This is a genomic window from Streptacidiphilus sp. MAP12-20, assembly GCF_041262525.1.
Lineage (GTDB): Bacteria > Actinomycetota > Actinomycetes > Streptomycetales > Streptomycetaceae > Streptacidiphilus.
In genome coordinates, this window is record NZ_JBGCCK010000015.1 from 1 (window position 1) to 112734 (window position 112734).

Sequence of the window (112734 nt, forward strand, 5' to 3'; positions counted from 1 at the left end):
GCGCTTCCCTATTGGGGGCGCGGGGAACTGCGCGAGCAACCACCCTGTGCGGATGGCCCTGCTCGCTGAGCGACCCACCACCTGGGGTGGCTTGTCGCGCAGTTCCCCGCGCCCCTGGGTAGTGCAACTACCTCATGTGCCTACACAGTTCGGAATGCCAGGACCACGTTGTGGCCGCCGAAGCCGAAGGAGTTGTTCAGCGCCGCGATCCGGCCCGCAGGAAGCGCGCGCGCCTCGCCGGTGACGATGTCGGCGTCGATCTCCGGGTCCAGGTCGTCGACGTTGATCGTCGGCGGCGCCAGCCGGTGGTGCAGGGCGAGGACCGTAGCGACAGTCTCGATGCCGCCCGCGCCGCCCAGCAAGTGGCCGGTCATGGACTTCGTCGCCGAGATCGCGATGTGGTCCAGGTGGTCGCCCAGGACCCGGCGCAGCGCCTTGACCTCGGCCGTGTCGCCCTGCGGGGTCGACGTCGCGTGCGCGTTGACGTGCACGACCTCGGCCGGGTCCAGTCCGGTGGAGTCCATCAGGTGCTGGATCGCGCGGGCCACGCCCGCGCCCGTCGGCTCCGGCTGGGCGATGTGGTGGGCGTCCGAGGAGAGGCCCTGGCCGATCGCCTCGCAGTAGACCCGCGCGCCGCGCGCAGCCGCGTGCTCCGCCGACTCCAGGACCACGACGCCCGCGCCCTCGCCGAGGACGAAGCCGTCACGGGCCTTGTCGTAGGGGCGCGAAGCCTGCTGCGGGTGCTCGTTGTTCTTGGACATCGCCATCATGTTCGCGAAGGCGACGATCGGCAGCGGGTGGATCGCCGCCTCCGTGCCGCCGGCGACGACGACGTCGGCGCGGCCGGTGCGGATCATCTCGATCGCGTAGCCGATGGCCTCCGCGCCGGACGCGCACGCGCTGACGGGGGTGTGCACACCCGCTCGCGCGCCGACCTCCAGGCCGACGTTGGCGGCGGGGCTGTTCGGCATCAGCATGGGGACGGTGTGCGGGGAGACGCGGCGGACGCCCTTCTCCTTCAGCACGTCGTACTGGTCCAGCAGGGTGGTCACGCCGCCGATGCCGGAGGCGACGACCGCGCCCAGGCGCTCGGGGGCGATCGGGGAGCCATCCTCCGTCGCGGAGGTGGTGAAGCCCGCGTCGGCCCACGCCTCGCGCGCCGCGATCAGCGCGAACTGCGCCGAGCGGTCGAGCTTGCGGGCGAGCGGGCGGGGGAGGACGTCGCCCGGGTCGACGGCCGTGCGGGCGGCGATGCGGACCGGAAGGTCCGCCGCCCACTCGTCCTCGAGGAGCGAGACGCCGGAGCGGCCCGCAACCAGGCCCTCCCAGGTGGACGTGGCGTCGGCGCCGAGCGGCGTGAAGGCGCCGATCCCGGTGACGACCACGGTGCGGTTGTCGCTGGTCACTGCTCTGTCTCCTGGAAGGGGAAGTCCGGTGGTTCTTGAGGTGCCGGGGGGTGCCGCCGCCAGCGGCAGCACCCCCCGAAGTGAGCCGTCAGGCTCAGGCGTTGGCGAGGATGTAGTCCACCGCGTCGCCGACCGTCTTGAGGTTCTTGACCTCGTCGTCGGGGATCTTCACGTCGAAGCGCTCCTCAGCGGCGACGACGACCTCGACCATGGACAGGGAGTCGACGTCCAGGTCATCGGTGAACGACTTGTCGAGCTCGACGTCCTCGGCCGGGATCCCGGCGATCTCGTTGACGATCTCTGCGAGACCGGAGAGGACCTCGTCCTTGGTGGCCATGATGGCTCCTTCTAGTGATGAACGGTTGTACCTACGGGAGAGTAACGACTGCTGCGGCGTAGACGAGACCCGCCCCGAATCCGATGATCAGGGCGAGATCGCCGCTCTTTGCCTCGCCGGACTGCAGCATGCGCTCCATGGCCAGCGGGATCGAGGCCGCCGAGGTGTTCCCGGTCTCCGCGATGTCGCGGGCCACCGGGACCGAATCGGGCAGCTTGAGTGCCTTGATCATCGCATCGATGATCCGCATGTTGGCCTGGTGCGGGATGAACGCGCCGAGCTGGTCGGCGGTGATCCCGGCGGCATCCAGCGCCTGCTGGGCGGCCTTCGCCATGTCCCAGACGGCCCACCGGAAGACCGTCTGGCCCTCCATCCGGAGCGCCGGCCACTTGACCGCCTCACCCACGCCGTTGACGGCGTCGGGCTTGGCCATGGCGGTGTCCCAGGCCTGGGTCTGGCTGATGACGTCCTTCTGCGAGCCGTCCGAGCCCCAGATCACCTTGCCGATGCCGGGGGAGTCGGAGGGGCCCACCACGGCCGCACCCGCGCCGTCGCCGAAGATGAAGGCGGTGGAGCGGTCGTGGATGTCGGTGAGATCGGAGAGGCGCTCGACGCCGATCACGATCACGTACTCGGCGCTGCCGCCGCGGATCATGCCGTCGGCCAGCGACAGACCGTAGCCGAAGCCGGCGCAGGCGGCCGAGATGTCGAAGGCGGGCGCGGTGCCGCAGCCCAGCCGGTCGGCGATCTCGGTGGCGATGGCGGGCGTCTGCTTCAGGTGCGAGACGGTCGCCACGATGACGCCGCCGATCTGGTCGGCGGAGATTCCGGCCATGGCGAGCGCCTTGCTGGCGGCCTGGACCGACATCTCGGCGACGGTCTCCTCCGGACCCGCCCAGCGGCGCTCGGTGATGCCGCTGCGCGTCCGGATCCACTCGTCCGAGGACTCGATCCAGTTCAGGACCTCGGAGTTGGGGATGACCCGGGTCGGGCGGTAGCCGCCGACGCCGTGGATCCGCGCGTACTGGGCGCCGGTGGCGGGCCTGATCTGCGGGCGCGCCCCGGAGGTCTCAGTGTGCTCTGCTGTCATGGCTCAGGCCCCCTGGGGTGTGTGCTCGGCGATCAGTTCGCGTGCCTTGTCCAGATCGGCCGGCGTCTTCAGAGCGAGGTGCGCCACGCCCTTGAGGTTGCGCTTCACCAGATTGGTCAGCGTGCCGGCGGGCGGGACCTCGATGACGCAGGTGGCGCCCAGGCGCTCCAGCGCCTCCATGCACAGGTCCCAGCGGACCGGGTTGGAGACCTGGCTGACCAGGCGGGCCACGATCTCGGCGCCGCCGTCGACCGTCTTGCCGTCCGCGTTGGAGACGTAGGCGGTGCGCGGGTCGGCCACCGGGACGCCGGGGGCGATCTTCTGGAGCCGGGTCACGCCGGGGGTCATGTGGTGGGTGTGGAACGCGCCGGCCACGGCCAGCGAGATGACCTTGGCCTTCGCGGGCGGGTCGGCCTTGAATGCCTCCAGCTGCTCCAGCGTGCCCGCGGCGACGATCTGGCCGCCGCCGTTGTTGTTGGCCGCGGTGAGGCCGTGCTTCTCCAGGGCGGCCGCGACCTCGTCCGGGTCGCCGCCGAGGACGGCGGCCATGCCGGTCGCGGTCTGCGTGGCGGCCTCGGCCATGGCCAGGCCGCGCTGGCGCACGAAGGCCAGGGCGGACTCGGCGGAGAGCGTGCCCGCGATCGCGGCGGCGGTGATCTCGCCGACGCTGTGACCGGCCACGGCGCCGAGCTGCTCGGGCGCGAGGCCGAGCGCGCCGAAGGCGGCCAGACCGGAGGCGACCAGCAGCGGCTGGGCGACGGCGGTGTCCTTGATGGCGTCCGCGTCGGCCTCGGTTCCGTAGTGCACCAGATCCAGTCCGGCCACCGCGGACCACCAGTTCAGGTGGTCGGCGACGCCGGGCACCTCCAACCAGGGGGCGAGGAATCCGGGCGACTGGGCGCCTTGTCCGGGAGCAACGAGTACGAGCACGTCATCAACCTTCTCTTGTCCGGCCGGTGCAGCGCGGGTGAGGACCGCGACGAAGAACCACCGGTCGAGTTGTGGACTCCCTACAGCCGTGCATCATCCCAGGTCATCACGGCTGGAGTCGTCCCAGCGCCAGGGCGATACGCAGGGTGAACGCGGAGCGCACGTCCGAGGGCGCGTATCCCGTGACGTCGGTCACACGACGCAGCCGGTAGCGGACCGTATTGGGGTGCACGAACAGCATGCGCGCTGCCCCCTCCAGAGAGGAAGCCTGCTCCAGATAGACCGAGAGGGTGTCCAGGAGCGCCGAACCGGCTTCGTCCAGCGGGGCGTAGATCTCCTCGACCAGCTGGGCCCTGGCCTGCGGGTCCCCGGCGAGCGCGCGCTCGGGCAACAGGTCGTCCGCGAGGACGGGACGCGGCGCGTCAGGCCAGGCGGAGCAGGCCTTCAAGCCGGCGGCGGCGGCCTGCGCGGAGCGGGTGGCCGAGAGCAGGTCGGAGACGGTCGGGCCGATGACGACGGGACCCGAAGCGAACTGGCCGAGCAGCGCGCGAGCGGCGACGACCGGGTCCCAGAGCCGCTCGCCGTTGCGTGGCTTCTTCTCGCCGACCACGACGACCAGCCGCGCGCCGAGCACGCCGGTGAGCACGTGCAGCTTCGCGTGCCGGGCGGCTCGGCGGATCGCCTCGACGACCAGCTCGCTGTCCCCGGCAGGCGCGCTGCCCATCACGACCATGACCCGGTCGGGCGAACCCCAGCCGAGCGCGGCGGCCCGGGAGAGCACACCCTCGTCCGCGTCGCCGGAGAGCAGCGAGTTGACGACCAGCGCCTCCAGCCGGGCGTCCCAGGCGCCGCGGGCCTCGGCGGCCTGGGCGTAGACCTGGGCGGTGGCGAAGGCGATCTCGCGGGCGTAGACCAGCACGGCCTCGCGCAGCGCCTCCTCCGCCCCGGGCGCGGCGACCTCCTCGATGGCCTCCTCGACGACCTCGGTGGTGGTCCGGATCATCTCGACGGTCTGCCGCAGGGTGACCGCCCGGGTCAGCTCGCGCGGGGCGGTGCCGAAGACGTCGGCGCTGATCGCCTGCGGGGCGTCGGGGTGGCGGAACCACTCGGTGAAGGCGGCGATACCGGCCTGGGCGACCAGGCCGATCCAGGAGCGGTGCTCCGGCGGCATGTTCCGGTACCAGGACAGGTTCTCGTCCATGCGGGCGATGGCGGCGGTGGCCATCTTCCCTGCGGCGCGCTCCAGGTTCTTCAGCGTCGCCGCGTGCATGTCGCTGGTCGCGGTGACGGTCCGCCGCTCGAACGCGGTCCCGCGCTTCGACCCGCGCCGGGCGGAGCCGGGCTCGGGCGCGTCGACTGGGTCCGCCGTCGCTTTGGCGGCGGGCTTCTTCGCGGTCTTCTTGGCGACTGGGGCTGGCACAGGACTAAGCGTGCACCATCGCCGTCCGGTTCTGCGCAGCGGAGGTACCCGGGTGCGCGTGGTCCCGGTCACAGCGGTGGTGGGCGCCCTCCTAGAGTGGGTCCCATGCCGCTCAGCATCCGCCGCGCCGGACACCGCTACCGCTCCGAGCCCGAGCCCGGGATCGTCACCGCGCACGCGTTCTCCTTCGCGGCGCACTACGACCCGGCCAACACACACTTCGGCGCGTTGCTGGCCTGCAACGAGGAGACCCTCGCGCCCGGCGCGGGCTTCGCCTCGCACAAGCACAGGGACACCGAGATCCTCACCTGGGTGCTGGAGGGCGCGCTCGCGCACCACGACGACCAGGGGCACGAGGCTGTCGTCCGCCCCGGGCAGCTGCAGTACCTGAGCGCGGGCGCCGGGGTGACCCACAGCGAGGCCAACGCGGAAGGCGCCGGGGAGCCGGTGCGCTTCCTGCAGTTCTGGCTCCAGCCCGGCAGCTTCGGCACCGAACCGGCCTATGAACTGAAGGATGTCGACCCGGCCGCGACACACGTCCTGCTGACGCCGCCGGGCCTGCTGCGCCGCGAGGACGCCGCGCTGCACCTGCTGCGCGCGCAGCCCTACGCGCCGCTGCCGGAACTGCCGGCCGCGGAGTTCGTCCACGCGCAGGTGGCACGCGGAGCCGTCGGCTTCCGTGAGCGCGGTGGCCCGCGCGGGCGCGGGCGGGAGCTGGCCGCCGGGGACGCGGTGCGGATCACCGGCGGCGACACGCTCGTCGACCCGACCGCCGGCCCCGACGGCGCGGAGCTGCTGATCTGGGCGATGCGGACGCCGGTCAGCTACGGCTGAGTTCCTGCAGTACGGCGTCGGTGAAGGGGGTCCACAGCTCGGCCGCCCACGGGCCGAAGTCGCGGTCCGTCAGCGTGACGCAGGCCGCGCCCGCCTCCGGGTCGACCCAGAGGAAGGTGCCGGACTGCCCGAAGTGCCCGAAGGTCGCGGGGGAGCTGGTCAGGCCGGTCCAGTGCGGCGACTTGTGGTCGCGGATGTCGAAGCCGAGGCCCCAGTCGTTGGGCTTCTGGTGCCCGTAGCCGGGCAGCACGCCGTTCAGCCCGGGGAAGGCGACGCGGGTCGCTTCGGCGAGCGTCTCGGCGTGGAGGATGCGCGGTGCCTGCAGCTCGGTGGCGAAGCGGGCCAGGTCGGCGGCGGTGGAGACGCCGCCCGAGCCGGCCGGGCTGCGGCCCTCGGCGTCGAGCCAGGTCTCCGTCATGCCGAGGGGCGCGAACACCGCCTCGGCCGCGTAGTGCGGGAAGGGGATGCCGGTCGCCTTCGCGACGGTGTCGGCCAGTACGTCGAAGCCCGCGTTCGAGTAGAGCCGACGGGTCCCCGGCGCGGCCATGGTGCGGTGCTCGTCGAAGGCCAGGCCCGAGGTGTGCGCGAGCAGGTGCCGTACGGTCGAACCCTCGGGACCCGCCGGGTCGTCCAGCTCCAGCGCGCCCTCCTCGACGGCGACCAGGACGGCGTAGGCGCTGAGCGGCTTGCTCACCGAGGCCAGCTTGAACGGGTGCCGCTGCGGCCCGTGGCTGCCGACGACGGAACCGTCCCCGCGGACGACGACCGCGGCGGCGGTGGTGACGGGCCACTGTTCGATGAGGCGCAGGCTGTCCATGGGAGCTGAGTCTAGGTGTGTCCTGCTTGCTTGGAGTGCACTCTAAGTCAGTAGCGTCGTGGTCGAAGAGATCGGAGGGGCACGGGGATGTCCGAAGCCGTAGCACTGAGCGAGGAGTTGCAGCCTCGCTACACGATCGGTGAGGTCGCCGCCCGGACCGGGCTCAGCGCGCACACGCTGCGCTGGTACGAGCGCATCGGCCTGCTGGACCGCCCGGCCCGCTCGCACCACGGCCAGCGCCGCTTCTGCGACGCGGACCTGGGCTGGCTGGCCTTCCTAGGCAACCTGCGCGCGACCGGCATGCCGGTCGCCGGGATGCTCCGCTACGCCGAACTGCTGCGGGCCGGCGAGGACACCCGCGCCGCGCGCCGCGAGCTGCTGATCGAGCATCGCGCGGACGTGCTGGAGCGGATCCGCGACCTGCAGGCGAACCTTCTGGTCCTGGATTACAAGATCGACATGTACGGGAAGAGGCAGGACTGAGATGACCACCATCCCGACCACCACCCTCGGCAGCAACGGACCCGCCGTCGGCGTCCAGGGCCTCGGCTGCATGGGCATGAGCGACTTCTACACCGACCGCGACGGCGGAGCGTCGGGCGAGCAGGAGTCCCGCGCGACGCTGGAGCGCGCGCTGGAGCTGGGCGTCACCCTCTTCGACACCGCCGACATGTACGGCTACGGCCGCAACGAGGAACTGGTCGGCCCGTTCGTGCAGGCGCACCGCGACGAGGTGCTGATCGCGACGAAGTTCGCGATCGAGCGCCGCGAGGAGGACCCGACGTTCCGCTCACTGCGGAACGACCCCGCGTACATCCGCCAGGCGGTCGACGCGAGCCTGCGCCGACTGGGCGTGGACCACATCGACCTGTACTACATGCACCGCCGTGACCCAAAGGTGCCGCTCGCGGAGTCGGTCGGGGCGATGGCGGAGCTCATCGCCGCGGGCAAGGTGCGCTACCTGGGCCTCTCCGAGGTCAACGGCGCGGAGCTGCGGGAGGCGCACGCGGTGCACCCGATCACGGCGCTGCAGTCGGAGTGGTCGCTGTTCTCGCGTGACGTCGAGGTCTCGGCGGTGCCCGCGGCGGCGGAGCTGGGAGTGGCCTTCGTGCCGTACTCGCCGCTGGGCCGCGGCTTCCTGACCGGCTCCTTCACCAACGCCTCGGAGCTGGCGGCGGGCGACTTCCGCCACCACCAGCCGCGCTTCACCGGCGACAACGCCGAGGCGAACGCGGCGCTGCTGGCCCCGGTCCACAAGATCGCCGCGGAGCGCGGCGTCACGGTGGGGCAGGTGGCCCTCGCCTGGGTCCAGCAGCGTGCGACCGTGCACGGCCTCCCGGTCATCCCGATCCCCGGCACCAAGCGGCGCAGCCGCCTGGAGGAGAACGTCTCCGCCACGGCACTGACGCTCACCGCGCCGGAGCTGGCCACGCTGGAACCGATCGCCGCGCGGGTGTCCGGCGACCGCTACGCCGACATGAGTCACATTTCGCGCTGAGGGTTCGTTGCTACCACCCAGGGGCGCGGGGAACTGCGCGAACAACCACCGACATGCGGATGGCCCTGCACGTTCGGTGCTCTACCTCGTAGGGTGGCTTGTCGCGCAGTTCCTCGCGCCCCTGAGGAGTTGCAACTGGCCCCTCGTCGGATCAGCTGGTGACGTCGCCGTAGGCACCCAGCGCGATGTCCGCGAAGTTGCGGAGGCTGGTCGTGCCGGGGACGAAGTACCCGTTGTGGCCCTGGGCGCCCGCCGAGGAGATCAGGTGGGAGCCGAAGGTCGGGGCCGTCGGGTCAGGGCCGTGGCCGAGGCCGCCGATCTCCAGGTAGGGCACGTTGCCGATCCAGTCCGACCCGTTGCGCACCGTCGCCCACAGGCGGACGCCCGTGCCCAGCGCGGACGCGCTGTCCACGTCCATGCCGGGGCTGCCCAGGACCACCATGTCTGTCACGCCCTGCGCGAGCGACGGAGCCGCCTTGCCGCAGACGACCGAGCCGTAGGAGTGGCAGAAGAGGCTCGGGGGTGAGCTCGGCTTCGTCGTGAGGGCCAGGCCGGCGAGGAGGCTGGTCAGTCGGGGAGCCGCCGCATCCGCCAGGCGCGCGGTCGCCGCGTCCGCGCCGAGGCCGACGGGGGTGACGTAGTCGGCCCAGGCTATCGCCGCCGTCGTGGTGCCGGGGGAGACCGACGACTCCTCGGCGCGCAGCGCCTGCGCCGCGGTCTGGGCCTTGCCGAAGTGGGCGAGGTCCATGTCGGAGCCGGGGACGATCACGGCGACCTTCTCCGCCGTCGCGAGGTCGCCGAAGACCTCCGCGACCAGACCGCGGCTGCGCGGGTCGAAGGCGAGAACCTGGTGGCCGGGCTCCAGCAGCTGGCTGAGCATCGAGATCTGGCCGACGGCCTTCGGGTCGTCCTGCCGGAGCCGGTCCAGCTCCTGCTGCATCGCGACGCGGTTGGCCTGGTAGCGCAGCGCCAGCGGGGCGCCGTCGAGGTTGCCGACGACGAGCGGGTACTCGGCGACGAGGCGCTGCTGCTCCGCCGGGGTCAGGCCCGCGAAGAACGTGGCGACCGAGCTCGCGGTCGCGTTCGCGGGGTTGGGGAACGCGACGCCCAGAGAGGTGTCCTTGGCCCAGGCTTTGCTGCCCGCAGGCGGGGTGGTGACGGCGATCTGCTCGGCCGAGACGGCCGCGCCGGCGGCCGCCGCTCCGGTGCCTGCCAGGCAGGTGAAGGAGACCAGTGCTGCCACCAGGGTGCGCTTGAACCGCATGCAGGTGTCTCCTCGGGGCTGCCGGCGACCGTCGCACGGGCGCTGCCCGGAGGTCTTGCGGATGCTCGGAACGCTCGCACGACGGGTACTCGCCATCGAGCCGTTCTGCGCAAGCGTAAGGGCATAGTCCGGCTGCGTACGCTGTACGACGGTTGCACAAACTGCGACAACCATCACAATGGCCGTCAATCGACGGTGATTCGCCGAGGATTCTTACGAGCCGTTCACACGGCAACGGTGGGTGACGCACAGCGCGTCACCCACCGTCATCACGACGTGATCAGCTGTGCTTCCAGGACACCGAGAAGGCCGTACCGCCCGAGAGCGAGGACGTCGTCGCCTTGGTGGTCGAGCCCGAGACCATGTTGATCTGGTCGGGGCTGTAGTTGCCGATCGCCTGGCCGTTGGCGAGCGAGCTGGTGAAGTTCACCGTGCCGAAGTCGCTCAGCGGGAGCACGCCGCTGGAGCTGGACGGCGCCTCGGCTATCACCTCGGCGGAGTAGCGCTGGGCCGGGGAGTAGCTCTTGCTGACCGAGTGGCTCCAGCCCCTCGTCACGTCGCTGAGCTTCATCGTGAAGTGGCCGGACCCGGTGTAGGTGACCGATGCGGTGAAGTGGTCGCCGGGCTGGACCGTGTCGCTGAAGTTGACCGGGTACTTCGGGTACATCTCGTACCAGGAGGAGTAGACGGCCCGGCCGCCCGAGCAGTCGGCCTCGGTGCCGGTCTGCTCGACGCTGTTGCTGCCGTCGCCGTCCAGGCCGACCCAGAAGCTCGAGTACGTCGTGGCGCTGCCGCAGCTCACGGCCGGCTGGACCCAGCTGGCGGAGATCGTGGTGAAGCCGCCGCCGGTGGCGGCGTAGCCGGCCCAGTTGGAGCTCGAGCTGTTGCGCAGGTGCAACTGGAGGTTGTGCACGGTTCCGTTCACCACAGCGGGGGCGGCTGTGGCCACGGCAGGGGCGGCGGTCCCGAGGATCGCCAGCAGGGCTGCGGACAGAGCGGTGGTGCGACGGGTCGTCGGCATGGGGCTCCTTTGAGGGCCCGGCTGCAGGCGGGGCCTCCTCGCGCGGACGCCGATCCGGTTGTCGGCGTTCCGCCAAAGGTAGTCACCTGCCACCACGCGGGGGAGTGGTTTCTCTGAACCCACAGAAATAACTCAGAAATGACTCGAACATTGAAACAGCGGGGTCCGATGACGATGCGTCATCGGACCCCGCTCAGCGGGCTATCGGGCTGTGGCAGCTCAGGCGTCGCCGCCGGCGTTGCCCGGGTTGGCGGCCTTCACGTCGAGCAGCTGGTAGCGGTCGATGGCCGCCTTCAGCGCGGTGCGGTCGACCTTGCCCTGCTTGGCCAGCTCGGTCAGCACGCCCAGCACGATCGACTGCGCGTCGATGTGGAAGTAGCGACGGGCCGCGCCGCGGGTGTCCGCGAAGCCGAAGCCGTCCGCGCCCAGCGACTGGTACTGGCCCGGCACCCAGCGCGCGATCTGGTCCGGCACCGCGCGCATCCAGTCGGAGACCGCGACGAACGGGCCCTCGGCGCCGGAGAGCTTGCGCTGCACGTACGGGTAGCGCTGCTCCTCGTCCGGGTTGAGCAGGTTGAACTCCTCGACCTCGATCGCGTCGCGACGCAGCTCGTTCCAGGAGGTCACCGACCAGACGTCGGCCTTGACGTTCCACTCGGCGGCGAGGATCCGCTGGGCCTCCAGCGCCCACGGCACCGAGACGCCGGAGGCGAGGATCTGCGCCGGGATCTGGCCGCCCTGCCCGACCGAGATCCGGTGCACGCCCTTGAGGATGCCCTCGACGTCCACGTCGTCCGGCTCGGCCGGCATCTGGATCGGCTCGTTGTAGACGGTGAGGTAGTAGAAGACGTCCTCGCCGTGCGGGAACTCGGCGCTGCTGCCGTACATGCGGCGCAGACCGTCCTGCACGATGTGGGCGATCTCGTAGCCGTAGGCCGGGTCGTAGCTGACGGCGGCCGGGTTGGTCGAGGCCAGCAGCTGGCTGTGGCCGTCAGCGTGCTGCAGGCCCTCGCCGGTCAGCGTGGTGCGGCCGGCCGTCGCGCCGAGCACGAAGCCGCGCGCCAGCTGGTCGGCCATCTGCCAGAACTGGTCACCCGTGCGCTGGAACCCGAACATCGAGTAGAAGACGTAGACGGGGATCAGCGGCTCGCCGTGGGTGGCGTAGGACGAACCCGCGGCGATCAGCGAGGCGGTGGAGCCGGCCTCGGTGATGCCGTCCTGGATCATCTGGCCCTGCGGCGAGGTCTTGTACGCCAGCAGCAGCTCGCGGTCGACCGACTCGTAGGTCTGGCCCATCGGGTCGTAGATCTTCGCCGAGGGGAAGAGCGAGTCCATGCCGAAGGTGCGGTACTCGTCCGGCGCGATCGTGACGAAGCGCTTGCCGATGTTCTTGTCCCGCATCAGGTCCTTGAGCAGTCGGACGAACGCCATCGTGGTGGCGATCGACTGCTGTCCTGAACCCTTCTTCAGCACCTTGTAGGCGTCGTCGCCGGGGAGCTCCAGCTGGCGCGGCCGCACCTTGCGGACCGGCACGTAACCGCCGAGCTCGCTCCGGCGGTCGTGCATGTACTGGATCTCCTCCGAGTCCTTGCCCGGGTGGTAGTAGGGCGGGTAACCCTCGTCCAGCTGCTTGTCGGTGATCGGCAGGTGCAGCCGGTCACGGAAGCGCTTGAGGTCGTCGACCGTCAGCTTCTTCATCTGGTGGGTCGCGTTGCGGCCCTCGAAGTTCGGGCCCAGTGTCCAGCCCTTGACGGTCTGGGCCAGGATGACGGTCGGCTGACCCTTGTGCTCGGTCGCAGCCTTGTACGCGGCGAAGACCTTCTTGTGGTCGTGGCCGCCGCGGCCCAGGTGCTGGATCTGCTCGTCCGTCATGTTCTCGACCATGGCGCGCAGGCGCAGGTCGCCGCCGAAGAAGTGGTCGCGGATGTACGCGCCGGACTCGGTGGCGTAGGTCTGGAACTGGCCGTCCGGGGTCACGTTCATCTTGTTGACCAGGGCGCCGTCGCGGTCCTGCGCGAGCAGCGGGTCCCAGGTCCGGTCCCAGATGAGCTTGATGACGTTCCAGCCGTTGCCGCGGAAGATCGACTCCAGCTCCTGGATGATCTTGCCGTTGCCGCGGACCGGGCCGTCCAGACGCTGCAGGTTGCAGTTGACCACGAAGGTCAGGTTGTCGAGGCCCTCGCGAGCGGCGATGGACAGCTGTCCGAGCGACTCGACCTCGTCCATCTCGCCGTCGCCCAGGAAGGCCCAGACGCGGGAGTCTGAGGTGTCCTTGATGCCGTGGTTCTCCAGGTAGCGGTTCATCCGCGCCTGGTAGATCGCACCGAGCGGGCCGAGGCCCATGGAGACGGTCGGGAACTCCCAGAAGTCCGGCATGTTGCGCGGGTGCGGGTAGCTGGAGAGACCGTAGGGCGCGCCCGAGTGCTCCTGACGGAAGCTGTCGAGCTGCTGCTCGCTGAGGCGGTCCAGCAGGTAGGCGCGGGCGTAGATGCCGGGGGAGGCGTGGCCCTGGAAGTAGATCTGGTCGCCGGAGGCGCCGTCCGCGTCCTTGCCCTTGAAGAAGTAGTTGAAGCCGACGTCGTAGAGCGACGCGGAGGAGGCGAAGGTGGCGATGTGACCGCCGACGCCGATACCCGGGCGCTGCGCGCGGGAGACCATCACCGCGGCGTTCCAGCGGGTGGCGTTGAGGACCTTGCGCTCGATCTCCTCGTTGCCGGGGAAGAACGGCTCGTCCTTGGTGGCGATGGTGTTGACGTAGTCCGTGCTGCGCATCTCCGGCACGGCCACACGCTTCTCGCGGGCGCGCTCGATCAGCCGCAGCATGAGGTAGCGGGCGCGCTCACGGCCCCGCTCGTCGATGGCGGCGTCGAGGGAGTCCAGCCACTCGCTGGTCTCCTCGGGATCGAAGTCCGGGACCTGGCTGGGCAGGCCGCCAATGATGATCGGGTTGCGATCGGATCCGGAAGCCACGCTGTTCCTTCACTGTCGGTCGTCTGGAGGTGGTGTCGCGCCGCCTCCATCGTGGACCGCAGGGGGAGAAACGTCATCTCTACCCATGAGTAACCGATTCGTGCCCTTTTGGGAGTAGTCCCTTAGGGGCAATGCGTACCGGTTCTCGCCTTGTGCGCGGTTGGCTACGACGAGGTGACCCGACCTTTCCCCACAACATTGTGGAGTGGGCAGGCTGGGGAGGGCCAAGGAGAGACTCTACGCCCGGTCAAGGAGTGTTCGGTCACACGGTCGAAGGATGAGACATCTTCGCCTACCAGGAGTGAGCGACGCCTACAGCGGGTAAGTGGAACGGCAATCCGCTGCGCGGAACGTTGTTTGCCGGTGATACTGGGGCAAATGGGAGTGATCCGTGTCACTCCCGACGGCGTGTCGCGCTGCGACGCACCGCAGCCAGGGTGGGATCGGCGATCGGGTACTTGCGCTCCGCGCCCCGCCCGTGTGGACTACGCCCACAACCCTGGTACCAGGAACAGGGTCGGATATAGGAGGCAATTCCCGTGAGCGCGACCGCGGACCCCGCGGAGGACAGGACCAACCCGGCACGACGGTTGGGGCTTGAGACCGGACAGGTGGTCCAGGAGCTCGGTTACGACGACGACGTCGACCAGGATCTGCGTGAGGCCATCGAGGAGGTCACTGGCACCGAGCTCGTCGACGAGGACTACGACGACGTCGCTGACGTCGTGCTGATGTGGTTCCGCGAGGACAGCGAAGACGGAGATCTCACTGACTCCCTCGTCGATGCCCAGGAGTACCTGGTGGAGGGCGGCCTGGTCTGGCTGCTGACTCCGAAGACCGGGCGCGACGGCCACGTCGAGGCCCATGACATCGCAGACGCCGCGCAGACCGCCGGCCTCTCGCAGACCAGCACGGCCGCGGTGAGCAAGGAGTGGTCGGCGGTGCGACTGGCCACACCGAAGACGGCCAAGGCGGGCAAGCGCTGAGCGGCTGCGCCTGAGGCTTGAGGTTCGGCATGCGAGCACTGGAAGGGCCCGGACGGATCATCCGTCCGGGCCCTTCTGCCGTTTTTCGCTTCGGGCGAAATAGCCGGAATGCCGGTCCAGCGGGCCCGGCGGCAGAATGGCGGCATGGCAGAAGATCACCACCCGGCCCTGCACGGCCCGCGCGGCGTGGCCGAGGAGGCGCCGGATTCGCTCCGCGCACGGGTCCTCGGCGGCTGGGACGCGGTGCTGGCCCTCGCATCGGAGGAATTCTCGGAGGAATCCGAGGCAGGTGATCTGCGGGCCTTCGCGGGGCTCGGGTCCTGGCCGGGGCGCCCGGTGCTCGGCGGGGTCATGGCGGCGGCGCACGGCGTCGAGGCGCCACCCAGACGGCCGAAGCCCTTCGATCCGGACCGGGACGCGGTCCGGGCCGCCCTGGAGGAGGCCAGAGAGCGGGTCGCGGCGGCGCTGGACGAGGTGCTGGCCTCGCCGGAGCTCGGACGCCGGGTGGTCGACTCCCCGCTCGGCCCGCTGCCGGTGCTGACACAGATCCACGCGATGGGCCACGAACTGGCCCAGGCGGCCGGCCCCGAGGTGCCGCGCGCCCTGGCGGACGCGGGCCTGGCGGCAATGGTCGACGTGGTCGGCGCGCTGGCCTGGCGGCAGGGCCTGCCCGTGACGGCGGGCCTGTGGGAACCGGACGGCGGCCTCGGCTGGGTCTTCACCGCGGACGCGGACGGCTGGCGTACGCGCCCGCGCGAGGCGGCGGACGACGTCCCCGGCGTGGAGGGCGCGGCGTCCCGCCTGCTGGTGAGCACGGGCTCTGTCCCTTCGATGCTCGCCCGCGGCGAGATCCGCTTGCGCCGCGTGGGCGGCCTGCTTGCGCTGGCTCCATTGGTGGACCAGGTCCCGAACCTCCCGGGCGGAACGTTGCTGCGCCGCGCGGTGGGCGCGGTCAGCGCGCTGAGCCGCCTCCCCGGCTTTCGCTGAGGGGCACCTTTGTGCGTTGGGCCAGTTGCACTCTCCAGGGGCGCGGGGAACTGCGCGAGAAACCACCCTGTGCGGATGGCCCTGCACGTTCGGCCCGCTACGTGGGTGGGTGGCTTGTCGCGCAGTTCCCCGCGCCCCTGATGGTGCAACTGGCGGCGTGTGCGCACGTGTCCCCGCGCCCCTGATGGTGCAACTGGCGGCCTGTGCGCACGTGTCCCCGCGCCCCTGGGGGCTGCCTGGCGGACCTCGGTGAATGGGATGGCAGGATGTCACCGGCACGGCCTACGACGATGAGGGGTTTTCGCATGGCTATCGAGGTCGGTTCCCCGGCTCCGGAGTTCGAGCTCAAGAACCAGCACGGAGAGCTGGTCAAGCTCTCCGACTTCCGCGGCGAGAAGAACGTGGTCCTGGTCTTCTACCCGTTCGCCTTCACCGGTGTCTGCACCGGCGAGCTCTGCTCGCTCGAGCGCGAGCTGCCGTCGTTCCAGAACGACGACGTCCAGATCCTCGCCGTGTCCAACGACTCGACGCCCACCCTGCGCGTTTTCTCCGACAAGGAGGGCCTGGAGTTCCCGCTGCTCTCGGACTTCTGGCCGCACGGCGAGGTCTCCCGCGCCTACGGCGTGTTCGACGAGGACAAGGGCTGCGCCGTGCGCGGCACCTTCGTCATCGACAAGCAGGGCGTCGTCCGCTGGACCGTCGTCAACGGCCTGCCGGACGCCCGTGACCAGCAGGAGTACCTGAAGGCGCTCCAGACCATCTGAGTCCCCGGGCTTCGCCCGAGGAGTTCGACGGTCGCGTAACCGTTGGTGCGCTGCGGCTGCGCCGCGCGGGAACCCGCCACTACGATCGAGCCGTTGGCTTGACAGTGACCGCAACCGCACCAACGGGGGCACGCGGTGCCCCCTGAACTCCTGGAGGACTCGTGGGTGTCAGCCTCAGCAAGGGTGGCAACGTCTCGCTCAGCAAGGAGGCGCCGGGTCTGACCGCAGTCCTCGTCGCTCTGGGCTGGGACGTCCGCACCACCACCGGAGCCGACTTCGACCTCGACGCGAGCGCGATCCTGCTCGCGGCCACCGGCAAGGTCGCCTCCGACAAGGACTTCGTGTTCTACAACAACCTCAAGAGCGACGACGGCTCCGTCGAGCACACCGGCGACAACCTCACCGGTGAGGGCGAGGGCGACGACGAGATCGTCAAGGTGAACCTCACCGCCGTGCCGGCCTCCGTCGAGAAGATCGTCTTCCCGGTCTCCATCTACGACGCCGAGAACCGTCAGCAGAATTTCGGCCAGGTGCGCAACGCCTACATCCGCGTCATCAACCAGTCCGGCGGCGGCGAGATCGCGCGCTACGACCTCTCCGAGGATGCCTCGGCCGAGACCGCGATGGTCTTCGGCGAGCTGTACCGCAACGGCGCCGAGTGGAAGTTCCGCGCCATTGGCCAGGGCTACGCGTCCGGCCTGCGCGGCATCGCCCAGGACTTCGGCGTCAACGTCTGACCCGGTCCGACCACGTCACGGCGCAGTAGGGAGCAGGAAGCAGCATGGGTGTCACGCTCGCCAAAGGCGGCAATGTCTCACTGTCCAAGGCCGCGCCGAACCTGACGGCGGTGCAGATCGGGCTGGGCTGGCAGGCGAGGGCGACGACCGGTGCCGCCTTCGACCTCGACGCCAGCGCGATGCTCTGCGCCGGGGGGCGGGTTCTCGGCGACGACTACTTCGTCTTCTACAACAACCTCAAGAGCCCCGAGGGCTCGGTCGAGCACATGGGCGACGACCTGGTCGGCGGTACCGGCGCGGAGGACGATGAGGTCATCAAGGTGAACCTCGCGCTCGTGCCCGCCCAGGTCGACAAGATTGTCTTTCCGGTCTCGATCTACGACGCGGAGAGCAGGCTGCAGAACTTCGGCCAGGTCAGGGACGCCTTCATCCGCGTCGTGAACCAGGCCGACGGCGTCGAGCTCGCCCGCTACGACCTCTCCGAGGACGCCTCGGGCGAGACCGCGATGATCTTCGGCGAGCTCTACCGCTACAACGGCGAGTGGAAGTTCCGGGCCGTTGGTCAGGGGTACGCGTCCGGGCTGCGCGGGATCGCCCTAGACTTCGGGGTGAACGTTTCGTAAGAAGAAGTCATGAGCTGAGGGGTGGACGGGACTTCACCGGTTCGGGGGAGTGATCCGTCCGCCCCTCAGCGGATCGAAAGGGTAGGCACCCGTGTTCCTCCGCACCTTCGGGTGGTCCTTCGGGATCACGTTGCTCGGACTGGCCGCTGCGGCGTACTTCTGGGGGGCGAACGGGTTCGGCATCGTCCTGATCCTCTCGATCCTGGAGATCTCACTCTCCTTCGACAACGCCGTCATCAACGCGACGGTGCTGAAGCGGATGAGCCCGTTCTGGCAGCGGATCTTCCTTACCGTCGGCGTGCTCATCGCCGTCTTCGGCATGCGGCTGGTCTTCCCGCTCCTGGTCGTGGCGCTCACCGCGCACATCGGGCCGCAGACGGTCGTCTCGCTGGCGCTCGACTCGTCCAAGACCTACAACGGCCTCACCTACGCCCAGCACCTCACGGCCGCGCACCCCGCGATCGCCGCGTTCGGCGGGATCTTCCTGCTGATGATCTTCCTGGACTTCATCTTCGGGGAGAAGGAGATCCGCTGGCTGGACCAGTTGGAGCGGCCGCTGGAGAAGATCGGCAAGCTGGACCAGCTCTCGGTGGTCGTCGCCCTGGTCGTGCTGATGCTCTCGGCCCGTTTCTTCGCCGGTGACCGCGCGGAGACCGTGCTGCTCGCGGGCGTCGCGGGCCTGACGACCTATCTCGCCGTGAGCGGGCTCTCCAACCTCTTCGAGGGCGCGGGCGAGGAGGAGGCCGAGGAGGCATCCGGGGCCGACGGCCGCCCGGCGAAGTCGGCGCTGCACGTCGCCGGCAAGGCGGCGTTCTTCCTCTTCCTGTACCTCGAGGTCCTCGACGCGTCCTTCTCCTTCGACGGCGTAGTGGGCGCGTTCGCGATCAGCCAGGACGTCTTCCAGATCACGCTGGGCCTGGGCATCGGCGCGATGTACATCCGCTCGCTCACCGTCTACCTGGTCCGCCAGGGCACCCTGGACGACTACGTCTACCTCGAGCACGGCGCGCACTACGCGATCGGCGCGCTGGCGATCATCCTGATGGTCTCGATCAAGTACTCGATCCCCGAGGTCGTCACCGGCCTGATCGGCGTGGCCTTCATCGGACTCGCGCTGATGAGCTCGATCTTCCGCAACCGCCGCGAGGGCGACGGCGACGACCCCGCCGAAGTGGACGCGACGGCCGGGGCGGCGACGCTCTAGCTCGGTCGGATGATCCTCACGGACGACGACGCAGCCGAACTCTGGAACTGGGACGGCACCCCCGTCGGCCCCGCCAGCCGGGAGATCATCACAGTCGCCCGGCGGGGGTAGGGCCCGGTCGCGTCCGGCCCGTCGCGTCAGGGCCGGCGGTGGCCGGAGGTGAAGCGGGCGGCGAGGATCTGCTCCAGAGCCTCCCTGGTCGCGACCGCGACCGCGCCGGTCAGCACGGCCGCGTCGCTCAGCGCCGAGACCTCAAGCCGTGGCGGGTAGGGGACGCGTGCCGACAGCCGGGCGGCGACGCGGTCCAGCAGCAGGTCGCCGTTGAGGCCGATGCCGCCGCCCAGGACCGCGAGTTCGACGTCCACGACCGCCGCCACCGGGGCGAGGTAGCCCGCGATCCTGCGGGCCTCCTCGTCCACCGCGGCCAGCGCGTGGACGTCGCCGGTGCGGGCCAGGGCGAACAGCTCCTCCGTCGAGGCCGGCACCGAACCGGCGGGGAAGAGCGTCGCCGCGTACTGCAGCAGTGCGGACGCGCACGGGTCGCCGGCGTCGATCTCCGATTCGGTGAAAGCGCTGTCCAACTCCCCTGCCGCGCCCGCGAAGCCGCGGTGCAGCTCGCCGCGGAGCACCAGCCCGGCCCCGACGCCGGTGCCGACGGAGAGGAAGCAGAAGCTCTCCGCGTCCTGGCCCCGGCCGGCCCGCCGCTCGCCCAGCGCGGCGAGGTGGATGTCGTTCTCCAGGGTCACCGGCAGCCCGAGCGCCCGCGCGAACGCCTCCTGCGCGGGAAAGCCGTCGAGCGAGGGAACGTTGAGGGCCTGCCAGATGCGGCCTTCGCGCAGGTCCACCACACCGGGGACCCCTATGGCGGCGTGCTGGAGGTCGTCGGGGGCGATGCCCGAGGCTCGGCAGAGGCGGGCGGCCAGCGCCGCCGCCGTCTCGACCATCCGGGATGCGTCCTGGCCGGTGACGTCGACGTCCTGCCGGGCCAGGAGCTGACACTCGAGGTCGGCGACCGCGCCGCGCAGCCGGCGGGCGCCGATGTCCAGCGCGAGCACGTGCGCGGCCTGCGGGCGCGGCGCGAAGAAGAGCGCCCCGTAGGTGGGCCCGAGCTCCTGACGGTTCGCCTGGCCGGACTCCGCCACCAGGCCGAGGTCGAGCAGGTCCTGGAGCAGCGCGGAGACCGTCGGTTTGGAGATGCCCGTGAGCCGGGCCACCTCCGCCCGGGAAACCGGGGCCTGCGCGCGGATCACTTCGAAGACCGTGCGGAGGTTGATTTCCCGGAGCGTGGCGGAGGTGGCGGGCTTGGCAAGCATGGTCACACTCTAGAGGCGGAGCATGATCGCAGGTCAGCCGAACTGCTGCTCAAGATCCTTGAGCTTGCGGTCGAGCGAGTCGAGGCGGGACATGGTGCTGTCCTCCTCGTCATCCAGCATCGGCGAGGTCGACGCGGTGGACGGCAGCGCGCTCGCACGGCGGCGGCCGGGCAGCACGCCGCGCGGTGCGGCGGGCTCCAGGGCCGAGGCGGAGCCGGCGGTGTCGGAGGCGTCCAGCGTGGTCAGCTCCTTGACCGGCGCGGAGCGCGCGATCGCCTTGAGCTCGGCCCGCTCGCGCCGCTCCTCGCTGCGCTGACGCGCGGCGTTGAGCTCCTTCTGACGCTTCTCCTCGCGGACCTCGTCGACCGCCTCGTCCAGGCTGCGCACGTTCTCCAGCAGCATCAGCGACCAGGCCTTGTAGGTCTCGATCGGCGCGCGCAGCCAGCGGACCATGCGGATCTGCGGCAGCGGACGCGGCACCAGACCCTGCTCGCGCAGCGCCGCGCGGCGGGTCTGCTTGAGCGCGCGGTCGAACAGGACCGCGGCGGAGAGGGACATGCCGGCGAAGAACTGCGGAGCGCCGTTGTGGTCGCCTCCGCGCGGCGCGTGCACGAAGTTGAACCAGGCGGAGGCGCCGGCGAAGGCCCAGACCAGCAGTCGTGAACCGGTCGCGGCGTCACCGTGGCTGGCCTCGCGGACCGCGAGCACCGAGCAGAACATGGCCGCGCCGTCGAGACCGAACGGGACCAGGTACTCCCAGCCCCCGTTCAGGCCGAGGTTCTGCCGGCCGAAGCCGACCAGGCCGTGGAAGGAGAGCGCGGCGGCGACCGAGGCACAGGCGAAAAGCAGCACGTAGGAGGCGGATCCGTAGAGCGCCTCCTTGCGGCGGCGGCGTTCCTCGCTGCGCTCCCAGGAGTCCTCGGCGGCCGCGTGCCGGGGTTTCTTCGTGCGCAGCAGACTCATGACGACGGCGACGACGAGCGCGCTCGCGCAGCCGACGACCAGCCAGACCAGTTGTATGGAGGATAGGTTCATACGGGCGCGCCTCGGCTTGGGAGTGTGGCAGGAGACTCCGTATCGTACGCGTGAGCAACCTGTGTTATCGACCGGGTGACGACGATCCCTGCGGCAACCCCCGTGCGGGGTAGGTGCGGCATGGCGTCCCGCCCAGTGGGTAACCCGGAGTTGAGCGCGCGACACCTTCTGGTGGGCGGCACGGGGTGGCGCTTTCGGAACGGGACAAGCTTTCGGAACGGGACAAAAGGGGGACGGCGAAATGGCCGGGCTACGGGACCTGTTGCGCAAGGCTGACCGGGGCCTGGACATCGGCATCGAGCGGGTGACCCTCGACAAGCGCCGGCAGAGCTTCTCGCTCACCGAGCAGGGCGCCCTCACCGGGACCATGCAGGTCAACCTGCACTGGACCACCCGCGAGCCGGAGCGGCCCCGACGCAGCGCCCGCGAGCAGCTGCGCGCCCTGCTCAACCCCAACCCGTTCCGGCCGGTGACACTCGGTCAGGGCGCGACCGAACCGCTGGCGGTCGACCTGGACCTGGGCTGCATGTACGAGTTGACCGACGGCACCAAGGGTGTGATCCAGCCGCTCGGTCGCTACATGGGCGATCTGCAGCACCCGCCGCACATCAAGCTCAGCGGTGACGACCGCTCAGGCGCGCCGACCGGCGAGATGATCTACATCGACATGGACAAGCGGGACACGTTCAAGCGCCTGCTCATCTTCGTCTACATCTACGACGAGACGCCCGCCTTCGACCGCACCCACGCGGTGGTGACGCTGTTCCCGACGGCCGGCCCACGGATCGAGGTGCGGCTGGACGAGCGTGCGGCCGAGGCCCGCTCGTGTGCGGTGCTGCTGATCGAGAACAAGGGGAACGGCGAGTTCCTCGTCACCCGCGAACTGCGCTACGTCTACGGCTTCCAGGCGGAGCTGGACCGGCTCTACGGCTGGGGGCTCCAGTGGCAGCGCGGCTTCAAGCCGGTCGGCGGCTAGGCCGGTTCGGCTCCGCTGAGTCCCGGGGTCCGTCACTTCGTCGCGCGCTGGAACTGCGGGCCCTGGGGTGGGAGCGCGAAGCCGGGCGGGGGCGGGAGCAGCTGTTCGACCACGATCGGGGCCGGGGCCGGGGCCGGGACGGCGGGGGGCGCGGTGGCCGGGGCTGACCTCGCCTCCGAGGCCGGCGTCGTCTCCGGAGTGGTCGCAGGCTCCGGTGTCGCGGGCGTTGCAGGCGTCGCAGGCGTTTCCGGGGAGGCGGGGGACGCGGCGGGGTCGTCGTCGACCGTCACGCCGAAGTCCAGGGCCAGGCCGACCAGTCCTGACGCGTAGCCCTGGCCGATCGCCCGGAACTTCCAGCCGCCGGACCGTCGGTAGAGCTCGCCGCAGAGCAGGGCCGCGACATTGCGCGCGTCGGTGATGTCGAAGCGTGCCAGCGCGGGCGCACCCGGTCCGCCCGCGATGTCGAACAGCAGCAGCTGGAGACCGGCCACCTCGCCGAAGCCGCGCTCCTCGGAGATCGAGGCGCCCAGCACGACCCGGTCCACCCACGTGGGAAGCCCGTGCAGGTCGATGTCGAGGGTGTCCGTGGTCTCGTCCCCGCGCCGGGCCTTGGACCGGTGTCGGACCAGGCCACTGGGGTGCCGGGGCTGGTTGTAGAACACGAAGTCCGCGTCCTCGCGGACCCGGCCCTGCGCGGTGAGCAGCAGCGCCGACGCGTCGACGTCCGGCGTGCCCGGCCGCTGCTGCCAGCGCAGCACCGCGCGCACCGCCGCCACGTCGGCGGGGAGTGTCGTGTTCGAGCCCTTCGGCATGACCTTGGTCATGGGTTCATCCTGCCGCACAGCCGACAGCGGTGGTAAGCGCGGCGGACAGCCAAGGCGGCGGAGGCACCGGGCGGCTCCCCGTGTTTCCTACTCCGCACGTCTGCGAGAAGAGACTGTTTCAGCTCTGGTTTTTGCCTGGTTCTTACGTACGATGAGCCGCCACAGCCATCCCGAGAGGGGAACATGCGCCACTTCGGCCAGCTCGACGTGCAGACCCGGCAGCGCCTTTTCCTGCACGAGCCCGCCTCCTTCCAGCGGGACAGCGATCCCGCGCTCCTGGCCGCCGCGTTGGGCGCGACCCTCTACTCCCCGGCGACCCGGCCGACCCTCGCCGACGACGTCCGCCGCCAGGCCGCCCAGGGCGTGGTCTCCATGGTGCTCTGCCTCGAGGACGCGATAGACGACAGCGAGGTCCCGGCGGCGGAGGCCAATCTGGTCGACCAGCTGCGCGAGCTCGCCGACCTGAGCGCCTGGGGCCGGGTGCGGCTGCCGCTGCTCTTCGTCCGGGTCCGCAGGCCCGAGCAGATACCCGACCTCGCGCGGCGGATGGGCCCGGCGGCGTTGGCGGTGCTCTCGGGCTTCGTCGTGCCGAAGTTCACCAGGGACAGCGGGCTGCCCTTCCTCGAGGCATTGGCCGAGCTGCGTTCCACCAGCGGACTCCCGCTCTACGCGATGCCGGTGCTGGAGTCGCCGGAGCTGGCGTATCTGGAGAGCCGCGCTGAGATGCTCTTCGACGTCGCCCAGGTCCTGGGCAAGTACCGCGAGTCGGTGCTGGCCGTCCGCCTGGGCGTGACCGACCTCTGCTCCGCGTACGGACTGCGGCGCCCGCCGGACCTGACCGCCTACGACGTGCAGATCGTCGCCTCGGTGATCGCCGACGTGGTCAACACGCTGGGCCGCGCCGACGGCACCGGCTACACCGTGACCGGCCCGGTCTGGGAGTACTTCCCGGTCCAGGAACGGAAGTTCAAGCCGCAGCTGCGGCAGAGCCCGTTCGCCGAGACCGAGCCGCCGACCGAAGAGGTCCGCCGCAAGCTGATCGACCATGGTCTCGACGGGCTGATCCGCGAGATCGAACTCGACCGCGCCAACGGCCTGCTGGGCAAGACCTGCATCCACCCGAGCCACGTGCCCGCCGTGCACGCGATGTCGGTGGCCACCCACGAGGAGTGGTCGGACGCCTGCGACATCCTGCAGGAGGACCGGGTGGGCGGCGGGGTGCTGCGCTCGGTCTACACGAACAAGATGAACGAGGTGAAGCCGCACCGCGCCTGGGCGCAGCGGGTGATGGCACGGGCCGCGGCCTTCGGCGTCGCCCGGGAGGACGTCACCTTCGCGGAGCTGCTGGCCGCCTGCCTGTGCCGCTGAGGGCGGCCGGGCCGCCACGTCAGGGCCATCTGCCGGCCATCTGGCCGTGTTGAGCTTCCATCACGAACGAAGAAGCAGGGAACGTGAGCACTGAGATGACGACGTCTGGCGTGTCGACCGGCGTGTCGACGGGCGTGTCGACCGGCGTATGGGCGGGGGAGTGGGTCGAGCGGGAGCTGGACGTGCGCCTTCCGGAGGGGCCGGTCCGCGAGCTGGTCGGCCTCGCGCTGCGGCGCAACCCGCGCCGGGCGCACCTGCTCGTCTCCACGGTGCTCGGCAAGCATGTTCCACAGCTGCCTTCGATCGTCTACCAGGCGGGATGCGAGCTGGGCGAGCGCGTGCGCGCGCTGCTCGGCGACGACGCGGCGGCGCAGGCCGTCGTCCTCGGCTACGCGGAGACGGCGACCGCGCTGGGCCAGTGCGTCGCGGACGGCCTGGGCGGCGCGCCCTATCTGCACTCCACGCGCCGGCCGGTGTCGGGCGTCGCCCCGCTCGGCGGCTTCGAGGAGGAACACTCGCACGCCACCTCCCACCTGCTGCTGCCCGAGCGCGCAGCACTCCTGACCGAGGGCGAAGGCCCGCTGGTCTTCGTCGACGACGAGTTCTCCACCGGCCGCACGATCGCGAACACGCTGACCGCACTGCACGCGCTGCGCGCGCGGGAGCGCTACGTGGTCGTGACCCTGGTCGACCTGCGGGACGAGGACGACCGCGACCGCCTGGTGAAGCTGGCCGCCGAGCTGGGCACCCGCGTCGACGTCGTCGCGGCGGCCACGGCACGCGTCGATCTCCCGCCGGACCTGCTCGCGCGCGGCGCGGCGCTGGTCGCGGCGGCGGAGGGGGAACTTGTCGCGATTTCCGGGACAAGTTCCCCCTCTGGCGCGACTGCGGCATCCGGCCCGCTGCCGTCGAGCCCGCCGTTCGGCGGCCCGGAGGCCGAACGTGTCCTGGAAATCGGGACAGGTTCCCTCACTGAAGCCGAAGCCGAAGCCGAAGCCGAGGCCGGAGCCGAAGCCGCTTCGGACGCTGCGGGTGCCGACGCCGTGCCGGCGCTCGCGCCGCTGACGCGCGTCGAGCTCGGGTGGCCGGTCGGGCTGCCGGACGGCGGGCGGCACGGCTTCACCGCCGCCGACCGGGCCCGGCTCGACGCCACGCTCCCTGCGATGGCCGCGCGCATCGCCGCGCAGCTCAGCCTCGCCTCCGCGCCTGGCCTCGCCTCCGCGCCTGGGCTCGCCTCCGCGCCTGGGCTCGCCTCCGCGCCTGGGCTCGCCTCCGCGCCTGGGCTCGCCTCCGCGCCTGGGCTCGCCTCCGCGCCTGGCCTCGCCTCCGTGTCCGCGCCTGCGCTCGCCTCCCCGCCCGCGCCCACCTCCGCGCTCCGCACGCTTCGCGTGCTGGTGCTCGGGTGCGAGGAGTTGATGTACGCGCCGCTGCGCATCGCCGCCGCGTTGGAGCGCGCGCTCGGTGGCGCGGCGGAGGTCCGTTTCTCCAGCACCACGCGCTCGCCCGTCCTTGCCGTCGACGACCCCGGCTACGCCATCCGGACCCGGCTCGAGTTCTCCGCTCCCGCCGACGACGAGGGCCCGCGCTACGCCTACAACGTCGCTCCCGGCGCTGACCCGGCCCGCCGCTTCGACGCCGTCGTCCTCCTCGTCGACTCGGACTCCGACACCCCGCGCCTGAGCGGCCCCGGCAGTCTCACCGACGTGCTCCGCGACCCCGCCGTCACCGATCACCTCCGCCTCGCCGTCGTCCCGACGCACCGGCCGCTCCCAGCCCCCCTGCACGGGCCGGACTTCTCCTCCTACCGCGCCGACGAGGTCTCCTGGCTGCTCAAGGACCTCTCCTCCGTCGCGCTCGAGGCCCCGACCGAGGAGCGCGAGGAGGCGATCCAGCAGGGCGGCGCCCACTACGCGGAGTCGCTGCCCGTCGAGTACCAGCCCAGCGACGCCTACCAGGCGTTGTATCAGCAGGCACTGGCAGCCTCCGCCGCCCGCGTCGCCCACGCGGTCGGCGTCGTCACCGAGACCGTCCTCGCCGAGCGCGGACCGAGTGCGGTCCTCGCCTCGCTCGCCCGCGCCGGAACGCCCGTCGGCGTGCTGATGCGGCGTTGGGCCGCCCATGTTCACGGCCTCGACCTGCCCCACTACGCCGTCTCCATCGTCCGCGGCCGTGGCATCGACCCGACCGCCCTGCGCTACCTCGCCCGGCGTCACGACCCGGCCGACGTCGTCTTCGTCGACGGCTGGACCGGCAAGGGCGCGATCACCCATGAGCTCGAGGCGGCCCTGTCCGGCACCGGCTTCGACCCCGCCCTCGCCGTCCTCGCCGACCCCGGCCGCTGCGTGCGGACCTTCGGCACCCGCGAGGACTTCCTCATCCCCTCCGCCTGTCTCAACTCCACCGTCTCCGGCCTGATCTCACGCACCGTGCTCCGTGACGGCCTGATCGGCCCGGACGAGTTCCACGGCGCGAAGTTCTACCGCGAGCTCTCCGGCGCGGACGTCTCCGGCGCGTTCCTGGACGCGGTCGCCGCGCACTTCGACGCCGTCCGCGACGCCGCCGTCGCCGACGCGGCGCGGATGACCTCGACGGGCGCCGCAGCAGACCGGGCCCCGGACTGGTCCGGCTGGGCGGCGGTCGAGCGGATCAGCGTCGAGTACGGGATCGGCAGCGTCAACCTGGTCAAGCCGGGCGTCGGCGAGACCACGCGGGTGCTGCTGCGGCGCGTGCCGTGGCGCGTCCTGGTCCGGCGTGGGGTCGGGGCGGACCTCGACCACGTGCGGCTGCTCGCCGAGCAGCGGTCCGTGCCCGTCGAGGAGGTCGACGGCCTCCCCTACAGCTGCGTCGGCCTGATCCATCCGCACTTCTCGCGTGCGGCCACCGGCTCGGAAGGAACAGCGCTGTGACCACCCGCCCCCACACCCGCCATCTCGTCGCCTGTGACCTGGACCGGACGCTCGTCTACTCGCCGCGCGCCCTCGGCCTCACCGTCCCGGACGAGGACGCGCCGCGGCTGCTCACGGTAGAGGTGCACAAGGGCGAGCCGCTCTCCTTCATGACCGAGCAGGCCGCGCAGTTGCTGGCCGAGCTCATCGTCGCCGCCGAGTTCGTCCCGGCCACCACCCGCACCCGCGCCCAGTACCACCGCATCCACCTGCCGGGGCCGGTCCCGGACTGGACCCCGCGTTACGCGATCTGCGCCAACGGCGGCCACCTGCTCGTCGACGGCCGGACGGACCAGGACTGGCACGCCGCCATGCTGGCCACCCTCGCCGAGAACTGCGCGCCGCTGGACGAGATCGTCCAGTACCTGGCCATGGAGGCCGACCCGGAGTGGACGCGCAAGCGCCGCGTCGCCGAGGAGCTCTTCGCCTACCTGGTCGTCGACCGCCCGCTGCTCCCCGAGGGCTGGGTGGAGCAGCTGACCGGCTGGGCCGGGGAGCGCGGTTGGGGCGTCTCGCTCCAGGGCCGCAAGATCTACCTGGTCCCGCAGCCGCTGACCAAGTCCGCGGCGCTCGCGGAGGTCGAGCGCCGCACCGGCGCGTCCACGATCCTCGCCGCGGGCGACTCCCTGCTCGACGCGGAGCTGCTGCTCGCCGCGGACGCGGGCTTCCGCCCCGGCCACGGCGAGCTCGCGGACAGCGGCTGGACCGCGCCGGGCGTCACCGCTCTCGCCGAGACCGGCGTCGCGGCGGGGGAGGAGCTGCTGCGCCGACTGCTGGCGCTGGTCGGTCCGGGCAGTCGCCCGAGCGCCGATCCGGTCAGTCCGGTCGTTGCGGTCAGTGCGGCAGCGCGCGTGGCGGCAACTGGTTGACGCCGCCGGTCGCCCGGGGGTGGCGGCTGCGCCAGTAGGGGTTGTCGTAGGGCAGGTGGGTGGTGACCCTGCCGTACATCCCGAAGAGCATCAGGGCCAGGCCGACGAGGAAGCTGAAGATCACGTTCTGCATGTGGAACGCGAGGAAGTTGTGGTTCCCGTCGAGCAGCCCCAGATTCACCCATCCGCTGAGGATGAAGAGGATGCCGACGGAGATGTTCAGTGTCGAGGCGGTGTTTCCGCCGATCGCCGCGCCGCCGATCAGCAGCGCCCCGAACAGCACCGAGAGCAGGCTGAGCGTGCCGTTGCTGGTCATGCCGAGGACGTGGTCGCCGTTGGTCGAGAAGTAGCCGACGTGGTTCGTGAAGCCGAGGATGCCGAAGACGATCAGGAAGACGCCGATCGCGCCCGCGCTGTAGCGGTAGACCTGGCCGAGCCGGTGGTCCACCGGCAGATGGTCCTGGAGTTGCATTGCCGCCTCCCTGGGGGTGCGGGGCTGGTGACGGCAGTCCGGATTCCATCGTCCGGCCGACCCAGGCGGCATGCAACATGCGTCCCGCTTACGCTCCGGTGACGCGTCGGCCTCGTGGTGCTTCGTAGAGGCCGTTGCTCGCCGTCAGCCGCAGCAACCGCCGCTGCAGCAACCCCCGCCACCGCCGCCGCCCGCCTGCGGCGCGGCCGCGCTGGCCGAACCCGTGCCGGTCACGGCGACCATCGACATCAGCTTCGTCACGTCCTCGTGCCCGGCCGGGCAGACCGCGGGCGCGTTGGCCTGCGACATGGGGCGGTTGAGCTCGAAGGTGGCGCCGCAGGAGCGGCAGCGGTAGTCATAGCGAGGCATGCCGCCCATTCTCTCATCCGCGCTATCGGCGGGGCTATCGGCGGGGCATCCCCTGTTCGGTGCGGATCGCCTGCACGACGGCGGCGGCGGTCTCGCGGACGGCGGCGGTCTCGGTCAGGAAGTGCCAGTAGTCGGGGTGCGCGCCGGTCAGCCCGGCCTCCGCGCGGTCCAGCCGTTCGAGCGCGGCGTCCAGCGGCTGCGCGTGGCGGGGATCTGGCGCGTTCCGGCCGGCCATGGCGAGGCGCTGGGCGTCCCGGATGGCGAAACGGGCCCGCTCGAGCTCCGCCTGGGGGGCGCGCTGGGCCTCGTTCAGCGCGTGCAGCCGGTCGTTCGCGAGCGCGACGGAGCCGTCCGCCGTGGTCAGGAGCGTGCGCGTCTGGGCAATGATCGCCAGTCCGTCCGCGAAACGTTGCTCGTTACGGGCCTTCTCCGCCTCGTTGAGGCGGGCGAGGGCCTGCCGGGCGGACTCCTGGGCCTGCTCGGGGACCTGCTGCAGATCGCGCCAGCAGGCCTCGCTGAACCGGCGGCGCAGCTCGCTGAGGACCGGACCGACCTGTTGCGAGCGCGTCTCAAGGGCTTGGGTGCGGGTGCGCAGGGAGGCCAACGCCTTGTCGATCTCTGCGGCCTGCTGCGGCAACCGCTCCGCCTCGGCGCGGATCGTCTCGGCGGCCCGCTGTACGTCGGCGGCGGTGCGCAGCACCGTCTGCACGCCGTGCCGGCCGGCGCCCTCGGTCAGGACCCGCATCTGCGGCCCGAGCTCGGCGAGGGCCCGCGACTGCGCGTCCGTCCCGAGCCGCGCTTCCTTCGCCGCGTCGAGCGCGTTGCTGGCCGCCAGCCACGCCTGCTTGGCCCGCTCGACGGCGGGTGCCACCTGCGCGAGCTGCGCGGCGGCGCTGGTCAGCAGCGGCTCCAAGAACGCGGCGAAGCGTTCCAGCTCGGCCTTGGCCTGCAGCAACTGCTGGCGGCTGTGGTCGAGCTGCTGGCGGGCTTGTGCGGCAGCGCCGGGGGAGAGGTCCTCGGCGTCGAGATCAACGGCGTCGAGGGCGTTGATGTAGGCGGTGCTGACCTGGTCGATCCGCCCCCCGATCGCGGCGAAGTCGGCGACGGCCCGCTGCGCTCCGGGCGAGTTGTCGGCGGCGGCGACGGTCTCGACATTGATCCTGACGTCGCGCTGCAGCGTGTCCACCTCGTAGAACGCCTCCGCCGCAGCCTCCCGCGCGGCCTGCGCCTCGGCCCGCCCGGCCTCTCCCCGCCACCTCCGCGCCGAACCGCCCGCCACGTCTTCTCCGCTCCCAACCAGCCCGCCACCCGGCCCACGCCCGACCCCGACGGACCGAACCCCGCCATCCTCCCACCCACCCCGCCACCCCCGCACCAACCGAGGCGCATCCCGCTGCCGGGACCAGGTACGCTTAGCCGTTGTTCCGGTCCCGACCGGACACTGGGGGACACCCTCTGGGGCCTCTGGGGCGCATAGCTCAGCGGTAGAGCGCTGCTCTTACAAAGCAGATGTCGGCGGTTCGAATCCGTCTGTGCCCACCACAAAGACGCAGGTCAGAGCGTATGCTTACGCTCCGTGACCGATGTCGGTGCCCCTGCCGTACGGATTTCCGACACATGAGGCCCAGAAACGTCTACGCGACGCCTTCGAGAGTCGCCAGATCTGCGGCGAGCTTCGCGGCCTGCCTCGCCGCCTTCTCGGCCTTCTCCTTGGCCCTCTTCAAGATCTTGGATCGTTGAACGTCCAGCCGGTCAGCTACCTCGTCGAGGCGGTCCTGCCAGAGATTTCTCCGAAGACTTCCCGGCGGACCGGTGCCACCGGGCAAAGTCGCGGAAGTCGGAGCACGAGCACGATGGGCGGCCAACACCGTTGCCGCAGCCCACGAAATCGGCGAACGCGCGCGGACGGTGCGAGACGCTCCGGACGGAGCCTGAAGTGATGTTGGTGGTCAGAGGAGGGGAGCCCGGACAATCCGTAGTGACATGCTGGCCCGCGGCCGGCCACGTGTCAGGACGGGTAGCCGAGAGGGTACGGCCACAGCCTCACCGGGATCTGCTGAGCAGCCTTCGTTCCTTGAGTCGGGAGGCAGCAGGTCAGCCCAGAGGGCTGCCGCCCTGCGGCATCGCTGGGCAGCTCCGGCCTCGGCGGGGTAGCCACCCGAGGAGCCGTAGGTGATGCCTCGTCAGTTAAGGCCTGTTGTGCCGTGTAACCACTGCCGCTGACCTCGCGCCACCTCTAGCATCCGACTATGCGAACCCCCAGGACCCTCGCGACCGTCATGGTCGTCCTCGCGCTCCCGCTCGCCGGCTGCTCCAGCGGCGCCAGCGGTGGCGGCGGCAAGGAGACCAGCAACCTTCCGGCGGCAGCGCAGCTGCTGAGCAGCGGTGCGACGGCGATGACCGCCGTGCGGTCGTTGCGGTTCTCGATCGACGCGAGCGGCCAGATCGCGGGTCTGGCCCTGCGCAGCGCCACCGGGCAGCTGACCCGGGCCGGGAACGCGCAGGGCCACGCGTCCGTGTCGGAGAGCGGCGCCCTGGTGGAGATCGACTTCGTCATCATCGGCTCCACTGCCTACATCAAGGGTGCGACCGGCGGCTACAGCAAGGTCCCGCTCGCGGTCGCCGCCTCGCTCTACAACCCCGAGGCGATCCTGGACCCGGACAAGGGTGTCGTGAAGCTGCTCCAGACGGCGACCGCCGCCCGGACGGTGGACCGGGAGACGCTGGACGGGCAGGCGGTCTACCACGTGAAGGCACTGCTGGCGCAGCCGGTGCTGGCCACGCTGGTGCCCGGGGACTCGCAAAGCGAGCAGGGCGACATCTGGCTGACGGTCTCCTCGTCGCAGCTCGTGAAGGTCTCCTTCCCCGTGCAGACCGCATCGGGGGGCAGTGGCTCGGTGACGGCCTCGTTCTCCGACTTTGACGCGCCGGCCGCGATCACCGCGCCGTCGTCGTGACGGGCGTGGACACCGGGACGGCGCCCGCCCGGCGGCACGTCATCCTCGGCGTCACCGCCGTGGTCGCGCTGCTCGGGTCGCTGGACGCGTACGTCATTGTCACCCTGCTGACCCCGATCACCGACGAGCTGGGCATTCCGCTCAACCATCTGGAGCGGGCCACTGCGATCGTGACCGCGTACCTGCTCGGCTACGTCGCCGCCATGCCGCTGCTGGGGCAGACCGCGGACCGGTTCGGGCCGCGGCGAGTACTGCAGTGCTGCCTCGTCGTCTTCGCGGTCGGCTCGGCGCTCACTGCGAGCGCGCACAGCCTCCCCTTGTTGGTCGCGGGGCGGCTGGTGCAGGGCGCCGCCGCGGGTGCGCTGCTGCCGGTCGCGCTCGCGCTGGCCGGGCGTCTGTTCCACGGCCCGGCCAGACCCGTGGCGCTCGGCTCCGTGGGCGCCGCGCAGGAGCTCGGGAGCGTGCTGGGCCCGCTGTACGGGGCCGGTGTCGCGGCACTGACGGGCTGGCGCGGGGTGTTCTGGGTCAACGTCCCGCTCGTGCTGGTCGCGGCGGTGGTGACGCAGTTCACCGTGCCTGCGGAGGCCTCGCCCGAGTCGGGCGAGCCGACCGAGCGCCGACGCACGGACCTGGTCGGCGGCCTGCTGCTGGCGGTGGCGCTCGCGCTGCTGGTGGCGGCCCTTGACAACCAGGACCCGCAGCGGTCGGTGCTGCCGAGCTGGGGCTTGCCCATGCTGCTCGGCAGCGCGGTGGCGCTGGCCGTCTTCGTGCTGTGGGAGCGCCGCAGCCAGGTCCGCCTGATCGACACCCGGCGGATCCGGCGGCGCCCCTTCGCTGCCGCGATGGCGATCAGCTTCTGCGCAGGCGTGGCGCTGCTGGTCACGCTGGTGGACGGGGAGTTGGTGGCGCAGTCGCTGCTGGGCGAGAGCTCGGTGGGCGGCGCGCTGCTGCTGATGTGGTTCCTGACAGCCTTGCCGGTGGGCGCCGTCCTCGGCGGGTTGGCCGGGCGCCGGCTGGGGCACCCGGTCGTGGCCGCGGTCGGTATGGCGGTGGCGGCCGGCGGCTACGTCCTGATCGCGGCCTGGCCGCTGGCGGCGCTGACCGCCCACGTCGGCCCGTTGCCGCTGGCGCAGACCGACCTCGTGATCGCGGGCCTGGGCCTGGGCCTGGTGATCGCGCCGACGGCTGGGGCGGTGCTGGACTCGACGGACCCGGGGCAGCACACCACGGCCTCGGCCGCGGCGGTCATCGCCCGGACCGTCGGCATGCTGGTCGGCGTGGCCGCGCTGTCGGCGTGGGGGCTGCACCGCTTCCAGACGCTGACGGCCCACCTCGACATGCCCGTTCCGGGCACGGCTGGCTTCGAGCGGGCGTGGCCGGCTTACCAGCACGCGCTGCACATGGCGCTGCACACCGAGTACAGCGACATCTTCCGGGCGACGGCCGTGGTCTGCGCGCTCGGCGCGGTGTGCGCGCTGGGACTCGCCGGTCGGGCGTCCGACGCGATGGGGCGGTGACCCGGCAGCCTTCTCTGCTTTGACCTCGTTCTTCATGGGTACCTTCATGCGCTGGGCATCGAGGCGGTCTGACGCTTCGCTCAGCCGGTCCAACCAGCGGTGCCCGTAGGCGCCCAGTGCCGGGGTCGCCGTCTGATGGCCAAGTGCAGTTTGAACGAACTTGACGTCCGCGCCGCTCAGAGGCGTCTTCAACCTCCGGGTGATGATCCGTCGTAGGGCCGACGAGTCGCTGGACCGCGTACTTGGCGGTGCCTCGCCCAAGCCGTTGGGCTGGTCCCGCGGAGAGCGCCACCGCTCGGGCCGCACCCACCGCCGGGGAAGACCGCTGACCGCACGGAGGAAGGTCTCGGGGTAGGATCCGCCGACGCTTTGGCCTCTCTGTGGGCCGCCCTGGCCCTGTGGGGGATCTTGCGATGACGTTCCGACTGCGCGCTGTCCGCGCGCTCGTGCTGCTGGCCGGCTTCTACCTGCTGGGCGTGGTGCTGCTGGCGGTCATGGGTGTCGTCGACTGGCTGCTGGTGACCCGGTTGTTCGTCGCGCCCGCGGCCTGGCTCATCGCGGTGATCCTCATGAGCACCGCGGTGGCCGCCGTGACGATCCTGCGGGGCATGTACGCCTTCCTGCGCGCCGGTCGGCTGAGGCCGGTGTCTGACGCGGTGCCGGTCACGCCGGAGGAACAGCCCGAGCTGTGGGAGCAGGTGCGGGCGGCCGCGGCGGCGACCGGGGAGCTGCCGCCGGACGAGCTGTACCTGACCGCCGACGTCAACGCGAGCGTCGCCGAGGAGAGCCGGCTGCTGGGGCTGCTGCCCGGGCGCCGCCGGATGTTCCTGGGCCTGCCGCTGCTGGCCGGGCTGACCGTTCCGCGGCTCCAGTCCGTTCTGGCGCACGAGTTCGGACACTACGGCAACCTCGACACCCGGCTCGGCGGCGTCACGATGCGCGGCCGGGCGGTGGTCCTGCACACGGTGGAGGTCTTCGGCCGGGGCAGCACGCGGCTGCAGCACCTGATCGGGGCCCTGTATGTCGCCTACGCCCGGATGTTCCTGCGGACCTCGCAACCGGTGGCCCGCCAGCAGGAGTTCGCGGCGGACCAGGTGGCCGCCCGGCACGCCGGCCGCGACGCGACGGCCAACGCGCTGCGCGCGGTGCCCGTCCTCGATGCCGCCCATCGGCACTACCTGAAGACGTACGCCGGGATGAGCAGGAGCTTTGGCATGCTTCCGCTCGTGGGCGAGGTGCACGGCGGGTTCCGGCGGCTGCTGGCCGCCCGCTCGGCGGAGGGGCTCTCCGCCCTCTCCGCCGGGCAGCGGGCGCCGCGTCCGCACGAGTACGACTCGCACCCGCTGATGGCCGAGCGGATCGCCCGTATCGAGGAGTTGCCCGCCGACGGCCGCGCCGACGAGTCGGCCGTCGCGCCGACCGCGCTCGCGCTGCTGCGCGACCCGGACCGGGTGTTCGCCGGCCTGGAGGCGTGCGCACTCCCGCCGGGAGCGGCGCAGCTGCGCCGCCTGAGCTGGGACGACCTCGTCATGGTCCGCGCCCTCGGCGATGCCGAGGGCTGGTCCAAGCCCCTGCGCGTGGCCACCGCCAGGGCGCTGCGCGCCGAGGCCGGAGGGAGAGCTGGTGGCAAGCTGGTCGCCGACGACGAGTTGCCGGGTCTCCCGGAGATCCTCGACGCGATCGACCGCGGCCTGCTGTGGACGGAGATCGCCGACCGGATACCCAGGCCGGACCAGGCCTCACGACTGATCGGCGAGTCGGCCCGCAACTTCATCCGCCCCAAGGTCTTTGACGGCCTCGCGGGCATGGTCCACCTGCACCTCGTCGAGGCCGGGCAGGCCACCCCGGACATCGCCTGGTCCGGCGTCCCGGGCATCGCCCTCCCCGACGTGTGGGAGGCGGGCATGGACGACGCCCTCGACGCGGCCGTCTCCGAAACCCCTGACACCACGCCCCTTCGCGCCCTCCTCTCCACCGTCGACCAGGTGCCGGCGTAACACTCACCCTCGCCGGGCTCACCGACATCTGGCTGGACGGCCCTGCACCCCCGAAGCTGTCGCAACGATGGAGCTGGCTCAAGGGACGGCAGGCGAACAGAGTTGAGAATCACTTGAGCCGAATCCCTCCACGCGACGGGGGCCATCCCCGCCTTCCAAGTCCAGCCAGGCCGGTTCGATGGGCAGATCCGCCGGGATGACGCCCGCTAATTTCGTTGAGCCCGCACCTGTGATCGTGTTGGCTGGCGGCGTCGGACTGTCGGTACCGCTGGTGTTCGCTTGGCTGTAGCAGGGAGTTAAACGTGGAGGACCTTGTCGTCGACCCCGGTGCCCATAATCGGGCAGCCTGGGACAAATATGTCCAGGAGGGCAACGAGTGGTCGAGGCCGGTGAGTGCTGAGGATGTCGAGCGCGCCCGCATGGGCGACTGGTCGATTGTTCTCATCGGGCGTGAGCCAGTCGACCGCTCCTGGCTGCCGACGGACCTGACCGGCAAGGACGTGTTGTGCCTGGCCTCCGGCGGTGGCCAGCAGGGTCCGATCCTCGCTGCCGCGGGGGCGCGGGTCACCGTGTTCGACAACTCGCCCCGCCAGCTCGGCCAGGACCAGATGGTGGCGGCGCGCGACGGACTTGAGCTGCGCACCGTCCTGGGCGACATGCGCGACCTCAGCGCCTTGGGCGACGCAGCATTCGATGTTGTGTTCCACCCGGTCTCGAACCTATTTGTACCCGACTTGGCACCGGTGTGGCGTGAGTGCTTCCGCGTCCTGCGACCGGGCGGAACTCTGCTCGTGGGCTTCCTCAACCCTGATGTGTACTTGTTCGACCACGAGGCGCTCGACGAGCGCGGCGAGCTGGTCGTCGTGCACAAGCTGCCCTACAGCGATGTCACGCAGTACTCCGCCGAGGAACGCGCCACGAAGTTCGGCGCGGATGCCCCTCTTGAATACAGTCACACCCTCACCGACCAGATCGGCGGGCAACTCGCCGCAGGGTTCGTCCTCACCGGCTTCGCAGAAGCACCGGACCAATCCAACGCATCCGCCCAGTACATGTCGAACTATTTTGCGACGCTGGCGGTCAAGCCAGGCTGACCCAGCCGCGGCGACCCCCGCCAACTTCGCTGCCCAAAACCGCTCCGCCGGCCTGCACTGGGACCGCCCAGCGAAGCAGGCACGTGAACCGATCGAAACTACCTGCTGCTATTCGCTGGTGGTTGGATGAGCGTCCCGCGAGTGGTGTAGTGGCGATCTGTGCACGGCTTGGCGCCCAGCCGCTGAACAGCGGGGGCATCAGGCGCTGCCGTGCCTCTACACCGCTCCGCGGGACACGACCGACGTTCGCGGACCCTCAGTCGACGCAGAACTCGTTGCCCTCGATGTCCAGCATCGGGATGCACGAATCATTGCCGTCGTACAGCGTTCGCACGTGGACAGCCCCGAGCGGGACCAGCCGTGCGCACTCGGCCTCAAGCGCGGCGAGGCGCTCTTCACCCACGAGTCCGGTGCCGACCCGCACATCAAGATGCAGCCGGTTCTTGGCGGCTTTTCCTTCGGGGACGCGTTGGAAGTACAGTCGCGGACCCACACCTGAGGGGTCAATGCAGGCAAACCAGGCGTCCTGTTGCTCAGGTGACTGCGAGCGCTTGAAATCGTCCCACGTGGCAAACCCCTCAGGTGGGGGCGGTACCACGTACCCCAACACCTCGCACCAGAAGCGGGCGAGACGCTCAGGTTCTGCGCAGTCGAAGGTGACTTGGAACTTCTTGATCGACATCACCGCGCCACCGTAGTGGCGCGTGCTCTTCAGCGAAACCCCAGGGCGTTATCGCCGCGCAGGGCGAGCGGCTTTCGTCAGTCCTCTCCCTGAAGGGGCGGCCCACCGGCAGCTACACCACCACAGGGGACGGGACCTCGCCTTGTGGGGACTTGGGCGAGTACTGCTGGCCACCGGACAGCAACGCGACGCCCTCGAGCACTTCGGCCAGTCACTGAAGATCTTCCAGGACTCCGGATACCTGCAGGCCCAGGCGAGTGCCCTTCACGGACTGGGACAGGCGAGACTGGCCTGCGGCGAGTACACAGCCGCCTCGGAGGCACTGCACAAAGCCCTGAAGATCTTCGACGACGGCGGGGACCGGCAGAGCCACGTGGGGGCTGCGATGATGCCGGGGTGGCCAGTCGAAGGTGATGCGCCGATTTCTGTTATGCCGACGCCGACCGGGAGCCCTCCTCGCGTCATGACCGAAAATTCGCAACGTGGGTACGACGGGTCGCATGCCGACGTGGTGCGTGCCGCGCAGCAGGGCGATCAGCGGGCCCTGGACGGAATCGTCGCCGACTACCTCCCCCTGGTCTACAACCTGGTGGGGCGTGCGCTCGACGCTCCGTCCGACACCGACGACGTCGTGCAGGAGGTCATGCTGCAGATGATCCGCGACGTGCGGAAGCTTCGTGACCCCGAAGCATTTCGGTCCTGGCTGGTCGCCATCGCCATGCGGCAGGTGCGTCGGCACTGGCGGGTTCGGCGCAGCGCCCCGGCGACCGCCGCGATAGCAGGACTCGAGGAGACGGCGCTGCTCGCCGATCCGGGAGCCGATTTCGTCGACCTGACGATCACCGTGCTGGGACTGTCCGGTCAGCGGCGGGAAGCGGCCGAGGCCACGCGATGGCTGGACGCCGACGACCGACAACTGTTGTCCCTGTGGTGGATGGAGGTCGCGGGTCGGCTGACCCGGACCGAACTGGCCGCGGCGTCGGAACTGCCGTTGCCGCAGGCCGCGGTGCGGGTGCAGCGGTTGAAGGTGCGGCTGGAAGTCGCACGGGGGGTGGTGCGGGCGCTCCAGGCGGTCCCGCGGTGCCCGGACCTGAACGGCGTTCTCCGCGGCTGGGACGGGCGGACTTCCGGTCTGTGGCGCAAGCGGATCGCCCGACATGTGCGCACCTGTCCGACCTGTGGTGATGTGCCCGTCGACGCGATACCGGCGGAACGACTGCTGGCCGACCTGGCATTGGTGTCCGTCCCGCCCGTCCTGTTGGGGCTGGTCGCGTCGGGCCGCCTTGGGGGCGGTGCAGCCGGCAGCGGAGCGATCAGCGCGACGGGAAGGGCGGCGGGGAGGGCGGCGAGCCGGTCCGCGCTGAGGGCGGGGAGTTTCTCGGTGGGTAAGGCCGCCGTGCTTTCCTCCGTCGGTCTGCTCCTGGTCACCGCCGCCGCATACACCCTCGGCCGTCCCGGTCATGACGCGCAGGCCCGGGACGCCGCTGTCGCCACGGCGCCCGCGGTCGCCGGTGCCAGGCCCTCCGCCGCCCGGTCCGAGCCGTCGCCCTCCGTGGCCTCGAAGCCGAGCGCCACAGCGAAGCCGGCCGCTGTCACCGACACCAGGCTGCCGGTGCGGGCTGCCTTCTACTACCCCTGGTATCCCGAGAACTTCAGCGGTTCCGGCAGCCACTACACGCCCTCGGCCGGCCGGTACAGCGTCGATGTTCCGGCCACCGTCGACCGACAGATCAAGGACATGCAGTACGGCGGTCTCCAGGCCGGGATCTCCTCCTGGTGGGGTGCGGGCAAGCGCGAGGACAAGCGACTGCCCCTGCTGATGTCCGAGGGCGCAAAGCTCGGCTTCTCTTGGACGGTGTACTACGAGCAGGAGGCGTACTCCAATCCCTCGGCGACGGCGATCAGGAGCGACCTGGAGTACCTGCGCAGGTACTCCGCCCAGAAGGCATGGCTGCACATCGACGGCAAGCCGGTGATCTTCGTATACGGCGGAGGCGGCGACGGCTGCGCCATGGCCACCCGGTGGGCGCAGGCCAACAGGACCGAGGGGTACTACGTCGTGCTGAAGGTGTTCGGCGGCTACCGGGACTGCGCCGACCAACCGCAGGGCTGGCACCAGTACGCCTCCGCCCTGGATGTGCAGAAGGGCTACTCGGCGATCCTGTCTCCGGGATTCTGGAAGAACGACGCGAAGATCCCGACGGTCCCGCGCGACCTCGCCCGCTTCCGCCGGGACGCCACTACCGTCGCCACCTCGGGTGAGCCGTTCCAACTGGTGGTGACATACAACGAATGGGGCGAGGGGACAGCGGCCGAGTCGTCCACGGCTTGGCCCAGCTCCAGCGGCCACGGCGCATACCTGGACATCCTGCACCAGGTCTTCGCTGCGCATCCGCGCTGAGCGGTTCCGCAACGAAGATCTGGTGGCCGGGGAGGATAGCTGTCAGAAGGCGCCGACGACCTTGAAGCCCTGGTCGACGAAGATGTGGTGCGGCCAGTTGACGCCGATGTAGTGGACCTCGTACTCGCCGTTGCTGAGCTGCACCACGCGGTCGACGACACCGCCGGGGTAGGCGGCCAGCGCAGCTTCCGTAGCCTGGTCAGCCGCCGTTCCGCTGACGATCGTCCCCGACCCCTCGGTGTAGTTCGCCGGGACCTGACCGACCTGCTTCGCCGTGCTCGGAGCACCTTGCTGGAAGGGGACCACCCCTGCCGCCGAGGAAGCGGCGGATCCGCCGCCGCCGGTCGGCTGCACCGTGACCTGCGTCGCCGCGATGGTCGTTCCACTGGTCGTGCCCAGTACGAGAACGCTTTCGCCTGTGGTCACGGCACTCGCCGAGGCCGCGACCGAGGCCGAAGCCGTGCCGTTCCGGTACGCCGTGGAGGCCGCTTCGTTGACAGTCACGTTCTGCCCCGCTGATGTCGTCAGCGTGAAGCTCGAGGTGGACACGCTGTCGACCGTTCCGGACGAGCCCCCTTCGGCCGGTCCGGACCGGGCGTTGGAGCTGCCGCCGGTAGCGCTCGGAACAGCTGTTGCGGAGGAGGGCGGGGAGCCAACGGAAATACCGATGACCGCAGCACACGTCAGCACAGCGGCCGCGATCCATGCGCCTCTCCTGCTCGTCTCGTGGGGACCTGCTGAGTCGTATTCGTTCATGATGGCGATCCTCCAACTCAGGAAGCTATGGAAAGCCTGCCTGCCGTTCGTGAGAGGGCGCTTTGGTCACCCTGTGATTCGTCCGAACCTTCGCTGAGAAGCGATCTCATGTGGAGCGCCAATGACGCACTGAACAGTCCGCAGGGATCCCGTTCGGGGACGCCGCCGGTGCCGCGCATAACAGAAATCAGGCGGATAGCGCTGTTTCCCACATTCGCCCGTGAGTGATTGACCCACCGTCACGCGGCCACGTTGAATTCCTTTCGCGGCCGGCGCGCGCCGGAGCGCATCGCCCGCAACCCTCCACGGAGAGCCACCCAATGTCAGTGAACCGCCGCAAGCAGATCTGGTCGCGCCGCAGGGTCCTCACCACCGCGCTCGGCGGTTCCGCGGCTGCGGTGGCCGGCGCGTTCGGAATCACCAAGGCAGCCACGGCCGGTACGACGGCCAGCCCCGTCGGAGACGTCGTCGGCAAGGTCACCGTCGGCTACCAGGGCTGGTTCGCCGCCCCGGGTGACGGCTCGCCCATCGACGCCTGGTGGCACTGGAGCGCCGACGACAGCAAGTCTCCGTCGCCGTCGAACACCAACATCAAGTGTTGGCCGGACAACCGGGAGTACACCCGAACGTACCAGAGCGGGTACGCAGCACTTGGCAACGGCCAACCCGCGAGGCTGTTCTCCTCCTACGACCAGCAGACCGTGGACACGCACTTCCTGTGGATGCAGCAGAACAACATCGACACCGCGGCGCTGCAGCGCTTCAACCCCACTGGCGGCGAGGGCCCGACCCGCGACGCGATGGCCATCAAGGTCAGAAGCGCGGCGGAGTCCCACGGCCGCAAGTTCTACATCATGTACGACGCCACCGACTGGACGACCATGCAGTCGGAGATGAAGGCTGACTGGACGACCAAGATGAAGGCCCACACCGCGTCGAGCGCCTATGCGAAGCAGAACGGCAAGCCGGTGGTGTGCATCTGGGGCTTCGGCTTCAACGACAGCAAGCACCCCTGGGATGCGGTGACCTGCCTGGACGTCGTCAACTGGTTCAAGAGCCAGGGCTGCTACGTCATCGGCGGGGTGCCGCGCGAGTGGCGCACCGGGGTCAACGGATCGCGGGCCGGCTTCTCCGGGGTCTACCACGCCTTCGACATGCTCACCCCCTGGATGGTCGGCGCGATAGGCAACGCGGCGGACTCCGACTCCGTCTACCGGAACGTCAACGTCCCCGACCAGGCCGACTGCAACGCCCACGGCATCGACTACCAGCCCTGCGTGCTGCCGGGGGATCTCTCCGGCCATCAGCGGGCACACGGTGACTTCATGTGGCGGCAGTTCTACAACATGGTCCGCCTCGGCGCGCAGGGTATCTACATCTCGATGTTCGACGAGTACAACGAGGGCAACCAGATCGCGAAGACCGCCGAATCCCAGGCCTGGACACCGACCGACTCCGGCTTCGCCGCCCTGGACGAGGACGGCACGGCCTGCTCCTCCGACTACTACCTGCGCCTGACCGGAGACGGCGGCCGCATGTTCAAGGGCCAGATCGCGCTCACCGCCACCCGCCCCACCCAACCGGTCATCAGCGCCACGCCCGCGCTCAGGACGATCACTCTGCGCTCCAAGGCGAACCACGACTACGTGACCGCCGAGAACGCCGGCGCCAACCCGCTCATCGCCAACCGCACCGCCGCCGGCCCCTGGGAGCAGTTCGACGTGGTCGACGCCGGCAACGGCAACATCGCGCTACGGGCCAGGATCAACGGCAGGTACGTCACCGCGGACAACGCGGGCGCCGGCCCGCTGATCGCCAATCGCACCTCGATCGGCACTTGGGAGACCTTCAGGCTGATCACGAACCCCAGCGGCACGATCAGCCTGCTCGCCCGCGTCAACGGCAGGTACGTCACCGCCGACAACGCCGGCGCCGGCCCGCTGATCGCCAACCGCACCAGCATCGGACAGTGGGAGCAGTTCGACCAGGCCATCGTGTGACCGCAGGAGGTGTAGCGATGCCGATCCGTCAGAAGGCGGACAGGCCGTGCCTCCGTTAGGGGAACTGACCCAAGTCCGCCGAGCTGGCCCCTAGCGAGCGCGACGGAACCTTCCGGGAGACACTCCGACGATGCGCTTGAAGTGTCTCCCCAAGTGCGCCTGGTCGTAGAAGCCCGCCGCCGTCGCCGCCTCCGCGGGCGGGAGGCCGTCGAGCAGCAGAGAGCGGGCGCGTTCGACGCGGCGGGCCGTCAGGTACTGGTGCGGGGCCAGACCGAACGCCGCGCTGAACGCGCGGACGAGGTGGGCCGGGTGCGCGTGGACGAGCTCGGCGGCCTCGTTCAGGGTGACGCCTTGCACGACACGTGCGTCGAGGAGATCGCGCAGGTGCTCGGCGACACCGCGTTCGCGCTCCGGCGGCCGCACCGTGGCCGCCATCGGTCGCAAATGCCCGCGCAGCCGTTCGCCGATGAAGGCGAGCCTGCTCTCCGCTTCCAGTTCGTCCCCCCGGTTCGCCAGAACCGTGTGCAGCTGTCCGACCCGGCGGCGCAGCAGCAGGTCCGCGAGGTCAGGAGTGTCCGCCGCCGAACCGATCAGCGCGGCGTCCAGGACGCTCAGGTCCAGGTACAGCACTCGCTTGCGGAAACCCTCCGGCGTCGCCGGTGAACCGTTGTGCGGGATGTGCGGCGGCAGCAGGGAGACGGTCTCGTGCAGCGTGCCGCAGGCGTGGCGGTTGAGGTCGTAGCGGACCGCGCCGGTGTCGACGATCAGCAGCGTCCACACGTCGTGGACGTGCATCGGGTAGGCGTGCTCGGTGAAGCGGGCGTGGAAGACCTCGGTGACGCCCGGGACCGGTGGGCGCCACGCGAAGACCTCCTCGCGTGTGGCCATGCAAACAACGTACAAGACCGACTCGGCGACCGGGCGGCAGTCTCAGCGCATGACCGACCGCGAGAACGCACCCGCACCCGTCCGCTTCGACACCAAGATCGCCGTGCTCCTCCGCGACGACCTGCAGACCTGGCAGCGCCTGAACGTGACCGCGTTCCTGGTGAGCGGCCTCGGGACGGAGGCGCCCGAGGTGATCGGCGAGCCCTACGCTGACGCCGACGACACCCCCTACCTGCGGATGTTCCGCCAGCCCGTGCTGGTCTTCGAGGGCTCGAAGGAGACGATCACCGCCGCGCACGGCCGCGCCCTTGCCCGCGCGCTGCCGCGGGCGGTGTTCACGTCCGACCTGTTCACCACCGGCAACGACGTGGACAACCGCGCAGCGGTGCGGGCCGTGCGACGAGATGACCTGGATCTCGTCGGCCTGGCCGTCCACGGGCCGCGTAACGCCGTCGACAAGGTGTTCAAGGGTGCCCGGATGCACCCGTGATCCGCTGGACAGGCCAGTCTCAATCGGACCCGTCTCAATCGGACGGCGTGGCCGAGGACCACACGCCCATCCACTGCTCGGCGCCCCACTCCTCGAACCGTTGCACCTCGGTGAACCCCAGCCTGGCCGCGAGGCGCATCGAGCGATCGTTGGCCGTCTGGGTGCAGAGCACCACCGGCTCGCCGGGACGCGCGTCGGCGAACCAGCCGAGTGCTGCCGCGCACGCCTCGGTGGCGTACCCGCGTCCCCATGCCTCTGGTAGGAACAGGTAGCCGAGCTCGGCCTCGCCGGCATCCGGACGGACATGACTCCGATGCTCCGCGTCGCGCCGGTTGAGCTCGATCGTGCCGATCATCGCTCCGTCGAGATCGACCACGAAATGGCCGGGGCGCCGCCCGGGAACCTCAGGCACCGCGCGCGCGAGCTCATCGCGCGGTCGCGGGCCACCGATGTAGGTGCCCACCTGCGGCGAGGCGAACAGCTCGATGAACGCTGCACGGTCCCGGGCCTCGGACTCGCGGAGCACGAGCCGCTCGGTCCTGATCGGGGCAGCTGGCCAGACGACGGGTCCGAGTTCAGTCACGGCGGGCAATTCCTCTCGACGGCGGCGGCACCAGGAGAAGGTGCCGCAGAGGGGGACGCGTCTGCCGAGTGATGCAGTTCCTGGTCAACGGGTCCGCCACCCGTCGCAGCCGGGATTGAGGAGAGGAAGGCGAAGGGGCGGCTTCCGCTCTGTCCTCCGGCGGCGCGCGGGCCTTCCTGTACACCGGCGGGGAGTGAAGCCGAACCTTCTCTGCCTGACGCCGGACTCGGTCCGGTCGGTGCCGAAACGGGCGCGTTCGGAGGCGTCTTCGGGCAGCTACGCGCGCATCGCAAGGCGCTGCCCGCTGCGGCCTGCAGCGATGGACTTTCGAAACGGGCACGATTCGGGCCGCTTTGTGTCCGTACCGGCGGGAGGCGCGGTTCCGGTGCGGCTGTATAAATCTCACACGGGCACATTCGGGCGTCCGTTGTCCGATCGGGCAGGGTGGGAAAGTGGGGCGGGGATGAGAGCGGAGGAGCGACAGAAGCGGATCCTGGCCCTCGCGCGTCAGGAAGGCCGCGTCGTGGTCACCGTGGCCGCGGCCGATCTCGGCGTCGCCGCTGAGACGATCCGCAGGGATCTGGGCGAGTTGGAGCGCAAGGGTCACGTCCGGCGGACCCACGGCGGCGCCTACCCGGTGGAGAGCGCAGGCTTCGAAACCGGCCTGGAGCAGCGGGTCACGCTTCACGTCGAGGCCAAGCGCCGGATCGCCGCCGAGGCCGTCAAGCTGCTGGACGGGGCGGAGACCGTCTTCGTGGACGAGGGCTACACCCCTCAACTGCTGGCCGCGATGCTTCCGACGGACCGGCCGCTGACCGTGGTGACGGCGTCGCTGCCCACCGCCGCGGCGATCGCGGACTCGGAGAACACGACCGTCCTGCTGCTGGGCGGCCGGGTCCGGCACCGGACGCTGGCGACCGTGGGGTCGTGGGCCTGTGCGATGCTCTCGGGCTTCGTGATCGACCTCGCCTTCCTGGGCGCGAACGGCATCTCCCGCGAGCACGGCCTGACCACCCCTGACCCGGTCGTGGCCGACGTCAAGGCCAAGGCGCTGGAGGTGTCCCGAAGACGGATCTTCATCGGACACCACGGCAAGTTCGGCGCGAGCAGCTTCTGCCGTTTCGCCGACGTGTCCGACTTCGAAGCGATCGTCACCGACAACGGTCTGTCAAGTGCGGAAGCCGGCCGCTACGCGCGGATGGGACTGCACGTCATCCGGGCCTGAACGCTCACATCCCCCAGGGTCGGCGCTCCGCGCCGCGCCCAGGTCACCCGTACCCCAAAATCCGCAACCCCTCCCACCCTCGCACCCCCGCACCCCCAGATCCGGTCCCACCCCGACCGGCTTTCGTAAGGGAAAGGAACATCATGACGAACAGACAGGTTCTTCGCCGGCACCTCGTCATCACCGGGGCCGTGGCCCTCAGCGGCGCGCTGCTCGCGGCATGCAGCGGAGCTGGTGGAGCCGGCGGGGGTGGCGGCTCGCAGAGCCACACCATCAACGTGCTGATGGTGAACAACCCGCAGATGGCGGACCTCCAGAAGCTCACGGCGGACAACTTCACCAAGGCCACCGGCATCAAGGTCAACTTCACGGTCCTGCCCGAGAACGACGTCCGCGACAAGATCACCCAGGACTTCTCCAGCCAGGCCGGCCAGTACGACGTGGCGAGCATCAGTAACTACGAGACGCCGATCTACGCGAAGAACGGCTGGCTCGCTCCGCTGACCACCTACGCCGGAAGCGACACCGGTTTCGACCAGAGCGACATCCTGCCCAACATGCAGAAGTCCCTCACCGTGAACGGTCAGATCTACGCCGAGCCGTTCTACGGCGAGTCGTCCTTCCTGATGTACCGCAAGGACGTCTTCGCCTCCAAGGGCCTGACCATGCCGGCGAACCCGACGTGGGCCCAGGTCTCCGACCTGGCCGCCAAGGTGGACGGTGCGCAGCCCGGCATGAAGGGCATCTGCCTGCGCGGACAGGTGGGTTGGGGCGAGATGCTGGCGCCGCTGACCACGGTGGTCAACACCATGGGCGGCACCTGGTTCGACAAGGACTGGAAGGCCCAGCTCGACAGCCCCGCCTTCACGAAGGCGACGAAGTTCTACGTCGATCTGGTGCGCGCCCACGGCGAGGCCGGCGCCCCGCAGGCGGGATTCGCCGAGTGCCTCAACAACATGCAGCAGGGCAAGGTCGGCATGTGGTACGACGCGACGTCCGCGGCCGGGTTGTTGGACGCCTCGGACTCGCCCGTCGCCGGGAAGGTGGGCTACGTGGCGGCCCCGGTCGACCAGACCAAGAGCTCCGGCTGGCTCTACACCTGGGCCTGGGGCGTACAGAAGGCCAGCAAGAACCAGAGCGACGCCTGGAAGTTCATCTCCTGGGCGTCCGGCAAGCAGTACGAGCAGCTGGTCGGCACCACCCTGGGCTGGTCCCGCGTCCCGGCAGGCAAGCGCACCTCGACGTACGCCAACCCGCAGTACCTCGGCGCCGCTTCGGCCTTCGCCAAGGAGACCGAGGCCGCACTGAACGCCGCCGACCCGGAGAACCCGGGCGTCCAGCCCAGGCCCGCTCCCGGGATCCAGTTCGTCGGCATCCCGGAGTTCACCGACCTGGGGACCCAGGTCTCCCAGCAGATCAACGCCGCCGTGGCCGGCCAGATCAGCGTCTCGCAGGCGCTGCAGAACAGCCAGGCCCTGGCCGCGAAGGTCGCCGCCAAGTACCAGGGCCACTGACGGTCACCTCGCACCTCGCACCCCATCCGACGGCTTCCGGTCCGACCGTTGCGTTCCCTCTGACCGGGGCCGTCGTGCGAGGCGGTGAGACAGAAGCAGTCAGGTAGAAGCGGTGAGACAGGGGCGAAGAGACAGAGGCGGAGAGACCATGAGCACTGTATCGATCACCGGACGTGGCAGGGCCCGCGAGGCCGCACAACGCGGAGCGCCACCGACCACGAACCGGCCCCGCGGCGCCTGGGCCCGCCGAGCTCCGCTGCTCCCGGCCCTGCTCTTCATGATCGTTGTCACCCAACTGCCGTTCGTCGGCACCCTGGTGATCTCGTTCATGCGCTGGAACGCCCTCGTGCCCGGCGACCGGGGCTTCGCCGGACTGTCCAACTACCGGTCGGCGATCACCGATCCGGCGCTGCGCTCGGCGATCCTGACGACGGTGGTGCTCACCGCCTCCGTCGTCCTGGTGAGCCTGCTGCTCGGGTTGGGGCTGGCGCTGTTGCTGGACCGACCGTTCCGCGGCCGGGGCGTCGTCCGCACCATGCTGATCGCCCCGTTCCTGGTCGTCCCGGTGGCGTCCGCGTTGCTGTGGAAGCACGCCATCTACAACGCCTCCTACGGGCTCATCAACGGGTCGCTGAGCTGGATCTGGAGCCTCTTCGGCAGCTCGCACCCACCGCAGCCGGACTGGATGTCCAGCGTGCCGCTGATCTCCGTCGAGGCGTCACTGGTCTGGCAGTGGACGCCGTTCATGATGCTGATCCTGCTCGCGGGGCTGCAGAGCCGTCCGATGGACGTCGTCGAGGCGGCCCGGGTGGACGGCGCGAGCACCTGGCAGGTGTTCCGCTACCTGACCTTTCCGCACCTGCGTCGGTACCTGGAGCTCGCCGCGCTGCTCGGCAGCATCTACGTGGTCCAGAACTTCGACGCCGTGTTCACCCTGACCTCCGGCAGCCTCGGCACCGCCAACCTGCCCTACACCGTCTACGAGACCTTCTACCAGGGCCACGACTACGGCCAGGCGTCCGCCGAGGGCGTCGTGGTGGTCATCTGCTCCATCGTGCTGGCGACCTTCGCCCTGCGGAGCGTCTCGTCCCTGCTGAAGGAGGACTCATGAGCACGTCTGTCGCCCGTCGCAACGTCCGGGTCCAAGCCGGGCCGGCTCGGGGAAGGTCTGCCGGACGGGCGCTGGGCCTGCTGGCGTGGCTGTGCGGTCTGGTGTTCTTCCTGCCCTTCGCCTGGATGGTGCTGACCTCGCTGCACAGCGAGGCGCACGCCGCGACGAACCCGCCGAGCCTCGGCGTCGGCCTGACCCTGCAGGGCTACCGCGAGTTCTTCGGCTCGGACACCGGGGTGAGCCCCTGGCCGCCGCTGATCAACTCGCTGACGGCCAGCGTCGCCTCGACGCTGCTGGTCCTGGCGTTGGCGATCCCCGCCGCGTACGCGCTGGCGATCAAGCCGGTGCGCAAGTGGTCCGACGTCATGTTCTTCTTCCTGTCGACCAAGATGCTGCCCGTGGTGGCCGGACTGCTGCCGGTCTACCTGATCGCCCAGAACGCGGGGATGCTGGACAACATCTGGCTGCTCGTCATCCTCTACACCTCGATGAACCTGCCGATCGCGGTGTGGATGATGCGGTCGTTCCTCGCCGAGGTGCCCAAGGAGATCCTGGAGGCCGCCTCGATCGACGGGGCGGGCCTGCTGACCACGCTCGGGCGGATCGTGGCGCCTGTGGCGGCGCCGGGCATCGCGGCCACCGCGCTGATCTCCTTCATCTTCAGCTGGAACGAGCTGCTGTTCGCCCGGGTGCTGACCGGCGTCGTCGCCGGCACCGCGCCCGTCTTCCTGACCGGTTTCGTCACCAGCCAGGGCCTGTTCCTGGCCAAGGTGTGCGCCGCCGCCGTCTGCATCTCCATACCGGTTCTCCTCGCCGGATTCGCCGCCCAGGACAAGCTCGTCCAGGGCCTCTCCCTGGGAGCAGTCAAGTGAAAGCAGCCGTCATCAGTTCGCCTGGTGTGGTGGGCGTCGAGACCGTCGACGATCCCACGCCCGGCCGCGGCGAGGTGGTGGTCAAGGTCGCCGCCGTCGGGCTGTGCGGCACCGACCTGCACATCCTGCAGGGCGAGTTCGCGCCCACCTTGCCCATCGTCCCGGGCCATGAGTTCGCCGGGGAGGTCGTCGCGCTGGGCGCCGACGTCCGCGACGTGGCGCTCGGCGACCGCGTCGCGGTCGACCCCTCGTTGTACTGCCACGAATGCCACTACTGCCGCCTCGGGAGGGACAACCTCTGCGAGCGCTACGCCGCGATCGGTGTCACCCACCCGGGCGGAGCGGCGGAGTTCGCCGTCGCCCCGGCCGCCAACTGCGTCCGGCTGCCCGTCCACGTCCGCACCGAGGACGCGGCGCTCATCGAGCCGCTCTCCTGCGCGGTGCGCGGCTACGACGTGCTGCGCACCACGCTGGCCAGCAGCGTGCTGATCTACGGGTCCGGCACGATGGGGCTGATGATGCTCGAGCTCGCCAAGCGCACCGGGGCGGCTGCTGTCGACATCGTCGATATCAACCCCGAACGGCTGGCCACGGCACGCCTGTTGGGCTGCGACCACGCCGTCACCTCCGCCGGCGAGATCACCCGGGCGCGGGGTTGGGACGTGGTCATCGACGCGACCGGCAACGAGCAGGCGATCCAGGACGCCCTGGGTCGGGTCGGCAAGGGCGGCACGTTTCTGCAGTTCGGCGTGGCCGACTACGCGGCCCGCGCGACGGTAGAGCCGTACCGGATCTACAACCAGGAGATCACCATCACCGGCTCGATGGCGGTGCTGCACAGCTTCGAGCGGGCGGCGGACCTCTTCGCCACCGGTCTCCTCGACCCGGACGTCTTCGTCAGCGACCGCCTCCCGCTGGCCGACTACCCGGCGGCGCTGGAGCAGTTCAAGGCCGGCAAGGGCCGGAAGATCCTTGTCACGCCTTGAGACGACACAGCCTAGAGACGACACGGCCTGAGATGACGCAGCCTGAGATGACGCAGCGTGAGGAACTCGGCATGGAGCAGCCCACTCTGGTCGTCGGCGAGGCGCTCACCGACATTCTGTCCGGCCCCGGCGTCCGCCGCCACGCCGTTCCCGGGGGCAGCCCGGCGAACGTGGCCCTGGGGCTGGCCAGGCTCGGCCACCCGGTGCAGCTGGCCACCCGCGTGGGACGTGACGGCTTCGGTCGGCGGCTGCGGGAGCACCTCGGCGAGAGCGGAGTCGCGCTGACGGCGGGATCCGTGGTGGACGCCGCCACGTCCACCGCCACCGCGAGCATCGCGGCCGACGGCTCGGCCGACTACCGGTTCGAGATCGTCTGGGAGCTGCCGTCCTCGACCGTCTACCTCGCCCGTGTGGGCGCCCTCGCGCACCTGCACACCGGGTCGCTCGCCGCGACGCTCGCCCCCGGCGCCGCCGGGGTGCTCGCTGTCGTCGACGCGGCACGCACGAGGGCCACCGTCTCCTACGATCCGAACCTCAGGCCCGCTCTGCTGGGAGCGCCCAGCCACGAGCGGCCACGGGTGGAGCGGTTCGTGGCCGCAGCCGACGTGGTGAAGGCGAGCGCCGAGGATCTCGGGTGGCTCTGTCCTGGCGAGAACGTCGAGGCGGTGGCCGCCGGCTGGGCCCGGAGCGGCCCCAGCCTGGTCGTCCTCACCTGGGGAGCGGACGGCGCACAGGCGTTCTGGCCGCACGGGAGCCTCCCGGTGCCGGCGGTTCCGGTCAGGGTCGCCGACACGGTGGGCGCAGGCGACGCGTTCATGTCCGGGCTGATCAGCGGGCTGCTCCGGGCCGGGCTGCTCGGCCCGGAGCGGCCCGCCCGCGCCCGGCTCCGCGAGGCGACCGGCACCGACCGGCTCGCACCGGCGGTCGTGGACGCGCTGCTCCTCGCGAGCCGCAGTGCCGCGATCACCTGCACCCGGCCGGGTGCCGACCCGCCGACGGCGGCCGAACTCCTCGGCTGACTCACCGGGGGATGCGCGCCGTCCGGACTTCTGACCACGCTGTTCGTCGGGAAGGGCCATGGCAGACACGACACGACACCGGTTCCTCCGCGGGGACAGCGGGCACAACAGCCACAGCGGGCACGCGGTCATGGACAGCGGCCGCCTTCGGGTCGAGACCCTGGGACCCCTGCGTGCGTGCGTGGGGGAGCGGGAGGTCGTCCTCGGCCCGCCGAAGCAGCGCGCGGTCTTCGCCGTTCTCGCCCTGCGCGCCGACAGCATCGTCTCGCGCGACGATCTGATCGACTGCGTCTGGGGCGAGTCCGCTCCCGCCACCGCGGCGGGCAGCCTGCACACCTACGTATCCGGACTGCGACGAGCCCTCGCCGGTCCGGGCGGGCAGCTCACCAGCTCGGGACCGGGCTACGTGCTCCATCTCGACCGCGAACAGCTCGACGTGGGAGTGGTGGAGGCGCTGACGGCTCGGGCCCGGACCAGCCGGACCCGGCGCGACCAGGCTGCCGCGGTCACCGCACTCGATGAGGCGCTGGCCTGCTGGCGACCGGGGTCCGCGCTCGGCGGCCTGCCCGGCCCGTTCGCCGCCGATCATCGGACCTGGGCGTCGGAGCTGCGGTTCCGGCTGATGCTGGAACGCGCCGAGCTGCTCCTGGAGCTGGACCAGCCGAGCGATGTGGCCGACCAGCTGCGGGGGGTCGTCCGGGACAACCCCTATCACGAGCGGCTGCGGGCCGTGCTGATGAGGGCGTTGCACCGAAGCGGGCAGACCGCGGTCGCGCTGGCGCACTACCACGACCTGCGGAAGCTGCTCGCCGACGATCTCGGCATCGACCCCTCCGCCGACTCGCAGGCCCTGTACTCGGAGATCCTGGCCGACAACGCCGACCCCCGCACGGCCCTGGCCGGGCCCGCGGCCCTCGCAGCGGTCGCCGGGCCGGTCCGACCGGCTCAACTGCCGCGTGGCGTCGGCTGCTTCGTGGGTCGCGTGCCCGCTGTCCGGCAGCTGCTGGACGCGGCGCGCACCGCGTCGGACGGCGACGAGAGCGAAGCGACCTGCCCGCAGATCGCGATGGTCGTCGGAGTCGGCGGGGTCGGCAAGACCGCACTGGCCGTGCACTGCGCGCATCTGCTGGCCGCCGCGTACCCCGACGGCCAGCTGTACCTGAACCTTCGCGGCTTCGACCCCCGGCACCCGGCGAGCTCCCCCACGGACGCCCTGCACCACCTGCTCAGCTCGGTGCACGCGGGGACGATCCCGGCCGACCAGCAGGAGCGGGTCGCCCTGTGGCGCAGCATCGTCAGGGACAGGAAGCTGCTCATCGTGCTGGACAACGCCGAGTCCGCGGACCAGGTCGAGGACCTGCTCCCTGGCGGCGGCCCCTCCTTCACCGTCGTGACCAGCCGCAACCGGCTCAGCGGCCTCGCGGTCCGGTACTCCGCCCGCCGGGTGACCGTGACTCCGTTCTCAGCCGAGGAGTCGCTGGAGCTGCTCTCCCACTCGATCGGGGGCGCCAGGGTCGGCGCCGAGCCATCGGCGGCGCGGCGCCTCGCCGACCTGTGCGACCATCTGCCGCTGGCACTGCGGATCGCCTCGGAGCAGGTGACCGCAGGGCCCCGATCGAGGATCGCGGACCTCGTCGCCGACCTGGAGGACGTGCGGCGTCGGCTCGACGCCCTGGAGATCCCGGACGACGAGCTGTCCTCCATGAGGGGCGTGCTCTCCTGGTCCTATGCCAGGCTCGACGCCGCTGCGGCCCACGGGTTCCGCATGCTCGGGCTGTTCCCGGGCGTCGGCATCCGCATGGAGGTGGCCGCCGAGCTGCTGGACGTCCCGCCGTCGGCGGCGGCCGCCGTGCTGCGGAGCCTGGCCGCCCAGCATCTGGTGGCGGCGGACGGCGGCGGCTACCGGATGCACGATCTCACCCGTCTCTACGCCGAGGAGGTCTCCCGCACCGGCGAGGCGGCCGAGTCCTGTCGACAGGCCCTGGAGCGGGTGGTCCGGTGGTATGTGAGGACCCTGGCACAGGGCTTGGTGTCCGGCGGTGCCGAACTCCCGTTCGCCCTCGCTTCCGAGGCCCTCTGCGAGCCGTTACCTGTCGAGGAGCGGAAGGACCTCGTGGGCTGGTGCGCGCGAGAGTGGGACAACATCGCCCCCCTGGTGCGCCGGGCACAGCGGATCGGCTGCCACGAGCAGGCGTGGCAGCTGGCCTACCTGCTCTTCGACTACTTCCACGCGGCCGGGCGGGCCGGGGAATGGGTCGACGTGCTACGGATCGGACTGCGCAGCGCCGAGCTGACCGAGAACCGCCACGCCCAGGCGGTCCTGCTCGACCACCTGAGCGTGGCGCACTCCCGCCTCGGACAGCAGGGTGCCGCGCTGCAGCAGCTTCGGCGCGGCCTGGGGCTGGCTGAAGCCCTCGGCGACGACGTCCTGCGCGCCGGCCTGCTGGGCAGTCTGGCTGCCACGCTCCGGGCGACCGAGGACCACGCGGCGGCCCTGCGCCACGCCAGGGAGGCGCTGGTGCTGGCCCGCCGCATCGGGTCGGCCCACCAGGAAGCACGAAGCCGCGGCGTCCTGTGCGACCTGCACGTCGAACTCGGCGAGTTCGAGGAGTCCTTGCGGCACGCGCAGGCCGGCCTCGCGGCGGCCCGCCGCTGCCGGAACCCGCGCCTCGAAGCCGACCTCCTGGTCAGCCTGGCCGTGTCGGAGCACGGGCTCGGCCACCCCGAGCGGGCCGTGCGCTACTTCCGGCTGGCGCTGTCGCTGTGCGCGTCCAGCGGCGACCACTATCACGAGGCCCTGGCGCTCTTCGGTCTCGCCGTGGTGCACCGCAGGCGTTCGGCCCGGCAGCGGGCTCACGCGCTGGCGACCCGAGCGCTGCTGCGGTTGAAGGAACTGGACGCCGAGGAGGCCGCCGACGTCACGGATTTCCTCCGCGCTCTCGACGCCGACCCCCGTCCGGCTGCCCCGCCGGTCGCGTCGGAATCGGTCGCATCGGAATCGGTGCGGCGCGTCGGGTAGTCCCGCCGGCCTGCTGACGCTGCCAGATCAACACCGCCTCGACCCGGCTGCTCGCCCCCAGCGACCGGAAGATCCGGTTGATGTGGTTCTTCACGGTCTTCTCGCTGACCTGCAGCCGCAGCGCGATCTCAGCGTTTCGCACGCCCAAGGACACCAGCGCCATCACCTCGTGCTGACGCTGCGACAGCACGACCACCGGAGCGTCCGTGTCGACGTTGTTGCCGGCGTCGGCTCCGGGAAGCGCCGCCGGGGACGAGTGGCCCGCCGGGACCGCGCGCGGCGCCCTCGGGCCGTCGGCGACCGCGACCACGCTCAGCCGGTACTCCGCGCACAGGCGGCGCGGTGCCGAGGTGACGGCCGCGGGACCCGCGGTCGCCGCACCGGCCGCCGGCCTGACGGCGACTTCGACGTAGGGCAGGCTGACGATCTCCACGGCCAGGTTCCTGCCGGCGAACGCCTGCCGGATCTGGGCCAGGATGTCGGGGCTGGTGATGGCGATCCGCACGCGGCTGGGACTGCTCGGTTCGGACGCGGCGACGAGTGTCATACGCCCAGCGTGGCGGGGTGGGCTTCAGAGGTTCTTCACGTTCGGTTCAGACGGAGTTGGGCCAGCACTCGGCACCACGCCCGCAGTCGACACCTCGCCCGAGGCGGCCAGCTCGGCCAGCCCCGCGAGCACCTCGTCCTCGGTGGGGACGTCGACGCGGTCGGCCCAGCGCAGCGTGGCCACGATCATGTCGAAGAGCAGGACGACCGCCTTCACGGGCTCGGCGTCGACATCGCCGTCGGTCAGGACGGTGAAGGTCAGCAGTCCCCACACACCGGGCGCGTCCGGATGGGACACGTAGTACGAGACCCGCCGTGACGGCGCCTTGCGCCCGACCCGGCTGCTGTCGATGACCGAGGCCACCCGCACCGCCGGTGCTCCGCCGATCTCCAGGTAACTCCCGTCCGCTCCCGCGTCGGAGAGGATGGAGGCCAGCAGCGCTTCCGGGTCCTCGGGGCCGGTGGCCTCGCCTTCGCCGTCGGCTTCCAGGACCGTCACCAGCATCGATCCGGGCAGCCGGACGCCGTTGAAATCCTGGAGGGGCAGCAGGACCGAGCGAGCGCCCTGCCGTGACGCCTCGTCCGTCGCCTCGGTGAGCTCCTTGCGCAGCATCCGGCGCCACGGACCCGCCTTGTCCCGCGGCAGGGAGTCCGGCAGGTGATGGCGGATCACGTCCTCGACGATCCTGCGGCGCAGCGCGGTCGTGTCCGCCGTGGTCGGAATCTGCATCCAGCCGTCCGGGACGACGAGCTCGAAGTCGATCACGACTGTCCCTCCATGGTGACGTCGGCGGTGGCGGTGGCGGTGGCGGTGGCGGTGGCGGTGGTGGCGGCGGTGGCCGCGACGAAACCGAGCCGGGCCGGGCTTGCGTCGGCGGGGGCGCACTCCTCGGCGATCTGCTGCATCAACCGCTCCATTCCCGTACCGATCAAGGCCATCAACCCCATCTCGAAGACGCGTGTGGTCAGCACCACGTCGGTGCTGACGCTCGGCGTCTCGCCGTTCGGCGGCACCTCCAGGCGCAGCGCAGCGTCGACGCGTCCGAAGGCGGCGCCCTCGGCGCTGCGGCACAGGGCGAACACCCGCAGGCCGTCACCGATCGGGGTGGTCACGTAGTCGACGACCGGCTCGCGTGCGTCGCCGTCCAGCCCGCCTGCGCCCACCGTGATCATGAGGTAGTTCGGATCCGGGGCCAGGGGCTCGCAGAACTCCACGACCACCGGGACCGGCGCCCACCTGGGCCGGCCGTCAACGAACACCGCACCCCAGGCCAGCCGGGACCAGGCGGGCAGCTGGGCCGCGCGCTCCAGCAGCCAGCCGGCGGCGTCCCGTCCCGCCATGTCCGCCGTGAGCGGGAACTCGGTTCCGGCGTCGGCGGGCCAGGCCTCCCGCACAGCGGCCAGGCCCTCGGAGGTCCAGTCCTCGAACAGGGTCACCATGTGCTCGGTCCAGGCCTCGTGCTTCTGCTCGCCCGGCCGGACGACCGGCACCCACTCCCACTGCCAGGGCAGTTCTGTCAGGGCCGACAGCGGCGTCACGTCGTCACTCATCGTCTCTCCCGTGCTCACGCGGTGACCTGGCCCGGCGGGTTGACCGCGGGGATCCAGCCCATCAGGCGCCCGCCGGTGTAGACGAATCCGGCCCCCACGCCGAAGGCTCCGTTGATGCCGCCCCAGACGAACCAGAGCGGCGAGATCTTCCCGAGGCCGGCCGCCCCCACGATGCCCGACAGATCGAGGGGGCCCTTCACCCCGGCGATGATGCTCGCGAAGTCCTTTCCGAACTTCGCCGGATCGGTCAACAGCGTGCCCCACAGCTTCCCGACGTCCTGGAACTGGGTCCCGGCCGAGCCCCAGAAGCCGACCTCGGGGATGGTCCCGCCCGTCTTGCCGATCAGCCAATTGGTGGCCGGGTTGTTGAACCAGTCCGACAGGTTCTTCCAGTCGGCGGCCGCGTTCGGCGGCGGCGGCCCGGTCGGTTCGGGACGGATCGGCGGGACGGGCTTCCCGGTGATGGGCACGTTGCCCGGCCCGAACGGCCGGGAGTAGTTCGGAACGGGGCCGCCGGGGCGTGCGTTGCCCGGCCCGAACGGCCGGGAGAAGTTCGGAATGGTCGCGTTGCCGGGCGGCTTCAGCGGCACCAGTTCGATGCCGCCGGCCCCGCCTGGCCGTTCGGCGAGGGCGGTGGCCTTGGCGATGCTCGATATCCCCTTGCCCACGACCGAGACGATGGCGCCCAGACCGGCCATGCCGAGCCCGATCGCCCCCAGCACGACGTCCAGGACGCTGCCCTTGCCGTCGTGGTAGAGAACGATGTTGGCGACCAGCGTGATGGCGCCGGCGACCACGCCGGCGATGACCAGGACGTCCACGCCGGGGATGAGGATCGCGAGTGCGCCGAGGATCATCCCGATGATGGCGAAGATCTGGCTGATCTTGGCCATCACGGCGTCGAGCTTGTCCTTGTAGGTGTCGGTCAGCCCGTCGTCGTACCTCCTGGCGCTGACCGCGTCGGCGAAGCGCTTGCCGGCCACGTTGAGCGCGTCCAGTGCGTTGTTGAGCCGGGTCTTGGCCGCGGCCATCGCCGCGTCCGCGTCGGAGTTGGCCTTGTTCTTGTCGGCGCCCTTCTGCTGCTCCTGCGGGGAGGTGGTGCCGTCCGGGTTCTTCTGCGCGTCCGGCATGGCCTGTGCCTTGGTCTGCTGGCCCTGGGCGCTCTCGGCGTCCGTCAGCGCACCGGCGGTCTCGCTGAGCCCCTGGTCCAGGTCGGGCTCGTACTTCCCGATCTCGTTGGCGACGTCGTGGTAGCGCACCGCGGCCTTGCTGAGGCGGTCTTTGAGGGAACCCGCGTCGGACTTCAGCCCCTCGACGTACTGGCCGGCCAGGCTGCCGCTGTTGGTGTCGACGATCTGTCCCAGCTTGGCGACCGCGTCGTCGATGGTGGTGGCGATGTGGCTGTACCGCTGCTGCGCCGCGCGCACCACGTCGGGGTCGGCGTAGACGGGGTCCGAGTCCAGCTCCAACGGCGACCAGTCGAGATTCCTGATGGACATTCAGTTCTCCTTGACCTTGGTCACCCGTTCTGGAAGGTGTTCATCAACTGCTGCTCGCCCTGTGACCACGACTCGTCGACCTTGGTCACCTTGTCGCGCAGGCTCTTCATGTCCTTGACCATCGCGTCGCGGTGGACGGTCCAGTTGTCGGCGAAGTCGCCCATCGAGAGATTGGCGTTGTGCTGTCCCCAGAGCCCTTTGTCGTCGTTCTGGAAGTCCAACGCCCCCTCGAACTGGCCGATCAGCTCGTTGAGGTCGCTGACCAGGGTCTGGAGGTCCTTCACCACGAGGTCTGCCATCACTGCTCCTGCGTTGACGAAAGAGACGAGGGGGATGAGGGGATCGGGGCCGATTCGGGGACCTGCGTGGTCAGCAGGCTGCCGTTGCCCAGGTGCACCAGCGCCGCGCCCGGAACGACCCTGGCCGCGAGTTGGGAACGGGAGAGCCGGACGCCCACCAGGTCGCCGTCGCTCATGTTGGGCGGCGACAGCAGTGCGCCGCGCCGGTTCTTCTTGATGTCCGCCTGCCAGCCGGAGAAGCCCGCCCCCACGGAGGCGACGTCCCCGCCGATGATCACGCCCCGTCGGCTGCCGGACGCCCTGCGCACGAAGGCCTTCAGCCAGTCCCGGCAGGTCAGGTCGCGCCACGCCTCGGCGTCGTCGACCAGGAGCACCACCGGTCCTTCGCCGGGATCGAGCAGTTCGGCGAACTGCGCCTCGGTGGGCGCCTCGTCGGTGATGACGCCCCGCACGCCGGCCCGGCCCGCGAAGCCGCGCAGCGGGGAGTTCATGGGCGCGCCGATGACCACCTCGGTCCCGCCGCGCAGCAGCGACTCCGCCATGACGGCGAGTGCCGTGCTGCGCCCGGACCGGGAGGGTCCGGCGACCAGGAAGGTCGGCTGATCGCCCAGCAGGTCGGCCCCGACCGGTTCGAGGTCGTCGCCGCCGACCCCCACCAGCGCCCACATCGGGGCCGGGGTCTCGACCTGCTCCCACGCCTGGTCGAACGACAGTTGCGTGGGCAGCACCGCGATCCGGTTGGGGCGCGCCGACTTCGGGACGCCCGCCTCGCGCTCGACGAGCCGGGCCGCCAGCGCGTGCACCGCGGCGACCTGCGCCGGGCCCGCCGGGTCGGCCGCGACCAGCGCGACCTGGGTCTCGATCGCGCTGTTCGCGCGGTAACCGCGGCCCGGCGGCAGGTTTTCCGGGATCTTCCGCGGGTTCAGCCCGGCCAGGCTGGCGTCGCTGCGGTCCGAGAGCCGCAGCACGAGCTTGTCCTCGCACAGCGAGCTCATCCGGCCGCTCAGCAGCATCCGGTCACCGGCGATGACCAGGTGCACCCCGGCGCTGCCGCCTTCGCGGTGCAGGATCTGGATCAGCTCGGTCAGCGCCCCACCGTCGTACTCGCCGAGGGTGCTCATGAAGCCTTCCCAGCGGTCCAGCAACAGCAGGATGTGCGGCAGCCGCTCAGCCTCGGAGCTCGCCGCGCGTTGCTCGGCGACGTCGGCGAAACCGCCCTCGCCCAGCAGTCGCTGACGGTTCTGCACCTCGTCGTGCAGGCGCTTGAGCAACCGGACGGCCCGGTCGGTCTCGGAGCGCTGCACGACCGCGCCGCAGTGCGGCAGCCTGGAGAGCGGAAGCAGGGCGCCGTTGCCGCAGTCCAGCCCGTACAGGTGCAGGTCGGCCACTCCGGCCGCGCTCGCCGCGGCCGCCGCGAAGGTCCGCAGCGCCGTGGAGCGCCCGGAGCGCGGGGCGCCGATGATGTGCAGGTGTCCGAAGGTGGCCAGGTCCACTGTGACCGGCTCCTGGCGCTGCTGCATCGGCAGGTCCTGGACCGCCCAGGAGAACGACGGGTTGCCCCGCGTGCCCTGGACCGGGCCCGCCGCGAGCTCGACCACCGGCGACAGCGGCAGCGGCGGCAGCCACGGTCGGCGCTGCGGGGCGATGCCCACCATGTCGTTCGCCTGCCCGATCGCCGTCACCAGCACCGACAGGTCGGTCACCTCGGTGGTGGGGGCCGTGCTCTGTGGGCGCTGCGGCGCGGGCAGCCCGAGGTCCAGCCACGAGACGGGGTGCAGGAACGGCGCGGCCACCGCGGCGGTCGGATCGGCCGACGGGCGACGGCCCCCCACCCGGCCGGTCTGGAACGGGATCAGCGAGCTGTGCCCGAGCCGGGCGTAGGCCCGCCCCGGGGTCGACGCGGCGATGCTCGCGGCGTCGCGGGCGTCGATGACGTCGGTGCTCTCCCCGGAGTCGGTCACCCGCAGGGCGACCCGAAGGTTCGTGTTGGCCCGGATCTCCGCCGACACGACACCGGAGGGGCGCTGCGTCGCCAGGATCAGATGGATGCCGAGCGACCGGCCGCGCTGGGCGATGTTGACCAGGCCGGTGACGAAGTCCGGCAGTTCGCGGGCCATGGACGCGAACTCGTCGATGACGATGAGCAGGCGGGGGATCGGCGTCAGTTCGGGCCGTCGGGCGGCGTAGTCGAGGTAGTCCTCCAGGTCCTTCGCGCCCGCGGCCGCGAGCAGGTGCTCGCGGTGGGTCAGCTCCGCGCCCAGAGAGGTCAGCGCCCGCTCGACGAGATGGGTGTCCAGGTCCGTCACCAGGCCGACGGTGTGGGGCAGTTCGACGCAGTCCTTGAACGCGGCGCCGCCCTTGTAGTCGACCAGGACGAAGGTCATCGCGTCCGGGCGGTTCGCCACGGCCAGCGAGGCCACCAGGGTCTGCAGGAACTCCGACTTGCCGGAGCCCGTCGTGCCCGCCACGAGGCCGTGCGGGCCGTGGTTGACCAGGTCGAGGGCGAACGGGCCGTTGAGCGAGTACCCGACCACGGCCTTGGTGCTGCGGGCGGAGGAGCGCCAACGGGCCGAGATCGCGGCCGGGGTGGGCTCCTCCAGAGCGAGGATCTCCAGCAGCCGCGCGGAGCCCGGCAGCGCGGACTCGCCCTGGCTCTCGCTGACATCGCGCAGCGGCGCCAACTGGCGCCCGGTGGCGGCGAACCAGCTGTCGGCCACGTCGTCCGCCAGGATGCCGTCGATCTGCGCGGCACGCTGCTGGCTCAGGGTGGTCGGCCGCGCCTCGCCGCCGACCACGACGGTGGTGCACTCCTCCGGCAGGGTGCGCTCGTCGGCGTCGACGCAGATGCTGTGCACGCCGACCGCGGGCCCCTCCTGAAGCACCGTCACCACACCGGGCAGGGCCCGCAGTCGGCGGGCGCCGTCCAGCACCACGACCACGTCCGGGTCGGCGAGTACGGCTCCGGAACCGGCGTTGAGGCGTGCCTGCTGGCGGGCGGTGATGAGCTCGACCAGCTCGGCGACGCGGTTGCCCAGCGTCTCGGCGTCCGCGCCCACCAGGGCCAGGGCCTGCTGCCCGAGCTGCGGCCGGGTGTGCGGCAGCCAGGCCGCCCACTCCCACAGGGACTCCCCGGCCGGGTCGGTGAGGATGTAGAGCTGCAGATCGCGAGGGCTCTGCAGCACGGCCAGCTGGCCGACCAGCCAACGCGCCGTCCGCCGCGGCCACTCGTCCCGACCGGCGACGCCGACGACCCCCGCCTGTGCGAGGGAGAACGCGGCGGGGACATCGGGTGCCGCCCGCAGTTCCCGCTGGCGTTCGGTGCCCTCGTTCCCGTTCTCGTCGACGGCGATCCTGGTCGGCAGGTCGGCGATGCCGACCCGGACCAGGAGGTGGTCGGGATCGGTGCGGCGGCGTTCCCAGAGCCGGGCGCGCGGACCGGTCGCGATGACCAGCAGTTCGGCCGGGTCCGGGCTGGCGGCGCGGCGGTCCAGGCGTTCCTTGACCAGCGCCGCCGCGATCTCGGCCTCGGTGGCGTCCACCTGGTCGTGGAACTCGGCCACCTGTCGCCGGTGGCTGATCTTGCCCTGACGCCGCCCGGAGTACCAGCTGCCGACCATCATGAGCGGCGACATCGCCGCCATCAGCAGGAACAGCGGGTTGCGCGTCATCATCGCGATCAGGCCGCCGCCGACGGCGGGCAGAGTGGCCGTCAGCAGCGGCATCCCGCTCAGGGACGGCGGTCTGGGCCGGGCCGGGAGGCGGAACGCGGTGCGCTGCACCGGGGGGAGCAGCCGAGGGGGGCGGTTGTAGTCCAGGTACTCGCCGTCGGGGGAGGGTTCGACGACGGCGTCCGGCCGCAGCAGCGGGTGCGCCTCCAGGATGGTGTCCCCGACCCGGAGTTGGGCCGTCGCCCGCCAGACGACGTCGTGGTCGGGCAGGGGGGCGCGGTCGAGCAGGGCGGAGGCCGCCACGGCCCGCACCCGCACCTTGGCGTCGAGGGACACCCGGACGACGGCGACCACGGCCGGCTGGTCTCCGCCCAGGGTGATGCGGCATCCGGCCTCGGACCCGACGCGGTACTCGCCCGCTTCGAGGTACCAGACCCGCCCCGCGCCGCTGCCCGCCACCGCCCGGACGGTGACCAGGCCGGAGCGGGAGCCTGCGGCCGGGCCCGGCCGGTCGAGCCACAGCACGGCGCCGTCGTGCACCCCGCTGACCGCCAGCGGCTGGGAGAGGTCGAGCTGCTCGTCGGCGAGATAGACCGCGGCAACGCCCGGATGGCCGGACGGTGGGGCCTGCGACGCGTCGAGGCTGTCCAGCAGGTTCTTGACGACGTCGCGGAGCAGGATGCTCGGGTCGGCGTCCACGAGCACGTCCGCCGACCAGTCCGGGAGCCGGGCAATGGTGATCATCATGGGCATGGTTCCCAACCCCCTGGTGAATGCTGGCGTCCCCGCCTGTCACAGCCGGCGCGGGGTGCGCGTTGCGGTGCCGGCCACCGTTGGGCCGGCTACTTGTGGTTGAGGGAGCCGGCGAGCTGGGTGTCCATCTCGCGCATCGCGTCCACGGCCTTGTCCAGCCACTGCGAGAGCTGGTCCAGGGTCTCCATGGCCTGGTTGGCCGAGTTGACGAACTGGGTGTGCACCTCGTCGAACTTGCCGGACGCCTGCTCGGTGACGAAGCCGGACCCGGTGAGGCTGTCGACGATGCTCTTGCACTCGGTGAGCTTGGCGTCGATGTCGGCCTTGTTGTTGCGCATCCTGCTCGCGCTGTCGGACATCTCCTGATAGGTGACGTTCAGGTTCGCCATCGTGTGTCCCTTCTGTTGGCCCCGGGCGCCTTGGCTGACTGCGCGCCGACATGTTCGGCGACATGTCCGCGACACGTACGGCGGGGATGGTGTCGAGGCTAGGAACGGACCGGCCGACGGTCCAGCACCCCGGCAGGCTCTTGGGCCCAAGGGCCCAAGGTTCCCCCTGGTCCGGCGTTGACACGGACCTGACTCACGGTCAACGTTCTCAACACACCGCACGCCTGACGCTGCGACAGACGTCTGTCTGCGGTGTTCCGGAAGCCACCGGCCGCCCACAGTCGAGGAGATGAAGGTGACAATGCCGAGCCGATCCGCTGGTCGCGGTCCTCGCCGCGGCTACTGGCCCGCCTGGCTACGTCGATCGCGGAGGACCGAGCCGCCCTCGGGACTGGCCCCGCGTGTCGACCACGGTCTGTGGACCGTGGACCGAGTCGTCCGGGTCCTGGCCACCGCCTGCGACCGCGAGAACCGCGGCGTCCCTGTGGCCCACGCGATCGTCGTCGGGCCGGACTCGGTCCGGTTCCACCTGAAGACCCCCGACGAGCGGCCCCCCACCGGCTGGACCGCCGATCTCGGCGGCCGGACCTGGCAGGCGCCACTTCGCCGGCTCCAGAGCGCCGGCGTGGCCGAGTCACTGCCCGAGCCCTACCCGCGCCTGGTCTCGCTCGGTCACAACAGCAAGGGCTTCGTGCTGCTCAACCTCAGCCAGGCCGGTGGGATCGTCGGCCTGGAGGGCGACGCCCGGCAGGCGAGGGCCCTGGCCCAGGACTGGACCCACGAGCTGACCACGAGCCCCTGGTCACGGGACGTGCAGGTGGTCCGCGTGGGGTTCAGGCCGGGCACCGCGGACCCGGCCGGATCGACCGAGGCGCCGACCCTGGCCGATGCGGAGGCGGCCTTGGCCGCCGAGAGCGGCGGGGTGCTGCTGCTGGCCTCCCTGCCCGGGGGCCGGGACCGCGAGCGCGTCTACACACTGGCCAACGACCCCGAGGGTCGGTGGTCGGTGGTCGTCGTCGGCCGGGTCGAGCACCCGCGATGGCGCTTCACCATCGACGCGGCCGGCGTCGTCGACACCGGCATCCTGGACGAACCCGTGGCACGCCGGTTGGATCCGGGGACCACCTGGGACACACCGACCGAGGAGGACGCCGACGCCGAAGCCCCCGGACGCCCCGCCGGACACCCCGTCGGCGGAGCCGCACCCGGAGGCCGCCGGCCCGAACCGGCCATGGCCGCCCGTCGCCGGATCGTCATCGCGGCCGGGGTGGTCGCCTGCCTGGTCGGCGCCACGGGTGTGGTGCTCGCCCTGCAGGGTTCCTCGTCGCCCTCCGCGCATGCCTCCGCGCCGGTCGGCAACGCGTCCACCGTCCCCGGCGTGCCCCAGGGTGCCGCGACGTCCTCCCCGACGCCGAGCACCACGCCGTCGAGCCCCCCTGCCGCGAGCCCCTCACGGGCGAGCACGGCGCCCGTGAGCGCGGGACGCATGCTCGTGAATCCCGGCACCGGCAAGTGCCTCAGCGGCGGCGCGGGCACCGACGGCACACCACTGGTCCTGGCACGCTGCGACGGCAACGTGAACCAGGCGTGGGACGTCTCCCCCGACGGCACGCTCCGCTCCCAGGGCCTCTGCATGGACGCCGCCTGGGGCGCGACCAGCGTCGGCACGGTCGTGCAGGTCGCCAGGTGCAGCGGTAACCCGGCGCAGCAGTTCTCCCTCGTCGGCGACACCATCCACTCCAAGATGTCCAACCTGTGCGCGGGCGCGTTGAACGGAGGCACGGGAATCCGCCTCTTCCCCTGCGACCGCCGCCCGGCCGACGCCTTCAAACGACACTGAAGCCCTGCTCAGTGGCCCCGGTGAGCCTCGGGGCGGCGTATCACGTGCAAGCGCGTGAAGAGCACCGCGAGGCGTAGCGCCGCGACCGAGGCCACCCCCAGGCCCACGGCTGCGGCCGATTCGCCGACGACGCCGAGCGCGATCGCTGCCGCACCGGCGGCCCCGCAGAGCGCCAGGGCGGCGACGGCCGGGCGCCCGATCCCTGCACGTGCCTTCACATCCATGTGATGCCCTGGATTGCGGGTGTTCAGCCGACGAAGACCGGCATGATGGACCGGTGGACTTCGAGCCGTACCGGGGTGAACTGACGGCGTACTGCTACCGGATGCTGGGCTCCTACCAGGACGCCGAGGATCTCGTGCAGGAGTCACTGCTGCGCGCCTGGAAGGCCCGGGACCGGTACGACCCGGCGCGCGCGTCGGTGCGGACCTGGCTGTACCGGATCGCGACCAACGTGTGCCTGACCGCGCTGGAGGGCCGGGCGCGGCGTCCGCTGCCGTCCGGGCTCGGCGCGCCGGGGGAGGACCCGCGGGTGCCGCTCGTACCGGCACCCGAGATCCCCTGGCTCGAGCCTTTCCCCGACGCGCGCTTCGACCTGGAGGTCCGGGCCGACCTGAGGCTCGCCTGGGTGGCTGCGGTCCAGCTGCTGCCCGCGCGGCAGCGGGCCGCGCTCGTGCTGCGCGAGGTTCTCGGGTTCACCGCCGCGGAGGTCGCGGAGCAGTTGGAGACCACGGTCGCGGCCGTCAACAGCGCGCTGCAGCGCGCCCGCGTGGCGGTCGCCGTCGCGGGTGAGCGGATGCGGCTCGCCGAACTCACCGAGCCGGACGACCCCGAGGTGCGCGCGGTGGTCCAGCGCTACGCCCGGGCCTTCGAGGCGGCCGATGTCCCGGCGCTGGTTCGGCTGTTGGCCGAGGACGCGATCCTGGAGATGCCGCCCGTCCCGCTGTGGTACCTGGGCCGTCAGGACTACGGCCGCTTCATGGAGCGGGTGTTCGAGATGCGTGGCCGGGACTGGGCCACACAGCAGCTCACCGCCAACGGCCAGCCCGCGCTCGCCACGTACGTGCCTGAGGCCGAGGGTGGCGCGTTCCGACTTCACAGCTTGCAGGTCTTCGACGTCCACGCCGGTCGGATCACCTGCAACGTGGTGTTCGCTGATCTGCGACTGCTTCAGGCCTTCGGGCTGCGTTCGCTGATTCCTTGCGAAGAGTTGCGCCCGGAGCGATGAGTCCGGTCGGTGCCGCCGGTACGTACTGGTGAACACCACACCGAAGGAGATTCATCATGAGCGTCATCGTCATCGCGTTCACCACGCTGGACGGGGTCGTGTCCGACCCCGACGGCTCCGCCGGTACGCCGGGGGGCGGCTGGCTGTTCCGGTTCGGCCGGGAGGAGATCGACGGGGACAAGTTCGGGATCGGGAGCACGCTGGTGCAGGGGATCCTGCTGCAGGGGAGGGGCACCTGGCAGGAGTTCGCGAAGCTCTGGCCGCACCGCGAGGGCCCGTTCGCCGCGCAGATGAACGCCGTCCCGAAGCTGGTCGCCACCCGCACCCTGACCGACACCTCGGCCTGGGCGAACTCCCGGCTCCTCGACGGCGACCTCGTCGACGCCGTCAAGCGCGAAACGCGCGACGTCGTCGTCATGGGCAGCCTGGGCGTCGTACGTCAGCTGATGGCCGAGGACCTGGTCGACGAGTACCGGCTGATGACCTTCCCCACCGTCGTCGGCGCCGGCCGGCGGCTCTTCCCGGCCGACGGCCCGCACGCGGACCTGGAGTGCGTGTCGGCGGAGCAGGCCGGAGCCCTCGTCCTCACCCGCTACCGCCGGGCCGCCCGCTGAGGGCCTTCGGCCACGCAGCCGGGGGCGGTCGCGGACCGGACGACCGCGCCGCCCGGGCCGGCGGAGGCGATGCTCGGTGAGGCTGTCGTGCACCCCGAGGCCTGATCATGGTGATGACCGGACGCAAGGCACATCTGGAGGACGTCGCGGGCGAGGGCGTGGCGGTGTTGCGCGAGCGACCTTGACGTCCGGGAACCGGGGACGGAACCGGGAACGGAACCGGACGGGGTGACGATCCGTCAGAGGTGTATGACGCGAAGCAATCGTAGGTCGCTACACCGTCGTTCTCCGCTCGCAGGAGTGGCTGCCGCGTTGGTGTGCATGGCGGTGTTGGCCGGTTGTGCCTCGGGTTCGGGGGCCTCGCTCGGCGTGAGCGTCCAGCCGGCCCTCTCCCCGCAGGCGGCGGCCGACGCGGACGCCGCCGCGCTGCTGGCCGCGTTCCGGGCTCCGCCCGGGGCGAAGGAGCTGCCGGGCGCGCCGACGGTGGTGCCCTCGTTGTTGAGGCAGCCGCTCAGCCGGCCGAGTTCGCCCGACCTGGTGATCAGAACGACGTGGTGGACCTGGCCGGGCACGCCGGAGCAGGCCGTCGCGTGGATCACGGCGCACGCGCCGAGCGGGAGCAGGGCCGACGGCAGCGGGGCCTCGGTCGGCCCAGGCGAGCATGCGGTGTTCGAGGGCTTCTCCCGCCCGCCGACCGCCACGCTGTCTACGCGCACCGTGACTGCCGGGGCCGAGGCCTTCCACGGCGGGACGCTGCTGCGCGTCGACGCCGAGGTGGTCTGGCTGCCTCAGCGGCCGGCGGCGGCGCGGGTGCCGGCCGGGGTGAGCCGGCTGGTCGTGCTGGCCAACCCCGGACGGAGCGCGACGGGCGGCGCGCCCACCCTGGTGCAGTTGGCGTCGGTGACCGACCCGGCGTTGCTGCGTCGGGCCGCGGCGCTGGTGAACGCCCTGCCCATGGCCGGTGAGGGCAAGATCTCCTGCCCCATGGACCGTGGAACCCGGCTGCGGCTGGAGTTCTACACGACCGGCTCGTCCCCGGCGGCCGTCGTCGTCTCGGCAGTGTCCGGCTGCCTGCGAGTGGACCTGAGCGTGCGCGGCGGACCGCAGCACACGGCGCTCAGCGGTACGACGGGGTTCAACGAACAGCTTCTGGCGCTGTTGGGGCTGAGGTTCCCCGGGTGAGCACGTGGGCCGGTCCGGGCCGGGCCGGATGGGACCGGTGGCCCATGCGGGTGGAACGTGAGGCGCAGCAGGATCGGGGCTACCCGATCTGAGGAGGCGGCGCCATGGTCTTGTTGTGCAGCATGCCCCGGCGGGCCAGGCAGCGGATCCGGATCCGCTGCCTGCCGGGGCCGACGAGGACGGTCGGCCCGGCGATGGCGGTGGCGATCACGGCTCTACTCCCTTCTGCGGTGCTGACTTCTGTTGCGGCACGGGACCCGGCACCGCCAGGACCGCGTGCACGTACTCGAGGCCGTCGAGTCCGGCGGTGAGCGTGGCGATCTTGTGGTGTCAACTTCCGCATGCGCAGCCGGTGGCGGGGTCCTTGGCCAGCTGGTCGGCGTCGGCCTTCACGACGTAGACCTCCCAGGGCTCCGCGCCGGGGCCGGTGACCCAGACCTTGTCCTGGAGGGCGTAGCAGCAGGAGGTGTCGTTCTCCTCGAAGGTCGCCAGACCGGCGTCGCTGAGGCGGGTGGCTGCGGCAGAGACCTCGACGGTGGAGGCGACCTCGACGCCGAGGTGGTCGAGGCGGGTGGACTGGCCGGGCTCGCCCTGGATCAGGACCAGCTTGAGCGGGGGCTCGGCGATGGCGAAGTTGGCGTAGCCGGGGCGGCGCTTGGCGGGCTCGGCGCCGAAGAGCTTGGCGTAGAACGCGACCGAGGCGTCGAGGTCGGCGACGTTGAGTGCGAGCTGGACACGGGACATGGCGGCCTCCGGCAGATCTGCTTTGATGAGTGTCTATATGGGCGAGCTTGCTCGCGGATTAGATGGCTGTCAATATTGACGTATGTCGAATTTGGAGCTGCCGGTCCTTGGTCAGGCTGACGCCGTCGCGAGTGCGTGCTGCTCGCCGATGGTGCGCGAGCCGCTGGACGAGAGCGCGGCGGTGGACCTCGCGCGGATGTTCAAGGCGCTGGCGGACCCGGTGCGGCTGCGGCTGCTGTCGCTGATCGCCTCGTTTGAGGGCGGCGAGGCCTGCGTCTGCGACCTGACCGGTCCATTCGACGTGTCACAGCCGACGATCTCGCATCACCTCAAGGTGCTGCGCGAGGCTGGGCTGGTCGCGTCCGAGCGGCGGGGCACTTGGGTCTACTACTGGGTCCTGCCCGGCGCGCTGGCGCAGCTCTCGGCTCTGCTGCAGCCGGAGGGCACGAGATGAGCGCTTCTGTGTCGTTGCTCCGACGCGCGGCGGCGGAGTTCGTCGGGACCGGTGCGCTGGTCGCGATCGTGGTGGGCTCCGGGATCCAGGCCGTCGCGCTCACGCACGACGTGGCGTTGCAACTGCTGGCGAACTGCCTGGCCACGGTGGCCGGGCTGGCGGTCCTGATCGCCCTGCTCGGCCCGGTCTCCGGCGCGCACTTCAACCCGGCGGTCACGCTGGCCGCCTGGTGGTCCGGCCGACGCGACGGCGCCGGTCCGGGGTTGCGGGAGGTTGTCGCGTATGCGGGTGCGCAGACCGGCGGGGCGATCGGCGGGGCGGTGCTGGCGAACGCGATGTTCGCCGCGCCGCTGGTCGCGTGGTCGACGCACCAGCGGTCGGCTCCGCATCTGTGGCTGGCGGAGGCGGTGGCGACTGCCGGGCTGGTCGCGCTGATCTTCGGCCTGGCCCGGACCGGGCGTGAGCGGCTGGCGCCGGTGGCGGTCGCGGGCTGGATCGGGGCGGCCTACTGGTTCACCTCCTCCACGAGCTTCGCCAACCCGGCGGTGACGATCGGCCGCGCGTTCAGCGACAGCTTCGCCGGTATCGCCCCGGCGTCCGTGCCCGCGTTCGTGGTGGCGCAGGTGGTCGGCGCGGCGGTCGGGTTGGGCCTGGTGGGGCTGCTCTATCCCCACCGGGATGTCGATGTGCTGCCGGACCTGCCCGCGGCGCGCGGTGAAGTCGTCGCCGCTTCCGCCCCTCGCTGAACTTCTTCCGCCAGGAAACGAGCCCATCCGTGTCTTCTCCGGTCCCCTCCGTGCTGTTCGTCTGCGTGCACAACGCGGGCCGCTCCCAGATGGCCGCCGCCTTCCTCGCCCACCTCGCGAAGGGCAGGGTCGCGGTCCGCTCAGCGGGCTCCGCGCCTGCGGACCAGGTGAACCCAGCCGTGGTCGAGGCGATGCGCGAGGTCGGCATCGACCTCACCACCCAGATCCCGAAGCTGCTGACCACCGAGGCCGTGCAGGTCTCCGACGTGGTGATCACCATGGGCTGCGGCGACGCCTGCCCGGTCTTCCCCGGCAAGCGCTACCTGGACTGGGAGCTGGCGGACCCGGCAGGCCAGGGCGTCGCCGCGGTCCGTCCGATCCGTGACGAAATCGCCACCCGAGTACGGAAGTTGCTCGCGGAGCTGGGCTAACTCCCTGCTCCCGGGGGCTGGAAGTTCCTCCCCTGCATGACGGTGGGCCCCGGCTGTCCGCCCCCGTATCGGATGGCCGGGTCGCTGGTCGGCGACTGGTGCCCCGTCCGGGCGAGCATGGCTACTTCGACTGATCGCCGGTCTCGGATGGTGTGGGCGTTGAAGGTGACCGGTCCACGATCGCGGAACACGGCCGCGGGTCGGTTGTCAGTGGGGGCTGAGATCGTGCCTGCGTGAGCGAACTGGTTGAGCATGTCGACGAGCATGACCGCGTGTTGGGGATAGTCGAGCGAGACGAGGCGGTGCGCGAGAACTGGCCGCATCGCATTGCAGTGACGATCTGCCGTGACCGCGAGGGGCGGATCCTGGTGCTGCGACGGGCCGAGACGCTGTCCCGGTTCCCGGGCCACTACGACGTGCTGGTCGGCGGTGCCGTGGACGTGGGCGAGTCGTATGAGGAGGCGGCGGTCCGCGAGCTGGCAGAAGAGCTCGGCGTTCGCGTGCCGGTGCGCTTCCTGTTCAAGTTCCTCTGCAGGGAAGGGATTGGCCCCATTTGGTTCGGGGTGCATGAGGCCCTCATGTCGTCGGAGTCCCTGGTCCCGGACCCGGGTGAGATCGACTGGCTGGACTGGCTGACGGTGGCTGAACTGCGTGAAGTCGTTGATCAATGGTGCTTCGTTCCGGGAGGACGGGAAGCTCTGCGCCGATATCTGGATTCCGGGTCCGACAGCGGTGCGGGTGAAGTCGGATGATGTGGGCTTCGCGGGGGTCGGGGATCCCCGTCCTGCCTCGTTGGGCACGTCGCGTCGCGTGACCTGTCGGGTGGTCTCTAAGTCAAGCCCGGCGCCCGCCGCCGATCAGTCGCCCCGGGCGGGCGCCAGTCCACCGGCGGCGGCAGCGTGCCCTGCGCAATTATGTTTGCGTAGACGCTCTCCAGCGCCTGGCTGAGCGGCCCGACAAGCTCGCGCGGCAAGCCGTCGAAGAACAGGCGACGCACGAGTTCCACGTGTCCCAGAGCCGCGGCTTCGAGCACCTTCCGGCCGCGTTGGGTCAGCGTCACCTCGGTCACGCGCCGGTCGTTCGCAGACAGGCTGCAGCTCACCAGATCCCGCTTGGCCATCCGCCGCACGTGGTGCGAGACCCGGCTGCGCTCCCAGCCGATCTGCGCGGCCAGCACCGTGATCGGCATCAGGCCCCCGTCGGCGACGCTCAGGGCCGTCAGGACATCGTAATCGGGCAGGGACAGATCGCTGTCGGACTGCAGCTGGCGATTCATCTCGTAGGTCAGCCGCAGCTGAACCCGGATGTACGCCAGCCAGGCCCGTTGCTGTTCGCCGTCGAGCCACCCGCCCTCGGGCACCGGCGCGCCGCCGTTGGCATTGCGTGACATATCACCTAAGCTTTCTGTCTAGCACCACCGTCGAGGCGTGCCGCTCCCCCATCATCTCGCGCGGATCGCCAGGAGCAGGAGGCACCCATGCCGTACGCAGCAGTGCTCACCGGATACGGATCGCCCGAGACGCTCGTGTGGTCGGAAGTCGCCCTGCCCGCACCCGGACCTGGTCAGATCAGGATGCGCGTACACGCCGCGGGAGTCAGCCCGACCGACCTGAAGATCCGGCGCGGCGACCTCCGGAGGGTCTTCCCGCTGCCCGACCCCGCCGTTCTCGGCTTCGAGGCCGCCGGCACGATCGACGCCCTCGGACCGGGCGTGACCGGCGTGTCGCCGGGCGACGAGGTCGCCGCCCAACTGCCCACGCTCGGCGGGTACGGCGAATACGCCCTCGCCTCGGCCTGGACCGTCAAACCGGCCACCGTCAGCTGGGCCGACGCCGCAGCGCTGCCCGCCTCGGCCGAAGCCGCCGTCGGCGTCCTGCGCCAACTCCGCGTCATCCCCGGCGAGACCCTGCTCGTCCTCGGCGGCGGAGGCTCGGTCGGCGTGATCGCCACCCAGCTGGCCGTATCCCAGGGCCTCACCGTCTTCAGCGCCACCGGACCGGGCGACGAGCAGTTCGCCAAGGATCTCGGGGCGATCCCGGTCCGCTACGGATCGGCGCTCCTTGCGCAGATGCGCGCGCACGTCGGCAAGGTGGACGCTGTCTTCGACGCCGGAGGCAAGGGCGGCCTGCGCGACGCTGTCGAACTCGCGGGCGACCCCGCGCGCGTGATCACCCTCGCGGACGAGCACGCGGCCGACTTCGGCGTCGCCCTCTCCGCCCCCACCCCGGACCGCGCCCCTGACGCGGTCGAGCAGACGATGCCACTACTCGCTTCCGGGCAACTCCGCCTGCGTGCCCAGCGGCTGCTGCCGATGCGGGACGCCGCGCAGGCACACGCCCTCCTCGAGGCGGGCACAGTGCACGAAAAGCTCATCCTCACCGCTTAGCGGCCTATCGCAGTGCACTGTTCAGATCAATCAACCGCGGGAGGAGCCCGATGGAGAGTCCGATCGAGGTAGTGGGCAGGTTTTGCGCGGCGTGGTCGGACAACATGGGGGCCGCCGAGCTGGCAGCATTTTTCACCGGCGACGCCATCTACCACAACATCCCGCTGGCGCCGATCACCGGCCGGGAGGCCATCGCCGACACCATCACCTCGTTCATCCGCCCTGGCCCGCCGGGCATTGAGCACATCGAGTTCCGCGTCATCAACATCGCAGCCAACGGACCGGTCGTGATGACCGAGCGGGTGGACGTCTTCAGGCTCAGTGACAAATCGTTCGAGCTGCCGGTCATGGGGACCTTCGAGGTCACTGACGGCAAGATCAAGGCCTGGCGCGACTATTTCGACATGAACCAGTTCACCAGTCGGATGGGATAAGGCTGCAACCCAGGATGGAAGTTCGTCAATGACGGAGAGTGCCCGCGCCACACAACTTGGGCCCGGACCCCACGTCAGTTGACGCCGGCGGTGAGCGTGGCGGTGAGTCGTCCGTCCGCCAATTCGATCGCTACGCCCTCGGCGCCCTCGCGCGCCAGCTGTGCGGCAACCTCCGCGCCGGACGCGGCCAAGGCCAGGATCTGAGCTCGGCTGAGGTCTTGGCGGCGGGCGAGCTCAGGTTCACGGGGGCATCCTGGCGGAAGCGCGAGCGAATTGTGCAGGTATTCGGGCGAAGAAGGGGCCGGGGCTCGGCACGGGTCACGGCCGGTCCCGGAGCCACCGGTCGAGCGCGATGAAGTCCGCGTCGGTGAGGCCCACGGTGGGGCCGACGCGGAGGAGCAGGGCGCGTCCGGGATGGTGGGCGGAGACCCAGGCGCGGTCGGCGTCGGTGATCTCGTCGTCGAGCCAGGCGAAGGGGCGGCCGGCGGCCCAGGCGACGAGGGCGCGAGTCTTCCAGTGCAGCGCGTCCTCGATGTCGTCGCTGCCGGGGGAGTCGGGGGAGTCGGGCCAGTCGACCACCGGCAGGCGCGGCAGGCCGAGCCGGGGCGAGATGCACTCGTTGGCATCCTCGGCCCACGTCGTGGCCCAGACCAGATCGCACGGCAGGGCCGCCAGGCGGGGACCGTACCCGGGATTCATTCGGTCCAGCAGCGGATGTTCGAGGCTCGCCTCGCGCGAGCTCGGCGTCGGATACGTCGGGTATCCGTGCGGGAGTTGATCCCTCGTCGCACCGAAAGGGATCAGGGGGCCGTCGACGTCGAGGAAGAGCAGGGGTCGGGGAGCTGGATCCGTCACCCCGGCACAGTACCGACGGTCCGCGCGGTCACCGGTAGCCTGCCCGGATGGCGTACAAAATGGTGATCTTCGACAATGACGGGGTGCTCGTCGACAGCGAGCCGATTGCCCACGGGGTGTTGTCCGGGTATCTGACTGAGCTGGGGTATCCCACGACGTTGGAGGAGTCGTTCCACTACTTCCTCGGCAACGCCGGGCGCAATGTCCATCAGGTGATCGCGGATCGCTACCAGGGCACGCTGCCGGAGGACTTCACCGCGCGCTGCCACGAGCGGGTCTTCGCCGCGTTCCAGCAGGAGTTGGCGGCGACGCCCGAAGCGGCGGCCGTGCTGCGGGAGTTGGGGCGGCGGGAGACTCCGTACTGTCTCGCGTCCTCCTCCGATCACGCGTGGATCGGACTCACCCTCGACCGTACCGGGCTGCGGCAGTACCTGCCCGAGGAGATCGTGTTCAGTGCGCAGGACGTGGATGGGGTGGGCAAGCCCGCGCCCGATCTGTTCCTGCATGCGGCGGCGTCGCGGGGGGTCGATCCGCGCGACTGTCTCGTCGTCGAGGACAGCCCCAACGGCGTCCTCGCCGCCCGCGCGGCGGGCATGGACGTGCTCGGTTACACCGCGCTGATGCCCGCGCAGCGGCTGCTTGTCGCGGGGGCGACGGGGCTGATCGAGCGGCTGCCGGAAGTGCTTGATCATCTGTGACGCCTCAGAGCGGGCGGGTTGCCGTCACGGACAGGGCGCGGCCGAGCTTTGAGGGGCGCCAGTGGAGCTGGAGGTCGGCGTAGCCCGCCGCTTCGAGGTCGGGGCGGAGGTCCTCGTCGAAGTGGGGGCCCGCGCTGCCGCCGTCCGGGAGGACGGCGCGTTCGAGGATGCTGAGAACCAGGCGGCCGCCGGGCTTGAGGACGCGCAGGACCTCCGCCAGCGACTCCGCGCGCGGCCGCCAGAGCTGAACGCTGTTCGTCGCGCAGACCGCGTCGAAGGTCGCGTCCGGGAACGGGAGTGCCGCGGCCGTGCCCTCGTGGAGCTGGACGCGGTCGGCGAAGCGCCGCGTGCGGCGGCCGGCGGCCGCCACCATCGTGGCGGAGGGGTCCACCCCGGCGACCTGGAGGCCCGGCGCGGAGGTCGCGAGGGCGACCAGGCCGATGCCCGGGCCGAAGCCGATCTCGAGGACGTGCTCATCCGCCTTCGGCGCGACGGCGCGGACCGTCTCCTTGACCTGGGCGGCGTTCATCACGGCCATGAGCGCGCCGATCACCCGGCCGCCGAGTCCCTGGGGCAGCGCGAACTGCCGAGTGAGATCCATGACGGACAGCCTGGTCCACGGCAGGGCCGCGCGCCAGAGGCGAGCCGCGCCGCTGATCACGACGGCGGCAGCTCGCGCGCCTCGGCCGGGGCGCAGAGGCCCGCCGCGTGGTCGCCGTAGGCGGCGACGCGGTCGGCGACCTCGGGCGGGGTGAACGCGAGGTCTGCGGGGGAGGTGCAGGATTCGACCTCGGCCCAGGTCAGCGGGGTGGAGACGCCGGGGACGTCGGTGCGGGTCGCGCGCAGGGTGTAGGGGGCGGAGGTGGTCTTGGACGTGGAGTTCTGCGACCAGTCCAGGAAGACCCGGCCCTGCCGCAGCGACTTCGTCATCCGGGCGACGAGAAACCCCGGGTGGGCCGCCGCCAGCCGCTCCGCCAGCTCCTTCGCGTACGCGACCACTGACGCCTCCGAGGTGGGCCGCAGTGGAGCGTAGAGGTGGAGGCCCTTGTTGCCGGAGGTGACCGGCCAGCAGGGAAGGCCGTCGGAGGCCAGCGCCTCACGGACCAGCTGGGCCACCGCGCAGCACTCCACGATGCCGGTGCCCTCGCCCGGGTCGAGGTCGATGACGAGCCGGTCGTGGCCCTCCCGGCCGCCCGTGATCGTCCACTGCGGTACGTGGATCTCCAGGCAGTACAGATTCGCCGCCGCGATCAGGCTCGGGGTGTCGTCGAGGACGACGTGCGGGCGTGGGCCCTCCTTCGCTGCGATCTCCTCGATCCGCATCCACCCCGGCGTACGCGGAGGCGGGTTCTTGGCGACGAAGAGCGGGCCGGTCATGCCCTCGGGGCCGCGCAGGAAGGAGGCCGGGCGGTCGCGCAGGTGCGGGACCATCGCGTCGGCGACGCGGGCGTAGTAGTCGATCATCTCGGCCTTGGTCCAGGCGGGCCAGAGCACCTTGTCCAGATGGGACAGGGTGATCGCGCGCCCGTCGACCTGCACGGGTACTTTTCCGGGCATAACGTGTGAATACCCCGCGAAAGGTTCAGGTCATGCCTCCTCGCAGTGTCTGGACGGGCAGCATTACGTTCGGTCTGGTCGCTGTGCCGGTCAAGCTGTACCCGGCCACCGACACCCATTCCGGCCCCGTCCTCCACCAGGTCCACCAGGAGGACGGTTCACGCGTTCGGCTGAAGCGTTTCTGCGAGGCCGAGAACCGGGAGGTCGAGTACGGCGAGATCGCCAAGGGCTGGGAGTCCGGGGACGGTCGGGTCGTGATCCTCACCGACGAGGATCTGGCCACGCTGCCGGTGCCCAGCAAGAAGATCATCGACGTGGTCGCCTTCCTCCCCGCCGACCGGATCGACCCGCTGCGCTGGGACAGTCCCTACTACGTCGGTCTCGGCGACAAGGCCCCGGCCAAGCCCTACGCGCTGCTGCGCGAGGCGCTGCGCGAGTCCGGGCAGATCGCCGTCACCAAGATCACCATGCGGTCGCGCGAATCGCTCGCCGTGCTGCGCGTCCAGGGCGACCTGCTGGTGCTGCAGACCATGCGCTGGCCGGACGAGATCCGGTCCTCGGAGGGGCTCGCGCCGGAGGAGGACCCGGAGCTGCGGCCGCAGGAGCTGGCGATGGCGCGGTCGCTGATGGAGACCCTGACCGAGGGCTTCGATCTCGACGAGGAGAAGGACTCCTACGCGGTCGCGCTGGACGGGTTGATCCAGGCCAAGGCGGAGGGCGCGACGCCCGTCCCGGTGCCGGTCGCCGAGGGCGGCGCGGAGGTGATCGACCTGATGGCGGCGCTGAAGTCCAGCGTCGCGGCGGCGAAGGCGCAGCGCGGCGAGGCCGGGCACCCGGACGGGCACGAGGAGGAGGCCGCGCCCGCTGCGAAGCCGCGCAAGGCGGCCACGGCCAAGAAGACCGCAGCCAAGGCGGTGCCCACCAAGACGGCGGCCAAGAAGACCGCCGCGCCCGCCAAGAAGACCGCGCCCCGGCGCGCCTCCTGAGGGCCCGACCATGTCCCGCGCCCGCACGCCGACCGCACTCCCCACCTACTCGCCCATGCTGGCGACCACCGCGCCGCTGCCGCGCGACGAGTCGCACTGGGCGGCGGAGGTGAAGTGGGACGGCATGCGCGTGCTCGTCTACGTGCCGGGCGACGGCACCGTCCAGGTCCGCTCACGGACCGGCGGGGACGCGACCGAGCGCTACCCGGAGCTGACCGCCCTCGCCGAACTGCTCGGCGGGCACGCCGTGGTGCTCGACGGCGAGGTGGTCGCGCTCGGCGGGGACGGCACGCCGAGCTTCGGCGCGCTCCAGGAGCGGATGAGCCTGCGCCGCCCGGCGCAGATCCACGTCGCCACGCACTCGACGCCGGTGACGCTGATGGTCTTCGACCTGCTCCACCGCGACGGCCGTGACCTCACCCGGCTCCCCTACACGGCTCGCCGCACGATGCTTCAGGAGCTGGACCTGGACCGCGACAGGGGGCCCGTCAGCACGCCGCCGTCCTGGATCGGGGACCTCCACGCGGCCGTCGAGTGGACGGAGGCCTACGGCATCGAGGGCATCGTGGCCAAACGCCTCGACTCCCACTACGAGCCCGGGCAGCGCTCGCGCGCGTGGATCAAGCACAAGCATCGGCAGAGCCTGGACGTCAGGATCGGCGGCTGGCTCGCCGACGAGCGCGGCGGGCTGCGCAGCGTGCTCGCCGGGGTCCCGGAGTCGCTGGGCCTGCGCTACCTGGGCGCGGTCGGCTCAGGCATCGGGGTCAACGAGAGCAACGACCTGGCCGAGCTGCTGCGCCACCTGGAGACCGACCGCTCGCCCTTCCTGCATATCCCCGCCGACCTCGGCCGCCCGGACTCCACCGTCCACTGGGCGACGCCGGCGCTGGCCGCCGAGGTCGAGTACCAGGAGTTCACCGCGGGCGGGATACTGCGCCAGCCGGTCTGGAAGGGGCTGCGCGAGATCACTCCGCAGCCGCCGCCAGCGTTCTGACGCAGCATCAATAACCCGGCGGATCAGTGCGGGGTGGAGGAGACCAACCCGGCTTCGTAGGCGAGGATCACGAGCTGCACCCGGTCACGCGCGTCCACCTTGGACAGGATGCGGGCGACATGGGACTTGGCCGTGGCCACCGAGATGAACAGCTCCTCCGCGATCTCGCTGTTGCTCAGCCCCCGGCCGACCAGCGTCAGCACCTCGAGCTCGCGGTCGGTGACGCCGGTCAGCTTGCGGCGCGGGGTCGCGGCGGGGAGGTCCGGTCGGTTGGCGAACTCAGCGATGAGGCGGCGGGTCACGCTCGGGGCGATCAGCGCCTCGCCCGCCGCGACGACGCGGATGGCGGAGAGGATCTCCTCCAGGGCCATGTCCTTGACCAGGAATCCGCTCGCGCCGGCGCGCAGCGCGCCGTAGACGTACTGGTCGTCGTCGAAGGTGGTCAGCATGACGATGCGGGCCGTCTCGGGGCCGGCGGTGATCTGTCGGGCGGCTTCGATGCCGTCCATGCCCGGCATCCGGATGTCCATCACGACCACGTCCGGCTTCAGCTCGCCGACCAGGCGGATCGCCTCGTCCCCTGAACCGGCCTCGCCGACGACGTGCAGGTCGGGGTGGTCGTTGATGAGCACGCGCAGGCCGGAGCGGACCAGCGGCTGGTCGTCGGCGAGGACGACCCGGATGCGGGCGGGAGCCGCGCCGGAGTCGCCTCCGGAGGAAGTCGAGGACGTCATCGCGACACCGCCTCGCCCGCGGGGGCGGAAACCGCGGCCTCCACGACCGCGGCCCCCACGACGGCGGGCTCCACGACCGCGGCCTCCATGACGGCGGCCTCCGCGACCGCGGCCTTCGTAAGCGCGGCGGCGGTGACGGCCGACGTCGGCGGCAGCGGGAGCCGGGCCGAGACGCGGAAGCCGCCCTCCGGCCGCGCGCCCGCGCTGAACTCGCCGTGCAGCAGGCTGACCCGCTCGCGCATGCCGGTGATGCCGAACCCCGCGCCCGCCTGCGCCGGGTGCACGCCGGGCATCCCGTGCACCGGCGCGACCCCGCGTCCGTCGTCGACGACCTCCAAGGAGAGCTCCTCCGCTCCGTAGTCGATGGAGACCCGGCAGTGTCGGGTCCCCGCGTGGCGAACCACGTTGGTGACGGCCTCCTGCACGATGCGGTAGGCCGACAGGTCGATGTCCCCGGGCAGCGGCCGCCGTTCGCCGTGCCAGGCGAGATGGACGCGGATGCCCGCCTGGCTCGTCGCCTCGGCCAGCCGTTCCAGGTCGTCCAGTCCGGGCGCCGGTGCCAGCGGGGCGAGTTGCGAGCCCGGTTCCGGATCCGCCTGGCGCAGCGCGACGAGGGTGCGGCGCAGACCGGAGAGGGTCTCGCGGCTGGTCGCCTCGATCGCCTGGAGCGCGGCCCGCGCCTCGGCGGGCTGGGAGTCGATGACGCGGCTGCCCACCCCGGCCTGGATCGCGATGATGCCGATGCTGTGCGCGACCATGTCGTGCAGCTCGCGCGCGATCCGCAGCCGCTCCTCGGTGATGGCCTGTTCCGTGGCCTGCGCGCGAGCTGCCGCGGTGAACCGGCGGCGCGTGCGGATCGAGTTGCCGATCATCCAGGCCAGCAGGAAGACCAGCGCGACCGGGAGCTGCCCCTGTCCCCGGGAGGGGTCCTGTCCCGCGATGATCCGTCCGAAGCCGTAGCCGAACAGCGTCGCGAAGCACATGACCGTGGCGGGCGTGGCGACCTCTCGTTCGCGCGTCGCGGCGATGTAGCAGAGCGCGAGCAGGGCCGGGACCGTCTCGGAGAGCGTCAGTTGGGTGTGGTAGGGCAGCTCGAAGGCGATGTGCAGGGCGTTGCCGAGCAGCAGGGCCAGGGCGACGAGCGGCCAGCGCGACAGCAGCGCGGAGGCGAGCGCGATGACCACGACGACGCTCATCGGGCCGGACCGCTCGACGCCGTCCTGGAAGCCCATCGGCGGCGGGATCATCTGCACGCTCAGCAAGATGACCAGAAGGGTCAGCGAGGACCACCACACGGCCGTCCACACCCGGGACAGGACGCGGCCGAGCAGCGGCGGGCGGGGCGTGGCGTTCATACGGTGAGCCTAACGGCGTGCGCGTGACGGGGCATCGACCTGCGGGCTTACGCCTGCGGGCTGGTGTCGGCGCGGCCCTTGCCGCCACCGGCCCGATGCGGGTGCAAGCCGGTCGGCGGCACGGTGGTGGACGTGATCGAAGTCAACGAACTCACGAAGCGTTACGGAGACAGGACCGCCGTCAACGGGCTGACCTTCGAGGTCAAGCCGGGACAGGTCACCGGATTCCTCGGCCCGAACGGCGCGGGGAAGACCACCACGCTGCGGCTGATCCTCGGCCTGGACGCGCCGACCGGCGGCTCGGCCACCGTCAACGGCCTCCGTTTCGCGGACCATCCGCGCGGCCTGCGCCACGTCGGCGCGCTGCTGGACGCCCACCACGTGCACGGCGGCCGCAGCGCCGAGGCGCACCTGTGGGCGCTGGCCCGCAGCAACGGGATCGCGCCGCGCCGGGTCGGGGAGGTGCTGGAGGAGGTCGGCCTGACGGAGGTCGCACGGCGCCGGGTCGGTGGCTTCTCGCTCGGCATGAAGCAGCGTCTGGGCATCGCGACCGCGCTGCTGGGCGATCCGCCGGTGCTGATGTTCGACGAGCCGATCAACGGGATGGACCCGGAGGGCGTGCTGTGGGTGCGGCGGCTCTTCCGCAGGCTCGCGGACGAGGGCCGCACGGTCTTCCTCTCCAGTCATCTGATGACGGAGATGGAGAACACCGCCGACCAGCTGGTCGTGATCGGACGCGGCGAGCTCATCGCCGCCGAGCCGGTACGCGAGTTCGCGGCGCGCAGCAAGCGGCTGACCGTCCTGGTGCGCACCCCGCAGGCGGCGGAGCTGACGGCCGTGCTGACCGCCGCCGGGGCGGAGGTGAGGCCGGAGGGCTCGGCCCGCGCGGAGGCGCTGACGGTGACCGGCCTGGCCACCGACCGGATCGGCGCTCTGGCCTTCGACAACGGCGTCATGCTGCACGAACTGACCACCCGAACAGCCTCGTTGGAGGAGGCGTTCATGGAGCTGACCGCCGACAGCGTCGAGTACCTGGCAGGGCAGAGCCGATGACCACGCTCAGCTCTCTCCCGCGCACCGCCACTGCCGCTCCGGTGGCCGAGCCGCGCGCCCGCTTCTCCGACCTGGTCGTCTCCGAGTGGATCAAGGCGTGGTCGCTGCGCTCCACCTGGTGGACGCTGGTGGTGTCGTTGCTGGTCGCCTGGGGATCGTCCTTCGCGGCGGCGAAGGCGGACTACGACGACATCCCCAGTTACGGCCCGGGGCTGGGCTCGCATCCGGCGTTCGCGGTGACGGACTCGTTCCCGATGATGGGCTGGATGACCGTGATGCTCTCGGCGTCCGCGCTGGGCGCGTTGGCGATCGCCAGCGAGTACGGCACCGGTCTGATCCGCACCACCACGATCGCCGTCCCGGCGCGCGGCCCGGTGGTGCTGGCGAAGGCGGCGGTACAGACGGTCATCTGGAGTGTCTTCGGCTGCGTCGCGGCCGTCGGCGGATTCGTGATCGCCCAGTCCGTGCTGAGCGGCCGCCACGCTTCGACCACCCTCGGCCAGGACCACGCGCTCCGCGCCCTGTTCGCGGCGGCGCTGCTCGCACCGATCTGCGCGCTGATCGGCCTGGGCGTCGGCACGCTGATCCGCCACAGCGCGGCGTCGGTCGGCGCCACCGCCTTCGCGCTGCTGTTGCTGCCGGCCTTCTTCTCGCAGACCAAGCAGTGGTCCGCCGACATCAACCACGGCTTCGTGCGCACCGCCTTCGAGCGGCTGGTCCAACCCTGGGACGGCGGCTTCGGGATCGGGTTCCGGGCGACGGTTCCCGGCTCCTGGACCGTCTACCTGCTCTGGCCGCTGATCGCCGTGGCTCTGGCGGTCTGGGCCGTGCGCAAGCGCGACGTCTGACCCACCCGGGCCGACCACCGAGCCGTCCGCCCCGCCCGCGTGCCTCTCGCGGCGCGGGGCTGCGGCGCGCTCACCCCGCCGTCGCGCTCGGGTCCTGGTAGACGGCGTCGAGGGCGAGGTAGGCGCCGCCACGGGCGGGGGCGGTGAAGCCGAGCGTGGAGGGGAGGACCTCGCAGCCGCCGGAGTCCTGGGCCATGACGCGACGGGCGACGCCCTCGCGGACGCGGTCGAGGAGGTAGTCGGCGAAGACGGCGAAATAGCCGCCGAGCACCACCGCGCGCGGGTTGAGGATGTCGACCAGCAGCGCGAGGCCGAGGCCGAGGTCGTCGGCGATCCGGTCGAGCGCGGCCAGGGTACGGGCGTCGCCCGCGTCCGCGCGGCGGAGCAGGTCGGCCAGGCGGGACTCGACGTCGAGGGACGGGTCGTGGACCGGGTCGTCCGCGTCGGCCGCGTGGCGAAGGAGCGCGCCGAGGCCGACCATCGTCTCCCAGCAGCCCACGCGGCCGCAGTTGCACGGGTGGCCGCCGGGATCCAGCGGCATGTGGCCGATCTCGCCCGCGAACCCCCGTGCGCCGCGCATGAGTTGGCCGCCGGTGATGATGCCGCCGCCGACGCCGGTCTCGCCGGTGACGTAGATCAGGTCGTGGATGTCGGCGGCGGACGCGACCAGGTACTCGGCGATCGCGCCGAGCTTCGCGTCGTTCTCCAGGTGCAGCGGCGGCGCTTCCCTGCCCAGCCTGCGGCGCAGTTCGTCGACCGCGGCGACGTCGCGCCAGCCGATGTTGGGCGCGTAGGCGACCCGGCCGCTCGTGATGTCCACGTTGCCCGGCGCGGCGAGCGCCGCGCCCACCAGCCGCGCGCCGCCGGCCTGTACCGCCGCGTCCGCCTCGCGGACCAGCGCGGCCACCGCGTCCAGCACCGCCTCCGGTCCGGCGGCGCGGACGTCGACCGGGATCCGGCGCTCGAAGGCCACGTCGCCGCGGAGCGAGAGCGCGACGGCGGCGAGGTAGTCGACGTTGATCTCCAGACCGACGCCGCAGATCGCCCGCCCGTCGATCTCGACGGAGAGCCCCGGCCGACCCACCGAACCGTCCCGCTCCGAGCGGCCCTCGCGCACGAGGCCCAGCTCGACCAGTTCGGCGATCAGGTTGGTGATCGTCGGGCGCGGCAGCCCCGTGTCCGCGGCGATCCTGGCCCGGGAGCGCGGACCTGAGTCGCGCAGCAGCCGCAGCACCAGGCCGAGGTTGGTGCGCCGGATCGACGCCCGGTCGCTCGGCTTCGACGGGCCGGCCATCACCACCTCGTGCGCCGCGCTGCCGCGCAGGTCTGCTTTCACGCTCCACTCCCTACCACGGACGCCCTGCCGTTCACTGAAGTTTGCGTCAGGGTGTTGACTTCCGGCCAGTTAGTTCTGATCCTACTTTAACTAATACGAGCGAACGCAAGGCAACCCCTCAGGAGACTCCCCGTGAGAAGTCGTCAGATACGCACCGTGGCCATGACAGCAGCCGTCGCCTTCGTCGCGGTGCTGACCGGCTGCAGCTCCGGCAGCGGCAGCGCGGGCACCTCGCAGAGCCCGGCCGCCGCCGGTCCGGTCAAGCTCGACTTCTGGGGCTGGGCGCCCGGCTACGACCAGTCGGTGGCCATGTGGAACAAGGCGCACCCGGACGTGCAGGTCACCTTCGACAAGATTCCCTCGGGCTCCAAGGGCGGCTACACCAAGATGCTGACGGCCGCCCAGGCCGGCAACGCGCCGTGTCTGGGCATGGTCGGCTACGAGACCATGCCGAGCTTCGCCGCCGCAGGCGCGCTGATGGACGTCACGCAGTACATGTCCCCGGCACAGAGCCAGTTCGCCTCCTGGACCTGGAACCAGGTCACCATCGGCGGCAAGACCTTCGGCGCTCCGGTCGACACCGCGCCGATGGCGCTGATCTACCGCAAGGACCTCTTCGCCAAGTACGGCATCAGCAAGCCGCCGGTCACCTGGGACGAGTACGCGGCCGACGCGGCCAAGGTGCACGCCGCCGACCCGAGCGTCTCCCTCGGCGACTTCGGCAACGACTCCTACAACTACGCCGGTCTCGCCTGGCAGGCCGCCGCACCGTGGTTCGGCACCAACGGCGGGTCCTGGCAGGTGAGCGTCAACAGCGCCGCCAACCAGAAGATCGCGAACTACTGGCAGGGCCTGCTCGACAAGAAGCTGCTCAAGACCGACCCCAGCTTCGACCCGAGCCTCTACTCCGACATGGCCTCCGGCAAGATCCTCTCCGACGTCAACGCCGTCTGGGACACCCCGATCCTCGCCTCCAGCGTCAAGGGCACCAGCGGCAAGTGGGCCGTCGCGCCGATGCCGGTCTGGGACGCCAACAACCCGGTGTACGGCAACGACGGCGGCTCGGCCACCGTCGTGCTCAAGGGCTGCGCGCACCCGAAGGAGGCCGCCGAGTTCGCCACCTGGATGAGCACCGACCCGGGCAGCGTCAGCAACCTGATCAAGGTCACCGGCATCTACCCGGCCGCGACCTCCGGGCTCAGCAACCCGGCGCTCTCCCAGCCGGACCCGTTCTACGGCGGCCAGGTCGTCTTCGACGTGTTCAAGGCGGAGACCCCGCACATCGACACCTCCTGGATCTGGGGCCCGACCATGACCCAGACCGCGACCGACCTCGGTGACGGCCTCGGTACCAGCGCCAAGGGCACCACCAAGCTGCCGGACGTGCTGAACACCGTCCAGACCAAGACGGTCGCGCAGCTGAAGCAGCAGGGGATGAGCGTCTCCTGATGGCTGTCTCGCGCCACGCGCGGCGGCGGGTCGGAACCGCCGCCGCGTTCCTCCTCCCCTTCGCGCTGCTCTTCGCGCTGGTCTACCTGGCGCCGATCGGCTACACGGTCTACCAGAGCCTGTTCAAGCTGCACCGCGACGGCCTCGGCCTCTCCGCGCCGACGAAGGTCTTCGCCGGGCTCGGCAACTACGCCGACGCGCTGCACGACAAGGACTTCCGGGCCGCGCTGCTGCGGGTGCTGCTGATCGGCGTGGTCCAGGTGCCGGTGATGCTGGGCGTGGCACTGCTGCTCGCGCTCCTGCTGGACGCGAAGAGCACGCTGTTCAAGCGCTTCTTCCGGCTCGCCTTCTTCCTGCCCTACGCCCTGCCGGGCGTGGTCGGCGCGCTGATGTGGTCCTACCTCGTCGCGCCCGGCCTCAGCCCGATCACCGCCGCCGCGCACTCGCTCGGCCTGCACCTCGACCTGACCTCGGACGCGATGCTGGCGCCGACCATCGGCAACATGCTGACCTGGGCGTGGACCGGCTACAACATGCTGATCATCTACTCCGCGCTGCAGGCCATCCCGCCCGAGCTGGCCGAGGCGGCCCGGATGGACGGCTGCTCGGCGTGGCGGATCGCCTGGCACGTGAAGATCCCGATCGTCCGCCCGGCGCTCGTGCTGACCACCGTCTTCTCCATCATCGGCACCGCCCAGCTCTACAACGAGCCGGCCGTGCTGCAGCACGTCGCGCCCAACCTGAGCAGCAGCTACACGCCCATCTTCGCCGCGTACAACGCGGTCAACGACAACAACTTCGGCTATGCGGCGACCGAGTCGGTGGTGCTGGCGGTGCTCGCCTTCGTCCTCTCCTTCGGCTTCCTCAAGCTGGTCCAGCGCCGGGGGGCCGTCCTGTGACGACACTTCAGTCCCCGCCCGCCGCACCCTCCGCTGTCACCGCGTCGCCGCGCCGGAGCGCGCCGGTCGCCCCGGCCCGCTGGCTCACGCTCGGCGTGCTCGGGATCGCCTCGGTCTACTTCCTCGCGCCGGTCTGGTGGCTGGTGGTCTCCAGCACCAAGACCAACTCCGCACTGTTCAGCGGCAGCGGCTTCTGGTTCGGCGGCAAGTTCGCGCTGGCGGCCAACCTGCAGGAGGTCTTCACCCGTCAGGGCGGGATCTACCCGCGCTGGCTGCTCAACACCGCCCTCTACGCGGTCGGCGGCGCGGCCGTCAGCACCATGGTCTCCGCCCTGGCGGGCTACGCGCTCGCCAAGTACGCGTTCCGGGGGCGGGAGTTCGTCTTCAACGTGGTGCTCGCGGCCGTCCTGGTGCCCGCGCCGCTGCTGGCGATCCCGCTCTATCTGCTCTTCTCGCCGGTCCACCTGGTCAACACCTACTGGGGCGTGCTGATCCCGAGCATGGTCAGCCCGTTCGGGGTCTACCTCTCCCGGATCTACGCCGCCGCGTCCGTACCGGACGAGCTCCTGGAGGCCGGACGGATGGACGGCGCGGGGGAGGTGCGGATCTTCGCGACCATCGCGCTGCGGCTGATGTCGCCCGCGCTGGTCACGGTCTTCCTCTTCCAGTTCGTCGGGATCTGGTCCAACTACCTGCTGCCCGCGCTGATGCTCGCCGACGACAAGCTCCAGCCGGTCACCGTCGGCCTGGTCGGCTGGCAGGCGCAGCGCGGCATCGGTGACGCGGTGCCGTTCAACATCGTGATCACGGCTGCGGCGGTCTCGGTGGTCCCGCTCGTCGTGATGTTCCTGTCGCTGCAACGGTTCTGGCGCTCCGGCCTGATGGCCGGCAGTACCAAGTGAAAGCGCGTCAAGTGAAAGGGAGTGGCATGCCCGCCCGCTACCACCTCAGGTTCCAGATCCACGCCGACCCCGACCCCGCCCGGGTCGCCGCCGACGCGGCGGAGCTCGTCAGAGTCTGCGAGCAGGCCGGGGTGGACGAGGTCGTGCTGCTCACCGGCGCGGAGGAGGCATTCACCGGCCACCTCGTCGGCGCCGAGGAGGACGCCTGGTTTGCGGCGACCGCGCTCGCGCACGCCGCGCTGACGGCCGCCGGGCTCGCGGTCAGCCTCAACCCCTGGGTCACCGTCGGCCACGCCGACCGGGGACGGCACGGGACGCTGGAGAAGCTCGGCTTCGCGCCGATGGTCTCGCCGTACGGAGAGGTCGCCGCAGCGCAGGCCTCCTTCGCCTGCCCGAACTGGCAGCAGTGGATCGTCGCCCATTACGGGCGCTTCGCCGAACTCGGCTTCCGGGTGCTGTGGTTGGAGGACGACTTCCGCTACCACAACCACGCGCCGCTGCGCTGGGGCGGCGGCTTCGAGCCGCTCATGCTGGAGCGGTTCGCGGCCCTGGTGGGGCGGGAGGTCGAGCGGGAGGAGCTGGTCGCCGCGCTCACCGCGCCCGGCCCGCCGCACCCGTGGCGCGCCCAGCTGCAACAGGTCTGGCGCGACGCCCAGTTGGAGGTCGCGCGGGCGCTCGCGGCGGAGGTCGCCCGGCGCTCGGGCGGGCGCTCACGGCTGGGCCTGATGAGCTCGGGCCTTGACGCGGCGTCCGTGGAGGGCCGCGACTGGCAGGCGCTCTTCGACGCCCTCGCGATCGGCGGCCACGCGGTCCAGCGGCCGCACTTCACCCCCTACAGCGACACACCTGGACGCGAGTTGAGCCGCCAGATCTGGGCGCTGGAGCTGCAACGGGCGCTGCGTCCGGCGTGGGCGACGAGCGAGCCGGAGATCGAGAACTGGCCGCACACCGCCTGGTCCAAGTCCGACACCCAGACGTGGTCGGAGCTGACTGCCGCCCAACTCGCCGGCTCGGACGCGCTGTTGCTCAACGTCCATCCGATGAACGGCCGCCGCGCCGAGCGCTTCCCGCGCGTCACCACGTTGCTGCAACGCTCGCGTCCCGCGCTGGACTGGCTGGCCGAGCGCTACGACCGCGAGCAGACGACGGTCGGTGTCGGCCTCCCGTTCAAGCAGGACGCGGCCGCGCACGTGCGCAGCACGGGCGACTCGCTGCACTCCCTGGGCGTCGACCCGGGCCCGGCGGCTGACCTGCTGCTCCGCTACGGCGTCCCGGTCACGGCCGCGCCAGGCGCGCCGGTGCAGGCGCTGTTCGGGCAACTGGCCTGGGCCTTCGACGACGACGAGATGTCGGCGCTGCTGAGCGGCGGGCTGCTGCTCGACGGTGTGGCGGCGGAGGCGCTGACCCGGCGCGGCTTCGGCCCGCTGCTGGGCCTGGACGCGGTCGAGCTCGTCGAGCGCGAGCAGCGGGACTCGCCCGAGATCTACGCCGAGGAGCACGTCCTCATCGAGGCAGGGGAGGCGCTCAGCGTCAACGTGCAGCCGGCCCTCGCCCGGCTCACTCCGGGCCCCGACACCGAGGTCTGGACCGAGGTCCGGACGCCGGACGGCCTGCCGTGGGGCGCAGGCCGGACGGCGTTCCGCAACCGCCTCGGAGGCCGCGTCGCGGTCCTGGCCGCCACCGCGCCCGAGCTGCTGCCCTACGACGACGCGGGGCAGCGGCTGATCCACCGTGCGGTGCGCTTCCTGGAAGGCGAGCACCCCGCGCTGCCGCTGATCACCGGCGGGCCGATGCTCATCCCGCACGTCTCCCGCTGCGACGGCGTGACCCGCCTCGCTGTCGCCAACGGCAGCGCGGACTCGGCTCGGCCGGTCGTCCACCTCCCCGGCGGCGGCCCGACGGACGCGCGCGCCGCGCTGCTGGCGCCGCTGGCCGAGCCGGCGGACTGCCTCGGCGTGGAGACGGAGCTGCCGCATCGCGGCTGGCTGGTCCTCGAGTGGTGAGCCATAGGATCGGGGCATGTCGCTGCCGCACGCCATCCTCACCGCGCTCCTGGAGAAGCCGTCCTCGGGGCTTGAGCTGACGCGGCGCTTCGACAAGTCGATCGGGTTCTTCTGGGCGGCCACGCACCAGCAGATCTACCGGGAGCTGGGCAAGCTGGAGCAGTCCGGACTGATCCGCGCGATCCCCGGGCCTCCCGCGCAGGGGCGGCGCAAGGAGTACGAGGTGCTGCCGAGCGGCCGTGAGGAGCTCGCGGCCTGGGTGGCGCGCAGCGACGAGCCCCGGGCGCTGCGCGATCCGCTGGCGCTGCGGCTGCGGGCGGCGGCGATGGTCGGGGTGGGGGAGGGCAGCCTGGGGGCCGAGGTGCGGCGTCACCTCGGGCTCCATGTCGCTCAGCTGGACGCGTACCGGGCGATGGAGACGCGGGACTTCCCCGACGGCAAACGGGATTCGGCGGAGGCGAAGCTGCAGCACCTGGTGCTCCAGGCAGGGATCGAGATGGAGCGGTTCTGGACCGGGTGGCTGGAGCAGGTCGACGCGGTCGTGGCCGAACTGGAAGCTGAGCAGCCGTGACCGCCTTCACTTATCCGGAGGTCGGGGCGACCCGGGACCGGCCGCTGCCCGCCGGGTACGCGCACCTGCACCACCGCGTGCGCATCGGCCACGGCGAGGCGGCCTTCCTGGTGGCCGGTGACGCGCTGATGGAGTGGCGCATGCACCGCCGCATCCCCGTCGGGGTCGACGCCTCCACGCCGCGGGCTGAGGTCGGCACGCGGGTGCGGATCACGCTCGCGCTGGTGGTGCGCGCTCCCTGCCAGGTCGTCTGGGTGGTCTCGGCAGAGCCGGACCGGCGCGGCTGGGCCTACGGCACGCTGACCGGCCATCCCGAGTGCGGGGAGGAGGCGTTCATGGTGACGCGTGACGAAGGCGGCGACGTCTGGCTCGACGTCACCGCCTTCAGCAGGCCCGGCGGTCGGCTCGCGCGCGTGCTGGGCCCGCTGGTTCCCGTGTTCCAGCGCGCCTACGCCCGACGGTGCGGGCGGGTGCTGCGCGCGATGGTCACAGCTGCCGCGCCGGAGCCTGCTGGATGTGGAAGTTGAAGTCCGCGTGGCCCAGGCTGCCGTAGAGGCGCAGCCAGATCGGCAGCAGCATCTCCGAGCCGCGGGCGCTGGTGACGTCGCCGAGGTCGTAGACCTCCTCGGCCAACCAGCCGATGGAGACCAGCAGATCGGTCACGGTCTTCTTCGCGTCCGCGTCGTCGCCGGAGACGAAGACCGAGTGCGGGCCGGGGAGCGCCGACGGGTTCACCATGAGGTGCGCGCTCATCGTGTTCAGGGCCTTGACCAGGCGGGCCTCGGGGAAGGCGCGCTGGATCGTCTCGGCCAGGCTGTCGGTGTTGACCGGGTTGAGCGAGGGCGGGAATCCCTGGGAGAAGTCCAGGGGGTTGGCGACGTCGATCACGATCCGGCCCGCGAGGTTCGCGGCGCCGACCGCCTCCAGCGCGGGCACGCTGCCCGAGCCCGAGGTGGCGTTGACGTAGGCCTCGGCGAAGGCTCCGGCCTCGGCGTAGGGGACGAGGCGAACGGCGGGGTGCTCGGCCAGCCAGCCGGCGATCGGCGGGTTGCCGGCCGCGTCCAGCTCCTGGCGGGCGAGCGTGGCGGCGGGGTCGCGCGTGCCGATCACGACCTCGTGGCCGAGTGAGGACAGCTTTCCTGCGAGCGTGCGGCCGACGATGCCGGTGCCCAGGACGGCGAAGCGCATGTACGGAAGTCCTTTCGATGACAAGGGCGTTGACGCGGGGTTCGCGTCACCGGCCCGAAGCCGGCGGGCCCTTCATCGGGAATCTAACCCGCGCCGGTGATCGATCTGTTCCCGAACCGGGATCAAATCGCGTGTCGTCGCGGTCCCGTTCACTGGCAGCATCTGCCCGCGTGACTCTTCCTCTCACCATCGACACCGACGCCTACGAGGCCGGATTCGGCTGGAACGGCCGACAGGTCGTCAGTCTGGTCTCCGGCCTCTTCCTGCTGCTGGTCGGTGTAGTGCTGGCGCTGGGCGCCCCCACCACGACCTCCCGATTCTTCGGTGTCATCTGCGTACTCTTCGCCCTGTTCCTCCTCACCATCCAGTCGATCATCGGCTTCAGCCGCAAGACCGCGATCCGGATCGACGAGATGGGGGTCCTGCTCGGCGGCAGCCCGCTGCGGTACGCCGCCACCACCGCGTTCGTCCCGTGGTCGGACGTCGTGGCGGTCGAGCTCTGGATCCAGCAGGTCGGACTGTGGCGCAAGATCCACTACGTCGGCCTGCACCGGGTCCCCGGCGCACCGCCACTGAACGGCGCGCAGACCAACCGGGCCGCGCTGGCCGTGGCGAAGTCGCTGACCGAGAAGAGTGCGGAGCTGATCGGCGCGAGCCGGGCCACAGTCGGGTGGAAGTTCGACGCCAGGGAGATGCTCTCGACGGTCCAGCGCCTCGCCCCCCAGGTGCAGATCTACGTGGATCCCGACTTCAAGCTCTGACCCCGAGCAGCGGGCCGCGCGCGCCGGTTGGACAGCGGTGCGGGGCGCGCAGCAAACTCGCTGGCCATGAGCACCCGGTCCATGAGCACGCCCGTCAGTCCTGGCTACGTCGCGGCGATCGACATCGGCGGCACGAAGGTCGCGGGCGGGCTGGTCGGGGCGGACGGCGCGCTGCACCACCAGGTGGAGCGTCCGACCCGGGCGGGTTCGGGCGATGCCGACGAGGTCTTCGCGGCGGTGGCCGAGGTCGTCGCGCTGCTCGCGGCGGATCCGCGCTGGGCGGACGTGGACCGGGTGGGCGTCGGCAGCGCCGGTCCCGTGGATATCGCGCTCGGCACCGTGAGCCCGGTCAACATCGGGGCGTGGCGCGACTTCCCGATCGTCGAGCGGGTGCGCGGGCTGCCGGAGGTCGGCGGCCTGCTGACGGTCCTCGGCGGCGACGCGGTCGCCATGACGGCAGCCGAGCACTGGCGCGGCGCCGCGCGCGGCTTCGCGAACGCCCTCTGCCTGGTCGTCTCGACCGGGGTGGGCGCGGGCCTGGTCCTGAACGGCCAGGTCTACCCGGGCCCGACCGGCAACGCGGGGCACCTCGGTCACATCACGGTGGACCTGGACGGCGAGCCCTGCCCGTGCGGCTCGCGCGGCTGCCTGGAGCGGATGGCGAGCGGCACGGCGATCGCGTCCTGGGCCCGAGCCCAGGGCTGGCGGCCGTCCGCCTCTCCCGCCTCTCCCGCCGACGCGTCGACCGCGGCTGACGCCTCGGCAGCGGCGGTCGCGGCGGCGGCGCGCGAAGGCGACCCGATCGCGACGGCGGCCTTCGACCGGGCGGGACGCGCGCTCGCGGCGGGCATCGCGGCCACGGCGACCCTGGTCGAGCTGGACGTCGCGGTCCTGGGCGGGGGAGTGCTGCGGGCCGGCGAGCTGCTGCTGGCGCCGCTGAGGCGGCATCTGACGGCCTATGCGACGCTCCCGTTCACCCGGCACCTCGCCGTCCGCGCGGCGGAGCTGGGCACGGACGCGGGCTTGATCGGCGCGGCGGCCCTGGCCCTGGCCCAGAGCTGACGACTGATCGGTTCTGCGGCATCGCCGTTGTATGTCATATCAGGCGTAAATGGGCCATATGGCATCTAATGATCTCCATGAGTCTGCTGCGAGAGAACGCCGTCCTCGCCCTCTTCACCTGTCTCGCTCTCGGCTACATCGTGGGCAAGCTGCGCGTCGGGCCCATCACCCTGGGCGGCATCTGCGGCACCCTGATCGTGTCGATGCTGCTCGGCGCGCAGAAGGTGAGCGTCAACTCCGACGTCAAGAACGTGGCGTTCGCTCTCTTCATCTTCTCCCTCGGTTACATGGCCGGGCCTCAGTTCTTCGCCAACCTCAACGCCAAGGGCCTGCGCTTCGGGGTGCTCTGCCTGATGGAGGCCGTCGTCGTCATCGGCCTGGCGATCGCCTTCGCGACCGGCTTCAACCTCGACACCGGGACCGCCTCGGGCATCCTCGCCGGATCCGCGACCGAGTCGGCCGTCGTCGGCACCGCGCAGGACGCCATCGCCAAGCTGCCCGGCATCACTTCGCAGCAGGTGACCGAGCTCCAGGGTCATGTCGCCACCGCGTACTCGGTCTGCTACCTCTTCGGCCTGATCAGCATCGTCATGCTGACGAGCCAGATCTTTCCGCTGATCATGCGGATCAAGCTGGCCGACGCCAGCCGCGAGATCTGGGAGCGGATGCGCGGCGACGACCCGTCGCTGGAGGCGGACGAGCAGGCCGCGCTGCCGTCGCTGGTCGGCCGGACCTACTTCGTCTCGCAGGGCGAGGGCAGCACGCTGCGGCAGCTGGAGGACGCGGCGGACCGGCAGGTGACGGTCGAGGGGGTGGTCCGCGGCACCAGGGTGATGAAGGTGGCGCCGGACCTCCGCCTCCAGCGCGGCGACCGGGTGCTCGTCGTCGGGCGGCGCGCCGCCGTCATGGACACCGGCCACGAGCTGGGCCCGGAGACGCCGGGTGTGCCGGGTCTGGACAGCCCGCTCGCGGTCAAGCAGGTCGTGGTCACGCAGAAGGCCGTCAGCGGGAAGACGCTGGGCGCGCTGAAGGCGGACGTCGCCGACGGCGTGTTCTTCACGGACGTCGAGCGGGTCGACCACCACCTGCCCGTTTCCGCCGAGACCGAGCTGCACACCGGTGACAGCGTCACCGTCGTGGGCGCCCGCTCGCGGGTGGAGGCCTTCGCCGCCAAGGTCGGCGCCACGGTCCGTCAGGATGCCGCCGACTACATCTACATCAGCATCGGCATCTGCCTGGGCGTGCTGCTCGGCATGGTGAACGTCAAGCTGGGCTCGGCGAACCTGACCCTCGGCACCGGCGGCGGCTGCCTGATCTCGGGCCTGATCTTCGGCTGGCTGCGGGCGCAGCGTCCGACCTTCGGCGCCTACCCGCCGGTCGCCGCGCAGACGGCGAAGGACCTCGGGCTCTCGGTCTTCATCGCGGTCACCGGCATGGCGGCAGGCCCGGACGCCGGGCCGCTGCTCAAGCAGTACCCGCTGCTGCTGCCGCTGGCCGGCATCACGATGGTGGTCGTCCCGGCCTTCCTCGGGCTCTTCATCGGCCGCAGGTTCCTGAAGATCGAGAAGCCGATCCTGATCGGGGCCATCGCCGGTCAGCAGTGCAGCACCCCGGCCATCACGGCGGTGACCAACGTCGCGCAGAGCAGCGTGCCGATGCTCGGCTACACGATCACCTACACGCTGTCGAACTTCCTGCTGCCGCTGACCGGGCCGCTGCTGGTCGGCATGCTCGGCCTGCGGATGGGCGGCTGAGCGGGCCGGGCGGCGGCCGCGGCGGGAGTTGTCGTACCCGGCCGCTACAGTCCGGGGTATGGAGACGCAGGCCTACTGGGTGACGGTGCCCTCGCCGCTGCCCACCGGGCCGATCAGGGTCGCGGTGACGGAGCGAGGCGTGGCGGGTGCCTCGTTCTGGCACGACGCCTTGCCCGGCGAGCCCTGCGCGGCGGGGGACGAGCGGGCGGCCAGGGTCGCCGCCCGGCTGGGGGAGTACTTCGCCGGCCGCCGCCGCGCCTTCGAGCTGCCGCTCGACTGGAGCGGCACCGAGGGCGTCCAGCGCCAGGTGCTGCAAACGCTGGAACGCACGGTCGGCTACGGGCAGACGATCACGTATGGGGAGCTCGCCTCCCGCAGCGGAGCGTTCGAGAACGAGGTGGAGCAGCATCTGGCCGCCCGGGCGGTCGGTCAGCTCATGGGGTCGAACCCCTTGTTCCTGCTGGTGCCCTGTCATCGTGTGGTCGCCGCGGACGGCCTGGGCGGATTCTTCGGGGGTGAGCTGGGGTTGGACGTGAAGCGCTGGCTGCTGACGCTGGAGGGCGTGCTGCCGCCGACGCTGGACTGGGACGGCCCAGCGTGAGCGCGTAGAGCGCGGCGAGCAGCGCGATCGCGGCCAGGACGAGGAAGGCCAGTCGGTAGGCGGAGACGGGCGGGTGGCCCGCCGCCCCCGGGGCGGTGCCGAAGACGAGCACGGCGGTGACGACGACCGGGGCCAGGGCGCTGCCGGTCTGCTTGACGACGGTGCCGAGCGTCGCCGCCTGGGCGGAGTCGGCGCGGTCGAGCGTGGTGAGCGAGGCGACGGTGACGGGCATGAAGTAGGCCCCCATCGCGATGCCCAGCAGGAACATGTCGAGCCGCAGCGTCCACAGCGAGGTGTGCGCGCCACTGTCGGCCAGCAGCAGGTTGACGCCGCTGACGCCCAGCAGGCCGGTGGCGACGATCGGCCCGGGGCCGATGCGGTGGTAGAGGACGCCGACCAGCTGCACGGTCAGCAGCACGCCGGCGGCCTCGACGAAGGTCGTGCTGCCCGAGTCCAGCGCGCTGCGCCCCTGCGCCTGCTGCACGAAGAGCGGCACCAGGAAGAGCGGCCCCAGCACGGGCACCAGCCCGACGAGGCTGAGCCAGCCCGCCTTGCGGAACATCCGGTCCGCGAAGAGCCGCAGCCGCAGCGCCGGCTGCGGCGCGCGCAGCCCGAAACGGACGGCGAGCGTGAGCAGGGCGGCCCCGGCGCCGAGCGCGGCGAGGACGGGTGGCGCGGTCCAGCCCCGGTCGGGGCCCGCGCAGATCCCGAACATCAAGGTGCCCATGGCTCCGCCGCTGAGCAGCAGCCCCGGCAGGTCCAGCCGGTCGGGACGGCGCTCGCGGTGCTCCTCCAGGAAGCAGAGCCCGAAGACGGCGGCGGCGAGCCCGACCGGCACGTTGACGAAGAAGACCCAGCGCCAGTCCAGCGACGTGACCAGGACCCCGCCGAGCAGCGGCGCCACCGTCGGCGCGAGCTGCTGCGGGATGATCGTGACGCGGGCCAGCCGCACCTGCTCGCGCTGGCTGAAGGTGCGGAAGAGCAGCCCCTGGGCGACGGGCGTGAGCAGTCCGGCCGCCAGGCCCTGCGCGGCCCGGAAGACGATCAGCTGCGGCAGGCTCTGTGCCGCGCCGCAGAGCGCGGACGCGAGCGTGAACGCGGCGAGGGCGAGCACGAGCATCCGGCGTCCGCCGAACCGGCCGAGCAGCCAGGCGGAGGCCGGGATCATGACGCCGAGACAGACGGGATAGACCACGACGACGCCGTCGAGGGCAGCGGAGGAGAGGTGGAACTGGGCGGCGATGGCGGGAAGCGCCACGATGGTGATCGCACCGTCGACAATGACGATGAAGGCGACGGCGACGAACATGACTGGGACGATGACCCGCTGATTGCGCAACAGGCCGACGCGAAGTGCGGTCATGGATACTGAGCATACTCACTATGAGGATGCTCATGAAGTCGGTTTCCGGCACAGGACGGTCCTGCACAGGGCGGTCCTGCGCGGGCGAGGAGAGGCGCGGTATGGGACAACGGCGACGGCACGGCAGCAGCGACATCCTGATCGACGAGCTGTTCGACACCACGGTGGAGGTGCGGACCTTCGTCGAGGCCAGGCTGAGGCCGCTCGGCGCCTCGGTCGCGCGGCTGCGCGCCCTGCGAATGCTGGCGCGCGAGGGAGTGCCGGTCCGCATGCGCGACCTCAGCGAACTGCTGGGCGTCGCCGCGCGAACCACCACGACGATCGTGGACAGCCTGGAAAGGGATGGCCTGGTGGAACGCGTCCGTCATCCGGTCGACCGCCGGGCCTTCCTGCTCACCCTGACCGAGGCCGGCCGACAGCACCACGCGGAGGCGGAGGCGGAGGACGCCAGGGCGCTCGCGGATGCGACCGGAGCGCTCAGCCCGGCGGAACGTGAGCAGCTGCGCGAGCTTCTCGCCCGGATCCGGGGAACGGTCAGCCCTTGGACCGACCGGCGGCCTTCGCCGCAGTGATGATCTTCTCGACGGTGTGGTGGAAGCGGCCGGTGCCCTGGACGCCGAAGGCCCTCTCCAGCAGCGGCACCGGGTTGGCCGGTCCGCGGCCCTCCGCGAGCCGGTAGAGCACGTAGGCGGTCGCGCCGCGGACGCCGATGACCTCCCACTCGCCCTTCGGCGAGGCCTGGGGCAGGACGGCGGGGTTGAGCGCACCGGTGGTGAAGAACAGGCTGAAGCGCTCGTGCTCGGCGCGCTCCATGGTCGCGAACGGCGCCGCAGCCCAGGCGTCCTCGACCTCGTCGAGGGTGTAGAGCGCGGTGGGGATCTCGAAGCCGAAGGCCCCCGCGAGCCGCGCCTCGATCCGCGCCCGCAACGCCTCGCGCTGCGCGTGGGAGCCACCGGGCGCGGAGAAGAAGACGTTCCCGCTGGCGATGTAGGTCCGCACCGGCCCCAGGCCGAGCTCGGTGAGCTCGTCCCGGAGCCGGGCCATCTCGACCTTCCGCTTGCCGACGTTGACGGCCCGCAGGAAGGCGACGTAACTGATCTGATCAGCGCTCACACGCCGATGCTAGCCGCGCAGCCGCCGGTCGGCCGGTGCACTGGCGGACTACCAGGCGTAGTCCTCGGGCGCGGGGCGGTGGCCGGGGAAGATCTCGTCCAGCTCGGCCAGCGCGTCCGCGTCGAGGGTGAGCTCCAGCGCGGCGAGGGCCGAGTCCAGCTGCGCGTCCGTGCGCGGGCCGATGATCGGCGCGGTCACCGCGGGCTGGTGCAGCAGCCAGGCCAGCGCGACGGTGCCCGGCTCCGCGCCGAGCTTGTCGCAGAAGTCCTCCCAGCGCTGAAGTCGGGCGATCTCAGCCTGGTCCAGGTTCTTCAGCCGGCCCGCACCACGCACCCCCTCCTGCCCGGCCTTGCGCAGCACCCCGCCCAGCAGGCCGCCCTGGAGCGGCGACCAGGGGATGACGCCGAGACCATGGTGCTGCGCCGCGGGCAGCACCTCCAGCTCGACCGTCCGCGCCATCAGGTTGTAGAGCGACTGCTCCGCGACCAGCCCGAGGTTGTTCCGGCGGGCGGCGACGCCCTGCGCGGTGGCGATGTGCCAGCCGGCGAAGTTGCTGCTGCCCACGTAGAGGATCTTGCCCTGCTGGACCAGGACCTCCATCGCCTGCCAGATCTCGTCCCAGGGCGTGGCCCTGTCGACATGGTGCATCTGGTAGAGGTCGAGGTAGTCGGTGCCCAGCCGCTTCAGGCTGGCGTCGCAGGCCCGGCGGATGTTCAGGGCGGAAAGCTTGCCCTCGTTCGGCCAGCGGTCGGCCGCGCCGGGGGTGGGCATGTCGCCGTAGAGCTTGGTGGCCAGCACCGTCCGCTCGCGGCGGCCGCCGCCGCGGGCGAACCAGCTGCCGACGATCTCCTCGGTGCGGCCCTTGCCCGCCGTCTGGCCGTAGACGTTGGCGGTGTCGAAGAAGTTGATGCCCCGTTCGAGGGCGGTGTCCATGATCTGGTGCGCCCCGGCCTCCTCGGTGTGCGGGCCGAAGTTCATCGTGCCCAGGCAGATTCGGGAGACGGACAGGCCGGTGCGGCCGAGCGAGGTGTAGTCCATGGAGCCACCCTCGCCCGCGCACCCCGGCTTGTCGAGACCGCGCCGCGCGCCCGGCGGGTTCAGCGGACTTCAACGGACTTCAATGGACTTCAGCGGATGAGGACCGTCACGGCGTCGGAGGTGTGATCCAGCCAGGTCGGGCCACCGGCGTACCGCTTGGCCAGCAGGCGGGCCCGGAACTGCTCCGCGCCGCGAGCCGTGGCCCGGACCGTGCGGGAGTAGGAGCGCCACGGCAGCGCCGAGCATCCCAGGGCGTGCCAGCCGCTGCCGCCGACGCGCTGGTCCAGGCAGAGGTACGTGTAGCGGACCGAGTCGTCGCCGCCGCTCGCGGTGACCTGGACGTACTGGCCTATCCTCAGCACCTGCGTGTTCACCGAGACGTGCACGCCGGACTTGGCGTAGGCCATCTCCGGCAGGAGTGCGCCGGAGAGCGCGGTCGCCCCCAGCGCGAGGAGGGCGGTGGTACGGACACGGTGTGCGGTGCGACTGGCCATAGTGGTAGGTCCCCCGAGACGGCTGATATTTACCCAGAGCTTACGCATGCTCGGACGCGTTCGAGCGCTGGGCCGTTCCCCGACGTCGCGGGTCGTCCTTCGCGGGCCGTCGTGGGCCTCGGGTAGACTCGATGTCGATCGAAGGGGAGTAGCCCCCACCGGACCGTCGACATACTGGCAGCCTCCAGCAGGCCGCCCGGCGCCCGGGGCGTGAGGCGGCGACGTGCAGTCGTCGGGTCGCGCTGGTGAGACCTTCGGCCGCAGCCGTCATACCCATGCCCGCTGCCGAGCCGAAGCGTCCCCGCAGTCGTGGGCCGGAGGCCGGCGCCGAACGACACCCCCGAGGACGATTACTTCCGTGAGCAGCATCGCCGTCGCCGGCATCACCTTCGGCATCATCTTTCTCGCCGAGCTCCCCGACAAGACCGCTCTCGCCAGCCTCGTGCTGGGCACCCGCTACCGCGCCTCCTACGTCTTCGCGGGCGTCGCCGCGGCCATGGCCGTGCAGGTGAGCCTCGCGCTGGTCGCCGGCCGGCTGCTGGCGCTGCTGCCGCACCGCGCCGTCGAGGGCGTCGTCGGCGCGCTCTTCCTCGCGGGAGCGCTGATGCTGTTCCTGCACAAGGACGAGGAGGAGGACGCCGACGGCGCCCGCGACCCCAAGTCGAACAGCTTCTGGCGGGTCGCCGGAGCCAGCTTCCTGATGGTCGCAGTGGCCGAGTTCGGCGACCTCACCCAGATCATGACCGCGAACCTGGCCGCCAAGTACAGCGACTGGCTCGCGGTCGGCCTGGGCTCCTGGCTGGCGCTGTGCGCGGTCGGCGGGCTGGCGATCCTGGGCGGGCAGAAGCTGATGAAGCACGTCCCGCTCAAGACGATCACGCGGGTCGCCGCGCTGATCATGCTGGTGTTCGCAGGCATCAGCATCACCGGCGCGATCACGGGCTGACGCTTCTCCCCACCCTGGCAACTCCGTTCGAGGAGTAGGGTGTCGGCGCATCCGGCCGGGTAGGACCGTGCCGAGGCAGGCGGAGACGGCAGGGGGCTGCTGTGCAGGTGCTGGGCTGGACGGTGCTGCTGGTGCTCGTGGTGGGCGGGGCCGCGGCCGGGTACTGGTGGTGGCGCTTTCCGGGGGCCGCGGGCTTCGTGTTCGGCCCTGCCTTCGCCTCGGACCGGGCGGAGCTGACGGCGGCCCGGCGACACGTCCGCGCCCAGCATCGACGCGTGAACCGCGCCCTGTCGCCGTTGCGAAAGGATGTGCAGTCGGCCCAGCGCGAGCAGCAGAAACGTATCCGCGAGGCGCAGCGGGCCCTGGACGAGGCCCGTGAGTCGGGCCCCGGCAAGCAGCTGGGCACTCTCGACTCCGTCGTGCTGTACGAGCGGAGCCTGCAGATCAACGGCCAGGACGTGGCGATCGACCAGGTGATGTCGGCCGAGGCGGAGCAGCCGCGGGGCCGGGGCCACAGCCACACCGAGCTGGTCATCGGCCTCGGCTACGGCGGCGTCCAGCGCGAGTACTACCGGGACAGGAGCCGCGTGAGGCCCGAGCCGGGGTCCGCGAAGGCCGCCGGGGCGTCGGGGGTGACCAAGGTGACCAGGGCGACGGGGGCGAAGTCGGCTGCGGCGGCCGAGGGCGAGATGCCGCTGCGGAGCTACCGCGAGGTCCGATCGTTCGCCGACAGAATCCGCAGAGCGGCGGCTGAGGAGCGGAAGCGCCTGGAACTGCTGCCGGAACTACTCGACAGTCTCGAACGCGACCTCGCGGAGGCGAAGGACGACACCGGCGCGATCGACGAGGCCCGCACCGCCCTGCGCCATGCGGAGGCACGCGCGGAAAGGGATCCGGAACTGCTACGCGCCCGCGACGAGTTGGAGGACGCCCGCGAAGCCTGGCGTGAGCTCGCCGGCCGTCTCCCGCCCGGGTGAGGAGCCGTCCGTCTGCCCGGCAACCTCCCGGGCATGCCGAGTACCTCGTCCCGCTCAGCGCCGCTCAGCTTCGCGCCGTCCCGCGCCGCTCAGCTTCGCTCCGCTCCCGCGTGGCTCAGCCGTTGCCGCCGCCGTTGCCCCTGGCCAGCACTTCGGCCATCTTCGCCTGGGAGTTGGGGCCGTAGACACCGGACGGATCACCCTGGACGTTGTACCAGATCTGGAAGGTCGTGACATCGGAGGCGGTTCGGTCGTCATAGGTGCCGGAGGCCTTGAGGCCGCGGTCGATCCACAGGGCCCGCAGGTTCTGCTGGAGCGTGACCACGGCAGGCCCGGTGGAACCGACCTGCAGGGTGCCCGAGCCGCCGCCGCTGGACGCTGAGGAAGTCGGCTGACCGGACGGCGAGGCCGAAGCGGTGTGCCGGGTCGGCGAGGCGGACGGGTGCGGGCTCGGCTTGGCGGTGGTGGCTTTGGGGGAGTGGCTAGGGGTGGCCTTCGCCGGGCTGACGCGCGCGCTCGGTGACGCAGCGGAGGTGACCGGAGCGGCCACGCCAGGGTCGGTCGGCTGCGCGGCGGCTGACGGGCTGCCGGAGGACTGCGTGAGCAGCGCGAGGACGGTTCCGGCGGCCACCAGCGCGAGCGCTCCGCCGACCAGCGCCAGGGGCTTGCCGCGCCGCTGTGCGGTCCGGCGCGTGTCGGCCCGGCCACCGGTTCCTGCGGCTGCGCCGGCCGGAACGGGAAGCGGCGCGCTCTCGGCCACCGGCACCGGCAGCAGCGCCGGCAGCAGCGAGGTCGCCTCGGCGTCGTCCGCCGCCGCTCGGGGCGCCGGAACCGGCAGCGGGCTGCCGACCGGCCGGACCGGAACGGGCAGCGAAGGCGCGGCCATCGGCACCGGCAGCGGCAGGCCGGTCCCGCTGCGCGGGTCGGGCTCGAGCTCCGACTCCAGCTCGGGCTCCGCCGCGTGGACGTAGGGACGGACCAGCGCCGGGTCGGCGTCGATCGGCGGCAGCACCGTCGTGTCGTCGTCGCTGCGGTCTCTGTGGCCGCTCCCGTCGCTCCCGTCGTGTGGCGGAAACGCCATCACTCCCCCTGCCCCAGACCCACCCGCGCGCACGCGTCCCGTGCGTCGATCGCGCTGATTATGCAGCATTCACGCGAACGAGCGAACACTTGCTCGTGTACCGATCACCCGGGGGCTCCTACTTGGTGAAGACCCGGCCTGGTGCGTCCAGTGAGTCGTCAGCCAAAGTGCGCAGCATCGCCAGCAGTTCGGCGTGCTGCTCGGGCGAGTAGCCGTCCAGCTTCTCGCCGAGCAGCGCCAGTCGGGCTTCCGAGAGGCGGCCGATGACCTCCTCCCCGCTCGGGGTCAGCGTCAGCACGCCGGCCGCGTCGCGCTGGACCCGCCCGGAGGCGACCATCGCGTCGAGCTTCGGGCTGATCTCCACGGGCGTGACCTTGAGCCGGCGGCAGATCTCCTCCTGGGTGATCGGGCCCGCGTGGTGGAGCCGGAAGAGTCCGTAAGCCTGCGGGACGCTGATGTCGACCCCGGAGCGGTCGATGGCGCGGCCGTAGCGCTCCCAGATGTTCTCCCGGCTGGAGAGCCGGGTGATCATGCCCTCGATCTCCTCCGCCGAAGTGCGGAAGGTCGGCGGCCCGGCCGCCTCGCCCTGCCCGCCGCCGCGCGTCGCCGTGCGCAGCGGGACCTCGGGCAGGAACAGCGCCAGCACGAAGGCCAGCACGGTGATCCCGGCCGCCACCAGGTACACCGTCTGCAGGGAGGTCGCGTAGATGTGCAGGAAGGGCGCGACGAACGGCTGCTGCGCCGGTGTCGCGTGCTGCACGCTGGTCGGGTTGGCCAGGATCTGCTGCACCGGGAACTGCGGGGACAGCGTCCCGTTTCCCTGCGCGGTGGCGATCTTCGAGGTGAGCTGGTTGTTGAGCACCGTCCCGAAGATGGACGCGCCGAACGAGCCGCCGATCGAGCGGAAGTAGGTGACGCCGGAGGTGGCGGTGCCGAGGTCGGAGTAGTCCGTGGAGTTCTGCACGGCGATGATCAGCACCTGCATCACCAGGCCGAGGCCGAGGCCGAGCACCAGCATGTCCAGGCCCATCACGGTCGAGCTGGTCTTCTCGTCGACCTGGGCGAGCAGGACCAGGGCGACGCAGGTCAGCGCGGTGCCGATGATCGGGTAGAGCTTGTAGCGGCCGGTCCGGCTGATCAGCTGCCCGGTGCCGATCGAGGTGATCAGCATGCCCGCCATCATCGGCAGCAACCGCAGCCCGGAGACGGTGGGCGAGCTGCCGTTGACCACCTGCATGTAGAGCGGGATGTAGGACAGCGCGCCGAACATGCAGAGGCCGACGACGAAGCCGATCGCCGAGCAGACGGTGAAGATCCGGTTCCGGAACAGCCGCAGCGGCAGCACCGGCTCCGCCGCCCGCTGCTCGACCAGCACGAACGCCGCGATCAGGACGACCGCTCCGATCCCGCAGCCCCAGACGGGTGTGGAGTTCCACGCCCAGGTCGTGCCGCCGAGGCTGGTGATCAGCACCAGGCAGGTGGACGCGCTCGCGAGGAGCAGCGTGCCCAGGTAGTCGATCCGGGGGCGGGTCTCCGGCCTCTTCGCGTGCAGCGCGGTGGCGATGACGAAGAGCGCGACCACGCCGACAGGGAGGTTGACGTAGAAGACCCAACGCCAGTTCAGGTTGTCGACCAGGAACCCGCCCAGCAGCGGCCCGATGACGGAGGAGACCCCGAAGACCGCGCCGATCACGCCCTGGTACCGCCCACGCTCGCGCGGTGGCACGACGTCGGCGATGACGGCCATGGCGAGCACCATCAGCCCGCCGCCGCCGAGGCCCTGAAGGGCACGGAAGGCGATCAGCTCGGCCATGTTCCTTGACTGGCCGCAGAGCGCGGAGCCGATCAGGAAGATGACGATGCAGATGATGAAGACGTGCTTACGCCCGAAGAGGTCGCCCAGCTTGCCCCAGAGCGGGGTGGTCGCGGTGGCGGCCAGCATGTACGCGGTGACGACCCAGGAAAGGTGGTTCGCGCCGCCGAGGTCGCCGACGATGGTCGGCAGCGCGGTGGAGACGATCGTCTGGTCCAGCGCGGCGAGGAACATGCCCAGCATCACGCCGAGAAAGACCAGCCGCACCCGGCGCGGGCTCTCGTCGATCGGAGCAGGACCATCCGGACGCGCGTCTACCGCCTGCTGCTGAGCCATGTCCCACTCGTACCAGCGCGGCCTGCGCACTGCGCCCCGGCCGACCCGAACGGGTGAGGGTCGCGATGCTTCAGTTGCACTGTCCAGGGGCGCGGGGAACTGCGCGACAAGCCACCGGCATGCGGATGGTCCTCAACGCGCAGGGCCATCCGCACAGGGTGGTTCCTCGCGCAGTTCCCCGCGCCCCTGGACAGTGCAACTACCTCGCCTGCAGATGGCTCGCGTCCTCGCTGGTCACGCGTAGGCGACGTCCAGGCGCTTGATGCCGTTGAGCCACGGCGAGCGCAGCCGCTTCGGCTCGCCGCTGAGGCGCATGTTCGGCATGGCGTCCGCGATCGCGTTGAAGATCAGGTCGATCTCCAGCCGGGCCAGGTTCGCCCCCAGGCAGAAGTGTGGGCCGCCGCCGCCGAAGCCGAGGTGCGGGTTCGGGTCGCGCAGGACGTCGAAGCGCTCGGGGTGCTCGAAGACCTCCTCGTCGTTGTTGGCCGAGCTGTAGAAGATGCCGACCCGCTGGCCCTCCTTGATCTCCTGGCCGCCGAGCTCGACGTCGTGCGTCGCGGTGCGCTGGAACGACATGACCGGCGTCGCCCAGCGGACGATCTCGTCGGCGGCGGTCTGCGGGCGGCGCTCCTTGTAGAGCTCCCACTGCTCGGGGTGGGTCAGCAGCGCGTGCATGCCGTGGCTGGTGGCGTTGCGGGTGGTCTCGTTGCCGGCCACCGCCAGCACCAGCACGAAGAAGCCGAACTCGTCCGAGCTGAGGTTGCCCTGGCCGGAGGCGTTGACCAGCTTGGTGACGATGTCCTCCGCCGGGCAGCCCTTGCGCTCCTCGGCCATGCCCATCGCGTAGCTCATCAGCTCGATCGCCGACTGCATCCCCATCTCCTGGGTGATGGCGAGCTCCGGGTCGTCGTAGCCGACCATGGTGTTGGTCCAGTGGAAGATCTTGCCCCGGTCCTCCTGCGGCACCCCGATCAGCTCGGCGATCGCCTGCAGCGGCAGCTCGCAGGCCACGTCGGTGACGAAGTCGCCGGTGCCCTCCTTGATCGCCGCGTGGACGATTCGCTCGGCCCGGTCGCGCAAGGTGTCCTGTAGCGCGTTGATCGCGCGCGGGGTGAAGCCGCGCTGGACGATGGAGCGCAGTCGGGTGTGCTCCGGCGGGTCCATGTTCAGCATGATCAGCTTCTGGCCCTCGAGACCGGCCTGGTCGATCGACGGGTGGAAGCGGATGATCGCGGTGTTGGTGTTCGAGGAGAAGGTCTCCGGGTGGGTCGAGACCTCCTTGACGTCGGCGTGCCGGGTCACGGCCCAGTAGCCGCCGTCGTCGAAGCCGGTCGTCCCGTGGGCCTGCGGAACCCAGCAGACCGGTGCGGTGCGGCGCAGCACGGCGTACTCGGGGAGCGGCACCCGCTGCTGGTTCAGTTCGGGATCGGTCGGGTCGAAACCGTCGGGTAGGGCCGGGCAGGACATCTCGGGCCTCCTGGGCTGCGCCCGGTTCCCGGGCGAGTCAACTCTGACGGATCGTCAGTTCTTCACTCGACGGTAGTAACACGTTCTAGTGGATGCAAGGGCCTTGCGCGAGGGCTCTGCGGCGAATACAAAGGTCCGCAGAACTAGAACGAGTATCAGTTCTAGGCCAGTCGGGAGGGACTGCTCATGGCCGCTGAGCCCGTCATCGTCGAGGCAGTACGAACCCCCATCGGGAAGCGGGGCGGCGCGCTCGCCAACCTGCACCCCGCCTACCTGCTCGGCGAGACCTTCCGCGAACTGCTCGCGCGCACAGGCGTGCAGCCGGACGTGGTCGAGCAGATCGTCAGCGGGACGGTCACGCACGCGGGCGAGCAGTCGATGAACCCGGCGCGCAACGCCTGGCTCGCGATGGGCCTGCCGTACGAGGTCCCGGCCACCACCGTGGACTGCCAGTGCGGTTCGTCGCAGCAGGCCAACCACATGATTCACAACATGATCGCGGCGGGCGCCATCGACGTGGGCGTCGCCTGCGGCGTCGAGTCGATGTCACGCGTGCCGCTGGGCAGCGGCTCGGCGGGCGGCATCGGGCGTCCGTTCCCCGAGGAGTGGAACGTCGACCTGCCCAACCAGTTCGAGGCGGCGGAGCGGATCGCCCGCAACCGCGGGCTGACCCGCGCCGACGTGGACGGGCTCGGCGTGCTCTCGCAGCAGCGGGCCCAACAGGCCTGGGCGGAGGAGCGGTTCAAGCGTGAGACCTACGCCGTGCAGGTGCCGACCACGGAGGCGGAGCAGGCGGCCGGGCAGGGCATGTGGCGGCTCTTCGACCGCGACGAGGGCCTGCGCGACACCTCGGCGGAGGGGCTGGCGGGCCTGAAGCCGGTAATGCCGACGGCGATCCACACGGCGGGCAACTCCTCGCAGATCTCTGACGGTTCGGCCGCCGTGATGTGGGCCTCGCGGCGCGCCGCACGGGCGTTGGGGCTGACGCCGAGGGCGCGCATCGTCGCGCAGGCGCTGGTCGGCGCGGACCCGCACTACCACCTGGACGGCCCGATCGACGCGACCCGAGCGGTGCTGGGCAAAGCGGGCATGACGCTCAAGGACATCGATATCGTCGAGATCAACGAGGCTTTCGCCTCGGTGGTGCTGTCCTGGGCTCAGGTGATGAAGGCCGACATGGAGAAGGTCAACGTCAACGGCGGCGCGATCGCGCTGGGCCACCCGGTCGGCTGCACGGGCGCGCGGCTGATCACCACGGCGCTGCACGAACTGGAGCGCAGCGGCAAGGAGTTCGCGCTGGTGACGATGTGCGCGGGCGGCGCGCTGGCGACGGGGACGATCATTCAGCGGCTCTGACGAGCGGCCGGCTGAGCAGGGCGGCGGGCCTGGCCCGCCGCCCGTTCGGCGCGTGCCCCGCTCGGTGAACCAGTGCACCAAGGCGTTGATGCTGCGGGGGGTCTGACTCGGCGTTGGTCACGCGCCTCGCCCCGGCTGTTGAACCCCTGCATCTCCCGCCGGAGTGTTCTCGATCCGGCGACCGGCGCCCTTCGGCTGCCGTCGAATTGCCCGCGTTGGGCCACGAATCGGCTGGCGCGGTGCCTTGGCCAGGCGGGCCGGGGCGGCGTTGACCGCTGCGGCGAGATCGAAGGCCGCGGGGTAGAACTGGTCGGCTCTGTACAGGGCGAGCCGTCCCACGCCCTCTTCGTGCTCGCCCCACGACGCGTCGGCGCAGGTCGGACCGGGTGAGGATTCCCCCCGGCAGGTGCGCGGCGCGGACCGCAGCCACCGCTCCCCGATGCTCGGCGTTCGCTGGGAGTTTGCCAAAAATGAGGATCATCTTCCGCTACCCCTTGCCGCCGCCCCCGACGGCTCGCTAGCGTTCACGCCCAGCTGCCACCCCGGCAAAGGGTGGTCACAGGAGTCGCCCGCACCACCATGCCCAACCCGCCGTAGGGTCAACCCCTTTGCGTGCGGTCGCACCATGGTCTGCCGCCCGCGTTCCACCCGATCCGGGCGACAGCCGTTCGCCGAGGTACTGCCTTCACTCAAGGAGAACCACGTGATCAGCCCGTCCACCGCTCGCCGTTCCATCCGGACCGGACTCGCCCTCGCCGCAGGCCTCACTCTGGCGATAGCCGGGTCCTCGGCCGCGATAGCCGCGACCGCGCAGCACTCCGCTGCCGCGCCGGCCAACCCGGTCTCGCAGCAGGCCCACCGCCACGGCGTCTTCCCGACCCGGGCGCAGACTGCCGCCGCCCACATGGCGCCCCAGTCTCGGACGAACCCGAAGACCCTGTCCTACGGCGGCGGCGTGGACGGCATCGGCGTCCAGAGCGGTCACTCCAAGGTCTACCTGGTCTTCTACGGCACCCAGTGGGGCACCCAGACCACCGACGCCAACGGCAACGCCAAGTTCAGCGGTGACGCGGACGGTGCGGCGAGCGCCGCGCAGCAGATGTTCAAGGGCATCGGCACCAACAGCGAGACCTGGTCGGCCGACCTGACCCAGTGGTGCGACGGCCCGAACGTGGCCAAGGGCGCGACCAGCTGCCCGTCGAACGCCAACTTCATCCCCTACCAGGCCGGTGGCGTGCTCGCCGGTGTCTGGTACGACAACTCCGCCGCCTCGCCCGCCAAGGCGAGCGGCCACCAGCTCGGCGTGGAGTCCGTCAACGCGGCCGCTCACTTCGGCAACACGACGGCCGCGTCGAACCGGGACGCCTACTACGTCATCCTCTCGCCCCACGGCGTGAACCCGGACGACTACCAGAACCCGACCACCGGGTACTGCGCCTGGCACGACTACAACGGTGACACCACCCTCACCGGCGGCGCCGTCACCTCCCCCTACGGCGACATCGCGTTCAGCAACCAGCCGTACAACATGGACCTGGGCGCCTCCTGCGGCGTCAACTTCGTCAACTCCAACGGCACCCTCGACGGCTACACGATGACTCTGGGTCACGAGTGGCACGAGATGATGTCCGACCAGAACCCGGCGGGCGGCTGGACCAACCACACCACCTCGTCGTACGCCGGTCAGGAGAACTCCGACGAGTGCGCCTGGCTCGCCCCCGGCACCACGGGCGGCGCCGCCAACATCTCCTTCGGCTCCTTCGGCACCTACGCCGAGCAGGCCAGCTGGTCCAACGACACCAGCAGCTGCGCCATCAGCCACGCGATCCTGCACTGATCCCTCACCGTCAGTGACCGCGGCCTGCGGACCTCTTGCCGAGGTCCGCAGGCCGCGGTGGTGTGCAGCAGAGCATTAGCGCGTGCGGCTATGAACACCGAACGCTGGTTGGCAGACACCCGGACCTCGGTACGACACGGTCGCTGTCGGCTACGCGGACCGGTTTCGCCACCTCCTGGACGAAACGCCCTATGAACGCGCGGCCTTGGCGCTCTTCGCCGATCAGGCGTGCGGTAGCAGATGTGGGATGCGGGGCGGGGCGGATCACGGCCCATCTGCGCTCGCTGGGTCTGGATCCGTTCGGCATCGACCTGTCGCCCGCAATGGTCGAGGTGGCCCGCCGCGACCACCCCGCCGATGAGTGCGTGATTGCCCAGCCGTTCACTCTTCGGTGAAATCAAGCAAGCACGCTTGATTGTTTCTTGTGTCCTTGCCAGGCTGGCTCTGCCGCGCTGTGCCACGCCAGAGGTGAGGGGAGAGCCGCCGTGCCCGAAGGGCTACTGCGAGTCGGGAACGCGTCCGGCTTCTACGGGGACCGCTTCGACGCCGTCCGCGAGATGCTGACCGGTGGATCGTTGGACGTGCTGACCGGGGACTATCTGGCCGAGCTGACCATGCTGATCCTCGGGCGTGACCGGCTCAAGGATCCGTCGCTCGGCTACGCCAAGACGTTCCTGCGGCAGATGGAGGAGTGCCTCGGCCTCGCCCTCGACCGGCAGGTCAGGATCGTCGTCAACGCCGGAGGCCTCAACCCCGCCGGATTGGCCGACCGCCTGCGGGAGCTCGCCGAGCGGCTCGGGCTCGGGGCCGCGCGGATCGCGCACGTCGAGGGGGACGACGTGCTGGCCGACGTCCGGGCCCGGCGTCCGGACGCGCTCGCGGCCAACGCGTACCTCGGTGGGTGGGGGATCACCGCATGCCTGAACGCCGGCGCGGGCATCGTCGTCACCGGGCGGGTCACCGACGCCGCGCTCGTCAGCGGCGCGGCCGCCGCGCACTTCGGGTGGGCGGCGGACGACTGGGACCGCCTCGCCGGGGCCGTCGTCGCCGGGCACGTGCTGGAGTGCGGGACGCAGGCGACCGGCGGCAACTACTCCTTCTTCCGCGAGATCCCCGGCGGGCTCGGCCACCCCGGTTTCCCGCTCGCCGAGATCCACGCCGACGGCTCGGCCGTCATCACCAAGCACCCCGGCACCGGTGGCGCGGTGACCACCGAGACCGTCACCGCCCAACTCCTCTACGAGACCGGCCCCGCCCGCTACGCCGGCCCCGACGTCACCGCCCGCCTCGACACCGTGACGCTCACCTCCGACGGCCCGGACCGCGTCCGGATCAGCGGGGTGCGCGGCGAAGCGCCGCCTCCCTCGCTCAAGGTCGGCGTGAACCGGCTCGGCGGCTGGATCGGCGAGGCCGTGTTCGTGCTGACCGGCCTGGACATCGAGGCCAAGGCCGAGTTGATGCAGAGTCAACTCTCCGAGTCGCTGGGGAAACAGCAACCGGCAGAGCTCCGCTGGACGCTCGCCCGCACCGATCACCCTGACGCCGCCACCGAGGAGGAGGCCAGCGCGCTGCTGCGCCTGGTCGCCCGCGACGCGGACGCCGCGCTCGTCGGCCGCGCGGTCGCCACCGCGCCGATCGAGCTGGCCCTGGCCGGCTACCCCGGCTTCCACCTCGCCGGGATGCCACAGAAGGGCACGCCCTACGGCATCTTCGAAGCGCTCGAAGCGGACCCCGCCCAGGTCCCGCACACCGCCGTGCTGCCCGACGGCACGCGCCTGCCGATCCCACCCGCGCCCGTCGCCCGCCCGCTGGAACAGGTCGCGGACCCCGAACTCCCGCCCCCACTCCCGGGCAGCCCCACCCGCCGCGCACCGCTCGGCCTCGTCGCGGGCGCTCGCAGCGGCGACAAGGGCGGCAACGCCAACATCGGCCTCTGGGCCCGCAGCGACGAGGGCTGGCACTGGCTCGCGCACACCCTCACCGTCGCCCGCCTGCAAGAACTCCTCCCCGAGACGGCCGAACTGACCGTCACCCGCACACTGCTCCCCAATCTCCGCGCGCTCAACTTCACCGTGGAGGGCATCCTCGGCGAGGGCGTCGCCTCGCGCGCCCGCTTCGACCCGCAGGCCAAGGCCCTCGGCGAATGGCTGCGCTCCCGGCACCTCGACATCCCGGAGGCCCTGCTGTGACCGTCCTCTCCACCAGCGTCGACCCGCGCAGCCCGGAATTCGCCGCGCACCGCACGGCCATGCTCGACAAGCTGGCCGAGCTCGACGCCGAACACGCCAAGGCGGTCGCCGGTGGCGGGCCCAAGTACGTGGAGCGGCACCGCTCGCGCGGCAAGCTGCTGGCCCGGGAGCGAATAGAGCTGCTGCTCGACCCGGACACGCCGTTCCTGGAGCTGTCCACCCTTGCGGCCTGGGGCAGCGAGTACCCGGTCGGCGCCGGCATGGTGACCGGTATCGGACGTGTCTCCGGCACGGAGTGCCTGATCACGGCCAACGACCCGACCGTGCGCGGCGGAGCCAGCAACCCGTGGACGCTGAAGAAGGCGTTGCGCTGTCACCAGATCGCGCTGGAGAACCGGCTGCCGTTGATCAGTCTGGTCGAGTCGGGTGGAGCCGACCTGCCCAGTCAGAAAGAGATCTTCATCCCCGGCGGCGCCATCTTCCGCGACCTGACCAGGCTTTCCGCCGCCGGGATCCCGACGATCGCCGTGGTCTTCGGGAACTCCACCGCCGGCGGCGCCTACGTCCCCGGCATGTCCGACCACGTCGTGATGATCGACGAGCGGTCCAAGGTCTTCCTCGGCGGCCCACCGCTGGTCAAGATGGCGACCGGCGAGGAGAGCGATGACGAGTCGCTCGGCGGCGCGCGGATGCACGCCCGCGTCTCCGGACTGGCCGACCACTTCGCCGCCGACGAGGCCGACGCGCTGCACCGCGCCCGCCGGATCGTCTCCCGGCTGGAGTGGCGCAAGCAGGGCCCGGGACCGGTCGGCGCGGGGCTGGTCGAGCCGCCGAAGTACGACGAGGAGGAGTTGCTCGGCATCGTCCCCGCCGATCTGCGGCAGCCCTTCGATCCGCGCGAGGTGATCGCCCGCGTCGTGGACGGCTCGGACTTCGACGAGGTCAAGCCGCTCTACGGGCCGAGCCTGGTCACCGGCTGGGCGCGGATCCACGGTTACCCGGTCGGCATCCTGGCCAACGCGCAGGGCGTGCTGTTCAGCGCGGAGGCGCAGAAGGCGACGCAGTTCATCCAACTGGCCAACCAGCGCGACATCCCGCTGCTCTTCCTGCACAACACCACCGGCTACATGGTCGGCCGTGAGTACGAGCAGGGCGGCATCATCAAGCACGGCGCGATGATGATCAACGCGGTCTCCAACTCCCGTGTCCCGCACCTCTCCCTGCTGGTCGGCGCCTCCTACGGGGCCGGCCACTACGGGATGTGCGGTCGCGCCTACGATCCGCGCTTCCTCTTCGCCTGGCCGAGCGCCAAGTCGGCGGTCATGGGGCCGCAGCAACTCGCGGGCGTGCTGTCGATCGTCGCCCGCGCCTCGGCGGTCGCGCGAGGGCAGGCATACGACGAAGAGGCCGACGCCGGTCTGCGCGCGATGGTGGAACAGCAGATCGAGGCGGAGTCGCTGCCGATGTTCCTCTCCGGCCGCCTCTACGACGACGGTGTGATCGATCCGCGCGACACCCGGACCGTCCTCGGCCTCTGCCTCTCCGCCGTCCACGGCGCGCCGATCGACGGCGCGCGCGGTGGCTACGGCGTCTTCCGGATGTAGGCGCGATGACCAACGACCCCGCAGGTGAGAGGAATGCCGTGATCGGCTCCGTGCTGGTGGCCAACCGAGGTGAGATCGCCCGGCGCGTCTTCCGCAGTTGCCGCGACCTGGGCATCGCCACCGTCGCCGTCTTCGCCGACCCGGACGCCGACGCGCCGCACGTCCGCGAGGCCGACGCCGCCGTCCGGCTGCCCGGCGCGGCACCTGGCGACACCTACCTGCGCACCGACCTGATCCTCGCCGCAGCCCGTGCGGCCGGCGCCGACGCGATCCACCCCGGCTACGGATTCCTTTCCGAGAGCGCCGAGTTCGCCCGTGCGGTGCTGGACGCGGGGCTGGTCTGGATCGGCCCGCCGCCGGAGGCGATCGCTGCGATGGGTGTCAAGACGCGCGCCAAGGAGCTGATGGCGGCGGCCGGCGTGCCGGTGCTCACGGTGTCGGGCGAGCCGACGCAGGCGGATCTGCCGCTACTGGTCAAGGCCGCGGCGGGCGGAGGCGGCCGTGGCATGCGGGTGGTGCGGGAACTCGCCTCGCTCGAAGCCGAGTTGGCCGCTGCTCGGGCCGAAGCGTTGGCCGCCTT

General features: G+C 71.1%; 105 protein-coding genes, 1 tRNA gene and 1 pseudogene (1 of these 107 only partly in view). 63 read left to right on the forward strand and 44 right to left on the reverse strand.

The window, feature by feature from the left end; translation table 11 throughout:
- Positions 1-140 precede the first annotated feature (140 nt).
- From fabF to ABIA32_RS20940, 5 genes are all read right to left on the reverse strand, one after another.
- The gene (gene fabF / locus ABIA32_RS20920) at positions 141-1406 is read right to left on the reverse strand and encodes a beta-ketoacyl-ACP synthase II (protein WP_370097508.1); all 1266 of its coding nucleotides are present in this window, start codon (positions 1404-1406) and stop codon (positions 141-143) included.
- A gap of 94 nt (positions 1407-1500) precedes the next feature.
- A complete protein-coding gene (locus ABIA32_RS20925) occupies positions 1501-1743 on the reverse strand; it encodes an acyl carrier protein (RefSeq protein ID WP_370097510.1) in 243 nt (80 codons plus the stop codon).
- A 31-nt stretch (positions 1744-1774) separates the two neighbouring features.
- Positions 1775-2833: a beta-ketoacyl-ACP synthase III gene (locus ABIA32_RS20930; protein ID WP_370097513.1), complete on the reverse strand. Its 1059-nt coding sequence runs from the start codon at positions 2831-2833 to the stop codon at positions 1775-1777.
- A 3-nt stretch (positions 2834-2836) separates the two neighbouring features.
- Positions 2837-3763 (reverse strand): ACP S-malonyltransferase, encoded by a 927-nt coding sequence (locus ABIA32_RS20935; protein WP_370097515.1) that lies wholly within the window; start codon positions 3761-3763, stop codon positions 2837-2839.
- Positions 3764-3869: 106 nt separating this feature from the next.
- Complete coding sequence (locus ABIA32_RS20940) at positions 3870-5033, reverse strand: PucR family transcriptional regulator (RefSeq protein WP_370097939.1); 1164 nt, start codon at positions 5031-5033, stop codon at positions 3870-3872.
- Between the two features lie 255 nt (positions 5034-5288).
- On the opposite strand from ABIA32_RS20940, the gene ABIA32_RS20945 reads away from it, so the two are divergent.
- Positions 5289-6017, forward strand: coding sequence for a pirin family protein (locus ABIA32_RS20945; protein ID WP_370097518.1), 729 nt, complete (start codon positions 5289-5291; stop codon positions 6015-6017).
- Here ABIA32_RS20945 and ABIA32_RS20950 read toward each other — a convergent pair.
- Entirely contained in the window at positions 6004-6834 is an 831-nt protein-coding gene (locus tag ABIA32_RS20950; protein WP_370097521.1) for a serine hydrolase domain-containing protein, read from the reverse strand. The two genes, ABIA32_RS20945 and ABIA32_RS20950, sit on opposite strands and share 14 nt — an antisense overlap.
- An 87-nt stretch (positions 6835-6921) precedes the next feature.
- Here ABIA32_RS20950 and ABIA32_RS20955 point away from each other — a divergent pair, with 87 nt between their 5' ends.
- Entirely contained in the window at positions 6922-7317 is a 396-nt protein-coding gene (locus ABIA32_RS20955; protein WP_370097522.1) for a MerR family transcriptional regulator, read from the forward strand.
- A gap of 1 nt (position 7318) precedes the next feature.
- A complete protein-coding gene (locus tag ABIA32_RS20960; RefSeq protein WP_370097525.1) occupies positions 7319-8332 on the forward strand; it encodes an aldo/keto reductase in 1014 nt (337 codons plus the stop codon).
- Between the two features lie 151 nt (positions 8333-8483).
- On the opposite strand, the gene ABIA32_RS20965 is transcribed toward ABIA32_RS20960, so the two are convergent.
- From ABIA32_RS20965 to aceE, 3 genes are all read right to left on the reverse strand, one after another.
- A complete protein-coding gene (locus ABIA32_RS20965) occupies positions 8484-9596 on the reverse strand; it encodes an alpha/beta hydrolase (RefSeq protein ID WP_370097528.1) in 1113 nt (370 codons plus the stop codon).
- A 280-nt stretch (positions 9597-9876) separates the two neighbouring features.
- On the reverse strand, positions 9877-10617 hold the full coding sequence (locus tag ABIA32_RS20970) for a G1 family glutamic endopeptidase (protein WP_370097531.1): 741 nt from the start codon (positions 10615-10617) through the stop codon (positions 9877-9879).
- A gap of 219 nt (positions 10618-10836) precedes the next feature.
- A complete protein-coding gene (aceE, locus tag ABIA32_RS20975) occupies positions 10837-13587 on the reverse strand; it encodes a pyruvate dehydrogenase (acetyl-transferring), homodimeric type (RefSeq protein WP_370097533.1) in 2751 nt (916 codons plus the stop codon).
- A gap of 539 nt (positions 13588-14126) precedes the next feature.
- Between aceE and ABIA32_RS20980 the strand changes: the two genes are divergently transcribed.
- The 6 genes from ABIA32_RS20980 (at position 14127) to ABIA32_RS21005 (ending at position 18888) form a co-directional block, all read left to right on the forward strand.
- Complete coding sequence (locus ABIA32_RS20980; RefSeq protein ID WP_370097536.1) at positions 14127-14573, forward strand: DUF3052 domain-containing protein; 447 nt, start codon at positions 14127-14129, stop codon at positions 14571-14573.
- Between the two features lie 144 nt (positions 14574-14717).
- Complete coding sequence (locus tag ABIA32_RS20985) at positions 14718-15560, forward strand: hypothetical protein (RefSeq protein ID WP_370097539.1); 843 nt, start codon at positions 14718-14720, stop codon at positions 15558-15560.
- 305 nt (positions 15561-15865) lie between these two features.
- On the forward strand, positions 15866-16324 hold the full coding sequence (locus tag ABIA32_RS20990; protein WP_370097542.1) for a peroxiredoxin: 459 nt from the start codon (positions 15866-15868) through the stop codon (positions 16322-16324).
- 161 nt (positions 16325-16485) lie between these two features.
- Complete coding sequence (locus ABIA32_RS20995; RefSeq protein WP_370097544.1) at positions 16486-17061, forward strand: TerD family protein; 576 nt, start codon at positions 16486-16488, stop codon at positions 17059-17061.
- Between the two features lie 44 nt (positions 17062-17105).
- Positions 17106-17684, forward strand: a complete 579-nt coding sequence (locus ABIA32_RS21000) for a TerD family protein (protein WP_370097547.1) — start codon at positions 17106-17108, stop codon at positions 17682-17684.
- Between the two features lie 91 nt (positions 17685-17775).
- Positions 17776-18888: a DUF475 domain-containing protein gene (locus ABIA32_RS21005; protein WP_370097550.1), complete on the forward strand. Its 1113-nt coding sequence runs from the start codon at positions 17776-17778 to the stop codon at positions 18886-18888.
- Between the two features lie 137 nt (positions 18889-19025).
- Here ABIA32_RS21005 and ABIA32_RS21010 read toward each other — a convergent pair whose 3' ends face one another.
- Both ABIA32_RS21010 and ABIA32_RS21015 read right to left on the reverse strand, forming a co-directional pair.
- Entirely contained in the window at positions 19026-20201 is a 1176-nt protein-coding gene (locus tag ABIA32_RS21010) for an ROK family protein (protein ID WP_370097553.1), read from the reverse strand.
- Positions 20202-20234: 33 nt separating this feature from the next.
- Positions 20235-21236 carry a DUF2637 domain-containing protein gene (locus ABIA32_RS21015; protein ID WP_370097555.1) on the reverse strand — a complete coding sequence of 334 codons (1002 nt, stop codon included), beginning with the start codon at positions 21234-21236 and terminating at the stop codon, positions 20235-20237.
- Between the two features lie 241 nt (positions 21237-21477).
- On the opposite strand from ABIA32_RS21015, the gene ABIA32_RS21020 reads away from it, so the two are divergent.
- Positions 21478-22212 carry a Tellurium resistance gene (locus ABIA32_RS21020; protein WP_370097557.1) on the forward strand — a complete coding sequence of 245 codons (735 nt, stop codon included), beginning with the start codon at positions 21478-21480 and terminating at the stop codon, positions 22210-22212.
- 32 nt (positions 22213-22244) lie between these two features.
- Here the strand turns inward: ABIA32_RS21020 and ABIA32_RS21025 are convergent, their stop codons facing one another.
- Entirely contained in the window at positions 22245-23036 is a 792-nt protein-coding gene (locus ABIA32_RS21025; protein WP_370097560.1) for a TerD family protein, read from the reverse strand.
- 183 nt (positions 23037-23219) lie between these two features.
- Here ABIA32_RS21025 and ABIA32_RS21030 point away from each other — a divergent pair, with 183 nt between their 5' ends.
- The 3 genes from ABIA32_RS21030 to ABIA32_RS21040 all read left to right on the forward strand — a co-directional run bounded on the left by ABIA32_RS21030 (position 23220) and on the right by ABIA32_RS21040 (position 28218).
- Positions 23220-24404: an HpcH/HpaI aldolase/citrate lyase family protein gene (locus tag ABIA32_RS21030; protein ID WP_370097562.1), complete on the forward strand. Its 1185-nt coding sequence runs from the start codon at positions 23220-23222 to the stop codon at positions 24402-24404.
- 95 nt (positions 24405-24499) lie between these two features.
- Complete coding sequence (locus ABIA32_RS21035) at positions 24500-27310, forward strand: phosphoribosyltransferase (protein WP_370097942.1); 2811 nt, start codon at positions 24500-24502, stop codon at positions 27308-27310.
- Entirely contained in the window at positions 27307-28218 is a 912-nt protein-coding gene (locus tag ABIA32_RS21040) for an HAD family hydrolase (protein WP_370097565.1), read from the forward strand. The genes ABIA32_RS21035 and ABIA32_RS21040 overlap by 4 nt, the downstream gene beginning before the upstream one ends.
- Here the strand turns inward: ABIA32_RS21040 and ABIA32_RS21045 are convergent.
- The 3 genes from ABIA32_RS21045 to ABIA32_RS21055 form a co-directional block, all read right to left on the reverse strand.
- Positions 28184-28690 carry a DUF4383 domain-containing protein gene (locus ABIA32_RS21045; RefSeq protein WP_370097568.1) on the reverse strand — a complete coding sequence of 169 codons (507 nt, stop codon included), beginning with the start codon at positions 28688-28690 and terminating at the stop codon, positions 28184-28186. The two genes, ABIA32_RS21040 and ABIA32_RS21045, sit on opposite strands and share 35 nt — an antisense overlap.
- Positions 28691-28834: 144 nt before the next feature.
- Positions 28835-29059: a zinc ribbon domain-containing protein gene (locus ABIA32_RS21050; RefSeq protein WP_370097571.1), complete on the reverse strand. Its 225-nt coding sequence runs from the start codon at positions 29057-29059 to the stop codon at positions 28835-28837.
- A gap of 34 nt (positions 29060-29093) precedes the next feature.
- A complete protein-coding gene (locus ABIA32_RS21055; protein ID WP_370097574.1) occupies positions 29094-30338 on the reverse strand; it encodes a hypothetical protein in 1245 nt (414 codons plus the stop codon).
- 188 nt (positions 30339-30526) lie between these two features.
- On the opposite strand from ABIA32_RS21055, the gene ABIA32_RS21060 reads away from it, so the two are divergent.
- The 5 genes from ABIA32_RS21060 to ABIA32_RS21080 all read left to right on the forward strand — a co-directional run bounded on the left by ABIA32_RS21060 (position 30527) and on the right by ABIA32_RS21080 (position 36624).
- A tRNA-Val gene (locus ABIA32_RS21060) sits at positions 30527-30601 on the forward strand.
- Positions 30602-31308: 707 nt separating this feature from the next.
- On the forward strand, positions 31309-32016 hold the full coding sequence (locus tag ABIA32_RS21065) for an LppX_LprAFG lipoprotein (RefSeq protein WP_370097577.1): 708 nt from the start codon (positions 31309-31311) through the stop codon (positions 32014-32016).
- Between the two features lie 5 nt (positions 32017-32021).
- The gene (locus ABIA32_RS21070) at positions 32022-33533 is read left to right on the forward strand and encodes an MFS transporter (RefSeq protein ID WP_370097580.1); all 1512 of its coding nucleotides are present in this window, start codon (positions 32022-32024) and stop codon (positions 33531-33533) included.
- Positions 33534-33946: 413 nt separating this feature from the next.
- Positions 33947-35530, forward strand: a complete 1584-nt coding sequence (locus ABIA32_RS21075) for a M48 family metalloprotease (protein ID WP_370097583.1) — start codon at positions 33947-33949, stop codon at positions 35528-35530.
- A gap of 302 nt (positions 35531-35832) precedes the next feature.
- Positions 35833-36624: a class I SAM-dependent methyltransferase gene (locus ABIA32_RS21080; RefSeq protein ID WP_370097586.1), complete on the forward strand. Its 792-nt coding sequence runs from the start codon at positions 35833-35835 to the stop codon at positions 36622-36624.
- 256 nt (positions 36625-36880) lie between these two features.
- On the opposite strand, the gene ABIA32_RS21085 is transcribed toward ABIA32_RS21080, so the two are convergent.
- A complete protein-coding gene (locus tag ABIA32_RS21085) occupies positions 36881-37309 on the reverse strand; it encodes a VOC family protein (protein ID WP_370097589.1) in 429 nt (142 codons plus the stop codon).
- Positions 37310-37769: 460 nt separating this feature from the next.
- On the opposite strand from ABIA32_RS21085, the gene ABIA32_RS21090 reads away from it, so the two are divergent.
- Positions 37770-39707, forward strand: coding sequence for a sigma-70 family RNA polymerase sigma factor (locus ABIA32_RS21090; protein ID WP_370097592.1), 1938 nt, complete (start codon positions 37770-37772; stop codon positions 39705-39707).
- Between the two features lie 42 nt (positions 39708-39749).
- Here ABIA32_RS21090 and ABIA32_RS21095 read toward each other — a convergent pair whose 3' ends face one another.
- Positions 39750-40133, reverse strand: coding sequence for a hypothetical protein (locus ABIA32_RS21095; RefSeq protein ID WP_370097595.1), 384 nt, complete (start codon positions 40131-40133; stop codon positions 39750-39752).
- Here ABIA32_RS21095 and ABIA32_RS21100 point away from each other — a divergent pair.
- Both ABIA32_RS21100 and ABIA32_RS21105 read left to right on the forward strand, forming a co-directional pair.
- Entirely contained in the window at positions 40126-40560 is a 435-nt protein-coding gene (locus tag ABIA32_RS21100; protein WP_370097598.1) for a hypothetical protein, read from the forward strand. The two genes, ABIA32_RS21095 and ABIA32_RS21100, sit on opposite strands and share 8 nt — an antisense overlap.
- 223 nt (positions 40561-40783) lie before the next feature.
- Positions 40784-42463: a xylosidase gene (locus ABIA32_RS21105; protein WP_370097600.1), complete on the forward strand. Its 1680-nt coding sequence runs from the start codon at positions 40784-40786 to the stop codon at positions 42461-42463.
- Positions 42464-42553: 90 nt separating this feature from the next.
- On the opposite strand, the gene ABIA32_RS21110 is transcribed toward ABIA32_RS21105, so the two are convergent.
- Positions 42554-43351, reverse strand: coding sequence for an AraC family transcriptional regulator (locus tag ABIA32_RS21110; RefSeq protein ID WP_370097602.1), 798 nt, complete (start codon positions 43349-43351; stop codon positions 42554-42556).
- Between the two features lie 49 nt (positions 43352-43400).
- Between ABIA32_RS21110 and ABIA32_RS21115 the strand changes: the two genes are divergently transcribed.
- Complete coding sequence (locus ABIA32_RS21115) at positions 43401-43841, forward strand: DUF2000 family protein (protein WP_370097605.1); 441 nt, start codon at positions 43401-43403, stop codon at positions 43839-43841.
- A 34-nt stretch (positions 43842-43875) separates the two neighbouring features.
- On the opposite strand, the gene ABIA32_RS21120 is transcribed toward ABIA32_RS21115, so the two are convergent.
- Complete coding sequence (locus ABIA32_RS21120) at positions 43876-44424, reverse strand: GNAT family N-acetyltransferase (protein ID WP_370097608.1); 549 nt, start codon at positions 44422-44424, stop codon at positions 43876-43878.
- Between the two features lie 463 nt (positions 44425-44887).
- Here ABIA32_RS21120 and ABIA32_RS21125 point away from each other — a divergent pair, with 463 nt between their 5' ends.
- The 7 genes from ABIA32_RS21125 to ABIA32_RS21155 all read left to right on the forward strand — a co-directional run bounded on the left by ABIA32_RS21125 (position 44888) and on the right by ABIA32_RS21155 (position 54170).
- Positions 44888-45649, forward strand: coding sequence for a DeoR/GlpR family DNA-binding transcription regulator (locus tag ABIA32_RS21125; RefSeq protein WP_370097610.1), 762 nt, complete (start codon positions 44888-44890; stop codon positions 45647-45649).
- A gap of 143 nt (positions 45650-45792) precedes the next feature.
- A complete protein-coding gene (locus ABIA32_RS21130) occupies positions 45793-47163 on the forward strand; it encodes a sugar ABC transporter substrate-binding protein (RefSeq protein ID WP_370097613.1) in 1371 nt (456 codons plus the stop codon).
- A 148-nt stretch (positions 47164-47311) separates the two neighbouring features.
- Positions 47312-48274 (forward strand): carbohydrate ABC transporter permease, encoded by a 963-nt coding sequence (locus ABIA32_RS21135; protein WP_370097616.1) that lies wholly within the window; start codon positions 47312-47314, stop codon positions 48272-48274.
- Complete coding sequence (locus ABIA32_RS21140; protein ID WP_370097619.1) at positions 48271-49146, forward strand: carbohydrate ABC transporter permease; 876 nt, start codon at positions 48271-48273, stop codon at positions 49144-49146. Before ABIA32_RS21135 ends, ABIA32_RS21140 begins: the two co-directional genes overlap by 4 nt.
- The gene (locus ABIA32_RS21145) at positions 49143-50132 is read left to right on the forward strand and encodes a zinc-dependent alcohol dehydrogenase family protein (protein WP_370097622.1); all 990 of its coding nucleotides are present in this window, start codon (positions 49143-49145) and stop codon (positions 50130-50132) included. The genes ABIA32_RS21140 and ABIA32_RS21145 overlap by 4 nt, the downstream gene beginning before the upstream one ends.
- A 71-nt stretch (positions 50133-50203) precedes the next feature.
- Entirely contained in the window at positions 50204-51151 is a 948-nt protein-coding gene (locus tag ABIA32_RS21150; protein WP_370097624.1) for a carbohydrate kinase, read from the forward strand.
- A 58-nt stretch (positions 51152-51209) separates the two neighbouring features.
- Complete coding sequence (locus ABIA32_RS21155) at positions 51210-54170, forward strand: BTAD domain-containing putative transcriptional regulator (RefSeq protein ID WP_370097626.1); 2961 nt, start codon at positions 51210-51212, stop codon at positions 54168-54170.
- Here ABIA32_RS21155 and ABIA32_RS21160 read toward each other — a convergent pair.
- From ABIA32_RS21160 to ABIA32_RS21190, 7 genes are all read right to left on the reverse strand, one after another.
- Positions 54070-54717, reverse strand: coding sequence for a response regulator transcription factor (locus ABIA32_RS21160; RefSeq protein WP_370097629.1), 648 nt, complete (start codon positions 54715-54717; stop codon positions 54070-54072). The two genes, ABIA32_RS21155 and ABIA32_RS21160, sit on opposite strands and share 101 nt — an antisense overlap.
- A gap of 24 nt (positions 54718-54741) precedes the next feature.
- Positions 54742-55482, reverse strand: coding sequence for a hypothetical protein (locus ABIA32_RS21165; RefSeq protein WP_370097631.1), 741 nt, complete (start codon positions 55480-55482; stop codon positions 54742-54744).
- Positions 55479-56267 carry a hypothetical protein gene (locus ABIA32_RS21170; protein WP_370097634.1) on the reverse strand — a complete coding sequence of 263 codons (789 nt, stop codon included), beginning with the start codon at positions 56265-56267 and terminating at the stop codon, positions 55479-55481. Before ABIA32_RS21170 ends, ABIA32_RS21165 begins: the two co-directional genes overlap by 4 nt.
- Positions 56268-56281: 14 nt before the next feature.
- Positions 56282-57766, reverse strand: a complete 1485-nt coding sequence (locus ABIA32_RS21175; RefSeq protein WP_370097636.1) for a hypothetical protein — start codon at positions 57764-57766, stop codon at positions 56282-56284.
- A gap of 20 nt (positions 57767-57786) precedes the next feature.
- Entirely contained in the window at positions 57787-58065 is a 279-nt protein-coding gene (locus tag ABIA32_RS21180; protein ID WP_370097639.1) for a hypothetical protein, read from the reverse strand.
- Positions 58065-62480, reverse strand: coding sequence for an FtsK/SpoIIIE domain-containing protein (locus ABIA32_RS21185; RefSeq protein ID WP_370097642.1), 4416 nt, complete (start codon positions 62478-62480; stop codon positions 58065-58067). The genes ABIA32_RS21180 and ABIA32_RS21185 overlap by 1 nt, the downstream gene beginning before the upstream one ends.
- A 95-nt stretch (positions 62481-62575) precedes the next feature.
- The gene (locus ABIA32_RS21190) at positions 62576-62875 is read right to left on the reverse strand and encodes a WXG100 family type VII secretion target (protein WP_370097645.1); all 300 of its coding nucleotides are present in this window, start codon (positions 62873-62875) and stop codon (positions 62576-62578) included.
- A gap of 424 nt (positions 62876-63299) precedes the next feature.
- Between ABIA32_RS21190 and ABIA32_RS21195 the strand changes: the two genes are divergently transcribed.
- Entirely contained in the window at positions 63300-64715 is a 1416-nt protein-coding gene (locus ABIA32_RS21195) for an RICIN domain-containing protein (RefSeq protein WP_370097648.1), read from the forward strand.
- A gap of 8 nt (positions 64716-64723) precedes the next feature.
- Here the strand turns inward: ABIA32_RS21195 and ABIA32_RS21200 are convergent, their stop codons facing one another.
- A complete protein-coding gene (locus ABIA32_RS21200) occupies positions 64724-64933 on the reverse strand; it encodes a hypothetical protein (protein WP_370097651.1) in 210 nt (69 codons plus the stop codon).
- Between the two features lie 14 nt (positions 64934-64947).
- On the opposite strand from ABIA32_RS21200, the gene ABIA32_RS21205 reads away from it, so the two are divergent.
- The 3 genes from ABIA32_RS21205 to ABIA32_RS21215 all read left to right on the forward strand — a co-directional run bounded on the left by ABIA32_RS21205 (position 64948) and on the right by ABIA32_RS21215 (position 67739).
- Positions 64948-65943, forward strand: a complete 996-nt coding sequence (locus ABIA32_RS21205) for a sigma-70 family RNA polymerase sigma factor (protein ID WP_370097944.1) — start codon at positions 64948-64950, stop codon at positions 65941-65943.
- Between the two features lie 56 nt (positions 65944-65999).
- Positions 66000-66557 (forward strand): dihydrofolate reductase family protein, encoded by a 558-nt coding sequence (locus tag ABIA32_RS21210; RefSeq protein WP_370097654.1) that lies wholly within the window; start codon positions 66000-66002, stop codon positions 66555-66557.
- A 369-nt stretch (positions 66558-66926) separates the two neighbouring features.
- Positions 66927-67739, forward strand: coding sequence for a hypothetical protein (locus ABIA32_RS21215; RefSeq protein WP_370097657.1), 813 nt, complete (start codon positions 66927-66929; stop codon positions 67737-67739).
- A gap of 79 nt (positions 67740-67818) precedes the next feature.
- Here ABIA32_RS21215 and ABIA32_RS21220 read toward each other — a convergent pair whose 3' ends face one another.
- The gene (locus ABIA32_RS21220; protein ID WP_370097660.1) at positions 67819-67950 is read right to left on the reverse strand and encodes a hypothetical protein; all 132 of its coding nucleotides are present in this window, start codon (positions 67948-67950) and stop codon (positions 67819-67821) included.
- Positions 67951-68069: 119 nt separating this feature from the next.
- Positions 68070-68483: an ArsI/CadI family heavy metal resistance metalloenzyme gene (locus ABIA32_RS21225; RefSeq protein WP_370097661.1), complete on the reverse strand. Its 414-nt coding sequence runs from the start codon at positions 68481-68483 to the stop codon at positions 68070-68072.
- A gap of 82 nt (positions 68484-68565) precedes the next feature.
- Here ABIA32_RS21225 and ABIA32_RS21230 point away from each other — a divergent pair, with 82 nt between their 5' ends.
- From ABIA32_RS21230 to ABIA32_RS21245, 4 genes are all read left to right on the forward strand, one after another.
- Positions 68566-68937: a metalloregulator ArsR/SmtB family transcription factor gene (locus ABIA32_RS21230; RefSeq protein WP_370097664.1), complete on the forward strand. Its 372-nt coding sequence runs from the start codon at positions 68566-68568 to the stop codon at positions 68935-68937.
- On the forward strand, positions 68934-69683 hold the full coding sequence (locus ABIA32_RS21235) for an aquaporin (RefSeq protein WP_370097666.1): 750 nt from the start codon (positions 68934-68936) through the stop codon (positions 69681-69683). The genes ABIA32_RS21230 and ABIA32_RS21235 overlap by 4 nt, the downstream gene beginning before the upstream one ends.
- Positions 69684-69712: 29 nt before the next feature.
- Positions 69713-70114, forward strand: coding sequence for an arsenate reductase ArsC (locus ABIA32_RS21240; protein ID WP_370097669.1), 402 nt, complete (start codon positions 69713-69715; stop codon positions 70112-70114).
- 233 nt (positions 70115-70347) lie between these two features.
- Positions 70348-70866, forward strand: coding sequence for an NUDIX hydrolase (locus tag ABIA32_RS21245; protein WP_370097672.1), 519 nt, complete (start codon positions 70348-70350; stop codon positions 70864-70866).
- Between the two features lie 77 nt (positions 70867-70943).
- Here ABIA32_RS21245 and ABIA32_RS21250 read toward each other — a convergent pair whose 3' ends face one another.
- Positions 70944-71504: a MarR family winged helix-turn-helix transcriptional regulator gene (locus ABIA32_RS21250; RefSeq protein ID WP_370097675.1), complete on the reverse strand. Its 561-nt coding sequence runs from the start codon at positions 71502-71504 to the stop codon at positions 70944-70946.
- Between the two features lie 87 nt (positions 71505-71591).
- Between ABIA32_RS21250 and ABIA32_RS21255 the strand changes: the two genes are divergently transcribed.
- Both ABIA32_RS21255 and ABIA32_RS21260 read left to right on the forward strand, forming a co-directional pair.
- Positions 71592-72500: an alcohol dehydrogenase catalytic domain-containing protein gene (locus ABIA32_RS21255; RefSeq protein WP_370097678.1), complete on the forward strand. Its 909-nt coding sequence runs from the start codon at positions 71592-71594 to the stop codon at positions 72498-72500.
- 50 nt (positions 72501-72550) lie between these two features.
- Positions 72551-72934, forward strand: a complete 384-nt coding sequence (locus ABIA32_RS21260) for a limonene-1,2-epoxide hydrolase family protein (RefSeq protein WP_370097681.1) — start codon at positions 72551-72553, stop codon at positions 72932-72934.
- A gap of 318 nt (positions 72935-73252) precedes the next feature.
- On the opposite strand, the gene ABIA32_RS21265 is transcribed toward ABIA32_RS21260, so the two are convergent.
- On the reverse strand, positions 73253-73789 hold the full coding sequence (locus ABIA32_RS21265; RefSeq protein ID WP_370097684.1) for an HAD domain-containing protein: 537 nt from the start codon (positions 73787-73789) through the stop codon (positions 73253-73255).
- Positions 73790-73836: 47 nt separating this feature from the next.
- On the opposite strand from ABIA32_RS21265, the gene ABIA32_RS21270 reads away from it, so the two are divergent.
- A complete protein-coding gene (locus ABIA32_RS21270) occupies positions 73837-74487 on the forward strand; it encodes an HAD family hydrolase (protein WP_370097687.1) in 651 nt (216 codons plus the stop codon).
- 4 nt (positions 74488-74491) lie between these two features.
- Here ABIA32_RS21270 and ABIA32_RS21275 read toward each other — a convergent pair whose 3' ends face one another.
- Both ABIA32_RS21275 and ligD (ABIA32_RS21280) read right to left on the reverse strand, forming a co-directional pair.
- Positions 74492-75088 (reverse strand): class I SAM-dependent methyltransferase, encoded by a 597-nt coding sequence (locus ABIA32_RS21275; RefSeq protein WP_370097690.1) that lies wholly within the window; start codon positions 75086-75088, stop codon positions 74492-74494.
- Positions 75089-75144: 56 nt separating this feature from the next.
- On the reverse strand, positions 75145-76044 hold the full coding sequence (gene ligD, locus ABIA32_RS21280; protein WP_370097692.1) for a non-homologous end-joining DNA ligase: 900 nt from the start codon (positions 76042-76044) through the stop codon (positions 75145-75147).
- Positions 76045-76076: 32 nt separating this feature from the next.
- Between ligD (ABIA32_RS21280) and ABIA32_RS21285 the strand changes: the two genes are divergently transcribed.
- Together ABIA32_RS21285 and ligD (ABIA32_RS21290) are read left to right on the forward strand one after the other, a co-directional pair.
- Positions 76077-77030, forward strand: coding sequence for a Ku protein (locus tag ABIA32_RS21285; protein ID WP_370097695.1), 954 nt, complete (start codon positions 76077-76079; stop codon positions 77028-77030).
- 10 nt (positions 77031-77040) lie between these two features.
- Complete coding sequence (gene ligD / locus ABIA32_RS21290; RefSeq protein WP_370097697.1) at positions 77041-78024, forward strand: non-homologous end-joining DNA ligase; 984 nt, start codon at positions 77041-77043, stop codon at positions 78022-78024.
- 23 nt (positions 78025-78047) lie between these two features.
- Here ligD (ABIA32_RS21290) and ABIA32_RS21295 read toward each other — a convergent pair whose 3' ends face one another.
- Together ABIA32_RS21295 and ABIA32_RS21300 are read right to left on the reverse strand one after the other, a co-directional pair.
- A complete protein-coding gene (locus ABIA32_RS21295) occupies positions 78048-78758 on the reverse strand; it encodes a response regulator (RefSeq protein ID WP_370097699.1) in 711 nt (236 codons plus the stop codon).
- Positions 78755-80113, reverse strand: coding sequence for a sensor histidine kinase (locus ABIA32_RS21300; RefSeq protein ID WP_370097702.1), 1359 nt, complete (start codon positions 80111-80113; stop codon positions 78755-78757). The genes ABIA32_RS21295 and ABIA32_RS21300 overlap by 4 nt, the downstream gene beginning before the upstream one ends.
- 132 nt (positions 80114-80245) lie before the next feature.
- Between ABIA32_RS21300 and ABIA32_RS21305 the strand changes: the two genes are divergently transcribed.
- Positions 80246-81166 carry an ABC transporter ATP-binding protein gene (locus ABIA32_RS21305; protein ID WP_370097705.1) on the forward strand — a complete coding sequence of 307 codons (921 nt, stop codon included), beginning with the start codon at positions 80246-80248 and terminating at the stop codon, positions 81164-81166.
- Positions 81163-82014: an ABC transporter permease gene (locus tag ABIA32_RS21310; RefSeq protein WP_370097707.1), complete on the forward strand. Its 852-nt coding sequence runs from the start codon at positions 81163-81165 to the stop codon at positions 82012-82014. Before ABIA32_RS21305 ends, ABIA32_RS21310 begins: the two co-directional genes overlap by 4 nt.
- A gap of 70 nt (positions 82015-82084) precedes the next feature.
- Here ABIA32_RS21310 and ABIA32_RS21315 read toward each other — a convergent pair whose 3' ends face one another.
- Positions 82085-83350, reverse strand: coding sequence for an ROK family protein (locus ABIA32_RS21315; RefSeq protein WP_370097710.1), 1266 nt, complete (start codon positions 83348-83350; stop codon positions 82085-82087).
- Positions 83351-83512: 162 nt separating this feature from the next.
- Here ABIA32_RS21315 and ABIA32_RS21320 point away from each other — a divergent pair, with 162 nt between their 5' ends.
- The 6 genes from ABIA32_RS21320 to ABIA32_RS21345 are packed head-to-tail and all read left to right on the forward strand — an operon-like array spanning position 83513 to position 89701.
- Positions 83513-84799: an extracellular solute-binding protein gene (locus ABIA32_RS21320; protein ID WP_370097713.1), complete on the forward strand. Its 1287-nt coding sequence runs from the start codon at positions 83513-83515 to the stop codon at positions 84797-84799.
- Positions 84799-85698, forward strand: coding sequence for a carbohydrate ABC transporter permease (locus ABIA32_RS21325; protein ID WP_370097717.1), 900 nt, complete (start codon positions 84799-84801; stop codon positions 85696-85698). Before ABIA32_RS21320 ends, ABIA32_RS21325 begins: the two co-directional genes overlap by 1 nt.
- Positions 85695-86600 (forward strand): carbohydrate ABC transporter permease, encoded by a 906-nt coding sequence (locus tag ABIA32_RS21330; RefSeq protein WP_370097720.1) that lies wholly within the window; start codon positions 85695-85697, stop codon positions 86598-86600. Before ABIA32_RS21325 ends, ABIA32_RS21330 begins: the two co-directional genes overlap by 4 nt.
- A 26-nt stretch (positions 86601-86626) precedes the next feature.
- Entirely contained in the window at positions 86627-88603 is a 1977-nt protein-coding gene (locus tag ABIA32_RS21335; protein ID WP_370097723.1) for a hypothetical protein, read from the forward strand.
- Positions 88604-88619: 16 nt separating this feature from the next.
- The gene (locus ABIA32_RS21340) at positions 88620-89174 is read left to right on the forward strand and encodes a PadR family transcriptional regulator (protein WP_370097726.1); all 555 of its coding nucleotides are present in this window, start codon (positions 88620-88622) and stop codon (positions 89172-89174) included.
- Positions 89171-89701, forward strand: coding sequence for a DUF1990 family protein (locus ABIA32_RS21345; protein ID WP_370097729.1), 531 nt, complete (start codon positions 89171-89173; stop codon positions 89699-89701). Before ABIA32_RS21340 ends, ABIA32_RS21345 begins: the two co-directional genes overlap by 4 nt.
- On the opposite strand, the gene ABIA32_RS21350 is transcribed toward ABIA32_RS21345, so the two are convergent.
- Positions 89661-90362: an NADPH-dependent F420 reductase gene (locus ABIA32_RS21350; RefSeq protein WP_370097732.1), complete on the reverse strand. Its 702-nt coding sequence runs from the start codon at positions 90360-90362 to the stop codon at positions 89661-89663. The genes ABIA32_RS21345 and ABIA32_RS21350 overlap by 41 nt on opposite strands.
- A gap of 170 nt (positions 90363-90532) precedes the next feature.
- On the opposite strand from ABIA32_RS21350, the gene ABIA32_RS21355 reads away from it, so the two are divergent.
- The 4 genes and pseudogenes from ABIA32_RS21355 to ABIA32_RS21370 form a co-directional block, all read left to right on the forward strand.
- Positions 90533-91123 (forward strand): hypothetical protein, encoded by a 591-nt coding sequence (locus ABIA32_RS21355; RefSeq protein WP_370097734.1) that lies wholly within the window; start codon positions 90533-90535, stop codon positions 91121-91123.
- Between the two features lie 66 nt (positions 91124-91189).
- Positions 91190-92185, forward strand: coding sequence for an ROK family protein (locus ABIA32_RS21360; protein ID WP_370097737.1), 996 nt, complete (start codon positions 91190-91192; stop codon positions 92183-92185).
- A gap of 77 nt (positions 92186-92262) precedes the next feature.
- Entirely contained in the window at positions 92263-93939 is a 1677-nt protein-coding gene (gene aspT, locus ABIA32_RS21365; protein WP_370097739.1) for an aspartate-alanine antiporter, read from the forward strand.
- Positions 93940-93997: 58 nt separating this feature from the next.
- A pseudogene (locus tag ABIA32_RS21370) lies at positions 93998-94444 on the forward strand (methylated-DNA--[protein]-cysteine S-methyltransferase); the annotation flags it as partial.
- Here the strand turns inward: ABIA32_RS21370 and ABIA32_RS21375 are convergent.
- On the reverse strand, positions 94374-95903 hold the full coding sequence (locus ABIA32_RS21375) for a DHA2 family efflux MFS transporter permease subunit (RefSeq protein WP_370097742.1): 1530 nt from the start codon (positions 95901-95903) through the stop codon (positions 94374-94376). The pseudogene ABIA32_RS21370 and the gene ABIA32_RS21375 overlap by 71 nt on opposite strands.
- 101 nt (positions 95904-96004) lie before the next feature.
- Between ABIA32_RS21375 and ABIA32_RS21380 the strand changes: the two genes are divergently transcribed.
- The gene (locus ABIA32_RS21380; RefSeq protein WP_370097745.1) at positions 96005-96475 is read left to right on the forward strand and encodes a MarR family winged helix-turn-helix transcriptional regulator; all 471 of its coding nucleotides are present in this window, start codon (positions 96005-96007) and stop codon (positions 96473-96475) included.
- Here ABIA32_RS21380 and ABIA32_RS21385 read toward each other — a convergent pair.
- From ABIA32_RS21385 to ABIA32_RS21395, 3 genes are all read right to left on the reverse strand, one after another.
- Entirely contained in the window at positions 96438-97016 is a 579-nt protein-coding gene (locus ABIA32_RS21385; protein ID WP_370097747.1) for a DUF1697 domain-containing protein, read from the reverse strand. The genes ABIA32_RS21380 and ABIA32_RS21385 overlap by 38 nt on opposite strands.
- A 48-nt stretch (positions 97017-97064) precedes the next feature.
- Positions 97065-98054, reverse strand: a complete 990-nt coding sequence (locus tag ABIA32_RS21390; RefSeq protein WP_370097750.1) for an aldo/keto reductase — start codon at positions 98052-98054, stop codon at positions 97065-97067.
- A gap of 89 nt (positions 98055-98143) precedes the next feature.
- The gene (locus tag ABIA32_RS21395) at positions 98144-98548 is read right to left on the reverse strand and encodes a hypothetical protein (protein ID WP_370097753.1); all 405 of its coding nucleotides are present in this window, start codon (positions 98546-98548) and stop codon (positions 98144-98146) included.
- A gap of 358 nt (positions 98549-98906) precedes the next feature.
- Here ABIA32_RS21395 and ABIA32_RS21400 point away from each other — a divergent pair, with 358 nt between their 5' ends.
- Both ABIA32_RS21400 and ABIA32_RS21405 read left to right on the forward strand, forming a co-directional pair.
- The gene (locus ABIA32_RS21400) at positions 98907-99494 is read left to right on the forward strand and encodes a TMEM165/GDT1 family protein (RefSeq protein WP_370097756.1); all 588 of its coding nucleotides are present in this window, start codon (positions 98907-98909) and stop codon (positions 99492-99494) included.
- A gap of 101 nt (positions 99495-99595) precedes the next feature.
- Positions 99596-100471 (forward strand): hypothetical protein, encoded by an 876-nt coding sequence (locus tag ABIA32_RS21405; RefSeq protein WP_370097759.1) that lies wholly within the window; start codon positions 99596-99598, stop codon positions 100469-100471.
- Positions 100472-100586: 115 nt separating this feature from the next.
- Here the strand turns inward: ABIA32_RS21405 and ABIA32_RS21410 are convergent, their stop codons facing one another.
- The 3 genes from ABIA32_RS21410 to ABIA32_RS21420 form a co-directional block, all read right to left on the reverse strand.
- Positions 100587-101552, reverse strand: a complete 966-nt coding sequence (locus ABIA32_RS21410; protein ID WP_370097762.1) for a peptidoglycan-binding protein — start codon at positions 101550-101552, stop codon at positions 100587-100589.
- Positions 101553-101670: 118 nt separating this feature from the next.
- Positions 101671-103701, reverse strand: coding sequence for an MFS transporter (locus tag ABIA32_RS21415; protein WP_370097765.1), 2031 nt, complete (start codon positions 103699-103701; stop codon positions 101671-101673).
- 234 nt (positions 103702-103935) lie between these two features.
- A complete protein-coding gene (locus ABIA32_RS21420) occupies positions 103936-105168 on the reverse strand; it encodes a cytochrome P450 (protein WP_370097768.1) in 1233 nt (410 codons plus the stop codon).
- 186 nt (positions 105169-105354) lie between these two features.
- On the opposite strand from ABIA32_RS21420, the gene ABIA32_RS21425 reads away from it, so the two are divergent.
- The 6 genes from ABIA32_RS21425 to ABIA32_RS21450 all read left to right on the forward strand — a co-directional run.
- Positions 105355-106524 carry a steroid 3-ketoacyl-CoA thiolase gene (locus ABIA32_RS21425; protein ID WP_370097770.1) on the forward strand — a complete coding sequence of 390 codons (1170 nt, stop codon included), beginning with the start codon at positions 105355-105357 and terminating at the stop codon, positions 106522-106524.
- A 703-nt stretch (positions 106525-107227) separates the two neighbouring features.
- Entirely contained in the window at positions 107228-108361 is a 1134-nt protein-coding gene (locus ABIA32_RS21430; RefSeq protein ID WP_370097773.1) for a hypothetical protein, read from the forward strand.
- 191 nt (positions 108362-108552) lie between these two features.
- On the forward strand, positions 108553-108756 hold the full coding sequence (locus ABIA32_RS21435; RefSeq protein WP_370097776.1) for a trans-aconitate 2-methyltransferase: 204 nt from the start codon (positions 108553-108555) through the stop codon (positions 108754-108756).
- A gap of 90 nt (positions 108757-108846) precedes the next feature.
- Positions 108847-110550 (forward strand): acyclic terpene utilization AtuA family protein, encoded by a 1704-nt coding sequence (locus ABIA32_RS21440; RefSeq protein WP_370097778.1) that lies wholly within the window; start codon positions 108847-108849, stop codon positions 110548-110550.
- Positions 110547-112154, forward strand: coding sequence for an acyl-CoA carboxylase subunit beta (locus tag ABIA32_RS21445; protein WP_370097780.1), 1608 nt, complete (start codon positions 110547-110549; stop codon positions 112152-112154). Before ABIA32_RS21440 ends, ABIA32_RS21445 begins: the two co-directional genes overlap by 4 nt.
- Positions 112155-112192: 38 nt before the next feature.
- On the forward strand, positions 112193-112734 hold the beginning of the coding sequence (locus ABIA32_RS21450; protein ID WP_370097783.1) for a biotin carboxylase N-terminal domain-containing protein. Its footprint extends 1456 nt past the window's final position; only the first 542 of its 1998 coding nucleotides appear in the window; it begins with the start codon at positions 112193-112195; the stop codon falls past the right edge of the window.

Bases quoted from the DNA above. Each gene is read 5' to 3' on its own strand.
- ABIA32_RS20925 (WP_370097510.1), bottom strand. From the start codon at position 1,743: ATGGCCACCAAGGACGAGGTCCTCTCCGGTCTCGCAGAGATCGTCAAC.
- ABIA32_RS20930 (WP_370097513.1), bottom strand. From the start codon at position 2,833: ATGACAGCAGAGCACACTGAGACCTCCGGGGCGCGCCCGCAGATCAGG.
- ABIA32_RS20940 (WP_370097939.1), bottom strand. From the start codon at position 5,033: ATGCACGCGGCGACGCTGAAGAACCTGGAGCGCGCCGCAGGGAAGATG.
- ABIA32_RS20945 (WP_370097518.1), top strand. From the start codon at position 5,289: ATGCCGCTCAGCATCCGCCGCGCCGGACACCGCTACCGCTCCGAGCCC.
- ABIA32_RS20950 (WP_370097521.1), bottom strand. From the start codon at position 6,834: ATGGACAGCCTGCGCCTCATCGAACAGTGGCCCGTCACCACCGCCGCC.
- ABIA32_RS20955 (WP_370097522.1), top strand. From the start codon at position 6,922: ATGTCCGAAGCCGTAGCACTGAGCGAGGAGTTGCAGCCTCGCTACACG.
- ABIA32_RS20960 (WP_370097525.1), top strand. From the start codon at position 7,319: ATGACCACCATCCCGACCACCACCCTCGGCAGCAACGGACCCGCCGTC.
- ABIA32_RS20965 (WP_370097528.1), bottom strand. From the start codon at position 9,596: ATGCGGTTCAAGCGCACCCTGGTGGCAGCACTGGTCTCCTTCACCTGC.
- ABIA32_RS20970 (WP_370097531.1), bottom strand. From the start codon at position 10,617: ATGCCGACGACCCGTCGCACCACCGCTCTGTCCGCAGCCCTGCTGGCG.
- ABIA32_RS20985 (WP_370097539.1), top strand. From the start codon at position 14,718: ATGGCAGAAGATCACCACCCGGCCCTGCACGGCCCGCGCGGCGTGGCC.
- ABIA32_RS20990 (WP_370097542.1), top strand. From the start codon at position 15,866: ATGGCTATCGAGGTCGGTTCCCCGGCTCCGGAGTTCGAGCTCAAGAAC.
- ABIA32_RS21000 (WP_370097547.1), top strand. From the start codon at position 17,106: ATGGGTGTCACGCTCGCCAAAGGCGGCAATGTCTCACTGTCCAAGGCC.
- ABIA32_RS21010 (WP_370097553.1), bottom strand. From the start codon at position 20,201: ATGCTTGCCAAGCCCGCCACCTCCGCCACGCTCCGGGAAATCAACCTC.
- ABIA32_RS21015 (WP_370097555.1), bottom strand. From the start codon at position 21,236: ATGAACCTATCCTCCATACAACTGGTCTGGCTGGTCGTCGGCTGCGCG.
- ABIA32_RS21020 (WP_370097557.1), top strand. From the start codon at position 21,478: ATGGCCGGGCTACGGGACCTGTTGCGCAAGGCTGACCGGGGCCTGGAC.
- ABIA32_RS21025 (WP_370097560.1), bottom strand. From the start codon at position 23,036: ATGACCAAGGTCATGCCGAAGGGCTCGAACACGACACTCCCCGCCGAC.
- ABIA32_RS21030 (WP_370097562.1), top strand. From the start codon at position 23,220: ATGCGCCACTTCGGCCAGCTCGACGTGCAGACCCGGCAGCGCCTTTTC.
- ABIA32_RS21035 (WP_370097942.1), top strand. From the start codon at position 24,500: ATGACGACGTCTGGCGTGTCGACCGGCGTGTCGACGGGCGTGTCGACC.
- ABIA32_RS21045 (WP_370097568.1), bottom strand. From the start codon at position 28,690: ATGCAACTCCAGGACCATCTGCCGGTGGACCACCGGCTCGGCCAGGTC.
- ABIA32_RS21050 (WP_370097571.1), bottom strand. From the start codon at position 29,059: ATGCCTCGCTATGACTACCGCTGCCGCTCCTGCGGCGCCACCTTCGAG.
- ABIA32_RS21065 (WP_370097577.1), top strand. From the start codon at position 31,309: ATGCGAACCCCCAGGACCCTCGCGACCGTCATGGTCGTCCTCGCGCTC.
- ABIA32_RS21075 (WP_370097583.1), top strand. From the start codon at position 33,947: ATGACGTTCCGACTGCGCGCTGTCCGCGCGCTCGTGCTGCTGGCCGGC.
- ABIA32_RS21090 (WP_370097592.1), top strand. From the start codon at position 37,770: ATGACCGAAAATTCGCAACGTGGGTACGACGGGTCGCATGCCGACGTG.
- ABIA32_RS21105 (WP_370097600.1), top strand. From the start codon at position 40,784: ATGTCAGTGAACCGCCGCAAGCAGATCTGGTCGCGCCGCAGGGTCCTC.
- ABIA32_RS21110 (WP_370097602.1), bottom strand. From the start codon at position 43,351: ATGGCCACACGCGAGGAGGTCTTCGCGTGGCGCCCACCGGTCCCGGGC.
- ABIA32_RS21115 (WP_370097605.1), top strand. From the start codon at position 43,401: ATGACCGACCGCGAGAACGCACCCGCACCCGTCCGCTTCGACACCAAG.
- ABIA32_RS21125 (WP_370097610.1), top strand. From the start codon at position 44,888: ATGAGAGCGGAGGAGCGACAGAAGCGGATCCTGGCCCTCGCGCGTCAG.
- ABIA32_RS21130 (WP_370097613.1), top strand. From the start codon at position 45,793: ATGACGAACAGACAGGTTCTTCGCCGGCACCTCGTCATCACCGGGGCC.
- ABIA32_RS21135 (WP_370097616.1), top strand. From the start codon at position 47,312: ATGAGCACTGTATCGATCACCGGACGTGGCAGGGCCCGCGAGGCCGCA.
- ABIA32_RS21140 (WP_370097619.1), top strand. From the start codon at position 48,271: ATGAGCACGTCTGTCGCCCGTCGCAACGTCCGGGTCCAAGCCGGGCCG.
- ABIA32_RS21150 (WP_370097624.1), top strand. From the start codon at position 50,204: ATGGAGCAGCCCACTCTGGTCGTCGGCGAGGCGCTCACCGACATTCTG.
- ABIA32_RS21155 (WP_370097626.1), top strand. From the start codon at position 51,210: ATGGCAGACACGACACGACACCGGTTCCTCCGCGGGGACAGCGGGCAC.
- ABIA32_RS21160 (WP_370097629.1), bottom strand. From the start codon at position 54,717: ATGACACTCGTCGCCGCGTCCGAACCGAGCAGTCCCAGCCGCGTGCGG.
- ABIA32_RS21170 (WP_370097634.1), bottom strand. From the start codon at position 56,267: ATGAGTGACGACGTGACGCCGCTGTCGGCCCTGACAGAACTGCCCTGG.
- ABIA32_RS21175 (WP_370097636.1), bottom strand. From the start codon at position 57,766: ATGTCCATCAGGAATCTCGACTGGTCGCCGTTGGAGCTGGACTCGGAC.
- ABIA32_RS21180 (WP_370097639.1), bottom strand. From the start codon at position 58,065: ATGGCAGACCTCGTGGTGAAGGACCTCCAGACCCTGGTCAGCGACCTC.
- ABIA32_RS21185 (WP_370097642.1), bottom strand. From the start codon at position 62,480: ATGATGATCACCATTGCCCGGCTCCCGGACTGGTCGGCGGACGTGCTC.
- ABIA32_RS21190 (WP_370097645.1), bottom strand. From the start codon at position 62,875: ATGGCGAACCTGAACGTCACCTATCAGGAGATGTCCGACAGCGCGAGC.
- ABIA32_RS21210 (WP_370097654.1), top strand. From the start codon at position 66,000: ATGAGCGTCATCGTCATCGCGTTCACCACGCTGGACGGGGTCGTGTCC.
- ABIA32_RS21225 (WP_370097661.1), bottom strand. From the start codon at position 68,483: ATGTCCCGTGTCCAGCTCGCACTCAACGTCGCCGACCTCGACGCCTCG.
- ABIA32_RS21230 (WP_370097664.1), top strand. From the start codon at position 68,566: ATGTCGAATTTGGAGCTGCCGGTCCTTGGTCAGGCTGACGCCGTCGCG.
- ABIA32_RS21235 (WP_370097666.1), top strand. From the start codon at position 68,934: ATGAGCGCTTCTGTGTCGTTGCTCCGACGCGCGGCGGCGGAGTTCGTC.
- ABIA32_RS21250 (WP_370097675.1), bottom strand. From the start codon at position 71,504: ATGTCACGCAATGCCAACGGCGGCGCGCCGGTGCCCGAGGGCGGGTGG.
- ABIA32_RS21255 (WP_370097678.1), top strand. From the start codon at position 71,592: ATGCCGTACGCAGCAGTGCTCACCGGATACGGATCGCCCGAGACGCTC.
- ABIA32_RS21260 (WP_370097681.1), top strand. From the start codon at position 72,551: ATGGAGAGTCCGATCGAGGTAGTGGGCAGGTTTTGCGCGGCGTGGTCG.
- ABIA32_RS21270 (WP_370097687.1), top strand. From the start codon at position 73,837: ATGGCGTACAAAATGGTGATCTTCGACAATGACGGGGTGCTCGTCGAC.
- ABIA32_RS21275 (WP_370097690.1), bottom strand. From the start codon at position 75,088: ATGGATCTCACTCGGCAGTTCGCGCTGCCCCAGGGACTCGGCGGCCGG.
- ligD (WP_370097692.1), bottom strand. From the start codon at position 76,044: ATGCCCGGAAAAGTACCCGTGCAGGTCGACGGGCGCGCGATCACCCTG.
- ABIA32_RS21285 (WP_370097695.1), top strand. From the start codon at position 76,077: ATGCCTCCTCGCAGTGTCTGGACGGGCAGCATTACGTTCGGTCTGGTC.
- ligD (WP_370097697.1), top strand. From the start codon at position 77,041: ATGTCCCGCGCCCGCACGCCGACCGCACTCCCCACCTACTCGCCCATG.
- ABIA32_RS21295 (WP_370097699.1), bottom strand. From the start codon at position 78,758: ATGACGTCCTCGACTTCCTCCGGAGGCGACTCCGGCGCGGCTCCCGCC.
- ABIA32_RS21300 (WP_370097702.1), bottom strand. From the start codon at position 80,113: ATGAACGCCACGCCCCGCCCGCCGCTGCTCGGCCGCGTCCTGTCCCGG.
- ABIA32_RS21310 (WP_370097707.1), top strand. From the start codon at position 81,163: ATGACCACGCTCAGCTCTCTCCCGCGCACCGCCACTGCCGCTCCGGTG.
- ABIA32_RS21320 (WP_370097713.1), top strand. From the start codon at position 83,513: ATGACAGCAGCCGTCGCCTTCGTCGCGGTGCTGACCGGCTGCAGCTCC.
- ABIA32_RS21325 (WP_370097717.1), top strand. From the start codon at position 84,799: ATGGCTGTCTCGCGCCACGCGCGGCGGCGGGTCGGAACCGCCGCCGCG.
- ABIA32_RS21335 (WP_370097723.1), top strand. From the start codon at position 86,627: ATGCCCGCCCGCTACCACCTCAGGTTCCAGATCCACGCCGACCCCGAC.
- ABIA32_RS21340 (WP_370097726.1), top strand. From the start codon at position 88,620: ATGTCGCTGCCGCACGCCATCCTCACCGCGCTCCTGGAGAAGCCGTCC.
- ABIA32_RS21350 (WP_370097732.1), bottom strand. From the start codon at position 90,362: ATGCGCTTCGCCGTCCTGGGCACCGGCATCGTCGGCCGCACGCTCGCA.
- ABIA32_RS21360 (WP_370097737.1), top strand. From the start codon at position 91,190: ATGAGCACCCGGTCCATGAGCACGCCCGTCAGTCCTGGCTACGTCGCG.
- aspT (WP_370097739.1), top strand. From the start codon at position 92,263: ATGAGTCTGCTGCGAGAGAACGCCGTCCTCGCCCTCTTCACCTGTCTC.
- ABIA32_RS21375 (WP_370097742.1), bottom strand. From the start codon at position 95,903: ATGACCGCACTTCGCGTCGGCCTGTTGCGCAATCAGCGGGTCATCGTC.
- ABIA32_RS21380 (WP_370097745.1), top strand. From the start codon at position 96,005: ATGGGACAACGGCGACGGCACGGCAGCAGCGACATCCTGATCGACGAG.
- ABIA32_RS21390 (WP_370097750.1), bottom strand. From the start codon at position 98,054: ATGGACTACACCTCGCTCGGCCGCACCGGCCTGTCCGTCTCCCGAATC.
- ABIA32_RS21395 (WP_370097753.1), bottom strand. From the start codon at position 98,548: ATGGCCAGTCGCACCGCACACCGTGTCCGTACCACCGCCCTCCTCGCG.
- ABIA32_RS21410 (WP_370097762.1), bottom strand. From the start codon at position 101,552: ATGGCGTTTCCGCCACACGACGGGAGCGACGGGAGCGGCCACAGAGAC.
- ABIA32_RS21415 (WP_370097765.1), bottom strand. From the start codon at position 103,701: ATGGCTCAGCAGCAGGCGGTAGACGCGCGTCCGGATGGTCCTGCTCCG.
- ABIA32_RS21420 (WP_370097768.1), bottom strand. From the start codon at position 105,168: ATGTCCTGCCCGGCCCTACCCGACGGTTTCGACCCGACCGATCCCGAA.
- ABIA32_RS21425 (WP_370097770.1), top strand. From the start codon at position 105,355: ATGGCCGCTGAGCCCGTCATCGTCGAGGCAGTACGAACCCCCATCGGG.
- ABIA32_RS21435 (WP_370097776.1), top strand. From the start codon at position 108,553: ATGAACGCGCGGCCTTGGCGCTCTTCGCCGATCAGGCGTGCGGTAGCA.